Source organism: Aeromonas sp. s8 (assembly GCF_040907785.1).
Classification (GTDB): domain Bacteria; phylum Pseudomonadota; class Gammaproteobacteria; order Enterobacterales; family Aeromonadaceae; genus Aeromonas; species Aeromonas veronii.
Window position 1 is genome coordinate 1 of sequence record NZ_JBFOCL010000016.1, and the last position, 84,804, is coordinate 84,804.

An 84,804-nucleotide genomic window follows, 5' to 3' on the forward strand; every position below is an offset into this window, starting at 1 on the left:
GCTTTCGATGTTCCCACCTCCTGTTTTTACGATTATCTGGCCCGCAGGCGGACGATTAACCGTGAACGTATGCAACAGCGCTGTGAGTTGCGCCGTTTGTTCAAAGAAAGCCGGAGCTCAGCAGGCAGCCGCGCCTTGATGTCGATGATGCGAGAGTTGGGGTATCAGATTGGCCGATTCAAAGTACGTAACCTGATGAAGGAAGCCGGGCTGGCATCCAAGCAGCCGGGCGCACACCGTTATAAGGTGACACGGTCTGAACGACCGGATATTCCCAATCTGCTGGCTCGCGAATTTGATGTCCAGCAACCCAATCAGGTGTGGTGTGGCGATATCACCTACGTCTGGGCCGGTGGTCGTTGGCATTACCTGGCAGCGGTTCTTGATCTGCACACCCGGCGGGTCGTGGGCTGGGCGATGTCTGATAAACCTGATGCAGAATTGGCAATCAAAGCACTGGAGATGGCCTATCAGCAGCGGGGTTGCCCATCCGGTGTGCTATTTCACTCTGACCAGGGCAGCCAATATGGCAGTAGGGCATTTCGGCAACGACTGTGGCATTATCGCATAACCCAGAGCATGAGTCGTCGTGGCAACTGCTGGGATAATGCCCCGATGGAGCGGTTGTTCAGAAGCCTGAAGTCAGAGTGGCTGCCGGCAACGGGATACATGAGCGTGCGGGAGGCAAAGCGGGATATCAGTTATTACGTGATGAATTACTACAACTGGCGGCGTCCACATCAACACAATGAAGGGATACCGCCAGCAAGAGCCTAAGAACGGCCTAACCAAGTGTCCGGATTTAGTTGACTACTACAATCACTAGTTGATAGTCGGCCAAATAGCCTCTTATTGCACAATCTGGCTGGATAACAACACTTGCAACATCTGCTTTTGATGCTCAGCTATCTCATCCTCCTGCCAGCGACCCTTCTTTTTCATAAGCCTGATCATTGCGAGCAACTTGAGGCTATCAATCTGGTTGTTGGCAAGGCTCGCTTCAAAGTGCTCCTGCTTCTGTTGCGGCTGGAAGTTACTCAGGCGCGAGTTCTTGCTGTGGCTGATAAGGCAAAGGTTGCCAAACGAATGAAGTGCACTCTGCTCGACCGGTTTATAACCATCCATCGGATGCTGGGGTGAGAAGTGTTCCACCGAACTGCGGAATGTAAACTTGAAACGGCGATACAACTCCATATCACGATCTTTATCTTGATTTCGATTCGTAACCCACAGCAGGTAGTCGAGGAAATTGAAGACAAAGTTGTTCTCGATATGACCGAAGCGAAGTTTGGATGTAATCACCTCGTGCCAGCTCTCATCCACATTGATGGCGGGCAACAGGGCGTTATCTAGGTAGAGCATCTGATAATAGGAAGCCCCTTCACCCGGCGCCAAAAAGCGCTGGAAGACAAAGCGGCGAGCCTGACTCTCCAGATAGGACAGATAAGCCCCTGCCTCTACCGGTTGATCAGGGTGACAATTGTCGAACAGATATCTCAGTGCACCATTCAGCCAATGTTTGTAAACCAGGGTCGGGGTCGACACATGAAACGCCGACAGCAACATCAGGATCCGCCGGTTAACACCAGAGAAACCATTCTCATTTTCATCCTTGTCAAAAGTATTGATGTAACTGACGCTCTTTTCCGAATACCAGTGCAGCCGCTTCAGACTCCAACCATCCTTGCCATCGGCAAACTCGCGCTTGATGATGAACTGATCAAACAGATACTTGCTCTTTAACAGCCCATAGATAAAACGCTGAACTGCCGCTACTGGATCCGGTTGCCTTATCACTCGCAGCTCAAACTGATCAACCAGTTGTTTATCATCAAGCGGCACCCCCTCCGTATCACCCGGGTCGCGGCTAACGAGTCGCAGCACATGGAGCAAGAAGTTGGAGAAGTTGATGACGCTGTTAAAGCGCTCGGAGCCTGCGCTCTCCTCCTCTACCGTCTGCTCACCATCGAGCTTGTCATCCTGCAAAATGGCCAACAAGGTGCGCCCCTGGCTACCGGCTGCTGCACGGCTTTTATCGACAGCGTCAGCCGTGTTAGGGGACCCTAGCAGATCAAGCAGATGGGCAAAATCACGGGGCACAAACTGGCCCCAGTCGCTCTCACCAAACAGACGGTGGCGCTCTTGCGGGGTAAAGCCGTACTGGATATAGCGCTCCATATTGGCGCAGGCATCCCATACCCGGGTCAGGATATGAATACTTTGGCGACGATGCTCTTCCTCGGGTATCTGGTTCAGCGTCTCCATCAGCCGCGCCTTGATCACTTCATGCTTTTCCAACTGCTCGCCGCGATTGTTCATCGCCTCGAAGAAGTGATTGAGATCGGTATCCTTGGGTACTTCGATACGAGAGATCTGCACATGCTTGAAGAGGTAGTCGCAAAAGGCCGTCAGTTTAGCCCCCACCAAACCAAGATCCGCCATTGCCTTGCCAATCAGCTCAAAACCGTTCACCAGACCTTCATTGAAGGTACTCCCCCGCAAATCGTGGGGGGCAACACCCTGCCATAAGCGCTCGAAGGTATGGCTCGATATCGGGCGACTCTCAAAAGCGAGGTTGATGGTCTGATACCAGCTCATATCCACCGAATCTATCGCGTGATGTTTGAGCCAATTGGCCAGCAGAGAGAGGGTAGTAAAGCGCTGCTGGCCATCGATTACCTCGAAACTGCCATCGTCCCGGGCAAATACCACCAAGGTGCCGATATAGTCGGTTTGCTGTTCCTTGGCTCCGACCGATTTTTGCTGATAATCCAGCACATCCTGCAGCAGCTGGGTGATCTCTCCCTCTCCCCAGGCGTAGTTGCGCTGGTACATGGGCACCAGATAACGGGCGCGATCTTCAAGCAGTGCACGAATGGAAAAGGGGTGGACGCCTGCATCACTCATAATATTTCATCTCCCGAAACAGCCCGACCAGTTCATCTTCGGCGCCGTTGCGATTGTTCTTGTTCTCTCGACTGCTCATGCTAGGCAAAGGGAAGCCGTGCAGGTCTCCCGGCAGACGGGCATCACGAATGGCACGGATCAGATTGTGCTCCAGCACGTAGTTATCCATGGTCGCCAGTTGCACCACCTGCTGGCGAATACGGCAGCGATAGGCCCAGATAAAGCACTTCTCGATGGCCAGTGACAGCCCCTGGCTGCCGAACTTGTCGATATAGAAGATCAGGGCGCAATCGAACATAGCCCGCACATAACGATCCCCGGTGCGGTGGCGACGCTCGTAGCTGCCCAGGGTCGAGAGCACCTTGCTGGCCATCGGTGTCAGCGTTTCGCCGAGCAGGGTGGCTGATTGCGTCTTGCCGGAATCAGACTCCTCGGCCACGATGGCGGCGACCCGCGTCTGGTAGTACTCGGCCATCTCGAAAAAGCGACGGCCATTGATGATCATCTGGTCGAGATGAAAGGGAAACGTCATGCGCTGGCCGTCAATCTTGCGCTGGTACTGGCTGTTGTACTCATCGACAAAGTGGTGGGCGATACGCAGCGACTCCACGTAAGGGAAGTGCCCCACCCGGTCGAGATTGACCCCCTTGAAGAGATCCACCTCCCCCTTGCCAAAGTAGCGGGCCGACTTGCCCTCGGCCCACTGGCGTACCCGATAGAGATAGAGGGCGAACAGATTGGCAAGCTCGTCGCTTGGCAGGCGCTCCCAATGGGCGACCGCCTCGGCCTTGAGGTTGGCCTCATGGTCAGCAAACTCGCGCAGGTGAAATGCCTTGAGCAGATCGTGGGGGGCCAAATCGCGCCCCCGGGCATTTTGTGAATCGAAGAACTGGAACGCCTCCGAGATATCCTGCAGCACAAAGCAGACTACCTGACAGCGGTTGAGCAGAAAGTCTATTTGCTGCTCGTCAAACTCAGGGCGGGCCACCAGCCGACGCAGTTCCAGATAGTTGCGTCTGAGGTTTAACTCCGAATCACGGCTGGGGAAGTGCTGGCGCTGCATAAACGCATCGATAGGTCCCCGCAAGGCCTGCAATTGCTCACGCAGATCCTGACGTTGAAACCGGATACTCTTCTCTTTGCCATTGCGAGTTTCGTTATCCAGCACCCCGATAAGCGCCTTGACGGTCAACATCAGGGTCAGTGTGCGTTGCTGACCATCGACGATATCAAGCATCTCGCCCAACTTGCTATCGGTGTGCTGATGAAACACCACCGAGCCCAGCCGGTAGGCGCTCTTGTCCTGATGGGTCGCCAGATCACTGAAGAGATCCGAGATATTCTTGGCGCCCCAGCGGTACGGCCGCTGATAGCTTGGGATAGCCAGTTGGGGAATGGCCAGCAACTGGCGTACCGACCGCACCTGATTATTGATGCTCTCCATCATGCCTCCTGCGGTAGGCGGATGCAGCCGGTCAACAACCACTGCATCAGCCCCTGTTTCAGGAGGGAGGAGTAGAGTTCGTTCTTCTTGATAGCCATGAGTCATGGTATTCCGATAAGAGTCTGTGTACACCAAGGGTGCCTGGAAAACGAAAAGAGGCAGAGATTCACAACCTTGCCGGTTACGGAGCCAGAAATTGCCGACGAGTTTACCCATTTGGCCCCGTTGCAACCATGCCTGATATCACATCAGAGTGTGATCGCCGACCGTTTGCTGCAAAAGCCATCATTTGCTTTCAAGCAAGGCTGGCGGTGTACTCTCGCCACGGCATTTGAGTTGCCCCAGCGCGTTGGTTCGGCAGACGGTGCCATCGGAGGCACGCAGGTTACCGAGACTATCCTCACGCCACGTTACCCGTTCGCCGGTTTTGGCATTGCTGCCACGCACATGGCCCAGTGCGTCTTTGCGGTAGGTGGTGCCATCGCTGCCCTTGAGGTTGCCCAACGGGTCGGGACGCCAGGTGATGCCGGTACCCGAGTCTTTGATGTTGCCCAGTGCATCCTCACGCAGGGTGCCCTCTTTGCCATCGTCACACTGATAACGGGTATTGCCCAACGCATCTTCCCGATAGGTGCAGTCGGCGGCAAACACGATTTGCGGCGTTAGGCCCAGCAACAGGGCGATCAGTGACAACGGGCGTGTCGCTAACCAAAAGCCGGGTGGGTTACTCATCGCATATCCCCTCTGACGTGAACTCGGCTGACTATACCGGGCCAGCCGCACAGCTTCGATACTGGGGTTTTGCACATGTCGTGTTTTCAGGCGGATGCAACTTTGACTCTAAAGAGTGTGAACAAGGAGCTCACTGCAATAATTTGAGCCGTGTTACTCTAGGCCAAATGGAACTTGCCTGAGGGATATCATGCCGATACAACCACCACCTTATACTTATCGCTGCCCAACATGTGGCTGGCACAAGACGGTTGTTCCCAAAAGCGATGTCATGGTGCGTGGCCACACCTGGTTTGAGGCCTGTCCCGAGTGCCACCATGCCCCACTGGTACAATCGTCGGCCACCATGGTGGAGCTGGCCATTGCAACGCTGAAGGGGGTCATCCGCAAGTAGCCGCTGTTATTGCCCCTTGCTATTCCAGCCAGTTTGTCACCAACCTAATGATCAAGCAGCAGGACAGAGAGTATGGTTGTCAAAGCTGGCTATTCATATGATCGAGAAGGAGATCGTCGTTGAATTTTGAACAGTTGAAAACTCGTCACCGGACTCTGCGTGAACACTCTCCCAGCAACCTCAACCTGCGAGTTCATCGTGCCTTAAGCTGGCTGCAACGTGCTGAAATCGCCGAAGATGAAGATGGCCGCTTTATCTTTCTCTGGATTGCGTTCAATGCGGCTTATGCCACTGAAATCGATGACGATCGTCGCCTCTCTGAACAGGAGACCTTCAAAGGTTTTCTGGAGAAACTGTGCGATCTGGATGAACACAAAAAGATCGAGCATCTGGTTTGGCAGGAGTTCTCTGGCAGTATCCGCATACTGCTGGATACCCCGTTTGTACTGCAAGGCTTCTGGGATTATCACAGCGGCAAGATAAGCGAAGCCCAGTGGAAGGAGCGGCTGGCACAAGGCAAGAATATGGCAAACCAGGCCCTCGCCAGCGGCAACACCCCGCAGTTGCTGGGCGTGGTATTTAACCGCCTCTATACCTTGCGCAACCAGTTAATCCATGGCGGTGCGACCTGGAACAGCTCGGTCAATCGCAAACAGCTGAAGGATTGTGCCAACCTGCTCGGCAAACTGGTGCCGGTGATCATCGAGTTGATGATGGCCCATCCCGATACCCTGTGGGGAGATGCCTGTTATCCGGTGGTTGAGCTGGCTGGTTAATCAGCCGCAAGATGGCGGGCTGCGATGGCCCCGTGACTTCAATCCGTCCGATCTGACAGATAGAAAGCCCCGGCTAACAGACCATAGACCAACCGCACCCGCTCATCCCTGCCCAGCAGCACACCGAGTAGCACTTCGCCGCTTGCTAAATCGTCACCATGCCAGAAGCACCAGAGGGCGGCCTCCACTATATCCAACCAGCTGGCATGGCCCAGCTGATTGCGTGACTTGCGCCGCCAGCTGCCGCGCACCACAGCGCCGCTATTCGAGGAGCGGGCAGCCAGCGCCCGCTGCTCCATCACGCTTGGCGTGAGTCCATCCAGCTTGGCCTGACGGCTGCCGCACCCTCCTCGCAGCAATTTGTCGAGTAGCAGCGCCAACAGACGAAACGCATCCTGATCTTCGAAGCTGGCAGCCTCCCCCAGCAAATCGACAGCACCGACCATCAGTTGCTCACGCCCCAGATAGATGGGCTGTGACGTGCAATCCAGCCTATGTTGCTCGACATGGATAGCCAATGCCGTCACCACCGCCAACGGTGAAGTCTCACCCTCTTGGTGAAACGCGTCTTTGGCAAGCAGAGCGGTCAGCTCCTTAGCCCATTCGGCTGACAGCAGGCAATAGATCCCCTTGATCAGGGGCATGGCCGCCTGACCTGATAACAGACTTGAGTTCATAGCGCCTCAGTGACGATCGCGTTTGAAGTGAGTGGTTTTATAACCGACGGTGACACCGTCTTGCAGAACCAGATAGTGACGTCGCAGCCGCTGGCAGCATTCCGCTGGCACTCCGTACTCGGCTTGCAGCATCGCAACTCCTTTGCGATCGAGATAAACCAGTTCGCGCCCCTGGCGATATGCAGAGCGTCCGATGCTCAGCAGCAGCTCTACCAGCTCGGGAGCAATACCGCGCTGCTGCATCCGGCACGCGGCATGATGGCTGTACGCACTATCCAGCTTCCCGTTCATGGCATTCCCCTTTGGCGCTCATTTCGATGGACTCATTATATGTAGCCTGTATAGTCATGCCGATACTGGTTACATAAACATGTCGCATTTTGGAGCACGTATGGCACCCAAAGAGCTCACCTGGGATCAAACCCTTCGTTTTCGTCTGCTGGAGATCGTCTTGCAGTGGGAGGGACGGCTGACCACCAACCATCTGATGACCGCCTTCAATATCGGCCGCCAACAGGCGTCGCGGGATATCAACCACTACCTGACCCACTACTCACCGGAAGGGCTGGTCTATGACAGAAGCCTGAAGGGATACAAACCCACAGAGCACTTTGTCCCGCGCTTTAGTGAGGGAAATGTGGATGAGTACCTGATGCTGCTACACCGTGAAAAGCAGCACCAGCGCCAACATGAAGCGGGCCTGTTGACACTGCCGCTGATGGATCTGCGCTACGGCCACATCGAGATCCTGGATGTGCCAAACCGCCATATCGACCCGAAAATCGTGCGTGGCTTGGTGCAAGCGGCGCGCGGCCAACTGCGGGTCGATGTCGATTACGTATCCCTCAGTTCAGAGGAGCAGAGCGGCCGCAATATCGTGCCTCACACTCTGGTCTATGACGGGATCCGCTGGCACGTACGTGCCTACTGCGAGAAGAAGGGGGAATATCTGGATTTTGTGATGAGTCGTTTTCGGGGCGAACCGGATCTGCTGGATGCCTCCCCTCACGGCCGGGATCAAGATCTGGAGTGGAACACCCAGGTAACCGCTGTAGTCGTTCCCAATCCCAGACTCAGCGAAGGACAACAGGCCATTATTGCCAGAGACTATGCCATGACTGAGAACCAGCTATTGATCAGCCAGCGCATCCCTTTAATGCACTACGCATTGGAACGAATGCAAGTGAGCTATAACGGAGAACATCAACAACATCCCCTGCTCTACCCGCTGGTGCTGGCAAATCGGGAGGAGCTCATCCAGCAAGGCTGTACCTTCAAGCTCAAAAATATAGATTGTTAACCACGACAAAAAAAGAGAGGCATAACGCCTCTCACATTTATAATCTTAATATCACAGGACTATGACCATATTTACCCGAGTTCAACAACATTAACTTTTTTGCGTTTATTTCAACCTATCCATAGCGCTTTTTAGCGCCATACCTGTTTGAATATTCCTGTCTTGGCTGTCTGAAACGATCACCTCCGAAGTACGAAGTGCCTGTCGAGCCTGCAGAGGTTTCTGGATTCGCCCTATTACACTCATTGTGTCATGGTAACCCTGCTCAATCCATGAACCGATATGCTGGGCAGTAAAGCCAAGCAGATCCTTTCCACCTCCAAATAAACCATCATGACGTTTTAAGGAACTTTGCGGGCGAATCTCCAACACTGTAGTATCTGGGAAATTGTGACGGTCCCACGGCGAGCCATCGCTCAGGTGGGTGACAATCACCATATTGCAACCAGCGTCAACCAAAGGCTTTACTGGTGTGTTGCCCTGCATTGTATGCCAGCCTCCCATTCCACCGTCACTATAAAGCACACCATTAATCTCGCGTGATTTAAACAATAAGGGTAACGCAGCAGAGGCTAGCAAAGCCTCTTTCTGTTTATTGACAGGTAAACTTTGTACGTGATGGAACTCCGAAATACGAGTCGATCCGACCCCAAACTCGGCGGCTATACAATTCAGAATATCTTTCATGCCACCATCTGTAGGATATAAAGAGACGTACAATGGCAACCCAGAGCATAAGGCATCGATATCCAGATAGCGGTTCATCAAATCGATAAGTGGCTGATCAGATAACAACGAGTCACTTTGCTGCCCTACCCCCCCCGCAATCAATGCAGCACGACTGAGAGCTTCGAATATAATGCCTCCCGCTTTGCTTAGTACTGGTGTGCCGAACCCTAAGCCAAACTGTGTCAGGAGTGAGAAATAGATAGATTTGTTTAGCTCTAGCACCTTGCTATTGCCAAGATGCGACCAAATTTCCGCCATCCTTTCCGCTGCCTGAGCCAAAGTATCTGAAGAGGCCAAAATAGCTCCATTTAGTGCACCGATACTAGCACCAGCCACAACATGAACATCTGTACCTGATTCAGCCAAGGCTCTGACCACACCTACCTCATAAGCACCAAGGGCACCACCACCGGAAAGCGCCAGCCCTACTTTCATCTGCTGCTCCATACTAACTCCTTGCTGAAGATTTCATCGACCATCGCACCAGCAATACGTTCTGCAGAACACAACCTTGGCATACGTCTTGGCAGAGCGTTGTATGACTGTGTAGTAGACCAGATGATGGGATGAGTATCTTCATTACACCAGTCCGCCAACCAGTTAACGGCTGCGGACCAGTCACTGTGTTGCTCATGCTCACCCTGCCAGGTTAACCAACTGCGCGTGTCGTGACACATTGATGTTGGACAGTTATGGTCTTCTGCAAGCTGAACCACTGCTCTATTTCTTAGAATATCCAGCAACTGTTTTGCCTGTTGCGGTTCACCATGGCGGATCACTTCACCAAATGCCCCCCAACGCAGCTCTTCCAGTGCCACATAGCAACGTCCAGCCAGCGGTAGGAGTGAATAGCGACCTGCTTTCCAAGTGGAAAATATTTGTTCCAAATGCAGCTGGCCGCGCTGCAGCCGATCGACACTACGGAGCCGTTGTTCCAGATGATGTAACTGTTTATTAACTTGCATCGCCAACATGTTCAACTGTTCACGAGTGTCTGCAGAATAATGCGCAATGGTAGCTGTATCCTGCATCAACGAACTGACCCTATCGTTCACTTGTGCAAGCGCATAGTTTGTGGTAGCAAGTGATGACGTTAACTCGGTAAGCCAATTGAGAGAAGCCTCCACCCCATCTAGCAACGAAGCATTAATAGCTTGCTGCCTCTGGGATGATCGTCCGTTGAATCCTTCTTTGATGCGCCGAAAAAAGGATCGATCTGTTTGCTGACGCACATGGTCATGAACTACATCTATCCCGTTGGCAAAATCAACGATAAATTTCTCCGGCAGGCATGCCAGAATATGGCACGCCTCGCTATTAGGAAAAGTTTCAGAAAATGTAGCTATCACAGCATCAGCTCCAGTTCTTTCTTGAGTATCTTACTGTCACTGATCATCTCCGGTGTTAGCTTTCTCAGAACACTAAGGCGCTCAGTCAATTGTTCTTGTTCTTGCTGGCTACTTTTATGATCTTCTGTGCTCTGGATCAGAGTATGTCGAAGCTGCTCCACCTTGCCTTTGAATGTAATGAAGAAGCTTTCAATCTCTTTGAGAATTGGGGCGTTGACTTGCTGATCAATAGCGTTATTCAGTTTTTCAAAATGCTCTTTGGTCTGATTTCTGACAGCATTCTTAATTGTATTAATATTCACCACACTACGGGTGACATCTTCTTTATAGGTTTCCCAGCCCCAATCATCTGTGTTAAACCAACCGCATAACGTTCCCCACACGCCACTGGATCGACGATGCCGTGTTTCGCTAAATGTTTTCTGTTCTAGCAGATTGGCTATACGAGTGTCGGTGGCAAGATGAGTCTTCAACTCACTGACTTTCGGAAAAGATATTTTCACAGTAAAACCATCTTCCTCCAGACGTGAGTTAATTTGGCTTGCAATCTTATCAACTGCTAACATTGTTTTAGAATGAAAGCTGCCTTCAATGCCCCCCACAACTTTGGTCAACATTGGTTTAATTTCTTTTTCTTTTTCAGCTAAAATACTAATAACTGACTCTTCAATCTTTTTAATAAACTGCATTGCTTCAGCATGTTCAGAAAATTTAACTTCTGGATTTTCTGGATCAAAATCACGCGATTGCTGCCCAACATTTCCAGCCCAGGCCCCCAATAAAGTGCCGAAAACCCCTCGTTTATCACTTTCTCCACGGTTATTCTTGTCATGTTTTGAATGACGTTCAAATTCCTTGTTCAGCGCTTCTTCTTGGCGCTTTCCTTCTTGGAAGTACTTATCCAGTTCTTTTTCCAACTTGCTTTCAGCATTATTTAACAACTTTTTGGTTTCATGGGTGATTTCCCCCATGACAAATTTCACCTCCTTATCAACTTCTTGCTGACAAGCCGCAACCTCCTCAATGTCTTTGATAAGGTCTTTAATTTGTGTCTGTAAGCTATGAATATTAGCTTGCAACCCCTGATGACGCAGAGCCAAATACTCATCGGCACTCTCAGAATTTTGTACCAATTTAGCTGCAGCAGAATCCACTGCTAATGCAGCAGCCTTAGTATGGGCTGCTTGGATAACCTCTGAAATTAACCTATCGAAGAATGAATGTTGCCAAAATTTATTTGCCCTCTTTAGTACATATTCACGATCTGCGAGATCTTCTTCATCGCAACCTGCCATCATCATAAAATCGTTAACCCATCCTTCCCTGGCTGAAAGTTGATTTCCCTGACTAATGACACTACGTGCATGATTTGCCAGATAAGCATGACGTGATGACCCTGGATAAACACGTTCACTACTGAGTAATCCGTTTTCTAACATGGTAGGAACTGTTTGTTTTACCGTATCTGCATCATCACCATTGCGATCTTTCTGGTCAAATTTATTGACTAATACAAAGAATCGTCCAGCAACAACTTCTGCGATGGCATTTAGCTCTTTGCGAACTTGTTCGTCAGCTTCAGAATTAAGTTGCGTATAATCCATTACAGCCAAAACAGCAGAGGCTTTTTGTAATTGGTCACGCATCATAGCCTGGAGCTGGGGTTGGCCTGCTTCGTTTGGCCCAGGAGTATCGAGCAATGTCAGTGTACCTTGACTATTGTCCATACCAGTAAGGTGACTAAACTCTACTTGAATGACCGGTAGTTTATGAACTTCCGAATAATCATGAAATGGGAATTCGGAACCTAGTTCTGTAGCCAATCGTACTAAATCATTGAGAGCGGATAAACATTTAAATATCTCAACCTCACCATTGTAATTATCTTTTAGCCAATCATCAGTCAAAATATCAAGTAATTTCTCTTTTTCTTTATCTTTTCTCAGTGACTCAACTCTTTGCTTTCCATCAACCGTTTCAATTTTTTTATTCAACAGTAATATTAGCTTGCTGATAGGTTCGACATTACCAAGATGCAAATATGGTGTTGATTTACCAGGTACATGACGGATTAACGTTGGAATCGATGTCATCGGCCGGTTGCGATTAGGTAGAACCTCTTTGCCAACTATCGCATTGATGGTTGTAGACTTTCCCGCCTTCATTGTGCCTACGATGGCGAGAACCATCTCCTTGTTACTAATTTTTATTTGCTCACCCTGTAATTCTTCAATTCTTTTTTTTGCTTTACTGCGATCAAATAACTGAGCATTGCTATCGCCTAGAACTTTCGGTTCTGTGAGCATTTTTTGCAGCAAGTCAATGTTAAGTTCTAACAATCTTTCGGCTTCTTGACACAGCAACTCGATATTATTCTCGTGCATTACTTTCCCTTACTTTTCTCATTTTAATGCAAAAATACACTTTGGTAACATTTTCTTATGCGTTCGCTCTTGAACGAACAAACACACCAAATCTTTTCTGGCCTGATTATATAGATTGGCAATCTAAATTTTAACTACTGTACAGACTCACATGTCACATTTTCAGGCAGAAGTCAGCGCAAACCAGACTGTCGCCCACCACCACACAACTCTTTCCGCCCAATAAACCACCACCTGCACGGCTCGCCCTTCGTTCTGCCTGCGCTATGGTTTACCATGCACACAATTGTGGTGCCTGGCACCGCCCACCCAGGCGCTAGCCGCCGTCATCGGATACCTCATCTCGAGCAACATGAGCAAAACAGCACACGCGGACAACGAGCCAACATTCTACTTCCACGACTACGAAACCTTCGGCATCAGCCCCGCCAAGGACAGGCCGTCGCAGTTTGCCGGTATCCGTACCGATGCGGATTTCAACATCATTGGCGAGCCGCTGGTCATCTATTGCAAGCCGCCGGCGGACTACCTGCCGGATCCAGAGGCGTGCCTTATCACCGGTATCACGCCACAGAAGGCGATGAAGGACGGGCTGTGCGAGGCGGATTTCATTCGCCAGATCCACGAGCAGTTCGCCACCCCGAATACCTGTGTGCTGGGCTACAACAGCATCCGCTTCGATGATGAAGTGACCCGTTACACCCTCTATCGCAACTTTTATGACCCCTATGCCTACAGCTGGCAGAATGGCAACTCCCGCTGGGATATTCTCGACATGCTGCGGGCTTGCTATGCCCTGCGGCCGGAGGGGATCGAGTGGGCGTTTGACGATGAGGGCAAGCCGAGTTTCCGGCTGGAGAAGCTGACGGTCGCCAACGGCGTGACTCACGCCAATGCTCACGATGCACTCTCGGACGTGCTGGCCACCATCGAGATGGCCAAGCTGGTGAAAAAGGCGCAACCCAAGCTATTCGGGTACCTGTTTGACCTTCGCAACAAGAATAAAGTGAAGGCGCTGATTGACGTGGTGACCATGAAGCCGCTGGTGCACGTCTCCGGCATGTTCTCCCCCTGGCAGGGTTGTGCAAGCTGGGTCTCGCCGCTCGCCTGGCACCCCACCAACCAGAACGCGGTGATCATGGTCGACCTGACCCGTGACCCCACCCCGCTTATCGAGCTCACGAGCGAGGAGATCCGCGAGCGCCTCTATACCAAAAAAGAGGAGCTGGGGGATCTGGCGGGCATTCCGGTCAAACTGGTGCACATCAACAAGTGCCCGGTGCTGGCGCCGGCCGCCACCCTGACGGCGGAGCGTGCCGACGAGCTCGGCATCAATCGGGAGCAGTGCCGCAAGAGTCTGGATCTGCTGCGCGCCCACCCCGAGGTGCGGGAAAAACTGGTGGAAGTATTCAATCAGGAGTTCGCCGGCAGCAATGAGAGCGACCCCGATACCCAGCTCTACGCCGGATTCTTTGGCCATGGCGACAAGTCCACCATGGATCTGGTGCGTGCCACCCCCGCGGATCTGCTGGGTGAACGGGAGTTCGCCTTTACCGACTCCCGGCTGCCAGAGATGCTGTTCCGCTACCGCGCCCGCAACTGGCCGCACACCTTGAGCGAAGCGGAGCAGAAACGCTGGCGCCTACACTGCAGCGACTACTTCAGCCACCGTCTGCCGGACTATGTGCCCCGTCTCGAGGCGCTGGCCGAGCAGAACCAGAGTAACGAACGGAACTTTGCGATTCTTAAGAGTCTCTACCACTATCTGGAAGATTTATGAGTTGTGAGTAGTTTCACAATAAATCCTTCCCGCCCATCCCCTTCTTCAGGTCATAATGACGAAGGGGATTTCCCCAAAAACCAATATCTTGCAACATCCTGAGCGGATGTCTCCCAAGCAAGAGATCTCTTTGGCCGAACGGAAGCCATTTGCTGATGCCTCGTCACCACGCACTGCTCGGATTACTGGCCCTGCTGCCGCTGGCAGCCAACGCCGCATACCGGTTCGATGTGCCGGATTATCTTGCTCGCCTGCCCGAGCAGACCTATCGCATCGTAGAACAGAACTTCAACACCCTTTATCAGCAGACTGATTTCACTCCCCTGATCACCAACAGCTACTTCAACGGCTCCCATCTCTACAAGTTTGTCGGGGTACCGCTGGCCATCAGCGCCCAGTCAGGTTTCCAGCTCGAGGTGTTTGGTCAGGTCTATAACCGCGCTTCGCAAGCCTATATGCACCTGAGCGAGGACATGTCCCTTTATCGAGTGATGCGGGTCGATCTGATGGGGAACCCCAATGATCAGTTGGCCATAGGTTTTGGTCTGGGGGTGCCCATCACCCCGTTGTTGACCCTCAAGGCGATCGCCTCCGGCAGTGACATCCCGGGCTATGGCTCCGCCAAATACGCCGTCGGTTTTGAGTGGCGTTACTGATAGCCGCTGGTTGAAACAATTCAGGCTCCGTCTTGGAGCCTGAATTGTATGTGGTGATGCGGTGATCAGGTGTAGCGGATCACCCGCCCCTCGCCCCCTTGCAGGGTCACGGTTGTGCCGACTGCCTGCCCCTGCCAAAAATCGGTTCCCCCTTCCGGCAGCAGAAACTCCTGTGGTTGCCCCTCCCAGTTGAACAGGCAGAGCAGAGTGCCGCCCTCGTGCAGGCTTACTTCGCCGCAGGCAAAGTCCATCGACTCGAAACGGGCAGAGGGTGCCCGGGCGGCGCAGAGCGCCAGCAACTTGCACAGTTGCGCCGCTTGCTCCTCATCGAGATCTTGCAGTCGATCACCGGCCAGCATCATGCCGCTGCTCGCCACCAGCGCAGCCAGATGGAAACTGTAATCCGCCTTGCTTGCCTGCTGGCTTGGCAGATCCCTTAGGCAGATGCAGTCGGGGTCGAGGGCCCAGAGCTTGTCATTTTGCCAGGAGCGGCAGAAGGCCTCGCGGGCAATCTGGCGATAGCGGTGGCCATTGCGCTCCACGTCATCGCTCACCCGCATGCCGTGCACCAGCCCAAGGCTCGGCCAGATCGGGGCGTTGCAACCAAGCAGGAAGGCCCCTTCACCAGCACCACGCAGGATGGCCGCCATACCTCGTCGATAGGCTTCAACCCGGGTGGCCGCCGTATCGTGGAAACGACCACCGTGGATGGCGCCCCAGAAGTTGGCATCGAGCTTGAAGTAGTGGATGCCCCACTGCTCGCGCAGGGTGCGGAACACCTGCTCAAGGTGCGCCTGCACCTCGGGGTGGGTGCCGTCCAGCACATACCAGGGGGTGCAGCGCCAACCGCCATAGGTGACCCGCTCGGAGGGCAACGGCAGACCGTCATCCCCCTTCACAAACCAGTCGGGGTGATCCTGAAACACCTGTGAACCGGGCTCTGCAATAAAGGGAGCGACCCAGAGAGCGGGTTCGCAGCCAGCCTGTTTGATCTCCGCAGCCAATGAAGCAACACCTTGCTCGAACTTGGCCGACGGAGTGAGCCAGTCGCCCATCTTGGCCTGATAGCCGTCGTCGATCTGCACATAGCGCAGTGCCGGGAAGCGCTCGGCACGCACCTGCAGATTTTCGCGAATATCGGCGGCACTTACCTCGGCGTAGTAGTGATACCAGGAGCACCAACCACTCGGGCGCTCACTCACCTTACCGATCAGCGAGCCGTGCTCGACCTCGATCAGCCGTGCCAGCTCGGCCAGCAGATCCTCGCGCTCCGCCCCTTCGAGGCAGATCAGCGCCTCGCTCTGCCAGTGCTCACCGGCCGCAAGTTTTCGCCCTTCGCAGTTCATCAGGATCTGCAAGCGGCCATCGGGATAGAGACGAAACTCCCCGCCAAAACGGTGGCAGCTGGCAAAGGCGAGCAGCAGCCACCCCTTGCCATGCTCCACCAGCAACAGGTTGTGAATGGTGTGATAGCCGTTGTCATCAGTGATGCGATAAACGCTGGCATCGGGGCAACGGCCGACATGTTGCGGTGATTGCCAGCTACCCATGGTCTGGGCCAGCATCTGGAATCCTTCGCCATAAATGGCGCTCTCCACCGGCAGGCCAAGCTTGCCGTCAAACAGCACCCAGCACTCGACCGGGGTGGCATCAGAACCGGTGTTGTCGAGTCGCACCCGACACAGGGGCCCTTCCCACTGACGGGTTTGCAGCAGATGGGGTGGCAACGCATTATCGTTCGCCAACTGGCGAACTCGGGACAAGAGGGATGTCATCACTACTCCTTGTAGTTCGAAAAGGGTTCTATCAGACGATGTTCAACAGATAATCTGCATACAAATCAGCTTCAAACGAACTGATTTCAGTTGTTATTGTTTTAATGCCGCGACCCGGCCTCTCTGGTAAACTGCGATTTTTCTTCCCAGTCGATGAGGTTCACGTGATCGCGCAACGCGCCTTGCTGTACTTTCGTGACTTTATGGTCATCGTCGCCTGCCTGCTGGCAGGCAAATCCGTGGCAGCCATCCTGCCGTTTGCGTTTCCCGGCAGCATCATCGGCATGCTGCTGCTGTTCGTGCTGCTCTCCCTGCAGCTGATCAAGCTGCACTGGGTCGATCTGGGCGCTGGCTTGCTGCTGCGCCACATGGGCGTTTTGTTCGTGCCGGTCGCGGTCGGGCTGGTGGCCTGGCTAGAGCCCCTGCGCCAATCCTTCGGCGTCATCATGCTCTGCATCGTGCTCGGGATCGTGCTGATCCTCGCCACCGTCGGTCGGCTCTACCAGAGGATGAACAAATGATCTTCTGGCTAGCCATTCCCCTGACCCTGGCGCTCTATTTCGCCACCCGTGCCCTCTATCGCCGCCTGCCCTGGCCCATCATCAATCCGGTGCTGGTGCCGACCGCGGTGATCATCGGCCTGCTCCTCTGGCTCGATCTGCCACTGGAGCAGTACGAGCGCGGCAGCAGCCCCATTACCATGCTGCTGGAGCCCGCAGTAGTGGCGCTGGCGCTGCCGCTCTATCAGCAGGCGCGCCAGATCCAGGCCAAGCTCAAGCCCATCCTAATCTGTACCCTCGCCTCCGTCTTGATCTCGGTGTGTACAACCCTGCTGATCGGTCACTTTATGGGCACAGATCCGGCGCTGCTCGCCTCATTGGCCACCAAATCCATCACCACCCCGCTCGCCATGAGCGTCAGCCAGTCCATCGGCGGCATTCCCGCCATCGCGGCCGCCGTGGTGGTGGTGGTGGGGATTGTCGGTGCCCTGATCGGCTACCCGCTGCTCAAACTGCTCAAAGTGACCGATCCGGAAGCGCAAGGGCTCGCCATGGGGGCCTGTGCCCACGCCATCGGCACCGCCACCTCTGCCGAGAAGGGGATCACCCAGGGGGCCTTTGCGTCGCTGGCCATGGTGGTGTGCGGGATCCTCACCGCTGCCGTCGCTCCCCTCCTTTTTGCCATCTATCACTGGCTCACCTGACCGATGATTAGCCACCCCGACGGCACTACAGCGCTGTCGGGGTGCGACCTGCCGCACAATTTGCACAAGACAAACGTTTCCATTACCATCCCCCTCCGTTTGCCCGTCAGGGCGTGAGCCTGCTCACACATTTACCCGAGCTTGCTCCCTACAATGGCCGCCCAATTGGCCTTTGAGGACACACTATGCATCCCCGTTTTGCCAAGCCATTCGATACCCTCTCTGCCCCGCTCAAAGCAGCCGTGCAGCCCATGCTGGATAGTGCCGACTTCAACGCCCGCTTCACGCCGGAGCAAGTCGCCACCCTGAAAGCCGCCACAGGTCTCGATGATCGCGCCCTGCGCCTCGCCCTGTTGCCGCTGGCCGCCGCCTGTTCTGTGGCCCCCATCTCCAAGTTTTATGTCGGTGCCATCGCCTGTGGCCTGAGCGGCAGCTGGTACTTCGGTGCCAACATGGAGTTTGCTGGGCAAGGTCTGTTCCACTCGGTTCACGCCGAGCAGTCCGCCATCTCCAACGCCTGGCTGGGTGGCGAGACCGGGATCTCTGAAATCACCGTCAACTACACCCCTTGCGGCCACTGCCGTCAGTTTATGAACGAGCTGAGCACCGCCAAGATCCTGAAAGTCTCTCTGCCCGATGACCTGAGCGCCCTGCAATCCTTCCTGCCCCACTCGTTTGGCCCGGCGGATCTCGACATCACAGATGCGCTGATGAGCCCGCAGGATCACGCAGAGCTTGAACTTCAAAGCGAAGACCCGCTGTGGCAAGCCGCGCTGGCCGCCGCCCGTCAAAGCTACGCCCCCTATAGCCAGGGCTATGCCGCGGTGGCGCTGCAGTTTGCCGATGGCCGCATCTTCTCTGGCCGCTACGCCGAGAACGCCGCCTTCAACCCCAGCCTGCCGCCGATGCAGATGGCCTGCGCCCATGCGGTGCTTAATGGCGAAGATCTCGCCACCATCCGCCGCGCCGTACTGCTGGAGAACAAAAACGGCCAGATCAGCCAGCGTGACTCCGCCCAGTCCACCCTCAAGGCACTGGGCTCCGTCGAGCTGGAGTATCAGGCGGTCTGACCCGGTTTGCTTCGATAAACGAAAGCCCCCGCACCTTGGTGCGGGGGCTTTTTTACTGTGCCGTTTAACCGGGAGCAGCCAGTGATCCTCACGGCTTGGCTGGGTTGATCACCCAGTCTGACCGGTTGCTGATCAGACAGGTTTTAGCCGCGCCGTGAAGTGGCGCAGCAGCGGCGGCTCGTAGTCAAAGGTGAGCCCGCGAATGTCGCTGGCCCGCGCTTGCACCGCGATCAGGCAGTCGGCCACATAGTCCATGTGATCCCGGGTGTAGACTCGGCGCGGAATGGTCAGGCGCAACAGCTCAAAGTCCGCCGCCTCCTGCTTGCCGGTGGCGGGATCGCGCCCCAGCAGCAGGGAGCCTATCTCCACCCCGCGCACACCCCCTTCCAGATAGAGCTCGCAGGCGAGCGCATGGGCCGGGAACTGCCCGGCCGGAATATGGGGCAGCAGCTTCTTGGCATCCACAAACACCGCATGACCGCCGGTGGGAGTCTGGATGGGGATGCCTGCCTCGGCCAGCCGCTCGCCGAGATAAGCCACCTGACTGATGCGATAGGTGAGATACTCCTCATCCATCCCCTCGCGCAGGCCGATGGCGAGCGCCGCCATGTCCCGCCCGGCGAGGCCGCCATAGGTGACAAACCCCTCCATCGCCACGCAGCGCACCTGCACCGCGCGGAACAGGTCGAGATCTTCCTTGAAGCAGCAGAGCCCGCCGATATTGACCAACCCGTCCTTCTTGGCCGACATGGTGAAGATGTCCCCCAGCGCAAACATCTGGCGCACTATCTCCTTGATGCTGCACTTGGCATAGGCCGGATCCCGCTCCTTGATAAACCAGGCGTTCTCGGCAAAGCGGGCGGCATCGATCACCACCGGAATCTGGTGACGACGGGCCAGCGCCGAGACCGCCTCCATATTGGCCATGGAGACCGGTTGGCCGCCGGCGCTGTTGCAGGTGACCGTGATGATGACACCGGCCACGTTGTCGGCCCCCAGGGTCTCGATGGTGTCGCTCAGGCGAGGAAGATCAAAATCCCCCTTCCAGGCGTAGGGGGCCGTGGTATCGAGGGCTTTCGGGGTGAGCAGGTTGATGGCCCGCGCGCCAGCCAACTCCACGTGAGCCTTGGTGGTGTCGAAGTGGTAGTTGGAGATAAAGACCGGCGCCTTGCCCTTGCAGCGCTTGACCAGCTCGGGGAAGAGGATCTGCTCGGCCCCGCGCCCCTGGTGGGTGGGCATCACATGCTGATAGCCAAAAATCTCGCGCACCGTGCGCTCCAGCTCGACGAAGTTGCGGCTGCCCGCATAGGCCTCATCCCCCATCATGATGCCGGCCCACTGGCGATCGGACATGGCACCGGTACCGCTGTCGGTCAGCAGATCGATATAGACATCTTCAGCCAGCAGCAGGAAGGGGTTCCAGCCAGCGGCCTCGAGGGCGGCACGGCGCTCGGCGCCAGTGGTCTGTTTGATGGGCTCGACCATCTTGATACGAAACGGCTCGGGTATACGACGCATAAAAGACTCCTCACCGGCGCGGGGCCAGTGTGTTTGAAATTGGAATTGGAATTGGCAAAGAGGCCGGGGCGATCAGGGTCGTCCAGCTGACAAATTCAAACGGCAGGTGCCGCCAATCAGCGGTGAGGAAAGTCGAAGGTCAGAATGGGATCCCGGGTATACCAGTGGGCGAGCAGGCAAGCTGCCCGGGGCGTAGCTGTCATGATTGGCATCACTCCCCTCCATATCGGTTGTAGACAGTCGGTGGCCAACTATGTCGATGAACCCATGTTCATTGATGGATGCTGCCAACAGGCAGTCTCGCCACGTTAACGGCTGGTTAATTGGCAAACAAGGGGCGCACCGACGGGCTGTGCGCCCGCTCACAAAGTGGGCGTCTGCGCGGCAAACCGGCAGTGAGGTTGATCCGCTCGCGCCCCCGGTTCGTTATTCTCCCTACCCACACGCCACATCCCCCATCAGCCAAGGCCGGAAGCCATCATGCATCGCAAACCCCATCTGCCCGAGAAGATCTGCCCCGTCTGCCAACGCCCCTTCAGCTGGCGGCGCAAGTGGGCGCGCAGCTGGGAGGAGGTTCGCTACTGCAGCGAGCGCTGTCGCCACGCTCGTCACCGCAGCCAGCAACCTGAGGGGGAGCGAGTCTGATGGAGATGCGCCTGATTCTCGGCGATCAGCTGAACGCCGGTCACAGCTGGTTTCGCACCCCGGATCCGGCAATCTGCTATCTGATGGCAGAGCTACGTCAGGAGACCGACTACTGCCGCCACCATCGCCAGAAGGTGCTGGCCTTCTTTGCCGCCATGCGCGCCTTCGCGGCGGCACTCACCCAAGCGGGCCACCGCGTCTGTTACCTGACCCTTGATGAGAGCGCCCGCTGGCCCGATTTGCCCGGCTTGCTGGAGGCTCAACTCGAAGCACATCAGGCCGACAGATTCGCCTGGCAGAGCCCGGACGAGTGGCGCCTCGCAAGCCAGTTGAAAAGCTGGGCCGCTGGCCTTGCCATCCCTGCCACCGAGGTGGAGAGCGAACATTTTCTCACCCCCCGCGATGGCTGGCAGCGCTATCCTCACAGCCGGATGGAGTTCTTCTACCGCGCCCTGCGAAAGCAATACCAAGTGCAGCTCGATGAGCGCGGCCAACCCCTTGGCGGGCGCTGGAACTTTGATGACGAGAACCGCGCCAAACTGCCGGCGAGCCAACCAATCCCGGCCCCCCTCATCTTTGCCAACGAGGTGAGCGAAATTGATACCATGCTGACCCGCCACGGGGTCAGTACCATCGGCGAGGCAGATGCCAGCCAACTGCCGTGGCCCATCACTAGGCGCCAGAGTCGCGAGCTGCTGGCCCATTTTCTGGCCCACTGCCTACCCCACTTTGGCCGCTATCAGGATGCCCTGAGCGAGCGGGGCTGGAGCCTGTTTCACAGCCGCCTGTCGTTTTCCCTCAACAGCAAGATGCTTCATCCGCTTGAGGTGATCCGCGCCGCCGAGACCCACTGGCAGGCCAATCAGGCCACCATCACGCTGGCGCAGGTGGAGGGTTTTATCCGCCAGATCCTCGGCTGGCGCGAGTTTGTCCGCGCCCTCTACTGGGAAAAGATGCCCGACTACAAGCAGACCAATTTTCTCGGGGCCAACCGGCCGCTACCCGGCTTTTTCTGGAGCGGCGACACCAGGATGGCCTGCGTGCGCCACGCCATAAAGCAATCCCTTGAGCACGGTTACGCCCACCATATTCAGCGGCTGATGGTGACCGGCAACTTTGCCCTGCTGGCGGGGAGCGATCCTGACGAGGTGGATCAGTGGTATCTCGGCATCTATGTGGATGCCATCGAGTGGGTCGAGCTGCCCAACACCCGCGGCATGAGCCAGTTTGCCGATGGCGGCCTGATGGGCAGCAAGCCCTACGCCAGCAGCGGCGCCTATCTCGAGCGGATGGGCCACTACTGCAAGGGGTGCAACTATCAGGTCAAAGCCCGCCACGGCGACGGAAGTTGCCCCTTCAACAGCCTCTACTGGCACTTTCTCTGGCGCAATCGGGACAAACTGGGCGGCAATCCCCGCCTCGCCCTCCCCTATGCCAACTGGGATGGCCAAGCCGCAGCGCAGCAGCAGGCCATACTGGCAACGGCGGAGCACTACCTGATCAAGCTGGAGCAGCTGTAAGTGGGCCATGCCCCTCACAACATCACAGCGCTTTACGCTGGCAATCTGGCTCACCATCGCACCAAACACCAGCTTGTGACAGGCAAGCAGACGGAGATCCCAATCCTGCGCAGAGCGGTTGAATATCCTGTGGCGGCTGATTATGGTGGTGGCCACATCAGGAGATCAGTCAAGGAAAGACGATATGGAGATAGTGGTTCTCGGTGGCGGCGTGATTGGGGTAACCAGCGCCTGGTATCTGGCCAAAGCGGGTCACAAGGTGACCCTGCTGGAGCGACAAGGGGGCGTCGCCCTTGAAACCAGCCATGCCAACGCCGGGCAGATATCCCCGGGTTATGCGGCCCCCTGGGCGGCCCCCGGCATTCCCCTCAAGGCCGCCAAGTGGATGCTGCAAAAGCATGCCCCCTTCACCGTGCGCCCCACCGCCGACCCCTTCCAGCTACGCTGGATGCTCAGAATGCTCGCCAACTGCACCCCGACCGCCTATGCCACCAACAAGGGGCGCATGGTGCGTCTGGCCGAATACAGCCGCGACTGCATGAAGCTGCTGCGTGACGAGCTGAACATCGATTACGAAGGGCGCCAGCTCGGCACCCTGCAGCTGTTTCGCAGCCAGTCCCAGCTCGATGCCAGCCAGCGCGATATCGAGGTGCTGGAGGAGTATGGCGTCCCCTACCAGTCGCTGGATGCCAGCGGCTGCGAAGCGGCAGAGCCTGCGCTGGTGCGGGTGCGCGGCAAAATCGTCGGCGGCTTGCGTCTGCCCGGCGACGAGACCGGCGACTGCTTCCGCTTCACCAAGGCCCTTGCCCTTGAAGCCGAGAAGCTCGGGGTCAAGTTCGTCTTCAACTGCGACATCGACGAGATTGAGCAAGCCCGCGGCCGCGCCGTGGCGGTACGGGCGGGCGAGCAGCGCTATCGCGCCGATGCCATCGTCTGTGCGCTCGGCAGCTATGCCACCGGCTTTTTGCGGCCGCTGCTGCGCCCGCTCGGGCTGGAGCTGCCGGTCTATCCGGTCAAGGGCTACTCCCTCACCCTGCCGATGATCAACGCCGAGGCCGCGCCGCGCAGCACCGTGCTGGACGAGACCTACAAGGTGGCCATCACTCGCTTTGACGAGCGGATCCGGGTCGGCGGCATGGCGGAGCTGTCGGGCTACAACCTCGCCTTGAATCCGAGACGCCACGACACCCTGGCGATGGTGGTCGGCGATCTCTTCCCTGAAGGGGGCGATATCAGCCAGGCCGAGTTCTGGACCGGGCTGCGTCCCATGACGCCGGATGGCACCCCGCTGGTGGGGCCGAGCCCCATTCCCGGTCTCTGGCTCAATACCGGCCACGGCACCCTTGGCTGGACCATGGCGGCCGGCTCGGGTCAGCTTCTGTGCGCTCTCATCAGCGGCAGCGAGCCCGCCATCAGCGATGAGGGGCTCACTCTGGCTCGTTACGGCTAAGCACCCAAGCTGTCGGGCTGTTTCACTCGCCGACTGCGCCCTCAGACAACAGCAGAGGACGTTCTCAACCGCTTTATTGACAGGCCACCGCCATAAACGGTGGCCTTTTCGTCTGATGTTGACCTTCTCCCTCCCCGTCTACCTGAGCGGTGCTCTGGCTGCCGGTTAATGCAGCAAACGGCACAGAATATTGCGCAATTCGACTTGCGCAAGCCGTCACAATCCGTAATGTGGATAGACGCATTTTTCGCAGCGCATATTTTTTAAATGGCCTGTAAACCGCTTGTAAACAGGCGTCGCCAGACAAGGGGTTACGGGTGTCACCGCGAGTTTCTTTAGCAGCAATCCAGGGTAGGACAATATGAAAAAAGTAGGTTTGGTCGGTTGGCGTGGCATGGTGGGATCGGTTCTGATGAGCCGGATGCAGGAAGAGCAGGATTTCGCCCATATTCAACCCACATTCTTCACCACCTCCCAGGCCGGTGAGGCCGCTCCCAACTTCGGCGTCGATGCCGGTACTCTGCAGGATGCCTTCGATATCGCGGCGCTAGCCAAGCAGGATATCATCATCACCGCCCAAGGCGGCGACTACACCAAGGATGTCTATCCGCGCCTGAAAGCCGCTGGCTGGCAGGGTTACTGGATTGACGCCGCCTCTTCCCTGCGGATGGAGAAAGACGCCGTCATCATTCTGGATCCGGTTAACGGCGACGTCATCGAGCAGGCCCTGAACGACGGCATCAAGACCTTCGTTGGCGGTAACTGCACCGTCAGCCTGATGCTGCTGGCCCTCGGCGGCCTGTTCAAGGCCGATCTGGTGGAGTGGGTGAGCGTGGCGACCTATCAGGCTGCCTCCGGTGGCGGTGCCCGCCATATGCGCGAGCTGGTCACCCAGATGGGGATGCTGCGCGACGAAGTGGCGGTTGAGCTGGCCGATCCTGCCTCCGCCATCCTCGACATCGAGCGCAAGATCACCGAGAAGACCCGCTCCGGCACCCTGCCGGTGGACAACTTCGGCGTGCCGCTGGCCGGTGGCCTTATCCCCTGGATCGACACCAAGCTCGACAACGGCCAGAGCCGTGAAGAGTGGAAGGGTCAGGCCGAAACCAACAAGATTTTGGGTATCGAGAACGCCGTCATTCCGGTGGATGGTCTGTGCGTGCGGATCGGTGCCCTGCGCTGCCACAGCCAGGCCTTCACCATCAAGCTGAAAAAAGATGTGCCGCTGGCGGAGATCGAAGCGCTGCTGGCTGCCCACAACGACTGGGTAAAAGTGATCCCCAACGATCGCGATATCACCGCCCGCGAGCTGACTCCAGCGGCCGTTACCGGCACCCTGAGCATTCCGGTGGGTCGTCTGCGCAAACTCAATATGGGCCCTGAGTATCTGGCCGCCTTTACCGTGGGTGACCAGCTGCTGTGGGGCGCCGCCGAGCCGCTGCGCCGCATGCTGCGTATCCTGCTGGCGCGCTAAGCCGCCACAGCAGCAGATACAACAAGGGCGGGGAGTCATACTCCCCGCCCTTTTTCATTGCCTGTTTTTATGACCCGTTTAACGGGTTCACGGCCTTGCCATTACTTGAGCAGAATGCGCTGGCAGCCGCTGTAGATCTCGGCCCGCCCGGGGCGGCAAAAGCCCACCAGCGTCAGCCCTGTCTGCTCGGCCCGCTCGACCGCAAGCTCGGTGGCGGCGGAGATGGCGAGCAAGATCTCCACCCCGGCGCTGGCGCACTTTTGCACCATCTCGAAGCTGGCGCGGCTGGTCACCAGAATGGCGCCATCCCGCCGACCGCTGCGGCACAGATGGCCCACCAGCTTGTCCAGCGCAATATGGCGCCCCACATCTTCGCGGATGGCGAGAATATTGCCCTCACCATCCAGATGCACTGCCGCATGGGTGGCGCCGGTGCGCTGACCCAGCAGCTGAAGCGGGCGCAGTGCGCTCAGTACCTTGTCGATATGGCCCACCGCCAGCCGCTGACTGTCGGGCAGCATTGGTTGGGTGCGGATCACCTGCTCCAGACTCTCGCTGCCGCAGATGCCGCAACCGGTGCGCCCCGCCAAGGTGCGCCGCTTCTCTTTGAGGCGATGGACGCAGCGGTTGGCCAGGGTGATATGCAGCTCAATCCCCTGACAGCCGTCAATCTGCTCGATGTCGTGGATATCGAGCAGGCTGTCGATAATCCCCTCGGATAGCGAGAAACCGATGGCGAAATCCTCCAGATCGGAGGCTGAACACATCATCACGCTGTGAGCGATGCCGTTGTAGACCAGCGCCACCGGCGTCTCGGAGGGGAGCGCCATCTCGCTGTCGCAGGTCAAGGTATCGGCGCGGTAGTGCACCACCTCGCGATGGATGGCGCAGCGGGTCAGCTTGTTCTGTTCGCTCTGCTCGCTAAGCTCGCCCCGCGCCTCAAGCTCAAGTAGCTCTCTCATGGTGCGACCCCGTCAATGATCTCGGGATCTCTGGCCGAAATGCCGAGCCGCTTCATTTTCGAAAGCAAGGTGGTGCGCTTCATGCCGAGGCGGTTGGCCGCCCCTCGTTCGCCAGCGACGATGCCGTTGCAGTCACGCAGGGCGGCGATGATCGCCTCGCGCTCATCCTCCGGCCCCTCGGCAAAGAGCGGCGTGGCGGGCTCGTCATAAACCAGGGTCTCAATCTTGTGGTAGCCCTTGAGGGGCATCAGCTCATCGGGCGAGAGGTTGAGCACATGACCGCGGGTCATCACCACGGCGCGCTCGATAACGTTCTCCAGCTCGCGGATATTGCCGTACCAGGGGAGCGACACCAGCATCTTCATGGCATCGGCGGGGATCGAGGTGATGGTGCGGCGCATCCGCTTGGCGATCTTCTTGATAAAGAAATTGACCAAGAGCGGAATGTCCTCGCGGCGCTCGCGCAGCGGCGGCAGCTCGATGGGAAAGACGTTGAGGCGGTAGTAGAGATCGCTTCGAAAGCGCTTGTTCTTGACCATGGAGAGCAGATCGCAGTTGGTGGCGGCCACCAGCCGCACATCCACTGCGATGGGGTTGCTGTTGCCCACCCGCTCCAGCTCGTGCTCCTGCAATACCCGCAACAGTTTGGGCTGCAAGTCCAGCGGCATATCCCCCACTTCGTCGAGGAACAGGGTGCCCTTGTGGGCCCGCTCGAAACGGCCGATCCGCTGGGTCAGGGCGCCGGTAAAGGCACCCTTTTCGTGGCCAAACAGATCGCTCTCGATAAGGCCGGTGGGAATGGCGGCGCAGTTCACCTTCACCATCTCGTGGTCGTGGCGGGCACTCAGGGCGTGAATCGCCTGGGCGATCAGCTCCTTGCCGGTGCCGGTCTCGCCGAGGATCAGCACGGTACTGTCGCTCTCGGCCACCAGCCGCACCTTCTCCAGCACGCTCTCCATCACCGCACTCTGGTAGATGATGTGGGGGAACTCCCCCTGCATCTGCGGCTCGTTGATGCGAATGGTCTTCTCTTTGGCGCCGTTGGTGTTGGAGATCTCCTGCTGCGCCTGCACGTTGTTCATGGCAATGGCCGTGCGCGCCGCCACCTGCTCCAGCAGAGAGATATCGATATCGGCAAAGAAGTCGGCGTTGGGGTGCGAGAGGATCAACACCCCCAGCAGGTTGCCCCGATAGCGCAGCGGCAAAATGCAGGAGCTGTCGGCCTCGGGCGGCAGGATCTGGGAGGTAAAGCGGCAGCGATTGCTGCAACCGTGGCCGTGTTCGCGATAGACAAAAAACGGCTCGCTGTGGCCAAGGGCCCCCTGCAGACACTTCTTTTCAAAACAGGAGTGATCGATGATGCCCGGCTGATCGCTCTGGTGCTGATTGACCAGATAGCTCTTGAAGCTGTCGGAGGTGGCGTTGTACTCCGCCAGACACAAGCTGCTGATGCCAAAGTGGTGGTGCAGGATGGTAAACAGGCTCTTGGGCAGCTCGGCGATGCGCACCAGTTTGATTACCGCGTTGGTCACATCCACCAGAATTTTGCAGCTGTCGCGCTCAAGACGCAGGGAGTTGGCCTGCTCCAGAGTGCGCTCCTTGTCGAGCACGTTCTCCAGCGCAATGGCGATAATGGCCGCAAGCTGGGTCAGTTTGGCAAGGGTCTCCATGGTGAAGCTGTCGAGCTGGGTGTTGATAAACTCGACCCCGCCCAGATGGCTGCGGGCAGTGGTGATGGGGAGCTGGCAGTAGGAGCGCAGCCCGTCGTAGACCCCTTCGCGATCCAGAGCCGGGCAGCGATTCTCAAAGCGGGCGGCAGCGAGAATGATGGCCTGTTCCGGGGTCTCTTTGGTAGGACGGGGGGAAAGTTGCAGCTCTGCCTTGGGGCAGACCAGATGCTTTGGGCCGGAATGTCCCATGAAGTAGAAGATGGCCTCCTCGTCCGCACCCATGTTGAGGATCAGGTTGACCCGGGTTACGCCGCCGAAGCTGGCATCTATCTTGTTGAGTTTGTGGATAAAATCATCGAGCGTCACGGCCGACAGGAGGGATTTGGAGAGCAGGAGGAAACCGTCGTCCCAGATGGGAGAGATCTCGTCCAGGGGGATGGCACTCACATTTAGCATTGCGGCCTCACGTTATATCGATTTAGTCACCAGTCAGGCTGTCCATGCCATCGCATCACGACAAGCACTCGTCACCAAAATAAATAGCCCAGCCCGTAAAAGCTGCTGCCAATAAGAAAAGCGGTGACGGAAATTGTCGCATGTTGCAATTCCAGAGTTGTTATTAACGAACGACAACAAAAAGTAACATCGTTATCGGGGGATATATTGGAATGGCGACTCATCATAGATGAGCTCAAATTTCATTACAATCCGATTTAATATATCTGATGGCCATATTTAACCGGTTATTTCATCAGTTCTTGATCTCAATTAAGGCGCCTGAAAAGTGGGCCGCCGTCAACTGTCAGATCTGCCCTTTCCTCTTCGCTGGCTGCGGGTTTCAAGATGGCGTTTGCTGCCCATCCATCGGCAATTTACGAGGTGATGATCCGGCTGTGGCTGCACTTCAGGCCACCGAAGATAAAGAGGGCCGACAAGCTCTGGAAGGCCATCAGCAGCCAGCTGGCGTTGTCGGCAAGCTCGGCGGTGACGCTCTGGTGCGTGAGGTAGATCAGCAGGGTGATCACCCCCAACAGCAGGCCGTTGATCAAGGTGGTGGAGATAAACCCGATCAGCCAGGCACTGGAAATACTCAAGGCAGAAAATACGCTGCTCATGGCGAGCCGCGCTGCCATAAAACAGCCGAAAAAACCGAAGCCGAGCAGAAATATCATCTCGTCGCGCCAAATATAGCAACCTATTCCCAGCAATATCGCCGCCAGATAGGTGCCAATATAGAAAAGTCCGAATAAGCGACCAATTTCATGTTGCATCATTTACTCCGCTTTTTTTGGTAATAAAAGGGTGCCCGACTCGATAAATCCGGGTCGGGTTCCCTTATTTGTGCAGAACCTCTTTTTTAGGGCGGGTCAGCCTTTGGCTGCGCTGCGCAATTTCGCCTTGAGCGCGCTGTATTCAGTCTGGAGGTACACTTCCGCCTCAGGCTGATTGTCGATGCGCTCGATCTTCACCGCGCAGTACTTGTACTCCGGCGTGTGGGAGACGGGATCGACGTGCTCGATGGTGAGCTCGTTGCAGGCCCCGATCCACCACTGGTAGGTCATGTAGACCACCCCGGCGTTGACCCGGTCGTTGTAGTTGGCCCGGGTGATCACCTTGCCACGGCGCGACGAGATCCAGACCAGCGCCTGATCCTTCACCCCAAGCTTTTTGGCATCGCTCGGGTGGATCTGCACATAGCCCGGCTCATCGGCCAGGGTCTGCAGCGCCGAGCAGTTGCCGGTCATGGAGCGGCAGGAGTAGTGACCCACCTCGCGCACGGTGGAGAGTACCAGCGGGTACTCCGCACAGGGCTGCTCCAGCGGCGGCCGCCACTCGGAGGCGATCAGCTGACCCTTGCCACTCGGGGTAGTGAACACATTCCCCTCGAACAGAGTGCTGGTGCCCGGGTGATCCTCGGTCGGACAGGGCCACTGCACACTCTTGAGATCGGCCATCTTGTCGTAGCTGACCCCGGCGTAGAGCGGGCAGAGCGCACGCATCTCGTCCCAGATCTCTTCAGTGTTGTGGTACTCCATGGGATAACCCATGGCGGTCGCCATCAACGAGAAGATGGCCCAGTCCGGTTTCACGTTCTCGGGGGGCGTCACCGCCTTGTAGAAGCGCTGGAAGCCGCGATCCGCCGAGCTGTAGACCCCTTCGTGCTCGCCCCAGCTGGTGGCGGGCAGAATGACGTCGGCCATCTCGGCGGTCTGGGTCATGAAGATATCCTGCACGATCACCAGCTCCATCCCCGCCAGAGTGCGGCGGAACTGACCGAGATCGGCCTCGGTCTGGGCCGGATCTTCACCGAAGATGTAGAAGGCCTTGCACTTGCCCTCCTCCACCTTGTGGCCAAGCTCGGTCAGGCGATAGCCGGGCTTTTGAGAGAGTGACTCCACGCCCCACGCCTTGGCGAACTTGGCGCTGATGGCGGGATCGGCCACTGACTGATAACCCGGGAACTGGTGGGGCAGCATCCCCATATCACAGGTGCCCTGCACGTTGTTCTGACCACGTACCGGCCCGCAACCGGTGCCGCGGCGACCGAAGTTGCCGGTCAGCAACGCCAGACCCGCCAGCCCCTTGACCACGTCCACCGCCTGACCGTACTGGGTCACCCCCATGCCCCACAGGATCATGGACGCAGGCGACTCGGCATAGGTGCGAATGGCGGCGCGGATATCGGCGGCTTTGAGGCCGGTGATCCCTTCGACATATTCCGGGGTGTACTTGGCCACCGTCGCCTTGAAGGTCTCGAACCCTTCGGTGTAGTTGGCGACGAATGCCTTGTTGTAGAGCCCTTCGTTAATCAACACGTTGGCGAAGGCGTTAACCAGCGCCATGTTGGAACCGTTTTTGAGCGGCAGCCACTGATCGGCGATACGGGCGGTCTCCACCATGCGGGGATCACACACAATCACCTTGGCCCCGTTTGCCTTCGCCTTGAGGATATGGCGGGCGACGATGGGGTGAGAGTCAGCAGCGTTGTAACCAAACACCAGCAGGCACTTGGTCTCTTGAATTTCGGGAATGGCGTTGCTCATGGCGCCGTTGCCTACAGTTGTCTCCAGACCGGAGACTGAGGGTGCGTGTCACACCCTCGCGCAGTGGTCGACGTTGTTCGTCCCAATCACCGCACGGGCAAATTTCTGCATCACATAGTTGGCTTCATTGCCCGGGCCACGGGCAGAGCCGGTGGTCATGATGGCGTCCGGGCCATATTTCGCCTTGATGGCAGAGAGACGGCTGCTGGCGAACTCGATCGCTTCATTCCAGGAGACTGCCTCGAACTTGCCACCGCGCTCGCGGCGGATCATCGGGCTTTTGAGACGGGGGGTCAGCAGGTTGGTGTCGTTCAAAAAATCCCAACCGTAATAGCCCTTGAGGCAGAGCTGCCCCTCGTTGGTCCGGCCGTTGGCGCCCTCGGCCCCCACCACCTTGTCGTTTTCAACCAGCAGGTTGATTTTGCAACCGGTGCCGCAATAGGGGCACACGGTAATGACTTTTTTCATGACTCACACTCTTGTTTGTTAACGAAAAACGGCTCGGCAAGCCCGCTCACACCCGCGCCGGCATCGCCAGCAGTGCCTCGGCACTGGCCAGCTGTTTCTGCCGGTTCAGGTTTTCAAGATGCTCCGGCGTGACCAGCCGCAGCGCCTGGGTCGGACAGACCTCGACACAGGCCGGGCCCGCCTCGCGGTGACGGCAGAGATCGCACTTGAGCGCCTGCGCCTTGGTCTGCGGACGCTTGAAGAGCGAATCCACAGCCGGGGGCACCTCTTTGAGCACCACCGCCATGGCGCCGTAAGGACAGGCCACCACGCAGGACTTGCAGCCGATGCAGCGCTCCTGCAACACCTTGACGCAGCCATCCTCACTGACGATGGCATTGTTCGGGCAGGCCATGGCACAGGGCTTGTCTTCACACTGGCGGCAGAGCACCGGCGTGGTCACCTTGCTGCCCACGATCACCTTCAGGCGCGGCTGAAAGTAGCTGTCCCTGGAGACCAGATGTCCATCCTCGATGGCAAGATGCAGGCCGCCCTCCCGCTCAAGGGTCCCGCTGCAAGACCCTGACTGGTGTGAAACGGCGCAGGCCACCTCACAGGTACGACACCCAATACAGAGACTGGGATCTGCAATCACGAAGCTGTTCATAGAGAGGGATCCTAAATGGTTCGTTACACCGGGCCGCCCGCCGACAGGCAAAGAGGCGGCAAGCCCCCCACAAAGCATTTATCAGACCAAAACGGGCCAAGGGTGCGATAAAAATTTACAAGCAACTGAAAATAAAGGGGTAATCAGAAAGAGATATATGCTGGATGCCACCTCTGACGAGGGTGACGACGGGGTGGGAAGTGTGATCGACACGACAAAAGTGACGAGCTCGACACCGGCTGACTAAGGCATTTCACCCTGCCCTTTTAGGTCGAGAGATCAAACAACAACCAATCAATGACTAATTTATTGATCTCGGACAGATTATGCGCCGATTGCCCTTTTTACCCCCTACCCGATTGGATAGCATGCTTCAGTTGGCAACCTGTCTGTTGAGGGCGTTTCCATGTTGATAAGCATACAACCGCACAGATTAAAAGCAGCAGACTTGGAGTCTGGATGTTCAGGACAGTGGCTAGAGACAACTTTCTATGTATGCATTCACTAGATTAGCCAATTACTTTATTCGTCTCCTTAAATAGGACGTTATTGTTCTCACAATTTAAATTTAATACCACTCTATGTAGGATTAAATAAATGAGGTGAAAATGGAAGATCCAGGTAAATTAATTTGGAACATTGCATGCGATGAGTCTGGCGTTGATGGTGCTAGATATTATGGCTTTGGTAGTATTTGGATGAAATGGCAGCGGCGAGGTGATTTTTCAAAATTAGTTTCAGATTTAAGAGAGAAACACCACTATCATGATGAAATAAAGTGGCAAAAGGCACATAGCAAACAATTCCGAAGTTTTTATCTAGAGCTAATAGAACTATTTTTCAAAAGAGAATGGCTTGCTTTTCATTGCATAATTATTAAAAAGTCAGATGTAAAGAAAGAATGCCACAATGGTGACTACGATTTAGCTCGACGCAAACATTTCAATCTATTACTTAACTCAAAAATTAAATCAGTTTTAAAAGCACATCCAAATAGAGAATGCCAGTTTCGCATAGTTGTAGATCCTATTGCATCAAGATATAAAAAAGCAGATGAGGCCTCACACATTATTGTCAATAACCAAATACACCAAGTAACTAAACTCTCCGATGTCATCGATAGTTATGTAACTAAAGACTCCAAGACATCTGTTCAAATTCAATTGTGTGATTTACTACTTGGTGCTGTAATGGCTGCATGGCAAAAGAAAGCCACCTCAGAGGGTAAGATTTTAATTCAAAAAGAAATTTCTGACTATCTTGGATGGATAGATCTTGAGGCAGATACGAAACCATCTGAGCGTAAATTCAACATTTGGTATTTCTACGATAAAAACTTAGGACCTAGAGAAGTGAAAACTAGACCAGTCAAATTGAAGTATCCACTACCACAGTGAGACACAAACAATAAAATTATGCTAGATAGTATCTGACTCAGATATAAATCAGCCCTTAAAATTATCAAGCACAGGGTCTTATGGCAATCACCTACTTGGAAATTCTTGATACAACCATCAAAATTGGACTTGGTGCATTAATTAGTGCCGTAGCCTCTTTTAATACTTGGTGCAATTCACTTCGTTCATTGCACCCTACGATTATATTTTAATGGAGTAAAATTTGATGTATATAAAAATCCATAATGAACATAAAGATGATATCTTCAATGTACTTGTTGATAACCTTAGACAATTTAACTTTGATAAAATGGGTGAGGAACGCTCCCAACCTTTAATTATTGCCATTCATGATGATAATGACGAAGTTGTCGGTGGCATTGCCGGACGAACTATTTATCATCAACTGTTGATCGAAGTGCTTTGGGTACACAATGACAAGAGAGGACAGGGGCTCGGCATTCAATTAATGGAGATTGCTGAACGTGAGGCACAAAAACGAGGCTGTATTGCAGCTCAAGTCGACACTCTCTCATTTCAGGCACCCAAATTTTATGAAAAAATGGGATTTAAAATAGTCGGTAAAGTGAGCGGCGTAAAAAATAGTCCTGACCGCTACTTTTTATTGAAGCACTATCATGGAGAGTAATAATTACCGTAGGGTGCAATAAGCGCAGCGCATTGCACCTCTTGCCTCTTTTAATACTTGGTGCAATTCACTTCGTTCATTGCACCCTACATTTTTCTCCTTTAGCAAATAAAGACTCCATTGCCACCCAACGCTCTCCCCTTTGCCATCCTGCCAGCAATTAATTAGCGATTACTTTATCGTCTATTTATTATCCGTTTTGGTAAAAGAGAGTAGCCAAAACACTTCACTAGATAAAACAAACAGTTGCCTGCATTATCGCTGCCAATTTCAATCGCCGGATAATTAATTCTCTTACTCAAATTGAACTTTTGATTATTTATAACTGAGCATAGTCCCGCAGAGTGTGTGTCATTATAAGCTTAACGACAGATGAACAGACTGTGTCCCATGAAACGCATCTTTATATCCGATTAGCTCCCTTCCCATCGCAATCCTTTGATTTCCCCCGATGTTGTATCCACACATACCTGATGTGTTCGGGGCGATCTGCTGTGGCAAACGTGTAAACATCAAACTGACAAGATGAACTCATGAACTGTGATAAACAACAAGCCATGTCCGGCGTCATGCTGGCGGCGATTGGCGTAGTCTATGGCGATATCGGCACCAGCCCGCTCTATACCTTGCGCGAGTGCCTGTCAGGTCAATTCGGGTTCGGCGTCGAGCCGGCCTCCATTCTCGGCTTTCTCTCGCTGATCTTCTGGCTGCTGATCCTGGTTGTGTCGGTCAAGTACCTCTCCTTTGTGATGCGGGCCGACAACGCCGGCGAGGGGGGCATTCTCACCCTGATGTCGCTGGCGACCCGCAACGCCTCCACCCGCTGGACGCCGCTGCTGATAATCCTCGGCCTGATTGGTGGCAGCTTCTTCTATGGCGAGGTGGTGATCACCCCGGCGATGTCGGTGATGTCGGCCATCGAGGGTCTGAGCATTCTCACCCCCGCCCTCGACCCCTATATCGTCACCCTCTCGGTGCTTGTGCTGACCCTGCTGTTTGCCATCCAGAAACATGGCACCGCCATGGTGGGCAAGCTGTTTGCCCCCATCATGCTGATCTGGTTTATGACGCTGGCGGTGCTGGGGCTGCGCGGCATCATCCACAACCCCGAGGTGCTGGGTGCGCTCAACCCCGTCTGGGCGGTGCGCTTCTTTATCCAGTACCAGACCACCTCCTTCTTTGCCCTCGGCGCCGTGGTGCTGGCCATCACCGGGGTGGAGGCGCTCTACGCGGATATGGGCCACTTTGGCAAAAATCCCATTCGCCTCGCCTGGTTTATCGTGGTGTTGCCCTCGCTGGTGCTCAACTACTTCGGTCAGGGTGCGCTGCTGCTGAGTAACCCCGCCGCCATTGCCAACCCCTTCTTCCTGCTCGCGCCGAAATGGGCGCTGGTGCCGCTGCTGCTCTTGGCAACCATGGCGACGGTGATCGCCTCCCAGGCGGTGATCTCCGGGGTTTTCTCCCTCACCCGACAAGCGGTGCGCCTTGGTTATCTCTCCCCCATTCGCATCGTTCACACCTCCGAGCAGGAGTCCGGCCAGATCTATATTCCGGTCATCAACTGGATGCTCTATATCTCGGTGGTGATCGTCATCATGAGCTTCGAGCACTCCAGCAATCTGGCGGCGGCCTACGGCATCGCGGTGACCGGCACCATGGTGCTCACCTCCATCCTCTCCTGCTCGGTGGCCAAGAACAGCTGGCACTGGAACAAGTATCTGGTGGCCATCCTGTTTGCCGCGCTGCTCTGTATCGACGTGCCGCTGTTTGCCGCCAACCTCGCCAAGATCTTCTCCGGTGGCTGGCTGCCGCTCACCCTGGGCGCGGTGATGTTCACCGTGATGACCAGCTGGAAGAGCGAGCGCTTTCAGCTTATTCGCCGCCTGAACGAGCACGGCAACTCCCTTGAGCCGATGATCGCCTCGCTGGAGAAATCCCCGCCGACCCGGGTGGCCGGCACTGCGGTCTATATGTCGCGGGTGGTCAATGTGATCCCCCATGCGCTGCTGCATAACCTCAAGCACAACAAGGTGCTGCACGAGCGGATCATCCTGCTCACCCTGCGGGTGGAAGAGGTGCCCTACGTCCACAATGTGCGCCGGGTCTGCATCGAGCAGCTCTCCCCCACCTTCTGGCGGGTAGTGGCAAGCTACGGCTGGCGCGAGACCCCGAACGTGGAGGAGATCTTCCACCGCTGCAACGCCGAGGGGCTAAGCTGCCGGATGATGGAGACCTCGTTCTTTATGGCCCACGAGTCGCTCATCATGAAAGACCGCCCCTGGTATCTCTATCTGCGCGGCAAGCTCTTTATGCTGCTGCAGCGCAACGCCCTGCGGGCGCCGGATCAGTTCGAGATCCCGCCCAACCGGGTTATCGAGCTGGGTTCCCAGGTGGATATCTGATGGCGTGAGTTGCGCTAAAGAGAGAGGGAGGCATTGGCCTCCCTCTCTTGTTTCGTTAACCCCAATGACTGGCCCCCTCATCCCCAGCCCTTCTCCCGCAAGGGGAGAAGGGAGCAAACCACATCGCCCCCCACAGACATCCCACCGTAGGGTGCAACAAGCGCAGCGCCGTGCACCGCGAACATATGGCTGACTTTCCCCCTCATCCCCAACCCTTCTCCCGCGAGGGGAGAAGGGGGCAAACCACATCGCCCCCCACAGACATCCCACCGTAGGGTGCAACAAGCGCAGCGCCGTGCACCACGAACATATTTTGATAGCGGTGCAATTCACTCCGTTCATTGCACCCTACTTATGCTGCGTTTTCCAAGGTGACGAACCCTCTTGGCGGCTTCGTCACAAGTGACGAACGTCACAGTTCAACAGCCACACCAGCGCGTTCACTCAACTACATGAGGATTTTTATTTATTTAAAAACAGCAAGTTAAAACCAATTTCGCTGCAAAAACCATTCTGGCCCGTATCTTGCCAACCTGCCCCTACTTTCTCCGTTCGCGACACGACAAGGTAGGCTATGAACCGCTTCGTTATCGCTGACCCCAAGCTTTGTATCGGCTGTGGCACCTGTATGGCGGCCTGCAGCGAGGTACACAAGGCGCAAGGTTTGCAGCAAGCCCCCCGTTTAACCGTTATGCGACACGAGCAGGCGACCATGCCGGTTCAGTGCCGTCACTGTGACGATGCCCCCTGCATCAAGGTGTGCCCGGTCGAGGCCATTCGCCAGACCGGCGATTGCGTGCAACTCAACGAGTCGCTCTGCATCGGCTGCAATCTCTGCGCCGTGGCCTGCCCGTTTGGCGCTATCCAGAGCGGTGGCAGCCGCCCGGTGGCCGTAGCCACCAGTTACGACACCTATATCCCCTGCTCCATCCGCTCCAGCAACCCCTCCACCTCCGCCGGCCTGCGCTGCTTTGGCGAGGATCTGCTGAGCTGGGAGCCGGGGGTGCGCAGCATCGCCGTCAAGTGCGACCTGTGCGAGTTTCGCGCCGATGGCCCGGCCTGTGTCGGTGCCTGCCCCTCACAGGCACTGAAGCTGGTCAATGACGGCGACACCGAACGCGCCGCACGTATCCGTCGCCAGCAAGCAGCCGACACCAACCCGCAAGGGGCCTCTGCCTTCTCGGCGCCCGCCACGGCGATCCCTGCATCCGATTTATCCACCACAGAGGGAGTTCGCTGATGTTGTCCCCCCTTGTCATGGCCACGCTCCTGCTCTTTTTGCTGGGCGCTGCCGCCGGTTTGCTCCTGCAAAAGCTGCCCGCACTGGCCAACCGTCTCAATAGCGGTTTTGCCCTGCTGGGGTCACTCGCGGGTCTGGTCGCCGCCATCCAGATCTTTGCCCAAGGCGCCCCCGTCGACGGCCAACTCTGGCTGCTGGGCTCGGTGCACCTCGATATGCTGGCCGCGCTGATGCTGCTGGTGATTAGCACAGTCGGCGTCGCCGTCGCCCTCTACTCCTTTGCCTATATCCGCGAATATCAGGGCAAGGGCGATGTGGCCATCGGCGCACTGATGAACCTCTTCCTGTTTGCCATGGTGGGCATGGTGCTGGCCGACAATGCGCTCGGTTTCTTGCTCTGCTACGAGCTGGTGACCCTCACCACCTACTGGCTGGTCAAGACCAACCCGGAGGCCGCCAAACAGAGCCGCCTCTATCTGGTGATGAACCATATCGGCATGGCGCTGGTGCTGATCGCCTTCTGGCTGCTCTGCCGCGAATCAGGCTCGCTGGAGTTCGCCGCGCTGCGCGAACACCATCTGGCGGGCGCCCTGGCATCCCTGGTGTTCCTGCTCAGCTTCTGCGGCTTTGGCCTGCGCGCCGGTTTCGTGCCGCTGCACGGCTGGCTGCCGGTGGCCGAGCCCGTCGCCCCCTCCCATATCTCGGCGCTGATGTCCGGCGTCATGGTGAAGCTGGGTCTCTTTGGCATTTTGCGGGTCAGCATCGATTTTCTCGGCGCCAGCCAGCTCTGGTGGGGCTATGTGGTGCTGATCTTCGGTGCCTGCTCGGCAGTGCTCGGGGTGCTGTTTGCACTGGCCGAGCACGATCTCAAGCGACTGCTCGCCTACCACACGGTGGAGAACATCGGCATCATCCTGATGGGGATGGGCATCGGCATGATCGGCATCGCCAACCAGCAACCGGCACTGGTGGTGCTGGGGCTGCTCGGCGCCCTCTATCACCTGCTCAACCACGCCATCTTCAAGAGCCTGCTCTTTATGGGTACCGGCTCTGTGATGTTCCGCCTGCACACCCGTGACATGGACAAGATGGGGGGGCTGGCCAAACTGATGCCCTGGACCGCGCTGGCGTTCCTCATCGGCGCCATGGCCATCTCGGCGCTGCCACCGCTCAACGGCTTTGTCAGCGAGTGGTTTATCTACCAGTCGCTCCTTTCCATGACCAAACTCGGCACTTCTGTCGTCGCCCCGCTCGCGGTAGTGATGCTGGCGGTGACCGGCGCCATGGCGGTGATGTGTTTCGTCAAGGTGTATGGCATCTGCTTCTGCGGCGCACCGCGCAGCGAGAAAGCGAGCCACGCCCGCGAAGTGCCGAGCGCCATGGTGGCAGGCACCCTGCTGCTGGCTGCGGTCTGTCTGGTGCTGGGTCTGGGCGCCCCCTGGATTGCCCCCCATATCGCCAGCTATGGTCAGGCACTCGTTGCCAGCCAGATGAGTGTCGCCACCGGCGCCACCCTGCTGCCACTCGACAGCTCACAAGCGATCCTCTCCCCGCCCGTTATCGCCATCACCTTGCTGGGTCTGTTCCTGATCCCGTTGCTGGTACTGGCCATCTTCAAGGGGCCCAAGCTGGGTCGTCGTCACGCTGGCACCCCGTGGGCCTGTGGTTACGCCTATGAGGAGCGCATGAGCCTCACCTCCGGCGGTGTCACCCACACCTTGCGCCAACTCTGCGCGCCGCTCTATCGCAAACAGCCGCAGCTCGATCTGGCCAGCGCCCTGCACGGGGTGAGCGATACCAGCGGGACGACCGGCTGGCTGCTGCACGGTGTTGTGCTGGCGCTCTTTATCCTGATGGCTGTAGGAGTCTGATATGCCTGTTCTTGAAATGCCGAGCTGGGGCATGGTTGCCCTCGCCCTGACCCAGGCCATCGCCATGCTGGCGCTGGCGCCGCTCGCCACCGGTTTCAACCGGGTGCTGCGGGCCAAGATGCACTCCCGTCAGGGGCCGGGCCTGCTGCAGGATTACCGGGATATCGCCAAGCTCCTGCGCCGTCAGGAGGTAACCCCCGAGCCTGCCGGCATCATCTTCAACCTGATGCCTGCGCTGCTCATCGCCGCCCTCTTGCTGGTGGGGATGGCGCTGCCGACCCTGACTCACGAATCTCCCTTCCCCATCGCCGGGGATCTCATCACCGATATCTATCTGTTCGCCATCTTCCGCTTCTTCTTCTCCCTCTCGGGGCTCGACAGCGGCAGCATGTTTGCAGGGATCGGTGCCCGCCGCGAACTGACCCTCGGCATTCTGGTGGAGCCCATTCTGGTGCTCGCCTGCTTCATCATGGCGATGATGGTGGGCAGCTCGGATCTGGGCAACATCAGCAGCTATGTGGCGACCCAGCCACTGGCCGCCCCCATCGCCACCCTGTTGGCCGGCGCCGCCTGCGCCTTCGCGGTGTTTGTCGAGATGGGCAAGCTGCCCTTTGACTGCGCCGAAGCCGAGCAGGAGCTGCAGGAGGGGCCGCTTACCGAGTATTCCGGTGCGGGGCTGGCCCTGCTCAAGCTCTCCATCGGCCTCAAGCAACTGGTGGTGGTGCAGCTCTTTCTGGTGATTTTCCTCCCCTTCGGCAAGGCGGCCAACTGGAGTCTGCCTGCGCTCATCGGCGCGGCGCTGATCCTCGCCTGTAAGCTGCTGGTGGCCTTTTTACTGGCTGGCATCATCGAAAACGCCATGGCCCGTACCCAGTTCGTGCGCACCCACAAGCTCACCCGCTACGGCTTGGGGCTGGCCCTGCTGGCGCTGCTCGCCTATCTGGTCGGGATCTGAACCATGCCCGCCAGCACAGCGACTTTTTCCGATTTCACCTTTACCGAATGCTCATTCCCGAATATTAAAGTGAGAACTGCATGACCATCGCCATTTCGGATCGCATCGGCTGCGACTATATCCAGCAGGTGCGAGCACAACTGCCCCACGCCATCGTCGACGAGGAGTGGCAAACCGCCGATCAGGCTACCATTACCGTCAAGCCCACCAGTCTGGTCGAGACGGCCAGCCTGATCTTCCATCAGCTGGGGGGCTGGCTTCCGCTCTCCTTTGCCAATGACGAGCGCAGCCTCAACGGCCACTTCGCCGTCTACCACGTCTTCTCCATGGAGGGCGACACCAAGTGCTGGATCACCGTCAAGGTGCTGGTGGATGCCGATACCCAGGAGTACCCCTCCATCACCCCGACCATTCCGGCGGCGGTATGGGGCGAGCGGGAGATCCGCGATATGTACGGCCTGCGCGCCATCGGCCTGCCGGACGAACGCCGTCTGGTACTGCCGGATGACTGGCCGGAGGATATCCACCCCCTGCGCAAGGACGCCATGGATTACCGCCAGCGCCCGATGCCCACCACTGACACCGAGACCTACCCCTTCGTCAACGAACTAGGCAGTGATGCCAACCGCATCGTGCCGGTCGGCCCGCTGCACATCACCTCGGACGAGCCGGGGCACTTTCGTCTGTTCGTCGATGGTGAAGACATCATCGATGCCGACTACCGCCTCTTCTATGTCCATCGCGGCATGGAGAAGCTGGCGGAAACCCGCATGGGCTACAACGAAGTGGCCTTCCTGACCGACCGGGTCTGCGGCATCTGCGGTTTTACCCACAGCGTCGCCTACACCACCTCGGTAGAAAACGCCATGGGTATTCCGGTGCCAGAGCGGGCCAAGATGATCCGCGCCGTGCTGCTGGAAGTGGAGCGCCTGCACAGCCATATCCTCAACATCGGCCTGTCGAGCCACTTCACCGGTTTCGACACCGGCTTTATGCAGTTCTTCCGAGTGCGGGAAAAATCCATGACCCTAGCCGAGCTGCTGACCGGTGCGCGCAAGACCTACGGCCTCAACCTGATTGGCGGGGTACGCCGTGACATCTTCAAGGAAGATCGCATCAAGGGTGCCCAGCTGGTACGGGAGCTGCGTGATGAGCTCAAACCCCTGGTGGCCATGCTTCTGGACACCGCCAACATCTCCTCCCGCCTCATCGGTATCGGCAAGCTCGAGCCACAGATTGCCCGCGATTTCAGCTGCGTCGGCCCCATGGTGCGGGCGAGCGGCTTCAAGCGCGACGTGCGCCGGGTCCACGACTTTGCCGGCTACCGCGAGCTGCCGATGGAGATCCAGACCAAGGCGGGTTGCGATGTGCAGTCCCGGGTGCTGGTGCGCATCCACGAGCTCTACGACTCCCTCGACATGATTGAGTTTGGTCTTGAGCACCTGCCGGAAGGGCCGCTTTTGACCGAAGGGTTCACCTACCAGCCGGGCAAATTTGCGCTGGGCTTTACCGAGGCGCCCCGCGGCGAGAACGTCCACTGGAGCATGACCGGAGACAACCAGAAGCTGTTCCGCTGGCGCTGCCGCGCCGCCACCTACGCCAACTGGCCCGCCCTGCGCTACATGCTGCGCGGCAATACCGTAGCGGATGCGCCGCTCATCATCGGCAGTCTGGATCCCTGCTACTCCTGTACCGACCGGGTCACCCTGGTCGACCCCAAGAAGGGCAAATCCACCGTGGTCTCCTACAAGGAGATCGAGCGCTACGGCATCGATCGCAAAAACTCTCCGCTGAAATAAGGGGTCATCATGATCAAGCTGTTCAAGACCATCCTCAAGGCTGGCACCCCGACCGCCAAGTACCCCTTCGCCCCTTACGAGGTGAACCGGGATTTTCGCGGCAAACCGAAATATCAGGCGGATCAGTGCATCGCCTGCGCCGCCTGCACCAAGGCCTGCCCGGCCAATGCGCTGGTGATGGAAGTGGACATGGAGACCGGCGAACGGCGCTGGGAGATCTCCATGGCGCGCTGCATCTTCTGCGGCCGCTGCGAGGAGGTCTGCCCGACCCGCGCCATCGCGCTCTCACCCGAGTTCGAGCTGGCGGTGACCAACAAGGCGGATCTCTATGAGGAAGCCCGCTTCGCGCTGGCCCCCTGCACCCTGTGCGGCACCTACTTTGCCCCGAGCAAGCTGGTGGCGCTGGTGGAGGACACCCTCAAGCAGGCGGGCACACCGCTGGCCACCCCGGAGCGACTGCACCACTGCCCCGACTGCAAACGAAAACAGAGCATGCTGAGCCAGCCTGACTCGGCCCTGATCACACCGATAGCCACACAACAGGAGTGGATGTGATGAGCAAGATCAAAGGCATAGAACCGGTTGTCGGCCATGCCCATACCCGCGCCGTGCCGCTGGCACAGGATCCCGAGATCACCAAACTCAAGAAGACCCTGCTCAAGGACATTCGCCGCTCGGCCTATGTCTACCGGGTCGATTGCGGCGGCTGCAACGCCTGCGAGATCGAGATCTTCGCTACCATCACCCCGCTGTTCGATGCCGAGCGTTTCGGCATCAAGGTGGTTGCCTCCCCCCGCCACGCCGACATCCTGCTCTTTACCGGCGCAGTGACCCGGGCGATGCGGGTACCGGCCCTGCGCGCCTACGAGGCGGCGCCCGATCCCAAGATCTGCATCGCCTACGGCGCCTGCGGCTGTGACGGCGGCATCTTCCACGACCTCTACTGCGTCTGGGGCGGCACCGACAAGATCGTGCCGGTGGATGTCTATATCCCGGGCTGCCCTCCGACACCGGCGGCTACCATTTATGGCTTTGCCGTGGCGCTCGGTCTGCTGGAACAGAAACTCAAAGCCACCAGCCACGAGGTGCAACCGGGTGAGCGGGTCGAGCTGCGCCACACCGGCATCCCCAATGAAATCCGGGTGATGATCGAGCGCGAAGCGCGCCGCATGGCCGGTTATCGGCAGGGGCGGATCATCGCCGACGAGTTTATGGCCCTGCTCGAAGGGGCGACCCAGCAGGATGTGGATCTGCGCATCCAGAGCTACCTCGATCAGCACGACGATCCGCGCCTCTCGGAGATCGTCAACAACCTCGCAAATGCCTGCCTCAACCGGGCAGCCGGCAAGGGAGAGGCAGTGCATGGCTGACGAGGTTTTCTTCTATCGACTCTCGCGCAAGTTCGTCGACGAGCAGTTCGACGTGCCGGAAGAGGCCAAAGAGGTGATGTACTACAGCCTCGCCATCGGCCACCACCTCGGCATCGTCGATTGCCTGCGAGCAGACCTGGTCTGCTCGCTGACCGGTTATCGCGACTGGGTAGCCAAGCTGCCAGAGGGGAGTGAAGCGCGCCGCAAGATGGAGGGGTTTCTCACCTTTGGCGAGATCACCATCTATCGCGAGCACTGCCATATGCTGGCCTGCGCCTTCGACCGGCTGCGCAAAGCCGACAATCTGCTCGATAAGCAGGAGCTGGGCTGGACCAACACCTTTATGGATCAGCTCACCGCCCTCTTTAACGACCCCCATATGTACCTGATGGTAAGGAGCCGCTGATGGGCTGCAATCTCGTGTTGACCGTGGGCAATGCCATGATGGGGGACGATGGTGCCGGCCCCTATCTTGCCGACAAACTGCAAGCCGCCCCCCTGCCCGGCTGGGTCCATATCGACGGCGGCATCGCGCCGGAAAATGTGGTCTACAAGGTGCGGGAGCTGCAACCTGAGCGGGTGGTGCTGGTGGATGCCGCCGAGATCGGCGAGAAGGCGGGAACCCTGCAGGTGATCCCCCCCGAGACCATCGCCGAGATGTTTATCTTCTCGACCCACAATATGCCGCTCAATTTCCTGATCGACGAGCTCAAGACCTTTGTCCCCGAGGTGATCTTTGTCGGGGTACAACCGGCCATAGTAGCGTTCTCCTTCCCGATGACCGAGATGGTGAGCGAGGCCATGGATTATCTTTATCAGCATCTTGATGCCGCCAGGGATACCAGCTTGTTAATAGAACATCTGAACCGGTGGAATATTGCCAACACCGAGCGGTGACAATTCACAGAGTTGTTAATTACAGTTATTAATTAACGATCTCGGCCATATTTCCATAGCCCGATGCCAATTAAAAACATCGGGCTAATTGTGCTGAAGTTGATATGGAACAAGGTTCTTTGGATTTTTCAAAAAAATTGCTAAGCATCGCTTTTTAATGACAAAAAAAGCGTTGCCAGTCACAGAAATTTGCCACAAAATGGCGGCCGTTACGGAAGTTGATGGGGTCTGGTGGCCTCCTCGGTCTTCAAAACCGATGTGAGCCGAGAAGGCTTTGGCAGGTTCGATTCCTGCCTCTTCCGCCAAATTTATCTATTGAACAAATACTCTCTCGCTGAATTTTTCGGCCTGGATGTTATTTCCATTGTTTGTTCAATATGTTTGAAGTAATACCTTAAAAAAGGTGCTTGCCGCTTGCCAATATAATCCGAACTCAGGTTATCTCGCTGGCCAAAAATTAATTTATCAGCATCGATGAAGTATGAATTTATACCCGCTCATTGATGCACCCAGTTTGCACTCATCCGCAAATCGCCAGCAGTGCCATAACCCGTCAGCTCGGCCTCTCTATCGGCAAACCGGTGCGCATCCCGAACCCACGCACTGCACTGGTAATCCCATGCCGAACCCGTCTCACGCGCCAGCCATCACCCACCGCCAGCCCGCATCAGGTCAGGCTGCCGACGATTCACTGCCAGATTCACAGCAACAGCCCAGCCAGCAACAAACGCGCCGTTTGCCCCAAGTGGAGCAACTGCTGCAGCAACCCTTTCTCACCGGGTTTATCGAGGCACTGAGCCGCCCACTGGTGACTCAGGCGGTGCGCGACACCCTGAGCGAGCTGCGCCAGAGCGAAGATTTTCGCCAGCATGGCGTAGCCCCCGAACAGATCGAGGCGCTGATTGCCAAACGCTGCCAACAGCAGTTGCGCCAGCGTCAAACCCGGGTGATCAACGCCACCGGCACCCTGGTGCATACCAATCTGGGGCGTTCGCCGCTCTGTAGCGAACTGTGGGACGAGGTGCGCGACCTCAACACCGGCTACAACAATCTTGAGCTGGATCTCGCCACCGGCAAGCGCGGCGGGCGCAAGGGGCTGATCGCTCCCCTGCTCCGTTGCCTCACCCAGGCCGAGGATTCGCTGGTGGTCAACAACAACGCCGCTTCGCTCTTTTTGCTGCTGCAGGAGATGGCCAAGGGGCGCGAGGTGATCGTCTCCCGCGGCGAGCAGATCCAGATTGGCGGCGGCTTTCGCATTCCCGATATTCTGGCGCTCTCCGGCGCCAAACTGGTGGAGGTGGGCACTACCAATATCACTACCGCCAAAGATTACCTCGATGCCATCACCGATCAGACCGCGCTGGTGCTGATGGTGCACAGATCCAATTTCGCCATTCGCGGCTTTACCGAGTCCCCCGATATCGGCGAGGTGGCCCGCGCCCTGCCCGAGCACGTAGTGCTGGCGGTGGATCAGGGGTCGGGCTTGACCAGCGAAGAGTTTGCACCGGATGAAACCTCGGTGCGCCAGTACATCAAGGCGGGGGCGGATCTGGTCTGCTACTCAGGCGACAAGCTGCTGGGTGGCCCGCAATCGGGCATCATCAGTGGCCGCAGCGACCTTATCAAGCGGCTGGAAAAACACCCCATGATGCGCACCTTCCGCCCGAGCCGCATCGTCTACTCCCTGCTCGAACGCCTGCTCATTCACAAGCTCAACAAGTCCCCCATCGGCGAAGGGATTGCCCAGCGCACCTTGAGCAACCCGGCCGCCATGCAGGCGAGAGCCGACCAGCTGATGGCCGCCCTGCCCGGCTACTTTGTGCCGGTCCCCGCCCAGCTGGTGGTGGGTGGCGGCACCTTGCCGGACGAGTTTTATCCGGCCCCTGCGCTGGAGTGCACCGACCCACGCCCGGCCCAGCAGTTGCTCGATGATTTGCGCGAACTGCCCGTCCCTGTCATCGCCACCGTGCGCCAGCAGAAGGTGCTGCTCAATATGGCGACCCTGCTGCCAGCGGAGATGGAACTGCTGATCGCCCAACTCAAGGCGTTGCTTCTCCCCGCCCCGTTCAATGCAACAAATGCGACCGAGGAGCCCTGATCCCATGACCCCCTATCGCGCCGTTATCGGTCTTGCCGGCCACGTGGATCACGGCAAGACCCTGCTGATCAAGGCCCTCACCGGCATCACCACCGCCCGTGCCCACGAGCAGGCCATCGGCATGACTCAGGATCTCGGCTTTGCCCACTTCGACGACGGTCAGGGCAACACCATAGGCGTCATCGACGTGCCCGGCCACGAGCGCTATATCCGCAATATGGTGGCGGGGCTCTGGAGTCTGGATCTGGTGCTGCTGGTGATTGCCGCCGACGAGGGGTGGATGCCGATGACCGGCGATCACCTGCGCCTGCTCAAGGCGATGGGGGTGCCGCGCCTCTTGGTCTGCATCAACAAGTGCGATCTGGTCTCCCCTGACGAGCTTTTGCTGTTGGAGGAGAGCCTGCTGGAGCGGGTGATGGACGAGAGCGGCATGGTGCCCGATATCGTCAGCGTCAGCGCCAAAACCGGCGCCAATATGGCTGCCCTGCACGCAGCCATCGTGCGCCAGCTGGGGGATATGGCCGAACATCATGCCCCCCGCGAACAGGCCGCCCCGCGCCGCTCTCGTGAAGAGGCGCCGCCGCGCCTCTATGTTGATCGTGTCTTTACCGCCAACGGCACCGGTACCGTGCTTACCGGCACCCTGCAACAGGGCAGCCTCAAGGTGGGGGACAAGCTGCGCCTCTACCCTGCCGATCGGGAAGTGCAGGTGCGCTCCCTGCAGGCCTATCACCAGAGCGTCGACGAGATCGGCGCCGTCTGCCGGGTGGCAGTGGGCCTTAAAAAAGTGCCCCACAAGGAGGTGGCTCGCGGCCACTGCCTCACCAGCACTGTCGGCCAGTGCGAGGCGGTAACCCATCTTATCGTGCGACTCAACGCCGAGAGCCTGAGCGACAAGGCGCTACGCCCCTCTCTGCACAACAAGGAGGTCGAAGTCGCCCTTGGCAGCTGGCATGGCCGGGCCCGTTTTGTTCCCATCAAGGATACCCGGCTGGTACGGCTGATCTTTACCAGCCCCATCCCCTGCTTCTTCGGCCAGCCGCTTGCCATCATTCGCCACGGCAGCAGCGAACTGCTGCACGGCGCCCGTATCGTCTGGTGCGGCGACATCCATCCCGCCAGACGCAAGGCGCTGCACACCCTGCTAGGTGAGCTGCCTGATGACTTGGAGCACTACAACCCGGCCACCCTGCAACTGGGGCTCAATGGTTATGTGCGGGCCAGCCGCTTTGACCAGCAGCCCGAGCTGGTCACCCCCCTCGGTGAATGGCTGTTGGACAACCACTGGCTGGCCCAGAGCCGCGATCAGCTGCTCACCACGCTGGCCAGCGAACCGCTCAGTGCCGCCGAGCTGGCGACCCGCTTTGGCATCGCCCTGCCGGTCACTCAGGCCCTGCTCCAGCAGCTCAAGAGCGAGCAGCTTGTTCGCCTGCACCATGACAAGTGGCAGCAGGGCAGCGGCGAGTCGGAAGATGATCTGGGGGAAGAGGCGCAGCTGGTACTCAAAGTGGTGCGAGATCAAGGCAAGGAGGGTTACGAGCCCGGTAAACTTGGCCCCGGCGGCGTGGAGCTGGATCCCTTTATCACCCGCCAGCTGCCCGCGGCCCTGCAGCAGGGCTTGCTGCAAAAAGGCGCGTTGCAAAAGCAGCTGCGCAATCTGGCGCGACTCAAGTATCTGGTGCAGCTCGATGGCCCCATCTACTACGACGCCGAGCTTTACAACCAGATGGTCGCCGAAGTGCTGGCGGGCCAGCAGGTGGGAGATCTGATCGACATGGCATCCCTCAAGGAGATCACCGGCTTGTCGCGCAAATACGCCATTCCGTTCTGCCTGCGCATGGAGATGGATGGCTGGGTGCGGCGCGAGGAGAACGAGCGTCGGGTGCTGCGTCTCCCAGCCAGTCAAGATGAGATGGAGCCGGCATGAGCGCCACCATCGCCCCCTCTGGCTCTGCCAATCCTGTGGCCAACCGGCTGCGCCGCGAATTTCATATCGACGGCATCGTACAGGGGGTCGGCTTTCGCCCCTTCGTCTATGGGCTGGCGCTGCGCCACGGCCTTGCCGGCTATGTGTTGAACGATGCCAATGGCGTCACCATCGGCGCCGAAGGATCGCCCGAGCAGCTGGCCAGCTTTGCCCGCGAACTGCGGGAACTGGCGCCGCCACTTAGCCGTATCGATCACTTCAGCGAGCGAGAACTGCCCCTCGCTCATGATCCCGACTTCGATGGCCAATTTCATAGCCAGTTTCGAATTAAAGCGAGCCAGCAGCAGAGCTCTGCCACGGTCGCCATCTCGCCGGATCAGGGAATGTGCGAGGCATGCGCCACGGACGTGGCCAATCCAAGCGATCGCCATCACCACTACCCCTTTACCAACTGCACCCACTGCGGCCCGCGCTACACCATTATTCGCCGCCTCCCCTACGACCGCCCCCACACTGCCATGGCGGGCTTTGCCATGTGCCCGCGCTGCGCGGCAGCCTATGAAAACCCGCTGGACAGACGCTACCACGCCCAGCCGGTGAGCTGCCCCGAGTGCGGGCCGCATCTCAGCTGGCGAAATGGCCGTGGCGATGCCTTGGCCGAGCGCGAGGATGCCCTGCACACAGCCGCCCGAGCCTTGCAAGCGGGTGCGCTTATCGCGGTCAAGGGGATGGGGGGTTATCACCTGATGTGTGATGCCCGCAATGAACAGAGTGTTGCGAGATTGCGAACGCTCAAGCGGCGCGCACGCAAGCCGCTGGCGGTGATGATGGGCTCCCTTGCCGAGGCCAAACTGCATGTCACCGGCAGCGAGGCAGAGTGGACACTGCTCGCCTCTCAGGCCAGACCCATCACCTTGCTGCGCAAGCGCATTAACGATGATCGGCACTCAGAATCTGGACAGTCAGCCGCGCCGCTGGCCGAGGGGATCGCCCCCGGCATTCCCTACCTTGGGGTCATGCTCCCCTATACCCCGCTCCATCATCTGCTGCTGGACGCCTGCGCCATGCCGCTGGTGGCCACCAGCGCCAATGGTCGCGGCAGTCCGATCCATATCGAGTGCGAGGCGCTGGTCAGGGAACTCGGGGGCGAGATTGACGGCATCCTGGATCACAACCGCCCCATCCTGCACCCGTGCGACGACAGTCTGGTGCAGTGGGCAGGCGGGCGGCGCCAGACGTTGCGGCTGGCCCGGGGCTATGCCCCCTGCACCCCCAGCCTGCAAGAGGCGGTCAGGGTGCCGCTATTGGCAGTCGGCGCGCAGCAGAAGAACCAGCTGGCGCTCGCCTTCGGCCGCCAGCGCATCTACAGCCCCTATATCGGCGATCTGCACAGCCTGCCGATGCAGGAGCACTTCGAGCAGACCCTGGCGACCTTTCGCGATCTCTACGATCTCACACCCGAACTGCTGGTGTCGGATCGCCACCCCGGCTACCTCAGCCACCAGTGGGCCAAGGGCTATTGCCGCGATCACAATGCAACCCATCTCGAGGTGCAGCACCATCACGCCCACCTGCTGGGGGTGATGGCCGAGCACAACATCACAGGCCCTGTGCTGGGTGTTGCCTTCGATGGCACCGGCCTTGGCGATGACGGCACCCTCTGGGGCGGCGAGCTGCTGATCGCAGACGTTAAGGGATTTGAGCGGGTTGCCCACCTTGCCCCCTTCAAGCTGATCGGCGGCGAGGCGGCCATTCGCGAGCCGGTACGTCAGCTGCTGGGGCTGCTGTTTGAATCGCACAGCCCTGAGCAGATCAGTGCCCTCGATATTCCGTTGATCAAGCAACTGCCCCTTAAGCGGATCAGCAACCTGCACCAGCTCTGGCATCTCGGTCGCAACGCCCCCTACACCAGTTCCATCGGTCGACTGTTCGATGCGGTGGCAGCGATCTTGGGAGTGATCGACACCCCCGATTACGAGGGCGAAGCCGGGCTCCTGCTGGAGGCAGCCGCCTTGCAGCTCACCCCCGATGAACAGCCCTTTCACCTCGCCTTTGAGCTCAGCCAATCAGCGGAAGGGCCACTGCATATCGAGTGGGCAGAGCTCATCAATACCCTTGTCAACGAGCTGCGCCAAGGCACCGCCACCGCCAGCCTGGCCGCCGGTTTTATCCGTGCCATCAGCAATCTGGTTATCGCCCTTGCCGAGCGCTTCCCCGACTATCCGGTGGCGCTGGGGGGCGGCGTCTTTCAAAACCGGGTGCTGATGGACCAGCTGGTGCCCGCTCTCGAAGCCGCCGGTCGGCAGGTATTGACCAGCGACACCCTGCCGCTCAATGACGGCGGCATCGCCGCCGGTCAGCTCTGGTTTGCCATCCACCATCTTGCCACGCACCAGCCCGACACAATCGGTGGTGCCATCTTGTCGGAGTCCTGAAATCCATGTGTCTATCCATCCCCTCTCAGGTGGTGCAGCTGCACCCCGAAGATAACTGCGTCACCGTCGACACCCTGGGGGTGCAGCGGCGCGTCAGCTGCATGCTGCTCGAAGAGCCTCTCCAGGTGGGGGACTATGTGCTGCTCCATATCGGCTTTGTGATGAGCAAGATTGATGAAGAGGAGGCGCAGGCCAGCCTCGAGAGCTTCCGCCAGATGGTGGCCCTGATGCCCAAGCAGGATATTTTGCCATGCTGACCCTCAATGATCTCTTTCAGGGCTTTCGTCAGCCCGAGGTGATCCGCGCCCTCGCCGCCCAAATCAATGAACTGGCCAAAGATCTGCCCGAGCCACTGCGGGTGATGGAGGTGTGCGGTGGCCATACCCACACCATCATGAAGTACGGCCTGCACCAGTTGCTGCCGGCCAGCATCGAGTTCGTTCACGGCCCCGGCTGCCCGGTCTGCATCATGCCAAAAGAGCGCATCGATCAGGCCATCGAGCTGGCGAGTCAACCGAATGTCATTCTGGTCACCCTGGGGGACATGATCCGGGTGCCGGGCTCCAAGGGCACGCTGGCCCAGCAGCGGGCCAAGGGGAGCGATATTCGCCCGGTCTATGACCCCCTCGACGCCCTGCGTATCGCCCGTGAGAACCCGGACAAAATCGTGGTCTTCTTCGCCATCGGTTTCGAGACCTCCACCCCCATGACAGCCGCCTTGCTGGCTGCCGCTGAAGCTGAGGAGATTGAGAATCTGCTGTTTCATATCAACCATGTGCTGGTGCCCCCCGCCATTCATGCGGTGATGGCCGATGGAGTGGCCAAGGTGAACGCCTTTATCGGTCCTTCTCACGTCAGCGTCATCACCGGCGCCGATATCTACCTGCCCATCGTCGATCGCTATCAGGTACCGGTGGTGGTGAGCGGCTTCGAGCCAGTGGATGTGATGGAGGCGCTCTTGATGATGGTGCGCCAGAAGGTGGAGGGTCGCTACGCGCTGGAGGTGCAGTACAGCCGCGCCGTCACCGCCAGCGGCAATAAAGCCGCCCAGCGGCTGGTCGAGCGCTTTTTCGAGACCCGCGAGCACTTTCGCTGGCGAGGTCTGGGGGATATCAACGCCTCCGCCCTGCGCCTGCGCGATGCCTTTGCCAAGCGCGATGCAGAGCGTCACTTCGCGCTCAATCAGACCCCTATCGATGACCACAAGGCGTGCCAGTGCGCCGATATCCTGCGCGGCCTGGCCAAGCCGAACCAGTGCAAAGTCTTTGGCCGGGGCTGCACCCCGACCCAGCCCATGGGCAGCTGCATGGTCAGCTCCGAGGGGGCCTGCAATGCCTACTACCGATATATGGGGATCCAGGAACGATGAGAGAAATCCAACTTAGCCACGGCGGCGGCGGTGTCGAGATGAACCAGCTGATCGACCAGCTCTTCTTTCGCCACTTTGGTAACGAGATCCTGCTGCGCGGTGAAGATGCCGCCCTGTTGCCGGTAGAGGGCCCCGTTGCCTTCACCACCGACAGCTTTACCGTCTCACCGCTCTTCTTCGAGGGGGGCGATATCGGCAAACTGGCCATCGCCGGCACGGTCAACGATCTCGCCATGATGGGGGCCAAGCCAGAGTATCTGAGCTGCAGCTTTATCATCGAGGAGGGCTTCCCATACGCCGATCTGGCCCGCATCGTCGAGTCGATGGCGGCTGAGCTTGCCAAAAGCGGCGCCCGTATCGTCTGCGGCGACACCAAAGTGGTGCCCAAGGGGGCAGCCGACAAGATCTTTATCAACACCAGCGGGGTCGGCACCTTCCCGCTGCCTGAGCAGAGCCGGGGCATCTCGGTGCGGAGCCTCAAGGCCGGTGATGCCATTCTGGTATCACGGGATATCGGCAGCCACGGCGCCTGCATCCTGATGGCCCGTGATGCCCTGCAACTGGGATCTGATCTGAAAAGCGACTGCACCACCCTCTGGCCGCAGGTAGAAGCGCTGCTGCAGGCGGGCATTACTCCTCACGCCCTGCGCGATGCCACCCGCGGTGGCCTTGCCGCCGTGCTGAATGAGTGGAGCAGCGCCTCCGGCGTTGCCATCGAGCTGGAGGAGTCTGCCATTCCGGTGTGCGATCCGGTGCGCGGCCTGTGCGAGCTCTACGGTTTCGAACCCCATGATCTCGCCAATGAAGGAACCATGGTGCTGGCCCTGCCTGCCGAACAGGCGCAGGACGCGCTGGGCATCTTGCGGCAATTCAACCCCGCTGCCAGCCAGATCGGCGTGGTGCAGGCAAGCGATCGTCACAAGGTGATCCTCAACAACCCCTGGGGTAGCCGCCGTTATCTGGAGCTACCGCAAGGGGAGCTGCTGCCGCGGATCTGTTGAGTAGCCATGCCGTTCCGTCAATTACAGGGAGGAGTCACTGCTCCTCTCCATATCGGTTAAGGAGCCACCATGCACGAAATGTCTCTGGCCATGGCTGCCATCGATCTGGCGGCCGAACAGGCCACCCAGCGGGGCTTTAACAAGGTGACCGCCCTCTGGCTCGAGGTCGGCAGCTTCTCCTGCGTCGACCCTGACACCATCGCCTTCTGTTTCGAGGCCGCCGCCAAGGGCACCGCCGTCGAGGGCGCCCAGCTGCACTTTCAGCATCAGGCAGCAGAGGCCTGGTGTTACGACTGCAACCAGACGGTCACCCTCACCGAGCGCGGGCAGGCCTGTCCCGAGTGCGGCGGATACAAATTACGAGTCGCGCAGGGTGATAGCCTGCGCATCACCGACATCGAGGTAAGTTGATATGTGTAGCGTATGCGGATGCGGCCAGGCGCGGATCGCCGGCCATGAGCACGATCATGAGCATCATCACGAACATGAACATCACCATGAACATGGTCATAAGCACGACCATCATCATGCTCATGGCGCCCATCACCATCATGACCACGAGCAGAGCGCACCGCGCACCCTGATCATTCACCACCACTATCACCATCAGGGGGATGTTCATCACCATTACCACGGGGGGCGGGCTCCCATAAGCCATGAGGGACATGATCACCCCCATGAGCACCACTATGATCACCCCCACGACCATCATCATAAACATGCCCACTCTCATGAACACGGCCATTCCCACGCGCATCCCCATGATCACTGCCATGACCATGACCATGACCATGACCATCAGCAGGGTGATCTGCACTATGGCAAAGGGGAAGCGGGATTGTCGGTCCCCGGCATGGGGCAGCGCCAGCTGATCGCCATCGAGATGGATGTGCTGGCCAAGAACAACGCGCTGGCGGCCCACAACCGCGAGCACTTCGACGAGGCGGCCCAGCTGGTGCTCAATCTCGTCTCTAGCCCGGGTTCAGGCAAAACCACCTTGCTGTGCGAAACCCTGCGCCTGCTGGCCGAAAAACGCCCCTGCGCCGTGATCGAAGGGGATCAGCAGACAAGCAGAGATGCGGATCGCATCCGTGCCACCGGCGTCCCTGCCGTGCAGATCAACACCGGCAAGGGCTGCCATCTGGACGCCAAAATGGTCCACGACGCCTGCCACCAGCTGCCAGCCAATGAAGGGGGCATCCTCTTTATCGAGAACGTGGGCAATCTGGTCTGCCCCGCCAGCTTCGATCTCGGCGAGAAGTACAAGGTGGCGATCCTCTCCGTCACCGAGGGGGAAGAGAAGCCACTCAAGTACCCAGACATGTTCGCCGCCGCCCAGCTGATGGTGATCAACAAGATCGATCTGCTGCCCTACGTCAGCTTTGACGTCGCCCGCTGCATCGAGAACGCCAAACGGGTCAACCCCTATATTCAGGTAATCCAAGTCAGTGCCACTACGGGTGAAGGGATGGATGCCTGGCTTAACTGGCTGGCCAGTGCTTGAAATCAACCGGTTAAACTCCGCTGATAACGGTAGATAAAAGAGAGGGAGGCTGATGCCTCCCTCTCTTTTATCTGCTTTCTGCGAACCTTGTCAGCAGTTTTGCCTGTACGAATGGCCAGCGCCGCACAAGCACATCCCCTCAACCTAGCCCTCTCCCCAGGGAGAGGGAACCGGTTCGTGGATGCCGCATTTCGCTCCCTGTCTCAACAGGGAAAGGGGAACCTATTCATGGATGCTGGCAATATGCTCGAAATATTCGCCCCAGAGAGCCTGCGAGCATACAACCAGCCCCTGTTTCCCAAACCCCGAGTCTGGCGAGATGGCACCTTCTGCCCCCTTCTCCCCTTGCGGGAGAAGGGCTGGGGATGAGGGGGAACTAACTATCAGGCCGCATTTTCAGCCAATACACCAGTCACGGGCTGCATCTCCCCAAAGCGCAGCACCCGATGGCAGATCTGGCGCAGCAGTGCCTGCTGGTGACTGAAGATGACCATACCAAGACCGCGCTGCTCGCATTCAACCATCAACTCCTGCCAGAGCTGGCGCTGAATCTGCGGGTCCAGCTGGGCGGTCACCTCGTCGGCAATCAGCAGACGAGTGCGAGGATCGAGGGCGCGCAGCAGCGCGATGCGGGCCAGCTCGCCACCGGAGAGCTGGCCGGGTTTACGACCGAGCCATTCAGGCTTGATCATAAAGCGGGCCAGCATGGCCTCATCGGGACGCCACACATCCCACAACGCCTGCCCGGTGGTGCGATAGGGATTGAAGGTGAGCTCCGGGTGCTGGGGCACCAGCTGGATGGGGTTATAACCTTTTACCTGTTCAGGCACCGGCAGCCCATCCAGCAGGAGCTGCCCGCCGGCCCCAACCGGTTGCCAACCCGCCAACACTCGCCCCAACGTGGTCTTGCCATGGCCGCTCGGAGCGGAGATACCGAGCCGCTCGCCCGCTTTCACCGTCAGCGATAACCCCTGCCAGAGGGGACGTTCCCCCTGGGCGATGGTGAGATCCCGTACTTCCAACATCAGGAGACCTCCGGCACAGAGAAGAGCGCGTTGAACTCTGGCAGCGCCTGCCAGTGGGCACGGAGCATCTCGCTCCCCTGCCCCTGCCGCAGATGGTGGCAGCTCAAGGTATCGCTCACCTGCCCCTGATGGAGCGCCACGATACGATCGGCAAAGCGGGCCGCCAGCGCCAGATCGTGGGTCACCCAGAGGATACCGCTGCCCTGATTGGCCAATTCACGCAACTGGCCGAGCAGGAGACAAGCCAGCCCCTCGTCGAGCCAGGCGGTGATCTCGTCTGCCAGAATGTAGCGGGCACCACCGAGCGCTGCAGTGCAGGCCAGAATGCGCTTGGCCATGCCGCCGGAGAGCTGGCGCGGGAATCTGTCCAGGGTGGTCGCGGGCAGCTGGTAGCGCAGCAGTTGCTCGCCGAGCCGCTCGCGAGAACCATTCTGGCCGCAGAGGCGTGCCGCACGGCCCAGCTGACGCTCCACCGTCAGCAATGGATTGAGAGCGCTTACCCCCTGCGGCACATAGCAGAGGGTGTGACCGCGCAAACGGGCCCGGCTGGCATCGCACAGAGGTGTGCCATCAAGTGAGATGCTGCCGCGCATGCGCAGATTGTCCGGCAGCAATGTCAGAGCGCTTTGCAGCAGCAGGCTCTTGCCCTCGCCGCTCCCCCCCACCAGCGCCACTATCTCCCCCGGTGCCAGTTGCAGGCTGATATCGGTCAGCAAAGGCTGCCAGCTGCGTCGCCCTAGCCAGGAGTAGTGGGCCGCCTCTATGGTCACATGGTCAAAACTCAGCATGGTTCACTCCTGTGCCACAGCAGCTGTTGCAGAGCGCGGGTAGCCTGATCAAACAGCAGAACCAGCAGCAACAACATCAGCCCCGGGAAGAGGGCCAGCCACCAGCCGCCACCGGCCAGATAACGCAGGGCATCTGCCAGCAGCAGGCCCAGCGAGGCCTCGTGGGCCGCCAGACCAAAGCCGAGAAAGCTCAAGGCCGCGCTGTGCAGTACCGCATGGGGAAACATCAGCAGGGTGCCGATAATCCACTGGGGCAACAGGCCCGGTAGCAGGTGGGTGCGCCAGCGACGTAGCGCTCCCATCCCCTGACAGCGGGCCAGCACCACATAGTCGCTGCAGGCGATCCGCCGCGCTTCTGCACATAGAATGAGCGCCAGCTTGGGCCAGTGGGTGAGCGCCACCGCCAGGATCACCCCGCGCATGCCGCCCCCCACGGTAAAGCAGATAAGGATCAAGAGCAGCATATGGGGTAACGCCAGCATGGCGTCGATCACCATTCGTACCGCCGCATCACATCTGGGGTGAATGAGCGACACACTTGCCGCCACCATGGCCAGCAACCCGCTGCAGAGTGCCGTGCTGATGCCCAGCTCCAGACTGGTGAGGGTGCCTTGAAAAGCCCGCAACCAGAGATCCCGCCCCATCTGATCGGTGCCGAACCAGTGGGCCAGCGAGGGGGGTTGCTGGCGCGCCAGCAGATCCATCGGCACATCCTGATGAGAGAGGCTCCAGCCGTAAGTGGCCAGCAGCGCCAATCCGAGCAGGGCAAAACCCAGCCGCAGTATGGAGGGAAACGGATTAAACAGCATGCTCGCCCTCCCAACCCCGATTGATGCGCGCCAGCAGTAAACTGGCCACCGTGTTGCCAATAAAGACCAGCAGGGTGCAGAAGAGCACGATTCCCATCAGCAAGGGGATATCGCCCCGCAGCCCCGCATCCACAGTGGCCTGGCCCAGCCCCGGGTATGAGAAGACCTTCTCGGCCAAGAGCGATCCGCCAATCAGCTCACCAAGGGAGGCAAACTGCAGGCAGAGCGCCGGGGTCAGGGCGTGGCGCAGCACATGAAAACGCAGCATGGGCCAGCCGCCATCCCCCTGAGCGCGGGCGTAGCGGATAAAGTCACTCTCCAGCACCTCGGCCACTCGCGCCCGGGTATGCAGGGCAATATTGCCCAGCCCGAGCAGGGCGAGCGTGGTGACCGGCAGCAGCAGATGACGCAACCGCATCAGCCAATCCGCCTCATCGGCAGCGAGCCCCGGCGTCCAGGCGCAGCAGACTGGCAGTAGCGGCCAGTGCACCGCAAACAGGGCGAGCAGCAACAGGCCGACCCAGAAGGTGGGCAAGGAGGCGAGCAGGTAGGCGAAGCGGCAGATAAGGCGATCGGGCCAGCGATTGAGATAGCGACCGGCGCAGAGGCCCAGCAAAATCCCGAAAAAACCGGAGAGCAGCCAGGCACCCGCCAGCAGCAGGAAGGAGGCGGCAAAGCGCTGGCCAATCACCTCGCTCACCGGCGCGTTGTAGAGCATGGAGTAACCGAGATCCCCCTGCAGCACTTGGGTAAACCAGTGCCAGTAGCGCAGCCAGAGCGGTTGATCCAGTCCCCAGCGGGCGGCGATGCGGGCGTATTGCTCCGGCGGCACATGGAGCAGATCGTTGCCGATATAGGCCTTGATGGGGTCGATGGGGGAGTAACTCAGCAGCACAAAGGTGGCGACCGAGACCAAACATAACAGCCCTGCCAGACGCAGCAGGGCTTTTAGCAACAGATAACCTGAATGACTCAAGGGCGAACTTACCGGCACGTCCACCGCCAATCCTGCAGGTTGTTGAGCAGGGACCAGCTACCGTGGATTTCCGGCGCCCCCTTGCCAAGATCGATGCAACGGTTGGCGAGATAGGTGTGCTGCACATTGAGCAGCCAGGCCCAGGCGGCATCACCCAGCACTCCGGCGCCCGTTTTGCCATCCCACTCCACCTGCTGCCAGAACGGCACGGCCGCCTGCCAGTTCGGAGCATCCAGCGCCTGCTTGAGGTGGCCATCCACCACAGGGTTGCTGTAGTAGCCCGGGTTGTAGAACTCCACGCCACCGGAGCCGCTCTGGTAGTGGTGATAGAGCTCCATGGGATCCAGACTCCCCCACCCCATCAGCACCGGATTGGCGTGCATCTCCCGCTCCACCTGCTCCCAGCTGCCGGACTTGAGGCTCACCTCAAGGCCAATGGGTTTGAGCATGGCCCGCACCGCTTCTGCCAGATCCCGGCGGGTGCTGTCGCCGCTGGTGTACCAGAGGGTAAAGGCGGCGCGCAGGGAGCCCTTGTGGCGAATGCCATCGCTGCCCCTCTTCCAGCCCGCCTCGTCGAGCAGGGCGTTGGCGTGGGCCGTATCGCCATCCTTGAAGGCGGTGTCTTTGTTCAGCCAGGGCAAGCCTTCCACCGCGCTGTAGGCGGGGATGGCATGTCCTTCCAGCAGTTGATCAGCCAAAAGCTTGCGATCGATGGCGTAGTTGATGGCGCGGCGCACTGCCACATCCGAGGTCACGTCATTGCCGATGGGATAACCCTTGGCATCCTTGCCACCCACAGGCGGAATAGGGAAGACGATGCCACGGTTCTCCACGCTCGGCCGCACCCAGAGCTTGAGGGAAGCAGGCACGGTTGGCGCCAGTGACGGGGCAATGCGCACCACATCGAGCTGGCTACTCTGGGCGGCGGCATAGGCGCTCTCTTCATCGATAAAGACAAACACCAGCCGTTTGAAATCGTTGTTGCCGCCGGCGTAATAGGGGTTCGCCTCTACCACCAGTTGCTGACCGGGCAGGAAGCTCACCAACCGGTAAGGGCCAGCACCGACCGGTTTTTGGGCATAGGCTTTTGCGTCGTAATCCTGCTTCGACACTATCCCCAAGGAGCCCAGCACGTTGACGAAGGTGCTCTGAGGGGCGCTAAGAGTGATGGCCACCTCGGTGGGCGAGAGCACCTTGGCCGAGACAAAGTTGCCCATGTCGATCTTGCCGCCACCCTTGGCCGCGCTGTTGTAGGTAAAGGCCACATCCTCGGCGGTGAGCGGCGCGCCGTTGGAGAATTTCAGATCAGGCTTGAGAGTAATGAGCCACCCCTTGCCATCCTTGCTTGGGGTCACCGCTTGGGTGAGCACATTCTGCCAACTGAGATCGGCAGTATCGCCAGCAATCTGTTTGAGCAGCGGGCTGTGCAGCAGCAGGTAGCTGCCGTGGCTCCAGCCGAGCAGAGGGTCAAACCCTTCGGTGGGCTCACTGCCGATGGCGAGCTTGAGCTCGGCAGGCACAGGTTGAGCAGCGGCCAGCGCCGTGTGAGAGGCAGTGCCCAGCAGCAGGGTCAACAGGGCGGTAGCGCTGGATCTAGCGTAATGGCGAAGGGATTTGCGTGGAACAGTCATGGGGATCCTTCTTGTTTTGTACCACTCACGGATCATCACTCAAAAAAGAGGTGGAATGCGTGTCTGAACATGGGAGTGAGGGGCCAAAATGGCCCCCTATTCTAAACTTGATTTCGCGTGAAACCTAGCAACTATGCCGGTTGACCGCGCCGGGCACCGAATAGCCGTCTGCGGCCCAGATCCACGCCGCCAGTCCCTTGCTGCACCGGCAAGGAGAGCAGCATCTTGAGGGTGCTGCTCACCAGCGCCCGCCCCTGCTCGGCACCGAGATGGGGATCGAGCGGCGACATCAGGGAGCAAGCCAGCAGCTGTCCCGTCTCGGGCAATTCACCCACCATAAAGGTCATGTTGCCGCAGGGGAGCTGCAGGGCGAGCCGATCGCTGCTGCTGCGAACCGGCCAAAGCTGATCCGGCCCTGGCAGCACCACCACGCTCAACATCCAGGGGGTGAGCACGCAGCCGAGCCACTGTCCTTCAAACAGCACGCACTCCGCCACAATGGGCATGGTGGCGTGATAGAAGGGCAACGCCTGCATCTCTTCGCGAGCGATCCGCTCGTACTGGGCTATCAGCAGAGGCGCGGGATTGCTGGCAAAACCGGCAAACTCCTGCGCTGTCTCCGGTACTATCTCCAGCACTCTCTCAGCCTCGCTTAAATGGGACTGCGCCATAAACCCTCCCGCGCTTGTTCAGCTTTCTCCTGCTCAGAGAGTGCAATGGCGGGCGCGCCAACGGCGGCCAGCAGGGTCAAAATCCGATCCGTCGCCTCCCCCATGGCAGCCGCCACCACGGGGGTGAGGCCGATGCGCGGTTCGAGGGATGCGGGCTCGACCCCGATCAAGGTGAGTCGCTTGGGCGACTCCCCCGTCATGTGCAGCGCCGAGAGCACGTCCGCCAGCCCCAGTTGATGGGGGGAGATCTTGCGGCCAAACAGGGTCGGGATCTCCTCATCCTTCAGGGTCACGACTGTGCCCGGCGGATTACCGCTGCGCACCGCATCAACCAGAATGATGTGATCGCGACTGGCCATCGCTTCGAGCAACTCCATGCCGGCGGTACCGCCGTCGAGCAGCTCGATGCCGGGGGCGAAACGGTATTCGCGCCCCAGCCCCTCGACGATGCGAACCCCCACCGCCTCATCGCTCAAGAGCAGGTTGCCGACGCCCAGGATCAGGATGTTCATCACAACACCTTCACCTGAGTTGTTTCGCCATTCTGGGTATCCACCACATGCACCGCACAGGACATGCAGGGATCGAACGAGTGGATGGTGCGCACCACTTCCAGCGGTTTGGCGGGATCCGCCACCGGGGTGCCCACTAGTGCCTGCTCGTATGGGCCGGGTTCGTCGTTGAAGTTGCGCGGGCCCGAGTTCCAGGTCGATGGCACCACCGCCTGATAGTTCTCGATCTTGCCGCCCTTGATGACGATCCAGTGGGAGAGCATGCCGCGCGGCGCCTCTTCAAAGCCTACCCCGCGAAACTCTTTATCCGCCGGGATCTCGGCCTTGATGTAGGCGGTGGTGTCCCCCTTGCCGATGTTGTCCACCAGCGCCTTCCACTGGTGCGCCAGGGTGTCTTTGAGCACGCAGCAGCGCACCGCGCGACCGATAATGCGACCCATGGTGGAGTGCAGCTGTTCAGTCTTGATGGCAGAGCCGGTGAGCGCCTTGTAGATGCCGTTCAGCTGATCGAAATGCGCCACCGTCTCCGGGTGCTTGGCGGCGAGCTTGACCAAGAGGTCTGCAAGCGGCCCCACCTCCACCACCTTGCCGTAGAAGGTGGGGGATTTGACCCAGGAGTATTTGCCATCATCCAGCCAGCCGGTGTAGTTCGGCTCGGTCTTGCCCTCCCACGGCTTGAGGGGGGCGTCATCCTTGTACCAGGCGTGCTTGTTGCTCTCGGCGATGCCATCCATCAGCCAGCCATCCTGATGGCTCTCGATGGGGCGATAACCCGTCAGATTGCCATTCTCGATATAGCCGCCCGGCATCAGGAAGCTGCCGCCGTTGGCATCGGTGGGCAGTTCCGGCACGCTCAGGTAGTGTTTGGCCCCCTGCCCCAGACTCAGCCACTCGGGATAGTGGGCGGCTATGATGGCGGCATCTACCTTGTAGACCTGCTCGATAAACTCGCCGAGCCGGTCGATAAAGCTCTTCACATAGAGCAGCCGCTCGAGGTTGAGCACGCTTGGTGCATCCAGATTGATGGGGTTGGCCACGCCGCCCACCGCCAGATTCTGGATGTGCGGGCTCTTGCCACCGAGGATGGCGACAATGCGGTTGGCATCGCGCTGGCACTCCAGCGCCTGCAGGTAGTGGGCCACGGCGATGAGGTTCACCTCCGGGCTCAGCTTCATCTCCTTGTGACCCCAGTAACCGTTGGCAAAGATGCCGAGCTGGCCGCTCGCCACCAGCGCGCGGATCTTGTCCTGCACCTTGGTCAGTTCATCGGCACTGTTGAGGGACCAGGTCGATACCCCCTTGAGCATGTCTGCCGCTTTTTGCGGATTGGCCTCAAGGGCCGCGGTGATATCCACCCAGTCCAGCGCGGAGAGCTGGTAGAAGTGGACGATGTGATCGTGGATGTTGTGGGCCGCGATGATAAGGTTGCGGATAAACTGGGCGTTGACCGGCACCTTGGCTCCGATGGCGTTCTCCACCGCACGTACCGAGGCGATGGCGTGAATGGAGGTACATACCCCGCAGATGCGCTGCACAATCATCCAGGCATCGCGCGGGTCGTTGCCCTTGACGATCTCCTCCATCCCGCGCCACATGGTGCCGGACGACCAGGCTTTGGTCACTTTTCCGCCTTCGATTTCGCAGTCGATACGCAGGTGCCCCTCAATGCGGGTGATGGGGTCTATGGTGATACGTTGGCTCATACGTTGGCTTTCCCTCGGGCCTGATAATCTTGGTGAACACGTTCAAGTGATGGCAGTACCGGCAAGAGCCGGATCAACAGCAAATAGGCACACACCTCGATGGCAACAAAGCCCAGAGAGATCAGCACCTCCTCCGCGGAGGGGAAGTAGTGGTAGCCATTGCCGGGGTTGAAGGCGAGCAAGGAGTAATCCAGTCGCCAGAGGGCGGCGCCCAGCAGCATGCTGAGGGCCCCCAGGAACAACATGCGCGAATCCCGGCGGCTCTTGTCCCAGTGGAACACCAGCAGCGGGAAGATCATCAGCGCAATCTCGCTCCAGAACATGATGGAGAAGCGATTGAACTCGGAGAGATACTCCGACTTGTCGTGGATGACGATCTCGGCAAAGCGCAGCGCCACAAACAGGATCAGGAAGATGTCGATCACCTGGGTCAGCTTGTAGAAGAGCGACTTCTCGTTGGGGCCCCGCCCCGCCAGTCCCGCCTGCACCAAAGAGCCCTCAAATACCACGATGGAGAAGCCCATAATAAATGCGGTCAGAAGCGAAAAGACCGGCAGCAACTCGTAGCTTTGCCAGAGCGGATGGATCTTCTCCCCCGCGACGATCATCAACGAGCCCATCGAGGACTGGTGCATGGTGGGCAGCAGAGCCCCCAGCGCCAGCACGAAGAACATGATCTTGTTGAGGCGAATGAGTGACGCCTTCCAGCCGAACTTCTCCAGCAGCACGGGCGCAAACTCCAGCGCCATCACCCCGATATAGATGGTCATGCAGACCGCCGTCTCGAACAGCACCGAGGAGGTGTTGAAGTGACCGGGCAGGTAGAAGTACGGAAGGTTCCAGTAACGGCCCACGTCGATGGTGATGGAGAGACCACCGAGCGAGTAGCCGAACAGGCTCGCCAACAGGGCCGGTCGCACCAGCGGGTGATACTCGCCCCGGTTGAACACATAGACAGCCCAGGCCAGTGCCCAGCCGCCGCAGGCGAAACCGGTGCCGATCAAGAGATCGAACGAGATCCAGAGTCCCCAGGGGTAGCCGCCATTCAGATCGGTGACCGAGCCCAGCCCGAAGACGAGGCGTTTTAAAATCAACATGCCGCACAGCACGGCAAAGGGGGCCAGCACCAGCACAGGCCAGCTGACCAGCTTGCCGCCGAGGGGATACGCCTTGTGATTACTCATGATCCTTGCCTCCCTTTGTGGTGCCCTGATCCTTGATCTGCGTACTCCCCTGATCATGGCCATCATCATGATGGTGATCGTGACCATTCTTGGTGTTGCGGCGAATGAGCACCGAAAGGCCGGTCAGCACCACCATGGGCAGCACCATCCCCTTGTAGAGGGTGTGCTGGATATGCTCGGAGCGGGCACCGGAGGAGAGCTCCGGCAAGTCGGGCATGTCGAGCTTGGTATAGGGCACCCCGGCCAGCACCAGCACCTGGGTGCCGCCCCCCTCCTTCTCGCCATAGACGTATGGCTGGTAGTTGGGCACTTCGTGCAGGTAGGGGTCGTTGGCAGAGAGGGTCTGGCGCGGATAGGCATATTCGCTGCCCGGAGTCGCCAGCAGACGACGCTTGGCCTCGGCCATCAGCTCCTCCCGGGTGCCGAAGATCACGGCGCCGGTGGGGCACACCTCGACACACCCAGGCAACTTGCCCTGATCGATCCGCTCAAGCCCCTTCTGGTTGCAGAGCTCGCACTTGTGGATCGCCCCCAGCGGATTGTCGTAGTCATATTTGGGCACATCGAACGGGCAGCCCACCATGCAGTAGCGACAGCCGGTGCAGACGCTCGGGTCGTAGTGAACGATGCCGGTCTTGGGATCTTTTTTAAGAGCCTGCACCGGACAGACAGAGACGCAGTTGGGATCGACACAGTGCATGCACTGCTTCTTGATGTAGGCGTAGCCATCCACCAGCTGATCCTTGTGCTCGCCAGTGCCGCTCTTCCACACCTGAATAATGTTGTTGGTGTAGGGGGTCAGCTTGTCGTTGTTGGACCAGGTTTGCGCCCCGGCTGGATTGGCCGGGTTGCCGTTGAGGCGCTGACACTCCGCCACACAGGCCTGACAGCCGACGCAGAGGGTAGAGTCGTAGAGCATGCCGAGCGCGCCGGGAATGGGCGGCTTGTTCTTGGCCGCCGCCAGTGCGGTGCCGGGTACGGCTGTGCCCGCCGCCAGCGCACCGACGGAGGCAAATTTGAGGAAGTTGCGTCTGTTCACGGTTACTCCTCCCGTGATGGGTGCTGCCCGGCTTCGTGGCGTTTCTGCTGACGACCGAGTTCACGCACCGTCATCAGACTCACCCCCACCAGCACCCCGAGGGCGCCACCGATAAGGCCGGTCGCGGTGGGCGAGGTATAGCCCCCCTCCTGAATTTTCACATCGGGTTTATCCACCCGCGGGGTCGGGTTCTCGACCTTGGCGAGCTGGAAGATCCCCTTGCTAAAACCCACCCCCTGCTCGTTGCAGCCATAACAGGGGTGACCGATGCCGACCGGCCAGATGCCGCCGCCCACATCGCAGAACTCCAGAGTCGAGCAGTTGCCGTAGGTCTCCGGCCCTTTGCAGCCAAGATGGTAGAGACACCAACCCTGACGGTGACCCTCATCACCAAACTCCTTGGCAAAACGCCCTGCATCGAAGTGCGGACGACGCTCGCAGTTCTCGTGGATCAGCCGCTCATAGGCAAACAGCGGACGCTTCTTGCTATCCAGTGCCGGCAGCTTGCCGTAGGTGATGTAGTAGGCAACCGTGGTGAGGAAGTTGTGGGGATTTGGCGGGCAGCCCGGGATATTGATGATGGGAGTACCGATATTGCCGAGGGCCTCTTCCAGGCTGACCGCGCCGGTCGGGTTGCCGCCGCTGGCAGGCACTCCGCCCCAGGCGGCACAGGAGCCGATGGCAATCACCGCAGCCGCGTCGGCGGCAGCACGGCGAATATGGTCGACAATAGGCTCACCGGCCACCATGCAGTAGACGCCGCCATCCTTGAGCGGAATGGAGCCATCCACCACCAGCACATATTTGCCTTTATAACGCTTGATGGCGTTGTGCTTGTTCTCTTCAGCCTGATGACCAAAGGCCGCCGAGAGCACCTCGTGGTACTCCAGCGAAATGGTGTTGAGGATCAGGTTCTCGATGGTGGGGTGCGTGGCGCGCAGCAGCGATTCGGTACAACCGGTGCACTCCTGCGCCCCAATCCAGATCACCGGCGGCCGTTCGGGGCTGGTGAGCGCAGTGGCCATCTTGGCGACGGCATGCTGACTTAATCCCAGGGTTGCGGCCATCCCGGCACACAATTTCATAAAATCACGGCGATTAATCCCATGAGCCGATAAAAAATTATCCTCGACCATTCTACTTATTCCCGTAGTGAGCACTTGTTTGATAAATGCTTAATAGCGGAAATGCTAAGGACTCACCCACCCTGCAGTATTGATCTCTATCAATTTCGACCGGCTTACCCCTATTTTCATAGCGAGCCACATCACAAATGAAATTAATTACCCCCTAAGGGATATTTAGCAACACCGTAAATTTTATGAACTTAATTGGATATTAAATAATTAATCACCGCATATCCTCTCTTTCACTGTGAGCCAAATTAACATGATTGAAATCTTGGCTATACCGCTCATTTCACAATACTGATACCCACCAATAAATGATCCATTGAATATATCTTTACCCATCTCATTGCATATTCCATACAGTCATCCACGGGACAACATCCTGACTTGCCTCCCCATACCAGAACTGTCTCACGGCCCGCTACCACCGGTAGCAAGCACGGCCTGCATGGCACGATTTACCTGCATGTCGTTTGGTTTCAGTTTGCACTGGACGGCGATAATTGCTTCTGCTAACCCACACAGCACAACCCCGCTTGGCCTCCCTGCCGTTTAACACCGCTTAGTGAAAAGATGCCGCCGAGGTATGCATATCAGTATGACCTCCCCCACTCTTTATTGTCTTGTATGCTGGTGAGTAAAATATCGCGATCACGGATATGTTTACGCATCATCGTGAATCTGCATTCAAATTAATGGTAAGAGAAAAGGCAAGGTGGGAGGCTGCCTGCAACATAGTGTACATATTTAACTCGCGATGCATTCGCTCATCCGGTTACAGATGTTACCGACCACCTTCACACTATTTACCTTCACGTCACCCCGCTTAATTAACCAGAGCGTAAATATCCATTCCCATCGATATAGATGATAATTATTCTTGTTCAATGGCCCCCCCAAAAAATGAGTTGGGATGACGATAAACATGACAAACGATAAGCGTGTTAATCATCAGCCGAGCAGTGGCTCCAGCCACTACCTTGCCTGATCGAACTCGAACTCGTTGACAGCCCAGCTCAGCTCGTGAAATGCAGCCCGAAGCGGCCCAGTTGCAGAGAGAAGCCTCCCCCTGACTGCCTCTGATAACCACGCCATGGAGCCTTGTTTCTGGCTGGCCCTACGGACACTTGCCAAGTGCGGGAATTGAACAAAAACCGAGAAAAATCAAGATAGATAGCCAATTAAAATGACATAATTGACTATAGTTCAATCGAACGTTTGAAAAACGTGACCACTTCACATGGGCCCAGCGCAATGACCACTGAACGGGAACAGTTGATCCGCTCACTGTTTGATGAGTACATCGAGCTGTATTCATCACGGGATGATCGGCTCACCACGCGGTTTAGCGACAATTTCAGCGGTTTTGCCGGCAGCAGTGATGTTCTGGTTACCGATAGGGATGAGTGGATCCGGATAACCCGCCGCGATTTTGCCCAGATCCCGGGCAGGATCCGCCTGGAAATACTCGATGTGACCCTGCAAGATCTGGCCGCTGATGTGGTGGCGGTCACCGCCTTCTTTCATATCCATCTACCGAAATCAGAACCTATCCTCTCCCGCAGAACCGCCAGGTTGGTATTGATTTTTCGACACGAAGCCATGGCGTGGAAAATTGCTCACAGCAGTATCTCCATCCCTTACAGTGCGGCTCGGGAAAGCGAAATTTACCCGATGACCAGTCTGGAGGAGCGCCAACATGAGCTGGAGCTCATTATCGAGCTCAGAACCAAGGAGCTGGCGGAAGCGAACCGGAAACTGGAAGCGCTCAGCAATACCGACGGGCTCACCAACATCGGCAACCGTCGTCTGTTCGACAACTCATTGAACCAGGCCTGGGAGCACTGTATTCAGACAGAGATGCCGATTGCGCTCATCATGCTCGACATCGATCATTTCAAGCAGTTCAACGACCTCTATGGCCACGTTGCCGGTGACGAGTGCCTTCGATTGCTGGCCCATACCCTGGCGCAATCCGGGCGCCGCTCGGGGGAGTTGGTGGCCCGCTACGGCGGAGAGGAATTTGTCATCCTGTTGCCACATGTCGAGCGTCAATCCGCCTATGAAATTGCCCAACATATCCAACGGCTGATTTTTGCACTCGCGCAGCCACACGCACAAAATGCCACCGGTCTGTTGACAGTTAGCATGGGTGTTGCCTGCCTCAGACCATCGAGTCACTGGCAGCCGTCTGAACTGGTAAAACTGGCTGATGCCGCGCTCTACACCGCCAAATCATCCGGCCGTAACTGCATCAGACTGGCAGAGTCACCCAGCCTCCCGCAACCAGTCTGCCCATAAGTCCCTCATGCGTGACCATCCTCCCCGTGGGGAACCACTGCGCGCTAACCATGCACGGCAAGGCTCAACGCATCCCATCGCAACATACCTTCCCACTGATCCAGTGTGCTTTGATAGGTATCTGCCGCGTTGTAATGGACCATGGCATGCAGGCGGGCATGATGGCCAAGTCGCTTGACCACGTCGGGCATGGCATTGAGGCTGGCCAGCACCCGCGCCAGATCGCCGGGATCGTTTGGCTGATATTTGCGGCAATTCACGTCATCGATGAGGTGTCGATCCCACCAGGCGCCATCGGCCGGGATCACTACGCATAATCCTGCCGCCATGGCCTCCAGAATGGAGAGACCAAACGGCTCCTGGTGACTGGTGGAGACAAAAATGCCGCATTGAGATCGGATCTCGTCAAGATTGGCGGGGTTGGCATACCAATAGGTGTCTGGCAGTTGTGGCTGGGGCTGGCTGCAGGGTTGCAGCGTGCCCTTGGGCTGCAGATAGCACACCATCAGCTCGGGGCGAGCGTCAGGGATCAGTTGATGGGCGGCCAGCATGGTCTCCAGCCCCTTCCAGCGCAGCAACGAGGCCGCCCACAAAATACGAGGCCCCCCCAGAGTCGCTTTGGGCCAATCAATCTCGCTCAAGCCGTTGGTAAATGGCTGCCAGTGTGACGGGAACTCGGTCTCGCCAAGCCGGGCCAGCAATGCCGCCAGGGAGCTGCGTGTCGATTCCAGATAAAAGACAAAACTCGCCCGCTGCAGGGCTCTGGCAGAGAGCCCCGAGCACCCCACAGGGCCATGGATCAGCTGAACCACCCGGCACCGCAACCAGCGGGCAGCCCAGTAACAGCAGAGATCCACCCCCGGCCCTGACGCCGCCACCAGGCACTTCACCTCCCCCAAACGCAACATCAGCCAGAGGATGAGCAGGGTCTGCCACCCCTGTTTGAGCAGATAACCGATGCCGGACTCCCGCCCCTTCAATATGTGGGGCAGCCAAAGGGGATGATGCTGACAACGGGACCAGGAGTCGGGATCCTGGGTCAGCACATGGCATATGAGCCCGGGCATCCGTTTGGCCAACTCATCGAGCAGCACTTCGGTCGCAACCTTGGAGCCACCGCGAAACGGGATGGGATCCACAACGATGACCTTTCCGAACACCGGCTCAGTTTGCATGCTCATCTTGCTGCTCCCTTACTCTGACACCTTGCGGCGGCCAAACCCCAGTTGCACTTTTTGCGCCACTCTTGCCATCCCACTCGCCAGCATATTGCGCCCTCTGGCAAGGAGGCGTTGCCCCGCCCAATGCATGAGTGGTCGGAAGGGTGTGGGGGCCGTGGCGTGCCAACGACCAGCCAGCGCGGCGTCCCACACCGCCGTGACCCCGTCGACATAGCGCGCCACCGTGAACAGCTGTGCGGCACGCAACTGAGCGGCCCGCCCCATTTCACATCGGCGCTGCGGATTGCTCAATTGCCGCCAGTGATCAGCCATCTCGGCCCAATCCCCCGGGGTTGCCAGCAAGCCGGTCACCCCCTCCTCCACCACTTCGGGGATGCCGCCCACCCGATAGGCACTGACGGGGAGCCCCAACATGCCCGCCTCCGCCAACGTCAGACCAAACACCTCCTCACGGGCTCCGGAGACCAGCAGATCCACCCCGCCCCGCAAGATAGCCGCGCTGTCCGGCCGCTCGCCGAGAAAGTGGACCCGCTCGGCCACCCCGAGCTCGACAGCCAACGCCATCAATGCTTCCCGCTCCGGGCCGCTGCCAATGATCAGCAACTGGGCTTCCTCCCCCGATGCCATCAGGGCAGCCAGCGAGCGGATCAGCAGATCAATCCCCTTGCGTTTGATCAATGAGCCGACGGTTGCGATGATCATATCCCCCGGTGGCAAGCCCAGCATGCCGAAGACCGGCCAGTGAGCACCGCCATTCAGGCGAGCGGCATCCACCCCGTTGGATACCCGGATCAACCGATCGGCCGCGCAGCCATCCTGGCGCCAACCGGTCAACACCGGCTCGCTCACCCCGATCAGCACGCTTGCCTGATGAACCCGCAGGCTGAATCTGTCTCTTGGCTGGTAACGGGCATGGAGGTGGCACACCAGCGGTACCTGCAACACTCGACAGACCCCCACCAGCCACTGACAAGGGGCCGCGCTGTTGGCATGCACCAGCCCAATCTGCCGCTCGGTGATGAGCTCTCTGGCTTGCCGGGAGAGGCGCCGATGGGCAGCAAGATCAAAGCGGGGCGCCTGCCATCCCAGCAGCAGGCTGAACGGCTCGACCATGGTTTCGACCCCGAGGGTGGCCGCCTCTGCCGCCAGCGTCGGGCTATTGCACCAGAGCAACGGCGTAAACCGGCTGCGATCGAGGTGGGCCAGCAGATCCAGCAGGCAGCGTTCGCTGCCGCGGATCCAGTCCTCTCCGTAGTGAACCAGCAAAACAGGGGTTGCGTTCATCCTCTTGCTCCCTTTGGTGGCACTGCCGGCAACCGGGTTGCCTCCTGATGCTCCTCAGCGGTGGCCTTCACCTCTGTGGCCGCCTGCTGCACGTACTTGATGGCGGCGACGGCCAGCGCCAACTCCAGATAGATGGGCCAGGTAAAGCCCTGGGTCAGGAAGGATCCCGAAATCACAAACCCCACCATGCTGGCCATCACCCCCTGCATTGCCGTGATCACTGCAGGAGGCATGCCAGCAAGCTGGCAACGCCAGCAACTGCGCAGGGCCACCGTCACCATGCCGATAAACAGCGCCAACCCGACAAAGCCGGTTTCAGCCAGCACCCCGAACCAGGTGGAGTGCACCGCATGATTAAGCCCATCCCAATGGGGGCTGTAGAAGAAGTAGTTGTAATAGAAATTGGACAAGCCCACCCCCACCAACGGATGGCCCAGCGCCATGCCCCAGGCCGCTTGCCAGGCGTAGATCCGCCCCATGGCCGAGGCATCGACCCCACTCTCGGCGGCGCCGCCAGATGCCCGGTCGCTGATCCCGGCAGCGGCAAAGAGCACTACCAGCGCGACCATCCCCATCGAGATCAACAGGGTTTTCGACTTCACTCGCTGCCAGGCAAACAGGCCGCTGACCGCACACACGCCAAGCAAGCCGCCGCGGCTCTGGGTGGCGATAATGGCGGCGGCGGTCAGCGCAAAGCCAAGCCCACCCAGTAAACGCCCCCCCACCCCATTGCCCTGATTGAGCAGCAAGCTCAGCGAAAAACCAGCAGGAAAGAGCAGCACCAGCGCCAGATCGTTGGGATCCCCCAGCACAGAGCCCAGCTCGCGCCCTATGGTCACCCGGGTCCCCTCCACCAGCCCGATCCCGCTCGCCTTGTTGTAGAGGGCCACCAGCGCCACCAGACAGCCCGCTACCACGAAGGTACGCACCGCCAGCGCAAAATCCCCCGGGGTGCGTACCAGCCAGGCGGTGGCCAGGGTCATCAGATAGATCTTGCTGTAGCTGCCGGTCCAGGTGGCGATCGCCTCACCCCGGTTGCTGGCAAACAGCACACCGATGGAGACCATCACAAAGAAGGCCGTCAGCCAGCTCAGGGCTGGACTCCAGTAGGGCTTGATCCGGCCGGTCAGCAAAATGTGCCAGACCAGCGCGCCGATGGCGGCCAGCGAGAAGAGCAGCGGGATCTTGAGGGGATAGAGCTGGGGGAACACCTCATGCAGCCGAAAGAAGGAGAAGGTGACAAACCCCAGCACCATCAAGAAGGGCCAGCGCAGGGCAAACCAGATGGCGGGAATGGCAAGACCGAGCACCGGTAGCAGCAAGGGATGGGGCAGCCGCCACCAGAGCAGGGCCAGCACCAGACAGATGGCGCTTGCCCAGATGGCTGGCGTTAGACGAGCCATGATCCTGCCCACCATTGGCCGAGCCAGACCATCGCCAGCGCCCCAAGCGAACTGGCCCAGAGGGTGGAAAGGCGATACGGCAGCGGCAGCAACCGCTGGCTCACCAGATAAAAGGCCAGCGCCCGTACCAGATAGACCAGCAGCAGAGTCCAGATCACCCCGGCAACCCCGAAGGGGGGGATGGCGAGCAGAAAGCCTGCGACCCCAAGGGCGCTGCAGCCCAGATTGATCACCATCTGGGCATTGCTCTTCTCGCCGCTAAAGCAGCCGACATTGAGCAAGTCCGAAACATTGCGCACCGCCATACCCAGCACCAGCAGCGGAATATAGGCAATCGCCCCGTGATAGCTCTCCGGGGTCAGCCAGCGAATGAGCAAGGGGGCAGTGAGCCCGACAATCCCCGCGGTGACAAACCCCAGTACCGACCCCATCACGCTGTAGTGAGCATTGAGTCGCAGTCCATCCGGTTCGCGCAGCAGCATGAAACGGCGGGGATACCACCAGAGGGCAAAGGGTTGCAGCAGAAGTCCCACTGCCAGCGCCAGCTTGCCCGCCACCGCGTAGTAGGCGAGCAGCGCCTCACCCACCACATCGGCCAGCAACCAGCGATCCAGTCCGCTCAGGGCAAAACCTGCCAGCCCGCTCACCACCAGGGGCAATCCATAGCGCAGCAGCGGCCGATAGTGCTGCCAGTCAAAGCGGATCCCGCTATCTCGCCACTGCCAGAGGCTCAGCAGCAGCGCCAGAGCGATGCAGGTCAGGGTGCCGGAGGCTAACACCCCGCTTACTCCCCAACCGAGCCAGAGCCACCAGCCGGTCAGCACCGACTGGATCACCGCCTTGCCTGCAGTCGCCACGAAAAAGAGCCGCGCCTGATTGCGCATCCGCAGCCATGCCAGCGGCACGCCGATCACCCCTTCAAACGGCAGGGCGCAGAGCACCCAGCGCACATCCGCAAGGCGGGTTTCAACCGGCAACCAGGCTTGCACCACAGGTGCCAAGAGCCAGAGCAGCACCAGACTGGCCAGGGCGATCAACCAGACCAGACCAAACATGCGGGCCACCACCTGCTGGCGCTCCTGCTCATCTTTCGCCAATCCGGCAAAGCGGTAGAGGGCATCCACCAGCCCGAAGCCCAAAATAAGGGAACCCAGATTGATGAGGGTCAGCAGCACCTCCAGCTGGCCGTATTCACGAGGCAGCAGCTGATGGGTCAACACCGGCAGCATCAGCAGGGAGATCCCCTTCATCAGGAGCAAGCCGCCGGCGTAATAGAGCATGGCAATCTGGTTCACACCAAGTTTCATAGGGCCTCCCAGCCACCCGAAGCATCCTGCTCCGGGTCAGCTACCGCTAATGCAAAGCCCACGCCACTCACTCCCGCCCTGAAGCGATAGCCCCTCTGTGCGGCTTAACCAGCCTGAACAAGCCCAGAATGAGACTGGCATTTGCGTTTTGCACAACGCTGGCTGCAAATTGCACCGACCGGTGCAATCTGCCCCACCTCTTAGCCCCATTTGGCCCGATCACGCTGGGGTCGTCCTGTTGGCCCGATCCCTGCTTTCTGCTTAGCGAGCAACGGACTGCACCAGAGGGAGAGGTCGCCATGAACACCATCAACCTGCACCGGATGAAAAGCTGGGCCAAACAGGGAGAGACGCCACTGGCCCGCCGGGTATGGCGTCTGGCCAAAAGTGCCCGCAACTGGTCATTCCCCGTGATCCCTCCCCTGCATCGGTTGCTTTATCGGCTGTATTTGCTGGGCAGCAACGCGCTGGCAACCCTGACCCGCACCCTTTGGTGGACCCCCTTGTTTCAATCTCGCCTCACGGCCCCCGCCCCGCGCCTCTATCTCTATGGCGGCATCCCCTATATCAGCGGTCCGGTCACCATCGAGATCGGTGCCGACTGCCGTCTCAGCGCCGCCATGACCATCAGCGGCCGGGCATCGAGCCAGACACCACGGCTGGTCATTGGCCGCAATGTCGGCATTGGCTGGCAGACCACCCTGGCGGTGGGCAGCAAGATAGTGCTGGGGGATAACGTCAGAATTGCAGGGCGCGCCTTTCTGGCGGGCTACCCGGGGCACCCGGTCAACGCCCACGACCGCGCTCTTGGTAAACCGGATCGCGATGAACAGGTGGGGGCCATTGTGCTGGAGCAGGATGTCTGGCTTGGCACCGGGGTGATGGTGATGGCCGGTGTCACCATAGGCGCCGGCACCATTGTCGCCGCAGGCAGCGTCGTCACCCGGGATCTGCCCGCAGGTGTGCTGGCAGCGGGTGTCCCGGCCACCGTACTGCGTCCCTTGCAGCCACAGGATCACAGCGACCCCGCACACGCTTCGGAGACCTTTGCATGAAACCACACTCACTGCCGCAACTGGTGGTACTGGGCGAGGATTGGGGCCAGCACCCCTCCAGCACCCAACACCTGATCAAGCGTCTGTTGCCCGATTATCAAGTGCTCTGGGTCAACTCCATCGGCATGCGCTGCCCCCGCTTTACCCTTCATGATCTCACCCGCATCGTCCGCAAACTGGGGGCGGTGCTGCGCGGCGCGCGCCATGCTGGCAGCCAGTCGGTTGCGCCATCAGAGGTCAGCAGTCCCCGGGTTCTGCCGCCGCTCGCCTTACCGCTGCCCGGCAGTCGGCTGGCGGGCAAGATCAATGGCCACTGGCTGGCGGCGCAGATCCGGCGCCAGTTGCCCGATCTGGATCGCCCCTTGCTCTGGATCTCCCTGCCCAGCGCCGTCGATCTGATTGGCAAGCTCGAAGAGCGGGCGGTGATCTACTACTGCGGCGATGACTTCTCGGCGCTGGCGGGGGTGGATCATCAAGCCATTGCCCACTGCGAAGCCCGACTGGTGGAAAAAGCGGATCTCATTCTGGCCGCCAGCCCCGCGTTGGCCAGCCGCTTTCCCCCCCATAAAACCCGGCTGCTCAGCCACGGTGTGGATCTCGAGCTGTTTATGCCCCCCAGAGAGCGTCCGGCAGATCTCCCCTCCGGCCGCCCCATTGCCGGATTTTACGGCAGCCTGAGCGACTGGATTGATATCCCCCTGCTGGCAGAGACGGCTGCCGCCCTGCCCCACTGGGATCTGGTGCTGATTGGCCCGGTCCAGACCGATATCTCCCCCCTCAAGGGGCTCCCCAATATCCATCTGCTGGGACCCCGTCCCCACCACACGCTGGCGGCCTATGCCCAGCACTGGCAGGTGAGTCTGCTGCCCTTTGTCGACAACGCCCAGATCCGTGCCTGCAATCCATTGAAATTGCGCGAGTATCTGGCCGCAGGGCGCCCCATCGTCAGCACCGATTTTCCGGCTCTCGATGGCTATCGGGATCAGATCCAGCTCCCCCACGATGGGGAGAGCCTGGCCCAGGCCATCAATCGGGCCGCCTTTGATCAATCCAATCCGGGCTGGTTTCAGGAGAGTGGCTGGGAGGGGCTGACCCGCAGCGAAGGGCGCCACACGCGCCAGCAGCAGGTGGCCCTGCAAAGCTGGGATCACAAGGCTGCCGAGCTGAACAACTGGTTGAAGGGGCTGGCCGGATGAGCAGAGGGCTTTGGCTGGTTATCCTGCTCTGCTGCCATGCAGCAATGGCCGCCACCCGGCTGGAGGGGCAGACCCCGCTGCCCCTGACAGGCAACCAGACACCCCAGCGGCTCGATCTGAGCACCCACAGCTGGCCAATAGGCAGCGATGTTGAACTGGTGATCGAGGGCCATAATCCCAGCGCTCGCCCGCAAACCCTGATCCTGCGTATCGACGATAACGCCTCGGTCAACTACCGCAGCCGGGTCAATCTGGAGCGGATTGTCGCACCCGGCCCCTTCACCCAGCGCTTTGCCTTGAGCGAGTGGCGCACCAGCCAGCCCAGAGCGCTGGCGCTGGACAAACTCACCAAGCTCTATCTCTTTATGGCCGATAACGCCCCCTCGCTGACCATTCACCGCTGGTACTGGGAGCCCGGTCTGACTCTGCCTGAGGGCACCATTGCGCTGGATCTGGGGGCGGCCGCCGCGCCCCGATTTACCGGCTTTGAAGCCCTGAGCCCGGGGGATCCCCGGCTGATTGGCCATCCCACCCCCATCTTGCGCCCCTCCGGCGATGCCCTTGTGCGCGATGGGCTGCGCAATCTCGACGGAGTGCGACTGGACCTGGCCAAAGGGCGCTACCAGCTCACCCTCTGGCTCGATGACCCCGGTGAATGGGAGTACCTGCCCCACCCCTTCGAGCGCAGCGTGCTGGTCAATGGCGAGCCCATCTGGGCCGAGCAGTGGCAACCGCAGGCATGGCTAACGCAGCGCTATCTGGCGGGACAATCCCGCGAGGCACTGCCAAATCCGGATCCCTGGCAACTGTTCGGGGCACGACAGGGGGGCCCCGTTCATGTCACCCTGAACCACCCAGGCGGCCCGCTCACTATCACATTGGTGGGCCACTCACCGGATGCCAAATACCTGGCAGGGCTGCTGCTTGCCCCCTATCCGGCCCCCACCAGCAAAGAGGCGCTCCCGAATAGTGGGAAAGATCTCGCCGTATTGGCCGACGCTACCGCAATCGTGCTGACCAAGCAGCGCCAGCTGTTTTTGGAAAAGTGGACTCTGGCCCCCTATTCCCCAACCCCAGCCCCAGCTTCGCAGCAACTGAGCCTCACGCCGATTACGGATGCCGCCCCAACCCTGCAGATCGCCCCGCTATCTGCGGCCGATGCGTTGCAGCAGGCTGCGCAACCGGTGCTGGCAGCCCGTGGCAGCCAGCTGTTGCTGGAGTTTGCCATCCACGCCGCCACCGACGATCCGGCCCCCTTGCTGGTGATCCAGCCCCCCGAGCAGGCAGGATCGCCGCTGGCGCTGACCCCCTATTACGGCAAGTGGCATCTGGTTCGCCCGCAGGCGAGTGGCACCCTGCTGGCCCCCTCGGATCAGGAGCTGGTCGAGGGGATCGCCGGGCTCACCCTGCTGGCAGACGTGCCCCGCCGTCTGGTGCTGCAAATGACCGTCCCCAGAGACGCCCCGGCGGGGCGCTATCTCGGCAATATTCAGCTGCTCAGCCAACAGCAACTGGTGCAGCTGCCACTGACTATCGAGGTGCTGCCGCTGACTCTGCCCGCGGCCAGCAAGCCGGTCGGCATCTATGTCGAAGCGCCCCCCTATCTCAACTGGCTGAGCCCCAACCCCGAGGCGTTAAAAGAGCAGATCGCCGCGGCCAGTCGCTGCGATCTGGCGCGGCTCGCCAAACTCGGGATCAGCGGCCTCTCGCCCGCCCTGCCACAGGATGAAGCGGGGATGCGGGAGGTCATGGGAGAGGCGGCCGGGCTCGGCTTTGTGCCGCCCCTGCTGGCCTATACCCCGCTCAAACGCTGGGGGGGAGACCCTGCCAACCAGCTTGATCAGTGGCAGGCGCGGCAACAGGCACTGACCGCCAGCGGCTTGCCCACGCTGGCATGGAGCCTGTTTGATGAGCCGGATCTCGCCACCCTGCCCGCCATCACCACCCTGGCGCGGGAGATGAAACGGCGGGATCCGGCGGTGATCCGTGCGGGCCACTTCAACCACCCGGGTCAGGTTGGTCTGTTGGCAGAGGTGGAGATTGCCCTGATCAACGCAGGTTTTGGCGCCGACAAGGCCGATGTGGCGCGGGTACGCCGGCACAAGGTCACCCCCTGGTTTTACAATCTGGGCACCCCGAGAGCCGCCGGGTTCTATCTGTGGCAAAGCGGCGCCGAGGGCTATTTGCAGTGGCATGGCCGCATGCCCACCGCCCTGCCTTATGACCCCACCGACGGGCGGGAGAGCGACTTTATGCTGCTCGGCCCGCAAGCCTGCGAGGCGCACCGCCTCTCTCACGATCTGTTACTGTTGCAGCAAGCCATCGAGGATCTGCGCTGGCTCGCCTGGCTGGAGCAGGAGGCCCGCTATCAGGTGGATGCCGCCCTACTGCTGGAGCGCCTGCGGGATCAGCTGCCGACCCGCTGGCAGGTGGCAGAGCAACTGCCCTCTGCCGCCTGGATCCAGTGGCGCCGCGAGATTGAACAACTGGCCAAGGGATTGAAAACATTGCAAACTGGTGCCAACTCATCCTCCTGAAGTGACTGCGTATGGCCAACCAGACTCCCCGCTCCACAGCCAAAGACAGCGCCCTGCGCCGCCTGTTGCCCCTGATGCTGCCGCTGCTGCTGCTCACCGGTTGCGCCCGTCAGGAGCCGGTCAATGAGACCCTGCCGATCCTCAACCAGTTGCGGGAACAGCAAATGGCCGAACAGCCCCAGCTGCAACTACAGTACCAGCAAGCGGAGACACAACTGCCAGCGGATCAGGAGCAGCAGTTGCATCAGTTTTTAGGACGCAAGGATCCGGCCCGGATTGCGCTGGTAAGCGGCCCCGGGCTGCAAACCGACATGCTGGAGAGTGCGCGGATAGCGAGCGTGCGGCTGACTGCCCTGACCCGCTTGCTGGGGTCTCGCGCCATTGAGCTGGAACCCCGCTATGACCCCATGCTGGCCCCTAATACCTTGCTGATCCGCATTCTGCCAAACGGTGAACCGGGGTCTGTCACCCCAGCGGCGGCGCAATAAGGCCGAGGCAGGTGGTCGGCAAGGCCACCCGATAGAGGGGATAAGGGGTCAGCCCCCACAATTTGCGCCAACCCTGGGTAAGACGGTACGAGAGCAGCGGCGGGCTCTGGTGCAACTCGCCTAAAAACATCACCCCCTGACTCATCCCTTCACTCGCCAGCGTCACTGACATCGCCTCCCGATCCGGCGCCACCAGCATGGCCTGCAGCAGGCCGTCACAGCGGGGATGGGCCAGCTGATAGCTGACATAGGTGCCGCCCAATACCGGCGTAGCCACCCGCAAGCGCCATCCCAACTGGACCAGCTCCATCAGCATGGGCTTGGCTCCCTCGTTAACGGCCCGGTTCTGATAACGCCAGCCCATGGCGGCAGCACTGAGCAGCGCCACCAGCAACAGCAGCAGATATCCCCTAGATAGATGCATCATGGCGCCCCCTTAGAAAGAGGATGGTCATCACCAACAACATGATGGCCCACTGGTAGAGCTGGGCCAGCGAGCCGGTATGCAGCCAGCCATACCAGCGCAGATCCAGGCTCATCAGCACCAGCCGCAGCTGATTGGCCCCGATATAGAGCAGGCAAACCAGCAGCAACATGGGCCACTGCCGGTAGAGTGGGCGCTCCGGCGCCAGCCAGCAGCAGGAGACCAGCCAGGAGAGCACCACCAGATAGAGTTGAGAAAACGAGGAGCACCCCTTAAGCACAATCAAGGCATGGCCCCCCAACCGCTCGATGCGATTGCCATCAAGACGAGTCTCCCAGCCAAGCATCTGCAACCACTGGCCCACCCCCCAGGCATCGAGCGCCAGCACAGGGCCGGAGAGCAGGGCAAACACCTGCTGCCCCCACAACACCGCCACGGTAAAGGCGAGCACAATCTGCAACACCGCCCGCTCATCGCCACTCTGATGACGGCGCCATAGCGAGGCCACCAGCAGCAGACAGGCCAGCGCCTTGCAACTGGCGCTGGGGATCAGGATCAGCAGGATAAAGAGGGCGAGCGCCAGTGGATGCGGGCGCCAGCTCGGTGCAACCCGCAATGCAATTTGCCACCAGATAGCAATCAGCAACACCACCAGCAGGTTGAAGTGGCCCATATTGAGCCACACCATGCCCCACTGATTGGCCAAACCAAGTAGCAGCCAGTTGGGTGCCCACTGCCAGGGACGGATCTCCATCGCAACTCCTGCCGGTTATCAGCGCTTTTGACCGCTGTCGCAAGTTCCATGCCTGCCCGACCTCACCCGGATCAAGCCAAGTCAGAGGATTCGCCAAAGCTGGCACGCTTTATTCATTCCCCCTGCTGGCACTAGCGCCAGGGAGAAGGAGTGAGCAATGAAACTCAAACCGTTGGCAGGGCTGCTGGGGATGTTGTTTGTAACCTCCCCCGCATACGCCTTGACCGAAGTCGATACCGAACTGCAACTGCTGATGGATGTGTCGGGCAGCGTCAGTTCATCGGAATTCAATTTGCAGTTACAGGGGTATGTGGACGCCTTTTACAGTCAGGAGGTACAAAGCGCCATCCTCGACACCAGCGGCGGTAAGCTGGGCTCCATCGCCGTGCAGATGATCATGTGGAGCGGCTCGACCCAGCAGAGCGTGATGACCGACTGGTTCCACCTCTACGACATGACCTCCATCAACAACTTCGCCGCCACCCTGGATGCCCTGGTACGCCCCTATGCGGGGATGACGGCCCCCGGTTCGGCCATGGCCTTTGGTGGCTTGCAATTTGATACCAACGACTTCACCGCCGCCCGCCAGGTGATGGATGTGTCGGGTGACGGGATCCAGAACGCAGGGCTGGATACCGCCACCGTGCGGGATCAACTGCTCGCCTCCGGCATCGATACCATCAACGGCATCACCATAGGTCAGGACTACGCCGATGGGGTGTTGCAAGAGTGGTATGTGGAGAACGTGGCGGGCGGTCAGGATGCATTTGTCATCAATGCCACCACCTTCGCCGACTTTGGCAATGCGCTGGAGCTCAAACTGGCGGCCGAAATTGAGGGGGGCATTATTCCGGAAGGTGCACTGGCCGCCCCCATCGAGGAGATCCCGCTGGCCGCCCAGCTGCTGCTCGGTATGCCACTACTACTGGCCTGGCGCTATCAGCGCCGTAACCAAGGACGCCTGCAGCAAGCCAACTGGCAACAAACGCCAGCCATCGGCTAGTGAATCACCCCGTGTGTTGCGATTAGGGAGCCATGGCTCCCTGATTTTTTTGTGGCGGCTATAGCATACAGTGTTCAAGATGGTTTCGTATTTGATCGATAGCTTATATTTTTTAATAAAGTTCGAACTACAGATAAAAACTTGCCAAATACCAAATTGGGAAGAGACTGAAAATCGGCCATTATTTTTGAAGTAGAAACATATTACCACATAGCTTAACGATTCAATGATACTAGAAACACCACATATGACCGTCCATTACAAGGAACTTGTTATAACGAAAGTTCACCAAACAAGTCGTTTACTTTATCTAATGACCCTATCAATGAGTTTTTAGGCATACCTCTCGCCGATAAATATTTCGCAATTATATCAAAACATGCATCTATGTCTTTCAAGTCTTCATCTGTAAAAGTTATCGTTGTAATTCCAAACTTTGAAAAATAATCATTTCTCTTATCCATCTCCTTTTTCCATTGCTCAGATAAATCTCTATTCATATCGACTTTTTTAACATCTCTAATTTTTGGAACTGACATATGGGTTGAAGCTGGACTTATTTCAAACCCCACTAACTCCATTGTATATGGATTTAATATTGTATAGTCCAATCTATATTTATGTTTGGACTCTTTTCCTGCATACCTTAGCTCAGGAATTAAAAAAGGCTCCTCATATGGCGCCAATGACTTCTTTAAATATTCAATATAGCGTTCTGCAATTGCTTTTTCATACAGAGAATTTGAAACTCGTTTTAGAACACTTCTATAAAATTGGATAAAATCGTCCGGTTTATTAAACTTAATCGGTTCTTTTGATTCGGGATCAATTAACCCAGTTTTCATAACATGCCGAATCGTCCAAAAATTAAAATCAGAACGTCTAATCTCAGACTTATCTATCGCCCAATCATCATTTCGCATTTCAGGTGAAATGAGTAGCCCCCAGACTAGGTTTCCGCCTCCAAACCATATAGACCACAATGATTCATCAGGCTTACTGCGTATTCTTTCTTTGAAGTTTCGATAGAAATTCCTAGCTAAGAATAAAAATAAGTACTCTCTAAGAATTGTATCTTGAAGTGCGTGCATCAGGAAATACTCTCTGTTCACTCCAAAGTTTACTCGAGGTTTTAATGTTTTTTCTTTCGCTCGTTGTTTTACCTTTTCAGTAAGTCCTTCTAGCCAACGAGATATAAAGTCATTAGGATCTAAAAAAACACTATTAACACTATCTACATAAGTATTATTATTTGAACCCATCATTGCATGGAACGAGTGGATAGAGTTTCTGCCCGTGATTTCTTCGAATCGCATAAGAGCTTTATCTTGCAGAGACTTCAAACGAGCAGTCATTGTAATTTCTTTACTTTCCAAATATTTTCTATCAATATTTACTACGTTCATAAATTCCTACTTATCTGTAACAGATATTACAAAAATATCAGTGACACATTCCATCCTAATTTATTCTAACAAACCTCACCATTATCAGTTTTCGCTGTCTGTTGTAATATATATCTTTAACTCGCCAAAATCCTTCCATCTTGCTGTCTCTCCAAAAACTCACTCTCAAACTGGTAGCCAAAGTCAACAATCGGGACGTACTTGCCATATTAGCGGCGAGTGTCTCCGCGAGCGTCCGAATACTCCTACCGGCTCAAGCGAAACTTTTTAGATACACGGCTAAACCGATACCTAATTGAACATATATTAAACCAAAGCTCTGACCACTTTTCACTTAGTGGCATATTGAGCTGCCTATGTTCATGCCTAATGCAGAGCAGAATCCTAAGATAGGGATCTTCAACAGGCTCTTCTATTACCTCACAAGCTTGATCATTAACTCGCTTCAAGGATAAGTATTCATTTTTTACTTTTTCTGGGGAAAGTAGCCTCATTTTCTCCCAGTTTTCAACGATTACTGGACTAAAAAGAGAAAGGTTCTCTGTAACATGATTAAGCAAGCGTTTAAACCGGCTGGAAAACTCTTCATCATCTAGATGGAAGACCGGCGATTGGTAGTTTAAAAACTCCTCAAATGAGCTGTTTTGTTTTTCTCTTTCAAATGTATGATATGCCTCCCTGACTTTTTCATTGAACTCTCGCCGTTCATCATCGGTTTCTAGTGAACTCGGGATATAGATATTAAAACCGTAGGTTTGTTCTAACCAATGAGCATTAGCATATTCATTTACCGCACGTTCTAAATCTTTATCTTCAGATGAAAATGGCTTCTCTATCGCATTTTTATAATGGAACAAGAGTAAATCAGATGCGTCATGGTACACCTTGTCATATGCACGCAGCCGTTCATTATTTTTATTTACTGTTGACTGCCTAACGGCGAAAAGAAAGCTAAGAGAAGAAACTGCTAAGCTTCCGAGAGATATGTATATTGCGATTTGCGAGTTCTCTGCCATAACTTCCTTAGTATATTTAACAGTAATTAGATGGAAGGCTACATTCATGTGTTAGTAACGCCTTTCATCTAACTCCGCCCGACCAAAAAATCATTTAAAAGTCAACTTTTAATAACCAGCGCCTGATTTATCAGTGTATTATCAACATTTTAAGCCAGCTCCACTTGTACCACTGGATAAAACCACAGTCAACAAACAGAAATAGAAAATGAAGCCTATATCCTCTTTTATTGGCTTGCCGCGATGTTTACTCCGCCATCCGTACAATATAAAAAAGGCCTTATCACAAGGCCTTTTCAGAAATATTGTCCCGTCCTGAATATGGTTTACACCTTTCCCCCCAATAAATGGAGAACCCGATGGGACAAGGTGTGAAACGGACACAGCGCGATTACTCGCTGACTTTTAAACTGGCGCTGGTCGAGCAGATTGAAAAAGGCGAGCTCACCTACAAACAGGCTCAGGTGCGTTATGGCATTCAGGGCCGCTCCAC

Annotated in this window: 73 protein-coding genes, 1 tRNA gene and 1 pseudogene; 40 read left to right on the plus strand and 35 right to left on the minus strand. The window is 58.4% G+C overall.

All coding sequences use genetic code 11. The features are described from left to right. Positions 1–777 (plus strand): IS3 family transposase (locus tag AB5Y86_RS05505; RefSeq protein ID WP_368192343.1); only part of this gene is annotated, 777 nt, incomplete at its 5' end. Between the two features lie 72 nt (positions 778–849). Here the strand turns inward: AB5Y86_RS05505 and AB5Y86_RS05510 are convergent. The 3 genes from AB5Y86_RS05510 to AB5Y86_RS05520 form a co-directional block, all read right to left on the minus strand. Beyond that, entirely contained in the window at positions 850–2,907 is a 2,058-nt protein-coding gene (locus AB5Y86_RS05510) for a DUF262 domain-containing protein (RefSeq protein ID WP_368192344.1), read from the minus strand. Beyond that, the gene (locus AB5Y86_RS05515) at positions 2,900–4,354 is read right to left on the minus strand and encodes a DUF262 domain-containing protein (RefSeq protein WP_368192345.1); all 1,455 of its coding nucleotides are present in this window, start codon (positions 4,352–4,354) and stop codon (positions 2,900–2,902) included. Before AB5Y86_RS05515 ends, AB5Y86_RS05510 begins: the two co-directional genes overlap by 8 nt. Positions 4,355–4,636: 282 nt before the next feature. Further along, on the minus strand, positions 4,637–5,083 hold the full coding sequence (locus AB5Y86_RS05520; RefSeq protein WP_368192346.1) for a hypothetical protein: 447 nt from the start codon (positions 5,081–5,083) through the stop codon (positions 4,637–4,639). Positions 5,084–5,273: 190 nt separating this feature from the next. Between AB5Y86_RS05520 and AB5Y86_RS05525 the strand changes: the two genes are divergently transcribed. Next, positions 5,274–5,477, plus strand: a complete 204-nt coding sequence (locus AB5Y86_RS05525; protein WP_368192347.1) for a hypothetical protein — start codon at positions 5,274–5,276, stop codon at positions 5,475–5,477. Between the two features lie 119 nt (positions 5,478–5,596). Beyond that, the gene (locus AB5Y86_RS05530; protein ID WP_368192348.1) at positions 5,597–6,253 is read left to right on the plus strand and encodes a hypothetical protein; all 657 of its coding nucleotides are present in this window, start codon (positions 5,597–5,599) and stop codon (positions 6,251–6,253) included. 38 nt (positions 6,254–6,291) lie between these two features. Here the strand turns inward: AB5Y86_RS05530 and AB5Y86_RS05535 are convergent, their stop codons facing one another. Both AB5Y86_RS05535 and AB5Y86_RS05540 read right to left on the minus strand, forming a co-directional pair. Beyond that, positions 6,292–6,930, minus strand: a complete 639-nt coding sequence (locus tag AB5Y86_RS05535; protein ID WP_368192349.1) for an ADP-ribosylglycohydrolase — start codon at positions 6,928–6,930, stop codon at positions 6,292–6,294. Positions 6,931–6,936: 6 nt separating this feature from the next. Further along, positions 6,937–7,221, minus strand: coding sequence for a DUF4258 domain-containing protein (locus AB5Y86_RS05540; protein WP_368192350.1), 285 nt, complete (start codon positions 7,219–7,221; stop codon positions 6,937–6,939). A gap of 100 nt (positions 7,222–7,321) precedes the next feature. Here AB5Y86_RS05540 and AB5Y86_RS05545 point away from each other — a divergent pair, with 100 nt between their 5' ends. Further along, positions 7,322–8,230, plus strand: coding sequence for a WYL domain-containing protein (locus AB5Y86_RS05545; protein WP_368192351.1), 909 nt, complete (start codon positions 7,322–7,324; stop codon positions 8,228–8,230). 105 nt (positions 8,231–8,335) lie between these two features. On the opposite strand, the gene AB5Y86_RS05550 is transcribed toward AB5Y86_RS05545, so the two are convergent. Genes AB5Y86_RS05550 through AB5Y86_RS05560 form a run of 3 tightly spaced genes read right to left on the minus strand, consistent with a single transcriptional unit; the run spans position 8,336 to position 12,692 of the window. Next, on the minus strand, positions 8,336–9,406 hold the full coding sequence (locus tag AB5Y86_RS05550) for a patatin-like phospholipase family protein (RefSeq protein WP_182963771.1): 1,071 nt from the start codon (positions 9,404–9,406) through the stop codon (positions 8,336–8,338). Continuing rightward, entirely contained in the window at positions 9,391–10,308 is a 918-nt protein-coding gene (locus AB5Y86_RS05555) for a YjcZ-like family protein (protein ID WP_236346067.1), read from the minus strand. The genes AB5Y86_RS05550 and AB5Y86_RS05555 overlap by 16 nt, the downstream gene beginning before the upstream one ends. Beyond that, the gene (locus AB5Y86_RS05560; protein ID WP_368192352.1) at positions 10,305–12,692 is read right to left on the minus strand and encodes a dynamin family protein; all 2,388 of its coding nucleotides are present in this window, start codon (positions 12,690–12,692) and stop codon (positions 10,305–10,307) included. The genes AB5Y86_RS05555 and AB5Y86_RS05560 overlap by 4 nt, the downstream gene beginning before the upstream one ends. 352 nt (positions 12,693–13,044) lie before the next feature. Here AB5Y86_RS05560 and sbcB point away from each other — a divergent pair, with 352 nt between their 5' ends. Next, positions 13,045–14,472, plus strand: a complete 1,428-nt coding sequence (sbcB, locus tag AB5Y86_RS05565; protein WP_368192353.1) for an exodeoxyribonuclease I — start codon at positions 13,045–13,047, stop codon at positions 14,470–14,472. A gap of 155 nt (positions 14,473–14,627) precedes the next feature. Further along, positions 14,628–15,128, plus strand: a complete 501-nt coding sequence (locus AB5Y86_RS05570; protein WP_005360277.1) for a hypothetical protein — start codon at positions 14,628–14,630, stop codon at positions 15,126–15,128. 65 nt (positions 15,129–15,193) lie between these two features. On the opposite strand, the gene AB5Y86_RS05575 is transcribed toward AB5Y86_RS05570, so the two are convergent. Beyond that, entirely contained in the window at positions 15,194–16,903 is a 1,710-nt protein-coding gene (locus tag AB5Y86_RS05575; protein WP_368192354.1) for an alpha-galactosidase, read from the minus strand. A gap of 164 nt (positions 16,904–17,067) precedes the next feature. On the opposite strand from AB5Y86_RS05575, the gene AB5Y86_RS05580 reads away from it, so the two are divergent. From AB5Y86_RS05580 to cdd, 3 genes are all read left to right on the plus strand, one after another. After that, a complete protein-coding gene (locus AB5Y86_RS05580; RefSeq protein ID WP_368192355.1) occupies positions 17,068–17,424 on the plus strand; it encodes a CidA/LrgA family protein in 357 nt (118 codons plus the stop codon). Then, positions 17,421–18,107: an LrgB family protein gene (locus AB5Y86_RS05585; RefSeq protein ID WP_033112624.1), complete on the plus strand. Its 687-nt coding sequence runs from the start codon at positions 17,421–17,423 to the stop codon at positions 18,105–18,107. The genes AB5Y86_RS05580 and AB5Y86_RS05585 overlap by 4 nt, the downstream gene beginning before the upstream one ends. Before the next feature lie 185 nt (positions 18,108–18,292). Further along, positions 18,293–19,177, plus strand: a complete 885-nt coding sequence (gene cdd / locus AB5Y86_RS05590; RefSeq protein WP_005345271.1) for a cytidine deaminase — start codon at positions 18,293–18,295, stop codon at positions 19,175–19,177. A gap of 132 nt (positions 19,178–19,309) precedes the next feature. Here cdd and AB5Y86_RS05595 read toward each other — a convergent pair whose 3' ends face one another. After that, on the minus strand, positions 19,310–20,695 hold the full coding sequence (locus AB5Y86_RS05595) for a tryptophanase (protein ID WP_368192356.1): 1,386 nt from the start codon (positions 20,693–20,695) through the stop codon (positions 19,310–19,312). Between the two features lie 480 nt (positions 20,696–21,175). Between AB5Y86_RS05595 and AB5Y86_RS05600 the strand changes: the two genes are divergently transcribed. From AB5Y86_RS05600 to asd, 4 genes are all read left to right on the plus strand, one after another. Beyond that, on the plus strand, positions 21,176–21,340 hold the full coding sequence (locus AB5Y86_RS05600; RefSeq protein WP_080741246.1) for a DUF2256 domain-containing protein: 165 nt from the start codon (positions 21,176–21,178) through the stop codon (positions 21,338–21,340). After that, positions 21,340–22,860 carry a cryptochrome/photolyase family protein gene (locus tag AB5Y86_RS05605; protein WP_368192357.1) on the plus strand — a complete coding sequence of 507 codons (1,521 nt, stop codon included), beginning with the start codon at positions 21,340–21,342 and terminating at the stop codon, positions 22,858–22,860. Before AB5Y86_RS05600 ends, AB5Y86_RS05605 begins: the two co-directional genes overlap by 1 nt. Positions 22,861–23,002: 142 nt before the next feature. Beyond that, positions 23,003–24,310, plus strand: coding sequence for a D-amino acid dehydrogenase (locus AB5Y86_RS05610; RefSeq protein WP_368192389.1), 1,308 nt, complete (start codon positions 23,003–23,005; stop codon positions 24,308–24,310). A gap of 361 nt (positions 24,311–24,671) precedes the next feature. After that, a complete protein-coding gene (gene asd / locus AB5Y86_RS05615) occupies positions 24,672–25,784 on the plus strand; it encodes an aspartate-semialdehyde dehydrogenase (RefSeq protein WP_033112620.1) in 1,113 nt (370 codons plus the stop codon). 101 nt (positions 25,785–25,885) lie between these two features. On the opposite strand, the gene fdhD is transcribed toward asd, so the two are convergent. The 5 genes from fdhD to AB5Y86_RS05640 all read right to left on the minus strand — a co-directional run bounded on the left by fdhD (position 25,886) and on the right by AB5Y86_RS05640 (position 32,574). Further along, a complete protein-coding gene (fdhD, locus tag AB5Y86_RS05620) occupies positions 25,886–26,746 on the minus strand; it encodes a formate dehydrogenase accessory sulfurtransferase FdhD (protein WP_368192358.1) in 861 nt (286 codons plus the stop codon). Beyond that, on the minus strand, positions 26,743–28,872 hold the full coding sequence (locus AB5Y86_RS05625) for a sigma 54-interacting transcriptional regulator (RefSeq protein WP_368192359.1): 2,130 nt from the start codon (positions 28,870–28,872) through the stop codon (positions 26,743–26,745). Before AB5Y86_RS05625 ends, fdhD begins: the two co-directional genes overlap by 4 nt. Before the next feature lie 416 nt (positions 28,873–29,288). Beyond that, positions 29,289–29,687: a hypothetical protein gene (locus tag AB5Y86_RS05630; protein WP_107682902.1), complete on the minus strand. Its 399-nt coding sequence runs from the start codon at positions 29,685–29,687 to the stop codon at positions 29,289–29,291. 96 nt (positions 29,688–29,783) lie between these two features. Then, complete coding sequence (gene fdhF / locus AB5Y86_RS05635) at positions 29,784–31,928, minus strand: formate dehydrogenase subunit alpha (RefSeq protein WP_368192360.1); 2,145 nt, start codon at positions 31,926–31,928, stop codon at positions 29,784–29,786. Positions 31,929–31,974: 46 nt separating this feature from the next. Next, entirely contained in the window at positions 31,975–32,574 is a 600-nt protein-coding gene (locus AB5Y86_RS05640; RefSeq protein ID WP_236279996.1) for a 4Fe-4S dicluster domain-containing protein, read from the minus strand. Positions 32,575–33,182: 608 nt separating this feature from the next. On the opposite strand from AB5Y86_RS05640, the gene AB5Y86_RS05645 reads away from it, so the two are divergent. The 19 genes from AB5Y86_RS05645 to hypA all read left to right on the plus strand — a co-directional run bounded on the left by AB5Y86_RS05645 (position 33,183) and on the right by hypA (position 54,395). After that, positions 33,183–33,971 carry a DUF3800 domain-containing protein gene (locus AB5Y86_RS05645; protein ID WP_201906191.1) on the plus strand — a complete coding sequence of 263 codons (789 nt, stop codon included), beginning with the start codon at positions 33,183–33,185 and terminating at the stop codon, positions 33,969–33,971. 226 nt (positions 33,972–34,197) lie between these two features. Then, positions 34,198–34,620 (plus strand): GNAT family N-acetyltransferase, encoded by a 423-nt coding sequence (locus AB5Y86_RS05650; RefSeq protein ID WP_368192361.1) that lies wholly within the window; start codon positions 34,198–34,200, stop codon positions 34,618–34,620. Positions 34,621–35,153: 533 nt separating this feature from the next. After that, positions 35,154–37,022 carry a low affinity potassium transporter Kup gene (kup, locus tag AB5Y86_RS05655; RefSeq protein ID WP_368192362.1) on the plus strand — a complete coding sequence of 623 codons (1,869 nt, stop codon included), beginning with the start codon at positions 35,154–35,156 and terminating at the stop codon, positions 37,020–37,022. A gap of 574 nt (positions 37,023–37,596) precedes the next feature. Next, positions 37,597–38,262, plus strand: a complete 666-nt coding sequence (locus tag AB5Y86_RS05660; RefSeq protein WP_005333313.1) for a 4Fe-4S dicluster domain-containing protein — start codon at positions 37,597–37,599, stop codon at positions 38,260–38,262. Beyond that, complete coding sequence (gene hyfB / locus AB5Y86_RS05665) at positions 38,262–40,133, plus strand: hydrogenase 4 subunit B (protein WP_368192363.1); 1,872 nt, start codon at positions 38,262–38,264, stop codon at positions 40,131–40,133. The genes AB5Y86_RS05660 and hyfB overlap by 1 nt, the downstream gene beginning before the upstream one ends. Position 40,134: 1 nt before the next feature. Then, the gene (locus AB5Y86_RS05670) at positions 40,135–41,088 is read left to right on the plus strand and encodes a respiratory chain complex I subunit 1 family protein (RefSeq protein ID WP_005345231.1); all 954 of its coding nucleotides are present in this window, start codon (positions 40,135–40,137) and stop codon (positions 41,086–41,088) included. Between the two features lie 80 nt (positions 41,089–41,168). After that, positions 41,169–42,887, plus strand: coding sequence for an NADH-quinone oxidoreductase subunit C (locus tag AB5Y86_RS05675; RefSeq protein ID WP_040065714.1), 1,719 nt, complete (start codon positions 41,169–41,171; stop codon positions 42,885–42,887). Positions 42,888–42,896: 9 nt separating this feature from the next. Next, positions 42,897–43,442: a formate hydrogenlyase complex iron-sulfur subunit gene (locus tag AB5Y86_RS05680; RefSeq protein WP_033115866.1), complete on the plus strand. Its 546-nt coding sequence runs from the start codon at positions 42,897–42,899 to the stop codon at positions 43,440–43,442. Then, on the plus strand, positions 43,442–44,257 hold the full coding sequence (locus tag AB5Y86_RS05685) for an NADH-quinone oxidoreductase subunit B family protein (RefSeq protein ID WP_005333324.1): 816 nt from the start codon (positions 43,442–43,444) through the stop codon (positions 44,255–44,257). The genes AB5Y86_RS05680 and AB5Y86_RS05685 overlap by 1 nt, the downstream gene beginning before the upstream one ends. Beyond that, a complete protein-coding gene (locus AB5Y86_RS05690) occupies positions 44,250–44,663 on the plus strand; it encodes a formate hydrogenlyase maturation HycH family protein (protein WP_368192364.1) in 414 nt (137 codons plus the stop codon). The genes AB5Y86_RS05685 and AB5Y86_RS05690 overlap by 8 nt, the downstream gene beginning before the upstream one ends. Further along, positions 44,663–45,154, plus strand: coding sequence for a hydrogenase maturation peptidase HycI (gene hycI / locus AB5Y86_RS05695; protein ID WP_368192365.1), 492 nt, complete (start codon positions 44,663–44,665; stop codon positions 45,152–45,154). Before AB5Y86_RS05690 ends, hycI begins: the two co-directional genes overlap by 1 nt. Positions 45,155–45,367: 213 nt before the next feature. Continuing rightward, a tRNA-Sec gene (locus AB5Y86_RS05700) sits at positions 45,368–45,459 on the plus strand. A 314-nt stretch (positions 45,460–45,773) separates the two neighbouring features. Next, positions 45,774–47,252 carry an L-seryl-tRNA(Sec) selenium transferase gene (gene selA / locus AB5Y86_RS05705; protein ID WP_368192366.1) on the plus strand — a complete coding sequence of 493 codons (1,479 nt, stop codon included), beginning with the start codon at positions 45,774–45,776 and terminating at the stop codon, positions 47,250–47,252. A gap of 4 nt (positions 47,253–47,256) precedes the next feature. Continuing rightward, positions 47,257–49,179, plus strand: a complete 1,923-nt coding sequence (locus AB5Y86_RS05710) for a SelB C-terminal domain-containing protein (protein WP_368192367.1) — start codon at positions 47,257–47,259, stop codon at positions 49,177–49,179. After that, positions 49,176–51,614: a carbamoyltransferase HypF gene (gene hypF / locus AB5Y86_RS05715; protein WP_368192368.1), complete on the plus strand. Its 2,439-nt coding sequence runs from the start codon at positions 49,176–49,178 to the stop codon at positions 51,612–51,614. Before AB5Y86_RS05710 ends, hypF begins: the two co-directional genes overlap by 4 nt. A 5-nt stretch (positions 51,615–51,619) precedes the next feature. Then, the gene (locus AB5Y86_RS05720) at positions 51,620–51,871 is read left to right on the plus strand and encodes a HypC/HybG/HupF family hydrogenase formation chaperone (protein ID WP_040065728.1); all 252 of its coding nucleotides are present in this window, start codon (positions 51,620–51,622) and stop codon (positions 51,869–51,871) included. Continuing rightward, positions 51,865–52,983 carry a hydrogenase formation protein HypD gene (hypD, locus tag AB5Y86_RS05725; RefSeq protein ID WP_368192369.1) on the plus strand — a complete coding sequence of 373 codons (1,119 nt, stop codon included), beginning with the start codon at positions 51,865–51,867 and terminating at the stop codon, positions 52,981–52,983. Before AB5Y86_RS05720 ends, hypD begins: the two co-directional genes overlap by 7 nt. Further along, positions 52,980–53,984, plus strand: coding sequence for a hydrogenase expression/formation protein HypE (gene hypE / locus AB5Y86_RS05730; protein WP_368192370.1), 1,005 nt, complete (start codon positions 52,980–52,982; stop codon positions 53,982–53,984). The genes hypD and hypE overlap by 4 nt, the downstream gene beginning before the upstream one ends. Before the next feature lie 69 nt (positions 53,985–54,053). After that, positions 54,054–54,395, plus strand: coding sequence for a hydrogenase maturation nickel metallochaperone HypA (hypA, locus tag AB5Y86_RS05735; RefSeq protein WP_005301911.1), 342 nt, complete (start codon positions 54,054–54,056; stop codon positions 54,393–54,395). Here the strand turns inward: hypA and AB5Y86_RS05740 are convergent. After that, positions 54,373–54,747 (minus strand): hypothetical protein, encoded by a 375-nt coding sequence (locus AB5Y86_RS05740; protein ID WP_368192390.1) that lies wholly within the window; start codon positions 54,745–54,747, stop codon positions 54,373–54,375. The two genes, hypA and AB5Y86_RS05740, sit on opposite strands and share 23 nt — an antisense overlap. Between AB5Y86_RS05740 and hypB the strand changes: the two genes are divergently transcribed. Further along, positions 54,634–55,488, plus strand: coding sequence for a hydrogenase nickel incorporation protein HypB (gene hypB, locus AB5Y86_RS05745; protein ID WP_368192391.1), 855 nt, complete (start codon positions 54,634–54,636; stop codon positions 55,486–55,488). The genes AB5Y86_RS05740 and hypB overlap by 114 nt on opposite strands. A gap of 383 nt (positions 55,489–55,871) precedes the next feature. Here hypB and AB5Y86_RS05750 read toward each other — a convergent pair whose 3' ends face one another. The 11 genes from AB5Y86_RS05750 to hybO form a co-directional block, all read right to left on the minus strand. Continuing rightward, positions 55,872–56,513, minus strand: a complete 642-nt coding sequence (locus AB5Y86_RS05750) for an ATP-binding cassette domain-containing protein (RefSeq protein ID WP_368192371.1) — start codon at positions 56,511–56,513, stop codon at positions 55,872–55,874. Next, on the minus strand, positions 56,513–57,301 hold the full coding sequence (locus tag AB5Y86_RS05755) for an ATP-binding cassette domain-containing protein (RefSeq protein ID WP_368192372.1): 789 nt from the start codon (positions 57,299–57,301) through the stop codon (positions 56,513–56,515). Before AB5Y86_RS05755 ends, AB5Y86_RS05750 begins: the two co-directional genes overlap by 1 nt. Further along, positions 57,295–58,110, minus strand: coding sequence for an ABC transporter permease (locus tag AB5Y86_RS05760; RefSeq protein ID WP_368192373.1), 816 nt, complete (start codon positions 58,108–58,110; stop codon positions 57,295–57,297). The genes AB5Y86_RS05755 and AB5Y86_RS05760 overlap by 7 nt, the downstream gene beginning before the upstream one ends. Then, positions 58,100–59,110, minus strand: coding sequence for an ABC transporter permease (locus AB5Y86_RS05765; protein ID WP_368192374.1), 1,011 nt, complete (start codon positions 59,108–59,110; stop codon positions 58,100–58,102). Before AB5Y86_RS05765 ends, AB5Y86_RS05760 begins: the two co-directional genes overlap by 11 nt. Further along, positions 59,095–60,717, minus strand: coding sequence for an ABC transporter substrate-binding protein (locus tag AB5Y86_RS05770; protein WP_368192375.1), 1,623 nt, complete (start codon positions 60,715–60,717; stop codon positions 59,095–59,097). Before AB5Y86_RS05770 ends, AB5Y86_RS05765 begins: the two co-directional genes overlap by 16 nt. 131 nt (positions 60,718–60,848) lie before the next feature. Continuing rightward, positions 60,849–61,388 (minus strand): hydrogenase-2 assembly chaperone, encoded by a 540-nt coding sequence (gene hybE / locus AB5Y86_RS05775; RefSeq protein ID WP_368192376.1) that lies wholly within the window; start codon positions 61,386–61,388, stop codon positions 60,849–60,851. Beyond that, positions 61,370–61,900: a HyaD/HybD family hydrogenase maturation endopeptidase gene (locus AB5Y86_RS05780; protein ID WP_368192377.1), complete on the minus strand. Its 531-nt coding sequence runs from the start codon at positions 61,898–61,900 to the stop codon at positions 61,370–61,372. Before AB5Y86_RS05780 ends, hybE begins: the two co-directional genes overlap by 19 nt. Beyond that, the gene (hybC, locus tag AB5Y86_RS05785) at positions 61,900–63,603 is read right to left on the minus strand and encodes a hydrogenase 2 large subunit (protein WP_368192378.1); all 1,704 of its coding nucleotides are present in this window, start codon (positions 63,601–63,603) and stop codon (positions 61,900–61,902) included. The genes AB5Y86_RS05780 and hybC overlap by 1 nt, the downstream gene beginning before the upstream one ends. Continuing rightward, positions 63,600–64,787, minus strand: coding sequence for a Ni/Fe-hydrogenase cytochrome b subunit (hybB, locus tag AB5Y86_RS05790; RefSeq protein ID WP_021230238.1), 1,188 nt, complete (start codon positions 64,785–64,787; stop codon positions 63,600–63,602). Before hybB ends, hybC begins: the two co-directional genes overlap by 4 nt. Next, positions 64,780–65,826 carry a hydrogenase 2 operon protein HybA gene (gene hybA, locus AB5Y86_RS05795; RefSeq protein ID WP_118853773.1) on the minus strand — a complete coding sequence of 349 codons (1,047 nt, stop codon included), beginning with the start codon at positions 65,824–65,826 and terminating at the stop codon, positions 64,780–64,782. The genes hybB and hybA overlap by 8 nt, the downstream gene beginning before the upstream one ends. Before the next feature lie 2 nt (positions 65,827–65,828). Beyond that, the gene (gene hybO / locus AB5Y86_RS05800; protein WP_005345182.1) at positions 65,829–66,962 is read right to left on the minus strand and encodes a hydrogenase 2 small subunit; all 1,134 of its coding nucleotides are present in this window, start codon (positions 66,960–66,962) and stop codon (positions 65,829–65,831) included. 1,248 nt (positions 66,963–68,210) lie between these two features. Between hybO and AB5Y86_RS05805 the strand changes: the two genes are divergently transcribed. Continuing rightward, positions 68,211–69,257: a diguanylate cyclase gene (locus tag AB5Y86_RS05805; RefSeq protein WP_368192379.1), complete on the plus strand. Its 1,047-nt coding sequence runs from the start codon at positions 68,211–68,213 to the stop codon at positions 69,255–69,257. A gap of 44 nt (positions 69,258–69,301) precedes the next feature. Here the strand turns inward: AB5Y86_RS05805 and AB5Y86_RS05810 are convergent, their stop codons facing one another. Genes AB5Y86_RS05810 through AB5Y86_RS05825 form a run of 4 tightly spaced genes read right to left on the minus strand, consistent with a single transcriptional unit; the run spans position 69,302 to position 74,432 of the window. After that, a complete protein-coding gene (locus tag AB5Y86_RS05810; protein ID WP_368192380.1) occupies positions 69,302–70,438 on the minus strand; it encodes a glycosyltransferase family 4 protein in 1,137 nt (378 codons plus the stop codon). 12 nt (positions 70,439–70,450) lie between these two features. Continuing rightward, positions 70,451–71,722: a glycosyltransferase family 4 protein gene (locus AB5Y86_RS05815; protein WP_368192381.1), complete on the minus strand. Its 1,272-nt coding sequence runs from the start codon at positions 71,720–71,722 to the stop codon at positions 70,451–70,453. Next, positions 71,719–73,125, minus strand: coding sequence for an O-antigen ligase family protein (locus AB5Y86_RS05820; protein WP_368192382.1), 1,407 nt, complete (start codon positions 73,123–73,125; stop codon positions 71,719–71,721). Before AB5Y86_RS05820 ends, AB5Y86_RS05815 begins: the two co-directional genes overlap by 4 nt. Next, a complete protein-coding gene (locus tag AB5Y86_RS05825; RefSeq protein WP_204483677.1) occupies positions 73,113–74,432 on the minus strand; it encodes a lipopolysaccharide biosynthesis protein in 1,320 nt (439 codons plus the stop codon). The genes AB5Y86_RS05820 and AB5Y86_RS05825 overlap by 13 nt, the downstream gene beginning before the upstream one ends. A 299-nt stretch (positions 74,433–74,731) precedes the next feature. On the opposite strand from AB5Y86_RS05825, the gene AB5Y86_RS05830 reads away from it, so the two are divergent. The 4 genes from AB5Y86_RS05830 to AB5Y86_RS05845 are packed head-to-tail and all read left to right on the plus strand — an operon-like array spanning position 74,732 to position 79,708. Further along, positions 74,732–75,487, plus strand: coding sequence for an acyltransferase (locus AB5Y86_RS05830; RefSeq protein ID WP_368192383.1), 756 nt, complete (start codon positions 74,732–74,734; stop codon positions 75,485–75,487). Continuing rightward, positions 75,484–76,683: a glycosyltransferase gene (locus AB5Y86_RS05835; RefSeq protein ID WP_368192384.1), complete on the plus strand. Its 1,200-nt coding sequence runs from the start codon at positions 75,484–75,486 to the stop codon at positions 76,681–76,683. The genes AB5Y86_RS05830 and AB5Y86_RS05835 overlap by 4 nt, the downstream gene beginning before the upstream one ends. Further along, positions 76,680–79,220 carry a hypothetical protein gene (locus tag AB5Y86_RS05840; protein WP_368192385.1) on the plus strand — a complete coding sequence of 847 codons (2,541 nt, stop codon included), beginning with the start codon at positions 76,680–76,682 and terminating at the stop codon, positions 79,218–79,220. The genes AB5Y86_RS05835 and AB5Y86_RS05840 overlap by 4 nt, the downstream gene beginning before the upstream one ends. An 11-nt stretch (positions 79,221–79,231) precedes the next feature. Further along, positions 79,232–79,708 carry a hypothetical protein gene (locus tag AB5Y86_RS05845; RefSeq protein ID WP_368192386.1) on the plus strand — a complete coding sequence of 159 codons (477 nt, stop codon included), beginning with the start codon at positions 79,232–79,234 and terminating at the stop codon, positions 79,706–79,708. Here AB5Y86_RS05845 and AB5Y86_RS05850 read toward each other — a convergent pair. Further along, positions 79,686–80,132 (minus strand): hypothetical protein, encoded by a 447-nt coding sequence (locus AB5Y86_RS05850; protein WP_368192392.1) that lies wholly within the window; start codon positions 80,130–80,132, stop codon positions 79,686–79,688. The two genes, AB5Y86_RS05845 and AB5Y86_RS05850, sit on opposite strands and share 23 nt — an antisense overlap. Continuing rightward, positions 80,119–80,886: a hypothetical protein gene (locus tag AB5Y86_RS05855; protein WP_368192387.1), complete on the minus strand. Its 768-nt coding sequence runs from the start codon at positions 80,884–80,886 to the stop codon at positions 80,119–80,121. The genes AB5Y86_RS05850 and AB5Y86_RS05855 overlap by 14 nt, the downstream gene beginning before the upstream one ends. A gap of 157 nt (positions 80,887–81,043) precedes the next feature. Between AB5Y86_RS05855 and AB5Y86_RS05860 the strand changes: the two genes are divergently transcribed. After that, the gene (locus AB5Y86_RS05860; RefSeq protein ID WP_368192388.1) at positions 81,044–81,889 is read left to right on the plus strand and encodes a DUF1194 domain-containing protein; all 846 of its coding nucleotides are present in this window, start codon (positions 81,044–81,046) and stop codon (positions 81,887–81,889) included. 272 nt (positions 81,890–82,161) lie between these two features. Here AB5Y86_RS05860 and AB5Y86_RS05865 read toward each other — a convergent pair whose 3' ends face one another. After that, positions 82,162–83,295: a topoisomerase II gene (locus AB5Y86_RS05865; protein WP_193859294.1), complete on the minus strand. Its 1,134-nt coding sequence runs from the start codon at positions 83,293–83,295 to the stop codon at positions 82,162–82,164. A 245-nt stretch (positions 83,296–83,540) separates the two neighbouring features. Then, positions 83,541–84,359 carry a hypothetical protein gene (locus tag AB5Y86_RS05870; protein WP_128815127.1) on the minus strand — a complete coding sequence of 273 codons (819 nt, stop codon included), beginning with the start codon at positions 84,357–84,359 and terminating at the stop codon, positions 83,541–83,543. Positions 84,360–84,670: 311 nt separating this feature from the next. Between AB5Y86_RS05870 and AB5Y86_RS05875 the strand changes: the two are divergent. Continuing rightward, positions 84,671–84,804: pseudogene (locus AB5Y86_RS05875) on the plus strand (IS3 family transposase); the annotation flags it as partial.

What these genes read in the sequence shown, in the direction of transcription:
- AB5Y86_RS05510 (WP_368192344.1), bottom strand. Translation starts at nt 2,907, where the DNA reads ATGAGTGATGCAGGCGTCCACCCCTTTTCCATTCGTGCACTGCTTGAA.
- AB5Y86_RS05515 (WP_368192345.1), bottom strand. Translation starts at nt 4,354, where the DNA reads ATGATGGAGAGCATCAATAATCAGGTGCGGTCGGTACGCCAGTTGCTG.
- AB5Y86_RS05520 (WP_368192346.1), bottom strand. Translation starts at nt 5,083, where the DNA reads ATGAGTAACCCACCCGGCTTTTGGTTAGCGACACGCCCGTTGTCACTG.
- AB5Y86_RS05525 (WP_368192347.1), top strand. Translation starts at nt 5,274, where the DNA reads ATGCCGATACAACCACCACCTTATACTTATCGCTGCCCAACATGTGGC.
- AB5Y86_RS05535 (WP_368192349.1), bottom strand. Translation starts at nt 6,930, where the DNA reads ATGAACTCAAGTCTGTTATCAGGTCAGGCGGCCATGCCCCTGATCAAG.
- AB5Y86_RS05540 (WP_368192350.1), bottom strand. Translation starts at nt 7,221, where the DNA reads ATGAACGGGAAGCTGGATAGTGCGTACAGCCATCATGCCGCGTGCCGG.
- AB5Y86_RS05545 (WP_368192351.1), top strand. Translation starts at nt 7,322, where the DNA reads ATGGCACCCAAAGAGCTCACCTGGGATCAAACCCTTCGTTTTCGTCTG.
- AB5Y86_RS05550 (WP_182963771.1), bottom strand. Translation starts at nt 9,406, where the DNA reads ATGGAGCAGCAGATGAAAGTAGGGCTGGCGCTTTCCGGTGGTGGTGCC.
- AB5Y86_RS05560 (WP_368192352.1), bottom strand. Translation starts at nt 12,692, where the DNA reads ATGCACGAGAATAATATCGAGTTGCTGTGTCAAGAAGCCGAAAGATTG.
- sbcB (WP_368192353.1), top strand. Translation starts at nt 13,045, where the DNA reads ATGAGCAAAACAGCACACGCGGACAACGAGCCAACATTCTACTTCCAC.
- AB5Y86_RS05570 (WP_005360277.1), top strand. Translation starts at nt 14,628, where the DNA reads ATGCCTCGTCACCACGCACTGCTCGGATTACTGGCCCTGCTGCCGCTG.
- AB5Y86_RS05575 (WP_368192354.1), bottom strand. Translation starts at nt 16,903, where the DNA reads ATGACATCCCTCTTGTCCCGAGTTCGCCAGTTGGCGAACGATAATGCG.
- AB5Y86_RS05585 (WP_033112624.1), top strand. Translation starts at nt 17,421, where the DNA reads ATGATCTTCTGGCTAGCCATTCCCCTGACCCTGGCGCTCTATTTCGCC.
- cdd (WP_005345271.1), top strand. Translation starts at nt 18,293, where the DNA reads ATGCATCCCCGTTTTGCCAAGCCATTCGATACCCTCTCTGCCCCGCTC.
- AB5Y86_RS05595 (WP_368192356.1), bottom strand. Translation starts at nt 20,695, where the DNA reads ATGCGTCGTATACCCGAGCCGTTTCGTATCAAGATGGTCGAGCCCATC.
- AB5Y86_RS05600 (WP_080741246.1), top strand. Translation starts at nt 21,176, where the DNA reads ATGCATCGCAAACCCCATCTGCCCGAGAAGATCTGCCCCGTCTGCCAA.
- AB5Y86_RS05605 (WP_368192357.1), top strand. Translation starts at nt 21,340, where the DNA reads ATGGAGATGCGCCTGATTCTCGGCGATCAGCTGAACGCCGGTCACAGC.
- AB5Y86_RS05610 (WP_368192389.1), top strand. Translation starts at nt 23,003, where the DNA reads ATGGTGGTGGCCACATCAGGAGATCAGTCAAGGAAAGACGATATGGAG.
- asd (WP_033112620.1), top strand. Translation starts at nt 24,672, where the DNA reads ATGAAAAAAGTAGGTTTGGTCGGTTGGCGTGGCATGGTGGGATCGGTT.
- fdhD (WP_368192358.1), bottom strand. Translation starts at nt 26,746, where the DNA reads ATGAGAGAGCTACTTGAGCTTGAGGCGCGGGGCGAGCTTAGCGAGCAG.
- AB5Y86_RS05625 (WP_368192359.1), bottom strand. Translation starts at nt 28,872, where the DNA reads ATGCTAAATGTGAGTGCCATCCCCCTGGACGAGATCTCTCCCATCTGG.
- AB5Y86_RS05630 (WP_107682902.1), bottom strand. Translation starts at nt 29,687, where the DNA reads ATGCAACATGAAATTGGTCGCTTATTCGGACTTTTCTATATTGGCACC.
- AB5Y86_RS05640 (WP_236279996.1), bottom strand. Translation starts at nt 32,574, where the DNA reads ATGAACAGCTTCGTGATTGCAGATCCCAGTCTCTGTATTGGGTGTCGT.
- AB5Y86_RS05645 (WP_201906191.1), top strand. Translation starts at nt 33,183, where the DNA reads ATGGAAGATCCAGGTAAATTAATTTGGAACATTGCATGCGATGAGTCT.
- AB5Y86_RS05650 (WP_368192361.1), top strand. Translation starts at nt 34,198, where the DNA reads ATGTATATAAAAATCCATAATGAACATAAAGATGATATCTTCAATGTA.
- kup (WP_368192362.1), top strand. Translation starts at nt 35,154, where the DNA reads ATGAACTGTGATAAACAACAAGCCATGTCCGGCGTCATGCTGGCGGCG.
- AB5Y86_RS05660 (WP_005333313.1), top strand. Translation starts at nt 37,597, where the DNA reads ATGAACCGCTTCGTTATCGCTGACCCCAAGCTTTGTATCGGCTGTGGC.
- hyfB (WP_368192363.1), top strand. Translation starts at nt 38,262, where the DNA reads ATGTTGTCCCCCCTTGTCATGGCCACGCTCCTGCTCTTTTTGCTGGGC.
- AB5Y86_RS05670 (WP_005345231.1), top strand. Translation starts at nt 40,135, where the DNA reads ATGCCTGTTCTTGAAATGCCGAGCTGGGGCATGGTTGCCCTCGCCCTG.
- AB5Y86_RS05675 (WP_040065714.1), top strand. Translation starts at nt 41,169, where the DNA reads ATGACCATCGCCATTTCGGATCGCATCGGCTGCGACTATATCCAGCAG.
- AB5Y86_RS05680 (WP_033115866.1), top strand. Translation starts at nt 42,897, where the DNA reads ATGATCAAGCTGTTCAAGACCATCCTCAAGGCTGGCACCCCGACCGCC.
- AB5Y86_RS05685 (WP_005333324.1), top strand. Translation starts at nt 43,442, where the DNA reads ATGAGCAAGATCAAAGGCATAGAACCGGTTGTCGGCCATGCCCATACC.
- AB5Y86_RS05690 (WP_368192364.1), top strand. Translation starts at nt 44,250, where the DNA reads ATGGCTGACGAGGTTTTCTTCTATCGACTCTCGCGCAAGTTCGTCGAC.
- hycI (WP_368192365.1), top strand. Translation starts at nt 44,663, where the DNA reads ATGGGCTGCAATCTCGTGTTGACCGTGGGCAATGCCATGATGGGGGAC.
- selA (WP_368192366.1), top strand. Translation starts at nt 45,774, where the DNA reads ATGCCGAACCCGTCTCACGCGCCAGCCATCACCCACCGCCAGCCCGCA.
- AB5Y86_RS05710 (WP_368192367.1), top strand. Translation starts at nt 47,257, where the DNA reads ATGACCCCCTATCGCGCCGTTATCGGTCTTGCCGGCCACGTGGATCAC.
- hypF (WP_368192368.1), top strand. Translation starts at nt 49,176, where the DNA reads ATGAGCGCCACCATCGCCCCCTCTGGCTCTGCCAATCCTGTGGCCAAC.
- AB5Y86_RS05720 (WP_040065728.1), top strand. Translation starts at nt 51,620, where the DNA reads ATGTGTCTATCCATCCCCTCTCAGGTGGTGCAGCTGCACCCCGAAGAT.
- hypD (WP_368192369.1), top strand. Translation starts at nt 51,865, where the DNA reads ATGCTGACCCTCAATGATCTCTTTCAGGGCTTTCGTCAGCCCGAGGTG.
- hypE (WP_368192370.1), top strand. Translation starts at nt 52,980, where the DNA reads ATGAGAGAAATCCAACTTAGCCACGGCGGCGGCGGTGTCGAGATGAAC.
- hypA (WP_005301911.1), top strand. Translation starts at nt 54,054, where the DNA reads ATGCACGAAATGTCTCTGGCCATGGCTGCCATCGATCTGGCGGCCGAA.
- AB5Y86_RS05740 (WP_368192390.1), bottom strand. Translation starts at nt 54,747, where the DNA reads ATGGGGATGCGCGTGGGAATGGCCGTGTTCATGAGAGTGGGCATGTTT.
- AB5Y86_RS05750 (WP_368192371.1), bottom strand. Translation starts at nt 56,513, where the DNA reads ATGTTGGAAGTACGGGATCTCACCATCGCCCAGGGGGAACGTCCCCTC.
- AB5Y86_RS05755 (WP_368192372.1), bottom strand. Translation starts at nt 57,301, where the DNA reads ATGCTGAGTTTTGACCATGTGACCATAGAGGCGGCCCACTACTCCTGG.
- AB5Y86_RS05760 (WP_368192373.1), bottom strand. Translation starts at nt 58,110, where the DNA reads ATGCTGTTTAATCCGTTTCCCTCCATACTGCGGCTGGGTTTTGCCCTG.
- AB5Y86_RS05770 (WP_368192375.1), bottom strand. Translation starts at nt 60,717, where the DNA reads ATGACTGTTCCACGCAAATCCCTTCGCCATTACGCTAGATCCAGCGCT.
- hybE (WP_368192376.1), bottom strand. Translation starts at nt 61,388, where the DNA reads ATGGCGCAGTCCCATTTAAGCGAGGCTGAGAGAGTGCTGGAGATAGTA.
- AB5Y86_RS05780 (WP_368192377.1), bottom strand. Translation starts at nt 61,900, where the DNA reads ATGAACATCCTGATCCTGGGCGTCGGCAACCTGCTCTTGAGCGATGAG.
- hybC (WP_368192378.1), bottom strand. Translation starts at nt 63,603, where the DNA reads ATGAGCCAACGTATCACCATAGACCCCATCACCCGCATTGAGGGGCAC.
- hybB (WP_021230238.1), bottom strand. Translation starts at nt 64,787, where the DNA reads ATGAGTAATCACAAGGCGTATCCCCTCGGCGGCAAGCTGGTCAGCTGG.
- hybO (WP_005345182.1), bottom strand. Translation starts at nt 66,962, where the DNA reads ATGGTCGAGGATAATTTTTTATCGGCTCATGGGATTAATCGCCGTGAT.
- AB5Y86_RS05805 (WP_368192379.1), top strand. Translation starts at nt 68,211, where the DNA reads ATGACCACTGAACGGGAACAGTTGATCCGCTCACTGTTTGATGAGTAC.
- AB5Y86_RS05810 (WP_368192380.1), bottom strand. Translation starts at nt 70,438, where the DNA reads ATGAGCATGCAAACTGAGCCGGTGTTCGGAAAGGTCATCGTTGTGGAT.
- AB5Y86_RS05815 (WP_368192381.1), bottom strand. Translation starts at nt 71,722, where the DNA reads ATGAACGCAACCCCTGTTTTGCTGGTTCACTACGGAGAGGACTGGATC.
- AB5Y86_RS05820 (WP_368192382.1), bottom strand. Translation starts at nt 73,125, where the DNA reads ATGGCTCGTCTAACGCCAGCCATCTGGGCAAGCGCCATCTGTCTGGTG.
- AB5Y86_RS05825 (WP_204483677.1), bottom strand. Translation starts at nt 74,432, where the DNA reads ATGAAACTTGGTGTGAACCAGATTGCCATGCTCTATTACGCCGGCGGC.
- AB5Y86_RS05830 (WP_368192383.1), top strand. Translation starts at nt 74,732, where the DNA reads ATGAACACCATCAACCTGCACCGGATGAAAAGCTGGGCCAAACAGGGA.
- AB5Y86_RS05835 (WP_368192384.1), top strand. Translation starts at nt 75,484, where the DNA reads ATGAAACCACACTCACTGCCGCAACTGGTGGTACTGGGCGAGGATTGG.
- AB5Y86_RS05840 (WP_368192385.1), top strand. Translation starts at nt 76,680, where the DNA reads ATGAGCAGAGGGCTTTGGCTGGTTATCCTGCTCTGCTGCCATGCAGCA.
- AB5Y86_RS05845 (WP_368192386.1), top strand. Translation starts at nt 79,232, where the DNA reads ATGGCCAACCAGACTCCCCGCTCCACAGCCAAAGACAGCGCCCTGCGC.
- AB5Y86_RS05850 (WP_368192392.1), bottom strand. Translation starts at nt 80,132, where the DNA reads ATGCATCTATCTAGGGGATATCTGCTGCTGTTGCTGGTGGCGCTGCTC.
- AB5Y86_RS05855 (WP_368192387.1), bottom strand. Translation starts at nt 80,886, where the DNA reads ATGGAGATCCGTCCCTGGCAGTGGGCACCCAACTGGCTGCTACTTGGT.
- AB5Y86_RS05860 (WP_368192388.1), top strand. Translation starts at nt 81,044, where the DNA reads ATGAAACTCAAACCGTTGGCAGGGCTGCTGGGGATGTTGTTTGTAACC.
- AB5Y86_RS05865 (WP_193859294.1), bottom strand. Translation starts at nt 83,295, where the DNA reads ATGAACGTAGTAAATATTGATAGAAAATATTTGGAAAGTAAAGAAATT.
- AB5Y86_RS05870 (WP_128815127.1), bottom strand. Translation starts at nt 84,359, where the DNA reads ATGAATGTAGCCTTCCATCTAATTACTGTTAAATATACTAAGGAAGTT.